Annotated in this window: 107 protein-coding genes, 4 tRNA genes, 1 pseudogene and 1 riboswitch (2 of these 113 cut by a window edge); of the genes and pseudogenes, 79 read left to right on the forward strand and 33 right to left on the reverse strand. The window is 41.4% G+C overall.

What is annotated here, in order from left to right; all coding sequences use genetic code 11:
* The 7 genes in view from traJ to FUA25_RS00290 are tightly spaced (at most 15 nt apart) and all read left to right on the forward strand, a layout consistent with a single transcriptional unit that may run on beyond the window.
* On the forward strand, positions 1-56 hold the end of the coding sequence (gene traJ / locus FUA25_RS00260; RefSeq protein ID WP_147754899.1) for a conjugative transposon protein TraJ. The gene continues 937 nt to the left of window position 1, outside the view; only the last 56 of its 993 coding nucleotides appear in the window; the start codon falls outside the window, past its left edge; the stop codon is at positions 54-56.
* Between the two features lie 12 nt (positions 57-68).
* Positions 69-692, forward strand: a complete 624-nt coding sequence (gene traK, locus FUA25_RS00265) for a conjugative transposon protein TraK (protein ID WP_147754900.1) — start codon at positions 69-71, stop codon at positions 690-692.
* Between the two features lie 10 nt (positions 693-702).
* Positions 703-978, forward strand: a complete 276-nt coding sequence (locus tag FUA25_RS00270) for a hypothetical protein (protein ID WP_147754901.1) — start codon at positions 703-705, stop codon at positions 976-978.
* Entirely contained in the window at positions 975-2,264 is a 1,290-nt protein-coding gene (traM, locus tag FUA25_RS00275) for a conjugative transposon protein TraM (RefSeq protein ID WP_147754902.1), read from the forward strand. Before FUA25_RS00270 ends, traM begins: the two co-directional genes overlap by 4 nt.
* Positions 2,265-2,279: 15 nt before the next feature.
* Positions 2,280-3,182: a conjugative transposon protein TraN gene (gene traN, locus FUA25_RS00280; protein WP_147754903.1), complete on the forward strand. Its 903-nt coding sequence runs from the start codon at positions 2,280-2,282 to the stop codon at positions 3,180-3,182.
* A gap of 1 nt (position 3,183) precedes the next feature.
* Positions 3,184-3,741 carry a conjugal transfer protein TraO gene (locus FUA25_RS00285; RefSeq protein WP_147754904.1) on the forward strand — a complete coding sequence of 186 codons (558 nt, stop codon included), beginning with the start codon at positions 3,184-3,186 and terminating at the stop codon, positions 3,739-3,741.
* Between the two features lie 11 nt (positions 3,742-3,752).
* Complete coding sequence (locus tag FUA25_RS00290) at positions 3,753-4,190, forward strand: DUF3872 domain-containing protein (RefSeq protein ID WP_147754905.1); 438 nt, start codon at positions 3,753-3,755, stop codon at positions 4,188-4,190.
* A 253-nt stretch (positions 4,191-4,443) separates the two neighbouring features.
* Here FUA25_RS00290 and FUA25_RS00295 read toward each other — a convergent pair whose 3' ends face one another.
* The 3 genes from FUA25_RS00295 to FUA25_RS13190 all read right to left on the reverse strand — a co-directional run bounded on the left by FUA25_RS00295 (position 4,444) and on the right by FUA25_RS13190 (position 6,279).
* The gene (locus FUA25_RS00295; RefSeq protein WP_147754906.1) at positions 4,444-4,890 is read right to left on the reverse strand and encodes a JAB domain-containing protein; all 447 of its coding nucleotides are present in this window, start codon (positions 4,888-4,890) and stop codon (positions 4,444-4,446) included.
* Between the two features lie 145 nt (positions 4,891-5,035).
* On the reverse strand, positions 5,036-6,109 hold the full coding sequence (locus FUA25_RS00300; protein ID WP_147754907.1) for a DUF932 domain-containing protein: 1,074 nt from the start codon (positions 6,107-6,109) through the stop codon (positions 5,036-5,038).
* Positions 6,094-6,279, reverse strand: a complete 186-nt coding sequence (locus tag FUA25_RS13190) for a hypothetical protein (protein ID WP_185146624.1) — start codon at positions 6,277-6,279, stop codon at positions 6,094-6,096. Before FUA25_RS13190 ends, FUA25_RS00300 begins: the two co-directional genes overlap by 16 nt.
* 672 nt (positions 6,280-6,951) lie before the next feature.
* Here FUA25_RS13190 and FUA25_RS00305 point away from each other — a divergent pair.
* A complete protein-coding gene (locus FUA25_RS00305) occupies positions 6,952-7,167 on the forward strand; it encodes a hypothetical protein (protein ID WP_147754908.1) in 216 nt (71 codons plus the stop codon).
* 97 nt (positions 7,168-7,264) lie between these two features.
* Positions 7,265-8,827 (forward strand): recombinase family protein, encoded by a 1,563-nt coding sequence (locus tag FUA25_RS00310; protein ID WP_147754909.1) that lies wholly within the window; start codon positions 7,265-7,267, stop codon positions 8,825-8,827.
* Here FUA25_RS00310 and FUA25_RS00315 read toward each other — a convergent pair.
* Positions 8,793-8,866 (reverse strand) — tRNA-Arg (locus tag FUA25_RS00315). The genes FUA25_RS00310 and FUA25_RS00315 overlap by 35 nt on opposite strands.
* A 45-nt stretch (positions 8,867-8,911) precedes the next feature.
* Here FUA25_RS00315 and FUA25_RS00320 point away from each other — a divergent pair.
* The 3 genes from FUA25_RS00320 to FUA25_RS00330 are packed head-to-tail and all read left to right on the forward strand — an operon-like array spanning position 8,912 to position 12,698.
* Complete coding sequence (locus FUA25_RS00320; RefSeq protein ID WP_147754910.1) at positions 8,912-9,958, forward strand: ABC transporter substrate-binding protein; 1,047 nt, start codon at positions 8,912-8,914, stop codon at positions 9,956-9,958.
* A 38-nt stretch (positions 9,959-9,996) separates the two neighbouring features.
* On the forward strand, positions 9,997-10,641 hold the full coding sequence (gene mtgA, locus FUA25_RS00325; RefSeq protein WP_147754911.1) for a monofunctional biosynthetic peptidoglycan transglycosylase: 645 nt from the start codon (positions 9,997-9,999) through the stop codon (positions 10,639-10,641).
* Positions 10,642-10,661: 20 nt separating this feature from the next.
* A complete protein-coding gene (locus FUA25_RS00330) occupies positions 10,662-12,698 on the forward strand; it encodes a recombinase (protein WP_147754912.1) in 2,037 nt (678 codons plus the stop codon).
* Here FUA25_RS00330 and FUA25_RS00335 read toward each other — a convergent pair.
* Genes FUA25_RS00335 through FUA25_RS00345 form a run of 3 tightly spaced genes read right to left on the reverse strand, consistent with a single transcriptional unit; the run spans position 12,676 to position 14,822 of the window.
* A complete protein-coding gene (locus tag FUA25_RS00335) occupies positions 12,676-12,966 on the reverse strand; it encodes a hypothetical protein (protein WP_147754913.1) in 291 nt (96 codons plus the stop codon). The two genes, FUA25_RS00330 and FUA25_RS00335, sit on opposite strands and share 23 nt — an antisense overlap.
* Before the next feature lie 2 nt (positions 12,967-12,968).
* Entirely contained in the window at positions 12,969-14,063 is a 1,095-nt protein-coding gene (gene recF, locus FUA25_RS00340) for a DNA replication/repair protein RecF (RefSeq protein ID WP_147754914.1), read from the reverse strand.
* A gap of 3 nt (positions 14,064-14,066) precedes the next feature.
* Positions 14,067-14,822 (reverse strand): hypothetical protein, encoded by a 756-nt coding sequence (locus tag FUA25_RS00345; RefSeq protein ID WP_147754915.1) that lies wholly within the window; start codon positions 14,820-14,822, stop codon positions 14,067-14,069.
* 61 nt (positions 14,823-14,883) lie between these two features.
* Here FUA25_RS00345 and FUA25_RS00350 point away from each other — a divergent pair, with 61 nt between their 5' ends.
* The 9 genes from FUA25_RS00350 to FUA25_RS00390 all read left to right on the forward strand — a co-directional run bounded on the left by FUA25_RS00350 (position 14,884) and on the right by FUA25_RS00390 (position 25,221).
* Positions 14,884-20,805, forward strand: a complete 5,922-nt coding sequence (locus FUA25_RS00350) for an alpha-2-macroglobulin family protein (protein WP_147754916.1) — start codon at positions 14,884-14,886, stop codon at positions 20,803-20,805.
* Positions 20,806-20,942: 137 nt separating this feature from the next.
* Positions 20,943-21,398, forward strand: a complete 456-nt coding sequence (locus FUA25_RS00355; RefSeq protein ID WP_147754917.1) for a DUF1569 domain-containing protein — start codon at positions 20,943-20,945, stop codon at positions 21,396-21,398.
* A 90-nt stretch (positions 21,399-21,488) separates the two neighbouring features.
* On the forward strand, positions 21,489-21,893 hold the full coding sequence (locus FUA25_RS00360) for a hypothetical protein (RefSeq protein ID WP_147754918.1): 405 nt from the start codon (positions 21,489-21,491) through the stop codon (positions 21,891-21,893).
* A 5-nt stretch (positions 21,894-21,898) separates the two neighbouring features.
* A complete protein-coding gene (locus tag FUA25_RS00365; RefSeq protein ID WP_147754919.1) occupies positions 21,899-22,270 on the forward strand; it encodes a VOC family protein in 372 nt (123 codons plus the stop codon).
* 2 nt (positions 22,271-22,272) lie between these two features.
* Positions 22,273-22,731, forward strand: coding sequence for a GNAT family N-acetyltransferase (locus FUA25_RS00370; protein WP_147754920.1), 459 nt, complete (start codon positions 22,273-22,275; stop codon positions 22,729-22,731).
* A gap of 24 nt (positions 22,732-22,755) precedes the next feature.
* On the forward strand, positions 22,756-23,298 hold the full coding sequence (locus tag FUA25_RS00375) for an SRPBCC family protein (protein WP_147754921.1): 543 nt from the start codon (positions 22,756-22,758) through the stop codon (positions 23,296-23,298).
* Between the two features lie 45 nt (positions 23,299-23,343).
* Positions 23,344-23,793, forward strand: a complete 450-nt coding sequence (locus FUA25_RS00380; RefSeq protein WP_147754922.1) for a VOC family protein — start codon at positions 23,344-23,346, stop codon at positions 23,791-23,793.
* Between the two features lie 234 nt (positions 23,794-24,027).
* Positions 24,028-24,444, forward strand: a complete 417-nt coding sequence (locus FUA25_RS00385) for a DUF1801 domain-containing protein (RefSeq protein WP_147754923.1) — start codon at positions 24,028-24,030, stop codon at positions 24,442-24,444.
* A 21-nt stretch (positions 24,445-24,465) separates the two neighbouring features.
* Entirely contained in the window at positions 24,466-25,221 is a 756-nt protein-coding gene (locus FUA25_RS00390) for an SDR family NAD(P)-dependent oxidoreductase (RefSeq protein WP_147754924.1), read from the forward strand.
* A gap of 47 nt (positions 25,222-25,268) precedes the next feature.
* Here the strand turns inward: FUA25_RS00390 and pcaF are convergent, their stop codons facing one another.
* The 3 genes from pcaF to FUA25_RS00405 form a co-directional block, all read right to left on the reverse strand.
* Positions 25,269-26,483 (reverse strand): 3-oxoadipyl-CoA thiolase, encoded by a 1,215-nt coding sequence (gene pcaF / locus FUA25_RS00395; RefSeq protein WP_147754925.1) that lies wholly within the window; start codon positions 26,481-26,483, stop codon positions 25,269-25,271.
* Positions 26,484-26,553: 70 nt separating this feature from the next.
* Positions 26,554-27,558, reverse strand: coding sequence for an alpha/beta fold hydrolase (locus tag FUA25_RS00400; RefSeq protein WP_147754926.1), 1,005 nt, complete (start codon positions 27,556-27,558; stop codon positions 26,554-26,556).
* A 79-nt stretch (positions 27,559-27,637) separates the two neighbouring features.
* Complete coding sequence (locus FUA25_RS00405) at positions 27,638-28,735, reverse strand: MBL fold metallo-hydrolase (protein WP_228411609.1); 1,098 nt, start codon at positions 28,733-28,735, stop codon at positions 27,638-27,640.
* 181 nt (positions 28,736-28,916) lie between these two features.
* On the opposite strand from FUA25_RS00405, the gene FUA25_RS00410 reads away from it, so the two are divergent.
* The 5 genes from FUA25_RS00410 (at position 28,917) to FUA25_RS00430 (ending at position 32,592) form a co-directional block, all read left to right on the forward strand.
* Positions 28,917-29,348 carry an SRPBCC family protein gene (locus FUA25_RS00410; RefSeq protein ID WP_147754928.1) on the forward strand — a complete coding sequence of 144 codons (432 nt, stop codon included), beginning with the start codon at positions 28,917-28,919 and terminating at the stop codon, positions 29,346-29,348.
* A 148-nt stretch (positions 29,349-29,496) separates the two neighbouring features.
* Positions 29,497-30,519: a glutaminyl-peptide cyclotransferase gene (locus FUA25_RS00415; RefSeq protein ID WP_147754929.1), complete on the forward strand. Its 1,023-nt coding sequence runs from the start codon at positions 29,497-29,499 to the stop codon at positions 30,517-30,519.
* 60 nt (positions 30,520-30,579) lie between these two features.
* Complete coding sequence (locus tag FUA25_RS00420) at positions 30,580-31,350, forward strand: hypothetical protein (protein ID WP_147754930.1); 771 nt, start codon at positions 30,580-30,582, stop codon at positions 31,348-31,350.
* Between the two features lie 97 nt (positions 31,351-31,447).
* A complete protein-coding gene (locus FUA25_RS00425; RefSeq protein WP_147754931.1) occupies positions 31,448-32,062 on the forward strand; it encodes a deoxynucleoside kinase in 615 nt (204 codons plus the stop codon).
* Between the two features lie 182 nt (positions 32,063-32,244).
* Entirely contained in the window at positions 32,245-32,592 is a 348-nt protein-coding gene (locus tag FUA25_RS00430; RefSeq protein ID WP_147754932.1) for an arsenate reductase family protein, read from the forward strand.
* Positions 32,593-32,601: 9 nt separating this feature from the next.
* Here the strand turns inward: FUA25_RS00430 and FUA25_RS00435 are convergent, their stop codons facing one another.
* From FUA25_RS00435 to FUA25_RS00445, 3 genes are all read right to left on the reverse strand, one after another.
* A complete protein-coding gene (locus tag FUA25_RS00435; protein WP_185146625.1) occupies positions 32,602-33,495 on the reverse strand; it encodes a TIGR01777 family oxidoreductase in 894 nt (297 codons plus the stop codon).
* A gap of 17 nt (positions 33,496-33,512) precedes the next feature.
* Complete coding sequence (locus FUA25_RS00440; protein WP_185146626.1) at positions 33,513-33,821, reverse strand: DUF493 domain-containing protein; 309 nt, start codon at positions 33,819-33,821, stop codon at positions 33,513-33,515.
* Positions 33,822-33,886: 65 nt separating this feature from the next.
* On the reverse strand, positions 33,887-34,576 hold the full coding sequence (locus FUA25_RS00445) for a DUF4197 family protein (RefSeq protein WP_228411610.1): 690 nt from the start codon (positions 34,574-34,576) through the stop codon (positions 33,887-33,889).
* A 187-nt stretch (positions 34,577-34,763) separates the two neighbouring features.
* On the opposite strand from FUA25_RS00445, the gene FUA25_RS00450 reads away from it, so the two are divergent.
* The 3 genes from FUA25_RS00450 to FUA25_RS00460 all read left to right on the forward strand — a co-directional run bounded on the left by FUA25_RS00450 (position 34,764) and on the right by FUA25_RS00460 (position 41,679).
* Positions 34,764-36,278 carry an FMN-binding glutamate synthase family protein gene (locus FUA25_RS00450; protein WP_147754934.1) on the forward strand — a complete coding sequence of 505 codons (1,515 nt, stop codon included), beginning with the start codon at positions 34,764-34,766 and terminating at the stop codon, positions 36,276-36,278.
* Positions 36,279-36,436: 158 nt separating this feature from the next.
* On the forward strand, positions 36,437-37,864 hold the full coding sequence (gene purB / locus FUA25_RS00455; protein WP_147754935.1) for an adenylosuccinate lyase: 1,428 nt from the start codon (positions 36,437-36,439) through the stop codon (positions 37,862-37,864).
* Positions 37,865-37,986: 122 nt separating this feature from the next.
* Positions 37,987-41,679 carry a phosphoribosylformylglycinamidine synthase gene (locus FUA25_RS00460; protein ID WP_147754936.1) on the forward strand — a complete coding sequence of 1,231 codons (3,693 nt, stop codon included), beginning with the start codon at positions 37,987-37,989 and terminating at the stop codon, positions 41,677-41,679.
* A gap of 28 nt (positions 41,680-41,707) precedes the next feature.
* On the opposite strand, the gene FUA25_RS00465 is transcribed toward FUA25_RS00460, so the two are convergent.
* Positions 41,708-42,079, reverse strand: coding sequence for a diacylglycerol kinase family protein (locus FUA25_RS00465; RefSeq protein WP_147754937.1), 372 nt, complete (start codon positions 42,077-42,079; stop codon positions 41,708-41,710).
* A 163-nt stretch (positions 42,080-42,242) separates the two neighbouring features.
* On the opposite strand from FUA25_RS00465, the gene dnaN reads away from it, so the two are divergent.
* The 4 genes from dnaN (at position 42,243) to FUA25_RS00485 (ending at position 47,163) form a co-directional block, all read left to right on the forward strand.
* Positions 42,243-43,373 (forward strand): DNA polymerase III subunit beta, encoded by a 1,131-nt coding sequence (dnaN, locus tag FUA25_RS00470; RefSeq protein ID WP_147754938.1) that lies wholly within the window; start codon positions 42,243-42,245, stop codon positions 43,371-43,373.
* A gap of 83 nt (positions 43,374-43,456) precedes the next feature.
* Positions 43,457-44,107 carry a tetratricopeptide repeat protein gene (locus tag FUA25_RS00475; protein ID WP_147754939.1) on the forward strand — a complete coding sequence of 217 codons (651 nt, stop codon included), beginning with the start codon at positions 43,457-43,459 and terminating at the stop codon, positions 44,105-44,107.
* A 112-nt stretch (positions 44,108-44,219) separates the two neighbouring features.
* Positions 44,220-46,622 carry a phenylalanine--tRNA ligase subunit beta gene (pheT, locus tag FUA25_RS00480; RefSeq protein WP_147754940.1) on the forward strand — a complete coding sequence of 801 codons (2,403 nt, stop codon included), beginning with the start codon at positions 44,220-44,222 and terminating at the stop codon, positions 46,620-46,622.
* A gap of 112 nt (positions 46,623-46,734) precedes the next feature.
* On the forward strand, positions 46,735-47,163 hold the full coding sequence (locus FUA25_RS00485; RefSeq protein WP_147754941.1) for an META domain-containing protein: 429 nt from the start codon (positions 46,735-46,737) through the stop codon (positions 47,161-47,163).
* Between the two features lie 60 nt (positions 47,164-47,223).
* Here FUA25_RS00485 and FUA25_RS00490 read toward each other — a convergent pair whose 3' ends face one another.
* Genes FUA25_RS00490 through FUA25_RS00515 form a run of 6 tightly spaced genes read right to left on the reverse strand, consistent with a single transcriptional unit; the run spans position 47,224 to position 51,967 of the window.
* The gene (locus FUA25_RS00490; RefSeq protein ID WP_147754942.1) at positions 47,224-47,463 is read right to left on the reverse strand and encodes a hypothetical protein; all 240 of its coding nucleotides are present in this window, start codon (positions 47,461-47,463) and stop codon (positions 47,224-47,226) included.
* A gap of 38 nt (positions 47,464-47,501) precedes the next feature.
* Positions 47,502-48,824: a hypothetical protein gene (locus FUA25_RS00495; protein ID WP_147754943.1), complete on the reverse strand. Its 1,323-nt coding sequence runs from the start codon at positions 48,822-48,824 to the stop codon at positions 47,502-47,504.
* Positions 48,825-48,826: 2 nt separating this feature from the next.
* Positions 48,827-49,717, reverse strand: a complete 891-nt coding sequence (locus tag FUA25_RS00500; protein ID WP_147754944.1) for a 3-hydroxyacyl-CoA dehydrogenase family protein — start codon at positions 49,715-49,717, stop codon at positions 48,827-48,829.
* A gap of 27 nt (positions 49,718-49,744) precedes the next feature.
* Positions 49,745-50,623 carry a class A beta-lactamase, subclass A2 gene (gene bla, locus FUA25_RS00505; RefSeq protein ID WP_147754945.1) on the reverse strand — a complete coding sequence of 293 codons (879 nt, stop codon included), beginning with the start codon at positions 50,621-50,623 and terminating at the stop codon, positions 49,745-49,747.
* Positions 50,620-51,000, reverse strand: a complete 381-nt coding sequence (locus FUA25_RS00510) for a hypothetical protein (protein ID WP_147754946.1) — start codon at positions 50,998-51,000, stop codon at positions 50,620-50,622. Before FUA25_RS00510 ends, bla begins: the two co-directional genes overlap by 4 nt.
* A gap of 4 nt (positions 51,001-51,004) precedes the next feature.
* Positions 51,005-51,967 carry a Gfo/Idh/MocA family protein gene (locus tag FUA25_RS00515; protein WP_147754947.1) on the reverse strand — a complete coding sequence of 321 codons (963 nt, stop codon included), beginning with the start codon at positions 51,965-51,967 and terminating at the stop codon, positions 51,005-51,007.
* Between the two features lie 123 nt (positions 51,968-52,090).
* Between FUA25_RS00515 and FUA25_RS00520 the strand changes: the two genes are divergently transcribed.
* Genes FUA25_RS00520 through FUA25_RS00530 form a run of 3 tightly spaced genes read left to right on the forward strand, consistent with a single transcriptional unit; the run spans position 52,091 to position 53,587 of the window.
* Positions 52,091-52,741 carry a protein-L-isoaspartate(D-aspartate) O-methyltransferase gene (locus tag FUA25_RS00520; RefSeq protein WP_147754948.1) on the forward strand — a complete coding sequence of 217 codons (651 nt, stop codon included), beginning with the start codon at positions 52,091-52,093 and terminating at the stop codon, positions 52,739-52,741.
* A gap of 34 nt (positions 52,742-52,775) precedes the next feature.
* Entirely contained in the window at positions 52,776-53,198 is a 423-nt protein-coding gene (locus FUA25_RS00525) for a PH domain-containing protein (protein WP_228411611.1), read from the forward strand.
* 29 nt (positions 53,199-53,227) lie between these two features.
* Complete coding sequence (locus FUA25_RS00530) at positions 53,228-53,587, forward strand: DUF1801 domain-containing protein (RefSeq protein WP_317130243.1); 360 nt, start codon at positions 53,228-53,230, stop codon at positions 53,585-53,587.
* A gap of 33 nt (positions 53,588-53,620) precedes the next feature.
* Here the strand turns inward: FUA25_RS00530 and FUA25_RS00535 are convergent.
* Positions 53,621-54,007 (reverse strand): annotated as a pseudogene (locus FUA25_RS00535) (acyl-CoA thioesterase).
* Positions 54,008-54,078: 71 nt separating this feature from the next.
* Positions 54,079-54,147: riboswitch (cobalamin riboswitch) on the reverse strand.
* Positions 54,148-54,321: 174 nt separating this feature from the next.
* Between FUA25_RS00535 and FUA25_RS00540 the strand changes: the two are divergent.
* From FUA25_RS00540 to FUA25_RS00550, 3 genes are all read left to right on the forward strand, one after another.
* The gene (locus FUA25_RS00540) at positions 54,322-54,582 is read left to right on the forward strand and encodes a hypothetical protein (protein ID WP_147754950.1); all 261 of its coding nucleotides are present in this window, start codon (positions 54,322-54,324) and stop codon (positions 54,580-54,582) included.
* Between the two features lie 78 nt (positions 54,583-54,660).
* Positions 54,661-56,637: a urocanate hydratase gene (locus tag FUA25_RS00545; RefSeq protein ID WP_147754951.1), complete on the forward strand. Its 1,977-nt coding sequence runs from the start codon at positions 54,661-54,663 to the stop codon at positions 56,635-56,637.
* Between the two features lie 302 nt (positions 56,638-56,939).
* On the forward strand, positions 56,940-59,324 hold the full coding sequence (locus tag FUA25_RS00550) for a TonB-dependent receptor (protein ID WP_147754952.1): 2,385 nt from the start codon (positions 56,940-56,942) through the stop codon (positions 59,322-59,324).
* Positions 59,325-59,363: 39 nt separating this feature from the next.
* Here FUA25_RS00550 and FUA25_RS00555 read toward each other — a convergent pair whose 3' ends face one another.
* Together FUA25_RS00555 and FUA25_RS00560 are read right to left on the reverse strand one after the other, a co-directional pair.
* Positions 59,364-60,923: a S41 family peptidase gene (locus tag FUA25_RS00555; RefSeq protein WP_147754953.1), complete on the reverse strand. Its 1,560-nt coding sequence runs from the start codon at positions 60,921-60,923 to the stop codon at positions 59,364-59,366.
* Between the two features lie 25 nt (positions 60,924-60,948).
* Entirely contained in the window at positions 60,949-63,336 is a 2,388-nt protein-coding gene (locus FUA25_RS00560; protein WP_147754954.1) for a hypothetical protein, read from the reverse strand.
* A 243-nt stretch (positions 63,337-63,579) separates the two neighbouring features.
* On the opposite strand from FUA25_RS00560, the gene FUA25_RS00565 reads away from it, so the two are divergent.
* A complete protein-coding gene (locus FUA25_RS00565) occupies positions 63,580-64,089 on the forward strand; it encodes an RNA polymerase sigma factor (RefSeq protein ID WP_147754955.1) in 510 nt (169 codons plus the stop codon).
* Positions 64,076-64,669 (forward strand): hypothetical protein, encoded by a 594-nt coding sequence (locus FUA25_RS00570; RefSeq protein WP_147754956.1) that lies wholly within the window; start codon positions 64,076-64,078, stop codon positions 64,667-64,669. The genes FUA25_RS00565 and FUA25_RS00570 overlap by 14 nt, the downstream gene beginning before the upstream one ends.
* An 89-nt stretch (positions 64,670-64,758) precedes the next feature.
* Here the strand turns inward: FUA25_RS00570 and FUA25_RS00575 are convergent, their stop codons facing one another.
* Positions 64,759-66,978: an NADP-dependent isocitrate dehydrogenase gene (locus FUA25_RS00575; RefSeq protein ID WP_147754957.1), complete on the reverse strand. Its 2,220-nt coding sequence runs from the start codon at positions 66,976-66,978 to the stop codon at positions 64,759-64,761.
* Between the two features lie 155 nt (positions 66,979-67,133).
* On the opposite strand from FUA25_RS00575, the gene tpx reads away from it, so the two are divergent.
* From tpx to gcvP, 17 genes are all read left to right on the forward strand, one after another.
* Complete coding sequence (tpx, locus tag FUA25_RS00580) at positions 67,134-67,631, forward strand: thiol peroxidase (RefSeq protein WP_147754958.1); 498 nt, start codon at positions 67,134-67,136, stop codon at positions 67,629-67,631.
* A gap of 59 nt (positions 67,632-67,690) precedes the next feature.
* Entirely contained in the window at positions 67,691-68,902 is a 1,212-nt protein-coding gene (locus FUA25_RS00585) for a DUF763 domain-containing protein (RefSeq protein ID WP_147754959.1), read from the forward strand.
* 9 nt (positions 68,903-68,911) lie between these two features.
* A complete protein-coding gene (locus tag FUA25_RS00590; protein ID WP_147754960.1) occupies positions 68,912-69,487 on the forward strand; it encodes a Crp/Fnr family transcriptional regulator in 576 nt (191 codons plus the stop codon).
* 73 nt (positions 69,488-69,560) lie between these two features.
* Positions 69,561-70,085 carry a DinB family protein gene (locus FUA25_RS00595; protein WP_147754961.1) on the forward strand — a complete coding sequence of 175 codons (525 nt, stop codon included), beginning with the start codon at positions 69,561-69,563 and terminating at the stop codon, positions 70,083-70,085.
* Positions 70,086-70,128: 43 nt separating this feature from the next.
* Positions 70,129-70,491 carry a nuclear transport factor 2 family protein gene (locus FUA25_RS00600; protein ID WP_147754962.1) on the forward strand — a complete coding sequence of 121 codons (363 nt, stop codon included), beginning with the start codon at positions 70,129-70,131 and terminating at the stop codon, positions 70,489-70,491.
* Between the two features lie 9 nt (positions 70,492-70,500).
* Entirely contained in the window at positions 70,501-70,932 is a 432-nt protein-coding gene (locus FUA25_RS00605) for a VOC family protein (RefSeq protein ID WP_147754963.1), read from the forward strand.
* Positions 70,933-70,994: 62 nt separating this feature from the next.
* On the forward strand, positions 70,995-71,408 hold the full coding sequence (locus tag FUA25_RS00610; protein WP_147754964.1) for an SRPBCC family protein: 414 nt from the start codon (positions 70,995-70,997) through the stop codon (positions 71,406-71,408).
* Positions 71,392-71,967, forward strand: coding sequence for a hypothetical protein (locus FUA25_RS00615; protein WP_147754965.1), 576 nt, complete (start codon positions 71,392-71,394; stop codon positions 71,965-71,967). Before FUA25_RS00610 ends, FUA25_RS00615 begins: the two co-directional genes overlap by 17 nt.
* Before the next feature lie 56 nt (positions 71,968-72,023).
* Complete coding sequence (locus FUA25_RS00620) at positions 72,024-72,368, forward strand: iron chaperone (protein WP_147754966.1); 345 nt, start codon at positions 72,024-72,026, stop codon at positions 72,366-72,368.
* A gap of 17 nt (positions 72,369-72,385) precedes the next feature.
* Positions 72,386-73,249, forward strand: a complete 864-nt coding sequence (locus FUA25_RS00625; protein WP_147754967.1) for a VOC family protein — start codon at positions 72,386-72,388, stop codon at positions 73,247-73,249.
* Positions 73,250-73,258: 9 nt separating this feature from the next.
* Entirely contained in the window at positions 73,259-74,092 is an 834-nt protein-coding gene (locus tag FUA25_RS00630) for an SDR family oxidoreductase (protein ID WP_147754968.1), read from the forward strand.
* Positions 74,093-74,142: 50 nt separating this feature from the next.
* Complete coding sequence (locus tag FUA25_RS00635; RefSeq protein ID WP_147754969.1) at positions 74,143-74,592, forward strand: SRPBCC family protein; 450 nt, start codon at positions 74,143-74,145, stop codon at positions 74,590-74,592.
* A 211-nt stretch (positions 74,593-74,803) separates the two neighbouring features.
* Positions 74,804-75,358: an RNA polymerase sigma factor gene (locus tag FUA25_RS00640; protein ID WP_147754970.1), complete on the forward strand. Its 555-nt coding sequence runs from the start codon at positions 74,804-74,806 to the stop codon at positions 75,356-75,358.
* 7 nt (positions 75,359-75,365) lie between these two features.
* Complete coding sequence (locus FUA25_RS00645) at positions 75,366-75,713, forward strand: hypothetical protein (RefSeq protein ID WP_147754971.1); 348 nt, start codon at positions 75,366-75,368, stop codon at positions 75,711-75,713.
* Positions 75,714-75,813: 100 nt separating this feature from the next.
* A complete protein-coding gene (locus FUA25_RS00650) occupies positions 75,814-76,083 on the forward strand; it encodes a hypothetical protein (RefSeq protein ID WP_147754972.1) in 270 nt (89 codons plus the stop codon).
* A gap of 102 nt (positions 76,084-76,185) precedes the next feature.
* On the forward strand, positions 76,186-76,830 hold the full coding sequence (locus FUA25_RS00655) for a J domain-containing protein (protein WP_147754973.1): 645 nt from the start codon (positions 76,186-76,188) through the stop codon (positions 76,828-76,830).
* 318 nt (positions 76,831-77,148) lie between these two features.
* Positions 77,149-80,007, forward strand: coding sequence for an aminomethyl-transferring glycine dehydrogenase (gene gcvP, locus FUA25_RS00660; protein WP_147754974.1), 2,859 nt, complete (start codon positions 77,149-77,151; stop codon positions 80,005-80,007).
* 64 nt (positions 80,008-80,071) lie between these two features.
* Here the strand turns inward: gcvP and FUA25_RS00665 are convergent, their stop codons facing one another.
* Complete coding sequence (locus FUA25_RS00665; RefSeq protein WP_147754975.1) at positions 80,072-80,806, reverse strand: DNA-formamidopyrimidine glycosylase family protein; 735 nt, start codon at positions 80,804-80,806, stop codon at positions 80,072-80,074.
* A 75-nt stretch (positions 80,807-80,881) separates the two neighbouring features.
* On the opposite strand from FUA25_RS00665, the gene dgt reads away from it, so the two are divergent.
* Together dgt and FUA25_RS00675 are read left to right on the forward strand one after the other, a co-directional pair.
* A complete protein-coding gene (dgt, locus tag FUA25_RS00670) occupies positions 80,882-82,237 on the forward strand; it encodes a dGTP triphosphohydrolase (RefSeq protein ID WP_147754976.1) in 1,356 nt (451 codons plus the stop codon).
* Between the two features lie 80 nt (positions 82,238-82,317).
* Positions 82,318-83,250 (forward strand): SPFH domain-containing protein, encoded by a 933-nt coding sequence (locus FUA25_RS00675; protein ID WP_147754977.1) that lies wholly within the window; start codon positions 82,318-82,320, stop codon positions 83,248-83,250.
* Positions 83,251-83,603: 353 nt separating this feature from the next.
* Here the strand turns inward: FUA25_RS00675 and FUA25_RS00680 are convergent, their stop codons facing one another.
* A complete protein-coding gene (locus FUA25_RS00680; RefSeq protein ID WP_147754978.1) occupies positions 83,604-83,930 on the reverse strand; it encodes a DUF962 domain-containing protein in 327 nt (108 codons plus the stop codon).
* A 5-nt stretch (positions 83,931-83,935) separates the two neighbouring features.
* Complete coding sequence (locus FUA25_RS00685; RefSeq protein ID WP_147754979.1) at positions 83,936-85,609, reverse strand: APC family permease; 1,674 nt, start codon at positions 85,607-85,609, stop codon at positions 83,936-83,938.
* A 160-nt stretch (positions 85,610-85,769) separates the two neighbouring features.
* Between FUA25_RS00685 and FUA25_RS00690 the strand changes: the two genes are divergently transcribed.
* From FUA25_RS00690 to FUA25_RS00755, 14 genes are all read left to right on the forward strand, one after another.
* The gene (locus FUA25_RS00690; RefSeq protein ID WP_147754980.1) at positions 85,770-88,733 is read left to right on the forward strand and encodes a tetratricopeptide repeat protein; all 2,964 of its coding nucleotides are present in this window, start codon (positions 85,770-85,772) and stop codon (positions 88,731-88,733) included.
* A gap of 46 nt (positions 88,734-88,779) precedes the next feature.
* Complete coding sequence (locus tag FUA25_RS00695) at positions 88,780-90,552, forward strand: TonB-dependent receptor (RefSeq protein ID WP_147754981.1); 1,773 nt, start codon at positions 88,780-88,782, stop codon at positions 90,550-90,552.
* A gap of 15 nt (positions 90,553-90,567) precedes the next feature.
* A tRNA-Arg gene (locus tag FUA25_RS00700) sits at positions 90,568-90,641 on the forward strand.
* 158 nt (positions 90,642-90,799) lie between these two features.
* Entirely contained in the window at positions 90,800-91,036 is a 237-nt protein-coding gene (locus FUA25_RS00705; protein ID WP_147754982.1) for a YdcH family protein, read from the forward strand.
* 87 nt (positions 91,037-91,123) lie between these two features.
* Positions 91,124-91,711, forward strand: coding sequence for a C40 family peptidase (locus FUA25_RS00710; protein ID WP_228411612.1), 588 nt, complete (start codon positions 91,124-91,126; stop codon positions 91,709-91,711).
* 162 nt (positions 91,712-91,873) lie between these two features.
* Positions 91,874-93,679, forward strand: coding sequence for a translational GTPase TypA (typA, locus tag FUA25_RS00715; protein ID WP_147754983.1), 1,806 nt, complete (start codon positions 91,874-91,876; stop codon positions 93,677-93,679).
* 104 nt (positions 93,680-93,783) lie between these two features.
* Positions 93,784-94,881, forward strand: coding sequence for a M23 family metallopeptidase (locus FUA25_RS00720; RefSeq protein ID WP_185146627.1), 1,098 nt, complete (start codon positions 93,784-93,786; stop codon positions 94,879-94,881).
* A 112-nt stretch (positions 94,882-94,993) separates the two neighbouring features.
* A complete protein-coding gene (locus tag FUA25_RS00725) occupies positions 94,994-96,580 on the forward strand; it encodes a glycoside hydrolase family 10 protein (RefSeq protein ID WP_228411613.1) in 1,587 nt (528 codons plus the stop codon).
* A gap of 116 nt (positions 96,581-96,696) precedes the next feature.
* Positions 96,697-97,248, forward strand: a complete 552-nt coding sequence (locus FUA25_RS00730; RefSeq protein ID WP_147754986.1) for a ferritin — start codon at positions 96,697-96,699, stop codon at positions 97,246-97,248.
* Between the two features lie 132 nt (positions 97,249-97,380).
* Entirely contained in the window at positions 97,381-98,472 is a 1,092-nt protein-coding gene (gene ychF / locus FUA25_RS00735; RefSeq protein WP_147754987.1) for a redox-regulated ATPase YchF, read from the forward strand.
* Between the two features lie 106 nt (positions 98,473-98,578).
* Entirely contained in the window at positions 98,579-99,667 is a 1,089-nt protein-coding gene (locus tag FUA25_RS00740) for an AI-2E family transporter (protein WP_147754988.1), read from the forward strand.
* A 200-nt stretch (positions 99,668-99,867) separates the two neighbouring features.
* Positions 99,868-101,748, forward strand: a complete 1,881-nt coding sequence (locus FUA25_RS00745) for a DNA topoisomerase IV subunit B (RefSeq protein WP_147754989.1) — start codon at positions 99,868-99,870, stop codon at positions 101,746-101,748.
* 71 nt (positions 101,749-101,819) lie between these two features.
* Positions 101,820-104,423, forward strand: a complete 2,604-nt coding sequence (locus FUA25_RS00750) for a DNA gyrase/topoisomerase IV subunit A (protein WP_147754990.1) — start codon at positions 101,820-101,822, stop codon at positions 104,421-104,423.
* Positions 104,424-104,518: 95 nt separating this feature from the next.
* Complete coding sequence (locus FUA25_RS00755; protein ID WP_147754991.1) at positions 104,519-105,175, forward strand: rhomboid family intramembrane serine protease; 657 nt, start codon at positions 104,519-104,521, stop codon at positions 105,173-105,175.
* A 31-nt stretch (positions 105,176-105,206) separates the two neighbouring features.
* On the opposite strand, the gene prmC is transcribed toward FUA25_RS00755, so the two are convergent.
* Genes prmC through FUA25_RS00770 form a run of 3 tightly spaced genes read right to left on the reverse strand, consistent with a single transcriptional unit; the run spans position 105,207 to position 107,466 of the window.
* Positions 105,207-106,076 (reverse strand): peptide chain release factor N(5)-glutamine methyltransferase, encoded by an 870-nt coding sequence (gene prmC, locus FUA25_RS00760; protein WP_147754992.1) that lies wholly within the window; start codon positions 106,074-106,076, stop codon positions 105,207-105,209.
* The gene (gene yaaA / locus FUA25_RS00765; RefSeq protein WP_147754993.1) at positions 106,076-106,834 is read right to left on the reverse strand and encodes a peroxide stress protein YaaA; all 759 of its coding nucleotides are present in this window, start codon (positions 106,832-106,834) and stop codon (positions 106,076-106,078) included. Before yaaA ends, prmC begins: the two co-directional genes overlap by 1 nt.
* Positions 106,835-106,854: 20 nt before the next feature.
* Entirely contained in the window at positions 106,855-107,466 is a 612-nt protein-coding gene (locus FUA25_RS00770; protein WP_147754994.1) for an L-threonylcarbamoyladenylate synthase, read from the reverse strand.
* Between the two features lie 88 nt (positions 107,467-107,554).
* On the opposite strand from FUA25_RS00770, the gene FUA25_RS00775 reads away from it, so the two are divergent.
* The 5 genes from FUA25_RS00775 (at position 107,555) to hemL (ending at position 111,364) form a co-directional block, all read left to right on the forward strand.
* Positions 107,555-107,627, forward strand: a tRNA-Met gene (locus tag FUA25_RS00775).
* Positions 107,628-107,767: 140 nt separating this feature from the next.
* Positions 107,768-107,840: transfer RNA gene (locus tag FUA25_RS00780), tRNA-Met, on the forward strand.
* A 194-nt stretch (positions 107,841-108,034) separates the two neighbouring features.
* Positions 108,035-108,949, forward strand: a complete 915-nt coding sequence (locus FUA25_RS00785; protein ID WP_147754995.1) for a 1-aminocyclopropane-1-carboxylate deaminase/D-cysteine desulfhydrase — start codon at positions 108,035-108,037, stop codon at positions 108,947-108,949.
* A 13-nt stretch (positions 108,950-108,962) separates the two neighbouring features.
* A complete protein-coding gene (locus tag FUA25_RS00790; RefSeq protein WP_147754996.1) occupies positions 108,963-110,012 on the forward strand; it encodes a glucosaminidase domain-containing protein in 1,050 nt (349 codons plus the stop codon).
* Between the two features lie 62 nt (positions 110,013-110,074).
* Positions 110,075-111,364 (forward strand): glutamate-1-semialdehyde 2,1-aminomutase, encoded by a 1,290-nt coding sequence (hemL, locus tag FUA25_RS00795; RefSeq protein WP_147754997.1) that lies wholly within the window; start codon positions 110,075-110,077, stop codon positions 111,362-111,364.
* 50 nt (positions 111,365-111,414) lie between these two features.
* On the opposite strand, the gene FUA25_RS00800 is transcribed toward hemL, so the two are convergent.
* The 3 genes from FUA25_RS00800 to FUA25_RS00810 form a co-directional block, all read right to left on the reverse strand.
* Positions 111,415-111,804, reverse strand: coding sequence for a hypothetical protein (locus FUA25_RS00800; RefSeq protein ID WP_147754998.1), 390 nt, complete (start codon positions 111,802-111,804; stop codon positions 111,415-111,417).
* 237 nt (positions 111,805-112,041) lie between these two features.
* Positions 112,042-113,220 (reverse strand): hypothetical protein, encoded by a 1,179-nt coding sequence (locus FUA25_RS00805; RefSeq protein WP_147754999.1) that lies wholly within the window; start codon positions 113,218-113,220, stop codon positions 112,042-112,044.
* Between the two features lie 32 nt (positions 113,221-113,252).
* Positions 113,253-115,343, reverse strand: the 3' portion of a protein-coding gene (locus FUA25_RS00810) for a TonB-dependent receptor domain-containing protein (protein WP_147755000.1). The gene runs 468 nt beyond the window's last position; the window shows 2,091 of its 2,559 coding nt (coding positions 469-2,559); its start codon lies beyond the right edge, outside the window; it ends in the stop codon at positions 113,253-113,255.

Raw genomic sequence — 115,343 nt, forward strand, 5'->3', positions numbered from 1 at the left:
CAGGCGCAGCAGCCGGTTCGGCAACAGGCAATATCTCAGGAAGATTATTAAAATAAAATTACAATCCTATGGAATTTAAAACTTTAAGAAATATTGAGAACAGCTTTAAGCAGATCCGTCTGTTCACCTTTGTTTTTGCAGTGCTGTGCTTTGCAGTGGTGGGAGTTGTGGTGTACAAGTCCTACGAATTTGCCGAAGAACAGCGCCAGAAAATCTATGTACTGGATAATGGCAAATCGCTGATGGTAGCGCTGTCACAAGACATAGCAATCAACCGGCCGGTCGAGGCCAGGGAGCACGTTAGGCGTTTTCATGAATTGCTCTTTACGGTGGCACCGGATAAGAATGCGATCGAAAGCAATGTGAAAAGAGCATTTAATCTTGCCGATCAGTCAGCTTTTGATTATTACAAAGATCTGCAGGAGAAAGGATATTACAACAGGATCATTTCAGGTAACATCCAACAGAGGATCGAGGTCGACAGTGTCGTCGCCGACTTCAATACTTACCCTTACCCGGTCAGAACCTATGGAAGGCAGTTTATTATCAGGTCAAGCAACCTTACGGTGAGAAGCTTGATCACCACCTGTACACTCGTCAATTCTGTACGGTCAGACAGCAATCCTCAGGGATTTACCATTGAAAAATTCAACGTCACTGAAAACAAAGACGTCGAAACGGTTGAACGTTAAAATAAAAACAATGAAAAAGATAAGAGATAAAATCGAAGATCAGGTGATACATCTGGAAAGAAGATGGAACGCTTTGCCGTCAGGAAGACAGCGGTTATTCACCAAGCTCTTTTTTGCTGGTTACGCTGTTCTTACGGTACTGGTGGTCATCAGCATATGGATCTCCACTGCAGATAAGCAAAACACCATGTTCATCGGACACATCAGTGCCATTTCAGATCAACCTGCAGCGAAAGAAACGGCAAAGGCCACTGTCAAATCAACCGTCAAAAAAACGAATCCATGAGAGATACAGATAAAATCAAGGTCACTGAAGGTGAATCGCCGGCACCACAAAACAGTTCAGAAGGTTTACACAGATTCCACTGGGAAAAGCTGAAGAAACCAGTCATTTACTGTTTGATGGCAATTGTATGTGCAGGTTGTCTCTATCTCATATTTAAGCCAATGGATCATCAGATCATTGAAGAGTCAGGGTTCAATGCAGGAATTCCACAGGCAAAAGAGAACAAGCTGCAGTCAGACAAGCAGAAAGCCTATGAGGAGCAACTGCTGGAACAAAAGACTGAAGAACAAAAGAATGCCATCACCTCACTGGCCGATTACTGGAACGGCCCTGAAAGTTCCGGTCCAACGCCATTGGAAGGTAAGCAGGGTATACAATCTCCATCTGATCAGAATGCAGTGAACAGCTATCGGCAAGCGCAGCAAACCCTGAGCTCTTTTTATGGACGGGATGAGCAGGAGGTGAATAACCTCAGGAAAGAGATTACAAGACTGAAGAATGAAGCGGTACAGAACAAAGATGTTCCGCCCGGCCTTGGAGTGAATGATCAGCTTGAACTGATGGAAAAGTCCTATCAAATGGCTGCCAAATATCTTCCAACGACTAATAAGCAGGAGGAATCTGCATCAAAAGACCGGGAATTAAAACAGTCAGCTGAAAGCAAAGCTGTGCTTACCCCTGCAAGACCTGCGCGTCAGAGTATTGTAACAACTTTATACAGGGAGCCATCCGACAGCGTCTTTCTGGCTGGCCTATACGGTAAACGTTTTTTTAGCAGCCAGAATAATGGCAGGGAAATGACCGGTCAGCCCAAAAATGCGGTCAGAGGTATTGTACAGGAATCAAAGACCATGACCAATGATGGGACATTATCCGTCAGATTAGTGGAAAGTATGGTGGTGGGTACCGTTGAAATTCCGGCCGGAACCACACTAAAAGCATCAGGTAAATTTCAGGGGGGGAGACTTCAGTTGAAGATTTCATCCATTGAATATCGCGGCAGTATCTATCCTGTAGAGATCAATATTCATGATAATGACGGTCAGCCTGGCCTATATGTTCCGTATTCACCGGAGCAAAACGCCTTAACAGATATTGTGGGCAATATGAGTCAAAGTTCAGGAACCAATATCATGATGAACCAGTCAGCAGGTCAGCAAATCGCTTCGGATCTGAGCAGGGGTGTTGTGCAGGGTTTGTCAGGCTATTTCCAAAAGAGGGTCAGACAACCGAAAGTTAATGTTAAGGCTGGTCACCAGCTGTTTCTTTTACCAAAAAGCAATTAATAAAAAATTAAAATAATGAACAAAATAAAAAGTTCCTCAATTTTTATAATCCTGTTTCTGCTGGTCGCGACCAGGTCATTTTCGCAGGATTCTGCATCGGTCAACCTTCCGCTTGAAGAGGCAAGGGTAGATCCATATAAAATGCAGGTCACGTACAGTAAGACCACCCATCTGATGTTTCCTTCGCCCATCAGATACGTTGACCTTGGAAGCGATCTTTTGGTCGCCAATAAGGCGGAACCTATCGGAAATGTTCTGCGGATCAAGTCGGCAGTAAGAGATTTCGAAGAGGAAACTAATTTTTCTGTAATTACAGAGGATGGTAAATTTTACAATTTCGATGTTTTTTACAGTCCTTATCCGGAAGTACTGAATTACGATCTGCTGAAGCTGCAGAGAGCAGGCGAGCGGCAGTTTTCTCCTGATGTTTTGTTTGAGGATCTAAAGGGAAGTTCGTCTTCCCTGACGGCACTCATTATGGAAAACCTGTATGAAAAAAGCAAAAAAACAATCAGACATATTTCTTCAAGGAGCTTAGGGATTCTTTTTTCAGTTCGGGCGCTTCATGTGAATGACAGTAAATTCTATTTTACTTTACAGATCGACAACAGCAGCAACATAGCGTTTGATGTAGATCTGGTGAATTTCAGGATTGTGGACAAAAAAAATCTTAAAAGAACAGTCGTTCAGGATAAGCTCTTAAAACCGGTTCGAATCTATAATCCGGTGATGACCGCAAACCATCATTCCAATATGCGGGCGGTCTACTTACTCGATCAGTTTACCCTGTTGAAAGATCAGGCTTTAGAAATTGAAATTCTTGAGAAGAATGGAGGCAGGCACCAAAAAGTTCAGCTTGAAAATGCAGACCTTATCAATGCCAGAATGATCAGCAATTTAACCATAAAATCTAAATAAGATGAACAGGATATTTTCATTAATGATTTTATTTACAATAAGCATGAAACTGCAGGCTCAGCAGATGATCCCGAAACAGAAGGGTCTTGAACTGGCCTATTCAGTATTTCCACAATCTCCGGAAAAACAAAATTATGCGGTCAGCGCAGGACTCATTTCTTACGCAAAAAAAGGAAATTACTTTTTCTGCCTGGCAGAGTACAGCAGAAAGTATTACGAATATACGAATGTTGATATTCCAATTGATATCTATCTGTTTAATGGAGGTTACAGCGTATATCTTTGGGGAGATGCTATGAGGAATGTCAATTTTAATATAGGTTTAGGCGGAGTTGTCGGTTATGAGGAGGTGAACGCGGGTGTGAAAACCCTCAGTGATAGTGCTGTGATTAATTCAGCCCGGCAATTTATCTATGGTGGATCTGGAAAGCTTTCGATAGAAAGTTACCTGTCAGAACATCTGGTGTTTTTAGTGAACGGACAGCTGCGATTCCTACATAACAGCCAGCCTGGGGGATTTTATTCATTATTCGGCTGTGGAGTAAGGTTTAATTTTTAAAAACGATGGTCATGAAAAATCCAATCAACACAAAATTCCTGATAGCATTCAAGTATAGTCTGGCAATTTTAATCAGTCTTGTATTTAATTCCTGTCAGGACAACTATCTGGAAATTCAGCAGAATTTTCCCTTTGAAGTATCGGTGATGCCTGTGCCTGCTAAAATACAAGAGGATGAGACCGTAGAAATCCGCATATCACTTTTGACGGCTTCAAACTTTAGCGGCACAACCTACAGCATTCGGTATTTCCAGTACGAGGGAAACGGTAAACTTCAACATTATAACGATTCACCTTATCTCCCTAATGATGAATATCCGCTCCCTGATAAAGTTTTCAGGCTTTACTATACTTCGGCGTCTTCTGAATCCCATCAATTTACCATTTGGATCAAAGATAATTTGGGCAATGAAAGAAAGGTGGAATTTGAATTTGAAAATGCGCCTTAGGAATACCCGTTTGTTTTCTGACGGGACAAAGACGTGTAATGACAGAGCAATTTTCAGAATATCTGTTTAATTTAATATTAAATATGCAGTAACTCACAACTTTTATGATGCAGAAGGCTGAAGCCAGGATGATCATAGGAGTTGTATCATTTTAATCTGCGAAAGGACGTTTCCGACCGTCGGGAGGAATTGTCTTTTCGCCCGAAATTTTAAAAATGAGGACTGCATATTCTGCTGTCCTCATTTCTGTTTTTTAATTCAATAGGCCTTCATCCGCAAAGGAAAGATAAGCGGATGATGTAATGATGCAATGATCTAATAAAGAGATATCCAAAAGTTTGGAGGCGGCTTTGACCTTTGCTGTTAATTTCAGATCTTCATCAGAGGGTTTCAGATTGCCTGAAGGATGATTGTGTGCAATGATCACGGCGGATGCATTGCACAATAATGCAGCCTGCAGAATAATTCTTACATCAACCAGTGCAGAACTGATTCCGCATTCGGAAATTTTTCTAATACCTAAAACCTTATGAGCCTGATTTAGATACAAGGCATAGAAAGATTCGCGGTAGTCTATCTCTGAAGAATCAAAATGCTCGAAAAAAATGTTGAACGCGTCGATTGACTTTGATATTACCAGTTCAGAATTTCCTCTTCTGGTGTAGCTTAATTTTATTTCATTGACGATATTAAATTTCATAATGGTTGCTCTATATACGGCAGAGACTTGAATTTCCCGTATTTAAATTAAAATTGATAATGTTGCGGATTTAGTAATAATTAATCTAGGTGTTATAGGACTGTAATCTTCAAGTAAGGCAGCCGCACTAATGCGGTTGCCTTTATTAATTCAGACTGAAAGCGTCAAGACCTGTTTTTTCAAATGAGGTGCAAAGTTCAAAGGCTTTTTGAGACTTAAGTTGAGCAGTCCCGCCTAGAACAATGGACTGTAATTTGGCTTCATTGTTTTTATAGCTTCTGACATTTTGAAAATAACCGGATACGGCATTGTAGGCTCCAAATAAAGTTCCTTTCGTCGTTTCCATTTGTTGGTTTTCGCTGATCATTGCATATGCAAATGCATCTTCAACGGTATTTTTAAACACTGTGGAAAGATCATCTGTATTTCCCTTCTGTAGCTGTTTCAGTGTTTCTTTATTTGGGCAAAGTGATAACTGAATCAGTTTTTTCACTTCGATATCAGTCACATTGATCTTTGCCCAGTGGTTAAACCTGGCTTCCAATTCTATACTCAGATTATTAGCCAGTCCCATGACTTTATGAGCGTTTTCCAAACGTTGTTTAGCACCTGCCGTATGTCTGATTCTAACAACATTACTCATGTTTTTCAATGATGCATTTAGCGTGTTCTGACAGACGATTCTCACAGGTGTAAATGCTGCTGTAATGCTTCCGCTGCCATCGTGGGAGGTGGTCAGAAAAATGTATTTTTCGGTGATGTCATCACCATTACCTACACGGATGTAATCAGGCAGTTTTGCCGTAATAAAGATTCGTTCCCCATTTCCTAAAGCGCCTGCGGTCTCGTATAAGATGCCATTTCCACTGCCTACAATAGAATCAAAAAATGAAAAGGCTTCACGGTTTTGAATAATTTGATAGTCCTTTCCTACGACACCTAAGACGATATTATTATCAGTTCGGATATTGGCGAAATAATCAGGTACTTCCAATTCTGAGTCTGTAATAATTAAACCGTCTTTGTTTTCAATGATTCCGGAACCTTTGGTAAATAATGCGGATTTTTCCACTTCGTAATCAAGTCCTGCAAATTTTATTGCTTCTTCGCTTGTCGGGTATTCCTGTACGACCTGTCCCAAGTTGTGCCATGCTTTTTCCTTTACACTAAAAAATGAATATTTTCCTGTTCTGTTGTTGAAATTTAAATTGTGTGCCATGATGCTAATATTTTAATTGTTAATTTTTTTAGAATAGGATGTCTATCCGATTCGTTCGCCTTGTTTGTTGCGATAATTGCCCTTCGTAGTAATTGGGAAATGGACTGTTTTTTTTCATTTGGCAAGTTGCGTACTTCCGCATCCCCTGTCAGTCTTCCGATAATTTTCATAACCGTTGATTTTTAAAGATTGTACATTATAATTATTTCACCATCTCTTCTCCGACCCATCCCTTTAAAGCCTTTCAGGCTTCGCTGAATATTTTTCAAAAGAAAAACCGGAAAAAAGAAAGCAGATAATCAAGGCGGACAATGCGGAAAGCCAAAGGAAACGGAATAATTGGAGGGTACCTTCAGGGAGGAAACCGTTTATGCCGTAGTCTTTTGCTGGGAATGATGGGGCTGGACGTCTACCTTAGCTGCCTTTTTACCGGTTTATTATGAGAAATATTAGTTCTATATTGAGTTGTAATAGCTCTACAGAGAGAAAATAGTCCCAAAGCGCTATTTTTTAAAAGCCACTTTTGGTTATTGGAAAATTGAAGACGTATAGCTGTGGTTGGTTCAAGGAAGGTTTCTGAATTAGGAGTAAGAAAAGCAAGTAAGGGCTCAAAACTTTGGTCTAAAATGAAATCAACTTGATCAATGGTTCAGCAGAAGGTGTTGACTCAATAAGCACATAAACTGATATTGAATTTCACAAATTTTTACTTGTATTCTGAATTCTTCTTGATATTGATTGTTTACAATGCCAATTAATGTCCTTTAAAGACATTTTCAAACTTTTATTAACCCACCTTTTAACTTACAATTGCTGAGATTAAGATTCTCAAAGAGATTATTATGAAGAATGATAAAGTAAAAAAACAACCCAAATCACCGGTAGATATCAATCGATATATTCCGTCCATCGAATTAAAGAAGATTCCGCCCGAAAAGGCTTTTGCTATATTGAAAAAGACTGGTTACGATATTAATGAAGAGGAGTCCGAAGAGATTATGCAAATTTTATACATCATAGTCCAACTTACACTCAAAGAATTTTTCACACCAAGTTGATTATTCATATTTTAGCATCATATTAGAATGATGAATTTCTTCCACGACAATTTTCTTATGCTGTCGGTTTTAATTTTTTAACGAAATCATCAATACTATGATTATAGCAGATTTATACATTCGGGTCTCCACTGATGAGCAGGCGGAGAAAGGTTATTCCCAAAGAGATCAGAACGAAAGATTACGAAGATATTGCGCAAACAATAATATATCTGTAAACAGGGTAATCTTTGAAGACCATTCAGCGAAAAGTTTTGAACGTCCGGAGTGGAAAAAATATCTCATTGAAATAAAAAAAAGGAGTCATAAAAGCAGTTTAGTTCTGTTTACTAAATGGGACCGGTTCAGTCGCAATACAGGCGATGCCTATCAGATGATCAGTCTGCTGCAAAAAAATCATATTCTTCCGCAAGCCATCGAACAGCCTTTGGATATGTCTGTACCTGAAAATAAGTTAATGCTGGCCATTTATCTGTCCACGCCTGAAGTCGAAAATGACAGAAGGGCGTTAAATACCTTTCATGGTATGAGAAGAGCAAAAAAAGAGGGACGTCTAATGGGAATTGCTCCATATGGTTATATTAACAGAAGCCAGGAAGATGGACAGAAGTATATTGCTTTAAAAGAGCCGGAAGCTTCAAATATAATTTTTGCTTTTAATGAAGTTGCCAAAGGCCATATTCCGGCCGATCATGTAAGGCTTCAAATGAATAAAAGGGAAGGTCTGACGATGTCAAGAAGTGCTTTTGCCAGAGCCATGAGGAACCCTGTCTATTGTGGAAAAATATATATTGAGGACTATAAACAGGAAGAAGCATACTACATGGAAGGCAAACATGAAGCGTTGATCACTACAAAACTTTTTTACCAAGTACAGCAGGTAATGGATAAAAAGAAGAGAACCGAAGGACCTGGCGGCAGAGTTTTGGGTAATGAGCGTTTTCCGCTTCGAGGTCTTCTTACATGTCCTAAATGCGGTAAAAATCTAACAGCAAGCGGCGCCAAAGGAAAATCAAAAACCTATTATTATTACCATTGCCACTACAAATGTGGGTTTAGGTTTGACTCTGATAAATTAAACGAACTTTTTGAATTGGAAATTTCTAAGCTGAATTACAACCCAATAATTAAAGATCTACTGCACAGCATACTTTTAGATAACTACAAGCTTTTCACTTACGACATTGAGGAGAGACGAAAGTCTATTTCAAAAGAGATCAGTTTGCTTAATGAAAAAGTTGCCAATGCAAGAGACAAATATCTTGAAGATAAATTGGATGAGGAAGATTATAAAGAGGTCAAAAAAGCGACAAGATCACAGATCGAAAAACTTGAATTAGATCTGCAACATATCGTATCTGAGAGTAAAGAACTTGATATCAAAACAAAAATTGAAAATGCACTAGATTCGATGGAAAATCTTTCAAACCTTTACAAAATGGGCGATCTACACACAAAAAGGACAATAGGGTGTTTGATATTTCCTAAAAAAGTCGAATTTGATGGAAAAAGTTTTCAAACACTTAAAATGAACATTGTTGCCCAATGTATCTACCAGTATAACAACGGTTTAGAAAATAAAAAAAACCGACATAAGAGAGTAAAATCTTCAAATGTCGGTCTTGTGACCTCGACAGGATTCAAACCTGTAACCTTCTGAGCCGTAATCAGATGCGCTATTCAGTTGCGCCACGAGGCCGTTTTTCGGTTTGCAAATATAGGACTTTTTTGTTTTCTTTGAAAGATGAAACCGAAAATTTTAGCAATCATTGCCGTTTTGATGCTCATTTGCTGTGAAAAAAAGACAAAGGTCAATTCCCGGGACTGGCAGATGATTTCTGAAAATGTTCAGATGAAGGACTCCGAAAATTTTTTGGAACTCAAGTCAGGAAAGTTTACGTATAAAATCAAACATTCCGAACTGCCTTTTAAAAGGGTCATGATGCTGAATGCAAGCCTGATCGGGTATGTTTCCGAGCTGCATGAGGAACAGAAGATTATTGGAGTTTCAAGTCCGGAATATATTTTCTCATCAAAAATCCATGACCTGATCAATACCGGAAAAATTCAGAACATCGGGAATGAACAGAAATACGACGTGGAAAAGATCATCGCACTGAAGCCCGATGCGGTCTTTACGAATTATATTGCGAGCTTTGAGAACACCTATGATTTGATCAGGAAAAACGGCATCCGGATTATTTTTCTGGATGAGTATCTGGAGCAGGATCCTCTCGAAAAATCAAAGTACCTGTTGGTATTTGGAAAACTGCTTGGGGCTGCTGATTTGGCTGCTGAAAAATACGCGGAAATCGAAAAAAATTACAAATCCTTAAAGAAGCTGGCGCTTACTTCCAAAGAAAAGCCTGTGGTTCTGGCCAATGAAATGTATGGAAATCAGTGGTTCTTGCCGGGTGGCAGAACAAATCTGGCGCACTTTATCGCCGATGCTAATGGAAGTTACATCAATTCAGATAACACGGATTCCAAAGCGGTGCCGATGAGTTTCGAGGAAGTTTTTTCGAAGTCCCGGGATGCTGAATATTGGGTGAATGTCGGTAACCATCAAAGTAAAAAAGAACTGCTGCAGATCAACCCGAATTATGCCAACATGAACGTCTACAACCATGGTGGAATTTATGGGGTCAGTGCAAAGGAAAAAGGCAGCAGTAACGATTTTTTCGAAAGTGGAGTGGTGCGCGCCGACCTAGTTCTGAAGGATTACATCAAAATTTTTCATCCCGAACTTCTGAAAAGGGACCAATTAACCTATATGAGCGCGCTTAAATAATTAATATTTCTATTTTTGCAGAAGTATTATCGCGTATTATGTGGAAAAAAATCAAAAAAACAGTCTCCGTCCTGATCCTGGCAAACATTCTTTTTATCATATGGGGAATTTTCTTCAATCCGCCCATCACGATTACCCAGATCGGCGGACTGCTCGAATACGGTAAACTGAAAAGGGATTATGTGTCCTACGATGAAATGGGAAGTCAGGTAAAAAAAGCCGTGATCGCTGCCGAAGACCAGAAATTCTTTCAGCACAACGGATTCGATTATCAGGCGATCCAGAAGGCTTATAAAAACAACGAAAAAGGAAAAAAACTGAAAGGCGGAAGCACCATTTCCCAGCAGACTGCCAAAAACGTGTTTCTCTGGCAGGGCAGAAGCTGGATCAGAAAAGGGCTGGAAGCTGTTTATACCTTTATTATTGAACTGGTCTGGAGCAAAGACATCATTCTGGAACGGTACCTGAATTCCATTGAAATGGGAAGAGGGGTTTTTGGAGTTGAAGCCGCATCGGAATATTATTTCGGAAAACATTCTAAGGATTTGACCAAAAGTGAGGCCGCCTGGATTGCAGCAATCCTCCCAAATCCGAGCAAATATGATCCGAACAATCCTTCAAAATATCTGAGAAGCCGCCACAACTGGATTCTCCGCCAGATGAATAACGTAAGCCTTAAATAAACTATCTTTGCCCTCAATTTATGGCAGTTTTCAGTAGAAATAAAGAGGATTTTAAATTTGTTCTGAAAAAGTATTTCAGTTTTCAGAACGAAACCAAATCTTTGGACCCGCTCAGTGAAATTTTTCAATCTGTAAAGAGTGAAGAGTTTAGTGCAGTACTGGATTATTTCCGTGAAAATGAAGAAATTACACAAAATTTTGCGTACTACCTCCGCAATATATTTGAAGGCAGATCCATCAATCTTTCCCTGACCGAAGCCAATATCCTTTCCGAAAACGGCTTTTTCCCTGAGCTTCGTAAAAGACTCCTGAACAAATTCCTTCCGCCGGTGGAAAACGAGAATACCGTTTGGCATCTGGTGGATTATATCCTCGTAAGAATTACAGGTGATCTTAAATACCTGAAGAGCATTCCGGAGGAAGAACTCGATGAACTGTTCGCTTTGCTGGGAATCAGCCGTATGATCGCCGGTCGACATATCAGAAATGAACTGTTTTTTTCCATGAACATTTTGGCGTGGCGCGTCATTGGGAATGCACTGGATGTGGAAGTGGTGAACATGGCACCGGAATATAAAAATTTCGATAACCCGTTCTTAGCACTTCAGGACGAAATGGATATCCTTACCAAAGGACACAAGAAGAATCCTGATTTTCTCCTCGATACCAAAAATGTACATTTCAAACAGATTAAAATTTATCTGGATCAGTGCCAGGAATTCGTAAATGTTGCGTTTAAGAACTCTTCTAAATATGGTATTTCCGGGAAAATCAACCAGTCCCTGCTCAAAATAAGACAGCAGCTCAACCGAATTTCGGATATTGTCAGCCTCTTGGTGGTGGATTCTGATGACGAAATTCCGGCGAAATCAAAACAGCTGGTTTTCAATATTCTGGAGTATAAATCGCACAAAAACAATATTTCTGAACTCGTGAACGACAGTACACGACTGATGTCGCACCTGATCACGAACCACACAGCGGAAACAGGAACGCATTACATCACTTCGTCGTTCAAGGATTACAACAGCATGTTCTGGAAGGCTAGTGGCGGCGGAGTAATTGTTGGAGCGCTCGTGGTTTTGAAACTTTTTTACGGAAGCATTCCCGGCAGCGATTTTTCGCACGCGGTTCTGTATTCCTTTAACTACGCGATGGGTTTCATCATGATTTATCTGATGAACTTCACGCTCGCGACAAAACAGCCGGCAATGACAGCCGCTACAATGGCAAAAGTGCTTTCTGAAGGCCAGAATACGCGTAAAAATTACGTTGATTTTGCCCATCTGGTTTCGAAACTGTTCAGATCCCAGTTCATTGCGTTTATCGGAAATGTCGCCTGGTCTTTTCCGGTGGCCTTGGCCATTATTTATGGGCTGGATGTGCTTTTCCAGCAGAATTTTGCCGCCGAAAAAGCCACAAAACTTCTAAATGACCATGATCCGTTCCACTCCAAAGCCATATTTCATGCCTGTATTGCTGGTTTTTTCCTTTTTATTTCGGGGATCATATCCGGGAATGTCGGGAATAATTCGGTTTTTTACCAGATTCCGAAACGGATTGCCAAAAATCCTTTTATCAATCAGCTGTTAGGACCAAAAATTGCAAAATCGGCGTCAAATTACTATTCGAAAAACTGGGCGGGAATTGTATCGAATTTCTGGTTCGGAATTTTTCTGGGCGCTACGGGACCCATCGGAATTTTTTTAGGACTCGATCTGGATATCCGCCACATTACTTTTGCGGCGGGCAATGTTGCACTAGGATTTTACGGAAAAGATTTTGCTGTGGATGCCTATTCTTTCTGGGTTCCCGTTATCACCGTTTTCATTATTGGTTTCTTTAATTTCGCGGTGAGCTTCGGTCTTTCAATGGTGTTGGCGTTCCGCTCCAGAAAAGTGAATCTGGGGGAAGTGAGAGAAATTTATATAGAAATTTTCAGGTATTTTATGAAAAATCCGCTTCGGTTTTTTGTTCCGATACAGTCTAAGGAACTTGACATCAGTGCTAAGGAAATGGTGGAAAATACGGTGGCTACAAAATCTGAAGATCGGTAAAATGCTCTGCGCCGAATTTCTCCTGGAATTTGGTCAGAAAAAAGGTCTTCCTCATTCTGAAATCGTTTTTAAGCAAGGGAGATTTTATCCGGATTTCTAAAATCTTCTTGTTCAGGTTCACTGATTCGATCTCACTGAAAAGCGCATCATTCAGATATTCATTCAGGAAATCTTTTACTTCAAAAGCCAGCAGTTTGTCCTCAAAGCCGTAGATTCTGGCGAAGGATTTCACGAGTTCGGAACTTTGGTATTCTCGTTTCTTTTTCATGGCTAAATCTCAAAAATTCTCGACTCCTCATTAATTTTCCTCACCACACTTTCCGTTCTTTCCTTGTTTGTGTCGGTAATAAAGATCTGTCCGAAATGTTCACGGTTCACGAGCTCAATCAGTTGGGAAACCCTCGTGTCATCGAGTTTATCAAAAATATCATCGAGTAAAAGAACGGGCGTTTTGCCGGTGAGTTCCTTGATTCTGTTCATCTGGGAAAGTTTAAGTGCAATCAGAAATGATTTCTGCTGACCCTGGCTGCCGGTTCTTTTCAGGGAACTGCCGTTCATTTCAAAAATCAGGTCGTCTTTATGAATGCCTTTTGAAGTATAAGTAAGCATGCGGTCTTTTTCCAGATTTTCTTCCAGAAGCTGTCCGAAGGAATTTTCTTTTAAATCGGAATGATAAATGACCGATACCTCTTCATTTCCGTTCGAAATGATCTCATAATAGTTTTGAATCAGTGGCAGAATGGCATCCAGAAATTCCAGTCTTTTCCTGAAAATAGCCGTCCCGAATTTGATAAGCGGTTCATTGTAAATTTCAAGATTCCCGGCATCAAAATACCGGTTTTTTGCAAAACTCTTCAGCAGGGCGTTCCTTTGCTGAACGGTTTTTTGGTACTGGATCAGGTTGAAAAGATATTCGGAATCTGTCTGGGAAATCATGGCGTCCAGAAACCTCCGTCGGCTTTCCCCGGAATCGGAAATCAGATTGGAATCGTATGGCGAAATGATCACGCTTGGCAGAAATCCGATATGGTCAGCAATTCTTTCGTAAGGTTTGTCGTTTTTTTTAATGATCTTTTTGGCATCTTTCGGCATCTGAACCTTGATGATGTTTTCCTTTTCCCCGTCAAAGATCTGACCTTCAACCGTGAAAAAATCTTCCGACACACCATCTGCAGAAGCACGAATGTTATTCAGGTCGGTATTTCCCAGAAAGCTTTTTGCGACGGAAAGGTAGTGAAGGCCATCCAGGACATTGGTTTTCCCGGCGCCGTTGTTCCCTACGAAACAGTTTATCTGCGGTGAAAATTCAAAGGATTTTTCCCGGTGATTCTTGAAATTCAGCAGCGAAAGTTTTTGGATAACCATCTGTCAAAAATACTTCAATAAAAGGAGAAATAAAAACGGAAGCCCCGAACACATTTCTACCCAGAAAGAGAAATAAGAATCGCGGTTGGAATTCTCTGAAAAAAAGATGAGGATGAATGTAATGACTGATGTACAGAAAAACGCGGCGGCAAATTCAGGTTTAAGAAAGAATATGGATAAAACGCAGGCTGAAAAAACCATCAGATACGCCAGGTATTTGGTGTTTTGAACGCCGATTAATTTCGGAAAGGTTACGATATCATCGTCATTCATGTCGCGTATATCGAAAGGAAGGACCAATGCTGTGACAAAAAGCAGACTGATAAGGAAAATCTCCGGATGGAAAGCGGGTAAAATAAGCCAGGAATTGATCAAAGCCCAGGTCAGTCCAACATAAAAAATCTTCAAAAGGGGGACTTTACGGATGTAATTTTCCAAAAAGACTGAATTATAAAGCAATCCCAGTGTTACAATCACAAGCCATTTCAGAAGCCGGATTTCGTTATGGTTGAGGTAAATGATTACAGCAGAACAGAAGCCGCAAACCACATTAAAAATCAGTATTTTTTTGAAAAACCGATGTCTTTGGTATTTCGTGTACAGATAGCCGCTGAAAAAAGTGATGAAAATTAAAACCACTGTCGGAAGTCGGAACAGGTGTTGTTCCAGCATGAAGAATACGGCAAAAAGGGTCCCCATTAACGAGACAAACAGCTGGCTGCTGATCACATATTTTTTTAGTAAATTTAGGCTCTGCATTCGTGCAAATTTAACCAATAAATCGTTTTGCCATCCTATCAATGAACCATCATCAACTTTTATGAAAAATTTTAAAGGAATTTTTGCCGTTTTTCTACTCTTTGCAGTGTTTTCTCAGCTTTTTGGACAGAAATATTACGACGACCAGTGGAAAAAAGTCGCGGATAATTATCAGAAAGGGTTGTATAAATCCAATCTGCCGATTATTCTGGAAATTCAGGAACGTGCCATGAAGGAAGACAACGCAAATCAGCTGATCCGTTCTCTGAAAGCCGAATTCAGCATTGTGAACCAAACGCGCGATGATGGCGACAATAATGCTTCGAGCCTTTTTTTTAAAAAACTGTCGACAGTAGGAAGCAATTTGAAGGGTGAACAGAAACTTCTTTACGACGTGCTGCTCGGCAAATTCTTCATTGATTATTATGATCAGAACGCATGGGAAATCAACCGGCGAACGAACATCAACAATCAGGATTTTGCGCAGATTGAAACCTGGAGCAAACTCGATTTTAAAAATTATCTGACTAAACATTTTGCGGATCTAGAAGCTAAAAAAGGAGATTTGCAGAAGATTCAGCTATCAAAATACAAGGATGTGTTTGAAGAAACCGAAGATTTGGGATATATCCCGACTTTATTCGACTGGAATGCAGTAAACCATATAGAATTCCTCAAAAATAACGGATTGTTTACGCCAAACGAACTCAAAACAAACGACCCGGAAATCGTAAATATTTATGATGAACTGATTACTAAAAACAGCGGAAATTCAAAACTGTATTTCCAGCACCAGAAGCTGAGTTATACCTGTACTTTTTCGAACTGTAAAGACCGTTTTGCCCAGCTTCAGAACCTTGTGAATTCAAACACCGAGGGCGATTACAAAGTATTCATCATGGCTGAAATGATGGATTTACTTTCGGCTGAACAGAAATTTACCGAAGCACTTTCCCTGGCTGAAACCGCTACAAAACAATATCCAAAATCGAAGTTTTTAGATCATATTAAAAACAGAGAAAACCAGATTGTAAGCCCCGCTTTGGTGATTAAATTCGAAAGTCACACCCAGGCGAATCTGCCGGTTCATCTGGTTGCGGAGGCGAAAAATGTGCGGCAGTTTTCTCTGAATATTTATGAAGTGAAAGACGATGTTCAGAATTTCCTGAAATACGTTTCCAATTCCTACGATAAGAACACTTTTTTGGCAGTGAAGAAAACACTGGTACGGAAAGAAGCATTTGAAATTCAGGATTTAAAGGATTATAAAATCCACAAGACTTCGCTGGAAGTAAAACCGCTTCCATCCGGAATTTATATGGTGGAATATGTGGTAGAAAATGCCGTTCAGCAGCATTTCTATTTTATTGCAACCCAGTCGCGGCTGATTTACAGTAAAAAAGACGAACGAAAATCCATTGAAAACCAACTGAAGCTCGTGAACCGTGAGAACGGAAAATCCATTTCCAATGAAGGGTTAAAGATCTTTGAATATTCACGCGGAACTACCGTGAATAATTTTCCGTTAACTACTGACGCTTCTGCAAACTTTAAATTTCCTGCTTCTACGGATAAAGAATACTACCGCTATTACCTCGTTCAGCAGCCAAAAACGAATGATTTTAACCTGATTCAGGTGTATGGAAACAATTACTACGAGCAACCAAGAAATGATTTCGCTAAACAATCTCAAATTTTTCTTGATAGGGCGATCTATAGACCTGGTCAGATGGTTTATTTTAAGGTAATCTCAACACAATTAGATTCAGGAAACGAAAAATTGTTGATAAAAGATGAACAAGAAATCATCCTGTATGATACAAACGGTCAAGAGATTTCTTCCCAAACTTTTACAACGAATGAGTTTGGAAGTTTCAGTGGAAATTTTATTTTGCCGCAGGGGAAATTAAATGGAAATTTTTCTGTACGAATCGAAGAAGCGGGTATAGATAGCTATAAATCCTTCCAGGTCGAAGAATACAAACGTCCAAAATTCGAAGTGACTTTCGAACCGGTAAAAGGCGAATACAAATACGGGCAAATACTTGAAATCAAAGGAAAGGCCATGATGTTTTCAGGAGTTCCGCTCAGCAATGCGACCGTCAATTATGAAATCAAAAAACGCAATATCCGCTGGATGTACTTTTCCTGGTATCCGCGCGGAAACGACAATGAAAACTCGATTCTTGGCGATGTGAAAACCAATGGTAAAGGTGAATTTACCATAAAAGTGGAACTTAAACAGGATGAAACAATCGATGGCGTTCAGGTCGATAATTATGAAATCAATGCTTCGGTAACCGATATCAACGGGGAAACCCAGTCGGAAACCACGAATGTGAAGGTCGCTTCGGTTTCACATTACATCAAAGCGGATAAGGTGAAAGATACTTTCACCGATGAAAACATCAAAATCAAAGTCGAAACCAAAAACTACAACGACCAGAACCTGAAGAAATCCTACCTAGTAAAACTTTCGAAACTCGTTCCTGAAGAAAGGATTTTCCGAAGCAATTTTGAGCAGGAAATTCAGGACCTTCCAAAGCTCTCTAAACAGGAATTCGTTGCCAAATTCCCACACGATTATTTCGATAAAAAAGAAAAAGAAAACAAAGTGCAATCTGTCATTCTGAATGGAGCGGAGCGCAATGAAGAATCTCTTGATCTGGGAAAACTCACCGCCGGAAAATACAAATTGGAACTCTACAATATCGAAGGAAAAGACACGATTAAAACGGAAGAAACATTCGAAGTTTTCGACAAAAGATTTCTTGTGGATACGCAGAAGCCTTTCCTGAAAGTCATTCAGCCTAAAATGGAATATAAAAGATCGGAGAGAGCAAAAATCTATGTTTATTCCGCCATTCCGAACGCGTTGGTCAATATTTATGTCCAGAACGGCAACGGCGAAACAACGACCGAGCAGAAAAGCATTAAAAACGGCGTTCTGGAATATGAACTTGCCTTGCCGAAAGATGAAAGCATCGACCAGATCAATGTCCAGTTTCAGATTGTGGCCTTCAACGATGTGAAAACAGAAAATGTAAATGTGAGAATTATATCCGATAAAAAACCTTTAAGAATTGAAACGGTAACCTTCCGAGACAAACTGCAGCCGAACTCGAAAGAAAAATGGACGGTTAAGATTTTAGGAGAGGACAAAGAAAAAGTAAACGCCGAAGTTCTGGCCAATATGTACGACATGTCTTTGGATCAGTTTGCGGTGAACACGTATACTTGGCAGCAGCTGTATCAGAAGTTTTTCATGATGAATTCTTATGGCATCAGTGAAGATCTGGAGCAGGAATATTACAACAAACGCGTTGCATATCTGAATGAGAAAGACATCAAAATTCCTGACTTTAATTGGAAAGATGGTCGTTTTTTTCAGAATTTAGTGGAGAGGTATCGGATTGTAGATCCAAATGCGCCAGACAATGATGGAGATGGAGTTGCAGATTATGAGGATGCCTGTCCAACCGTTCCTGGTTTGTACCAGTATAATGGTTGTCCAAAGCCTAGAATGGTGACTGCTTCAGAAGTTGAAATGTCGGTAAGGAAATCGTCATCTGCAAAAATGGAAATGACAGACAGTTTACAAAGTGCAAATATTGAAGAGGTAGTAGTATTAGGTTATGATAAGAAAAAAGAAGATTTAGAAAAAATCCCTGTCCGCCAAAACCTAAACGAAACCGCGTTTTTCTATCCAAATTTATTGACGGACAAAGACGGAAACGTAACCTTTGAATTTACTTCACCTGAAGCTTTAACCCAGTGGAAACTCATGTTCCTGGCGCATACGAAAGATGCAAGAGCGGCAACATTGGAAAAAGAAGTCGTAACGCAGAAAGAATTTTCCGTTACACCAAATTATCCGAGATTTCTGCGCGAAGGTGATGAATTGAACCTGCAGTCGAAACTCAGCAACTTAACGGCTCAGCAACTTAACGGTTCTGCGATGCTCCAAATTCTTGATGCCTTTACGAATGAAGATATTTCAGCAAAATTCAGTGTAAGTGAAATGCAGAAATCATTCACGCTTGCAGAAAACGGAAATTCCGTCGTGAACTGGAAACTGAAAGTACCGAATGATGTCTCCTCGATCATTATTAAAGTCGTTGCAAAAGCCGGCAGTTTTTCTGATGGTGAGCAAAAAGCCATCGCGGTATTGCCGAACAGAATGCTCGTAACCGATGCGGTTCCGATTTTCGTGAAAGAAGGTCAGACAAAAACTTTCGTTCTGGAAAATTTAGCGAAAAACACGTCCGCAACTGCGACAAATGTTGCCAATACTCTGGAACTCACAACGAATCCAATCTGGGAAATCATGTTTGCATTGCCAAGCCTGAAAAACGATCAGAACAATTCTGCTGATGTAGTCTTCAATAAATGGTTTGCGGATGTTCTGGCGTCCGAAATCTTTAAGGCGAACCCGAAACTGAAAACAGTTTTCGAAGAATATCAAAGCAAAGGTTTACTGACTTCCAACCTTGAAAAAAATCAGGAGCTGAAACAGCTTTTACTCGAAGAAACGCCTTGGGTTTTGGACAGCAAAAATGAAACAGAACAGATGGAAAAGCTGGCAAGACTGTTTGATGCGAATACCATGCGGAATTCACTTCAATCCGATTGGAGCGAACTGCAGAAACTGCAGAATCCTGACGGTGGATTCTCGTGGTATCAAGGGTATCCGAGTTCGTATTATTCTTCACTGTATATCCTCAAAAATCTTGGAAAAATCAATGAGTGGCTGAAAGGAAATACCGTGGATTATCAGTCTTCTGAACAGAAAGAAATGGTTTCAAAATTGGTGAATTATGTGGATAATGAAGTTCATAAATACTGGGAAGTGAAGACGGAAAAGGTGTGGAATAATTACGTTTTGGATTATCTGGATACGCGCTACTATTGGGAAAATCAGTATCCGCTGAAAGGAAAAGGTTCACAGCTGAAGACTTTGGTTATCCAGAAAGCGCCGAAAGCAGAGATCAAAGATTTTACTTTCTTTGGCTTGCACCGCGCCGCATTGCTTTTCGATACTTACAAACTCACGACCCTTTCCAAAAAACTGCTGACATATCTGAAAGAAACCTCCACCGATACTGAAACTCAGGGTGTTTACTGGAAACAGAACCTGAACGACTGGGGATGGTATTCTTCAAAAACAGTCAATCACGCAGGCGCGTTGGAAGCATTCAATAAACTCACGCCGAATGACACAAATTTTATTGAAGAAATGAAAATCTGGCTCATCACACAGAAAGAAGTCAATTCCTGGGGAAGTTCGCGCGGAACGGCGGAAGTGATCTTTACAATCCTGAATTCCGGAAAATCATGGACCACCGCAGACAGCGATAAAGCAACAATTGTCTGGGGCGGAAAAGAACTTGTAAACCAGGACACAAAAGCAACAGGGTATGTGAAGACTTCCGTTAAAAATGATGAGATCGACCGGAATTTAGGAACCGTCACGGTTACGAAACCTGGTCCTGGCATTGTGCAGGGCGGACTCTTCTGGCAATACTATGAAGATCTGGACAAAATAAAATCCTCCGAATCTTACATTTCGATCACAAAAGAACTTTATAAAAAAGTAAAAACCGTGAATGGCGAGGAACTGCTGAAAATATCTTCATCAACTCCGCTCAAAGTCGGCGACAAAGTCACGGTCCGGATGATCTTGAACACCGACAGGAATATGGAATTTATCCATTTGAAAGATATGCGCGCAGCAGGATTCGAGCCACTGAATGTGATCTCCGGTTACGAATGGAAGAATGGTTTGGGCTATTATCAGTCCACCAAAGATGCTTCCACGAATTTTTACATTCAGTACATCCCGAAAGGCAAATATGTTTTTGAATATGATTACGTGTGCAACGCGTCCGGAACGTTCAGCAACGGAATTACCACTTTGCAGAACTATTACGCGCCGCAGATGAACGCGCATACGATAGGAACAAGGGTTACAATTGGGGAATAAAACGTCTCCATTTCATCATAAAAAAAACCGTTTTCAATATTTTTGAAAACGGTTTTTTTGTTTAAAAATTCCATGTTAAATCTCTTGAAGAAGGATTGAAAAAATATTATATTTGTTACACATTAAAAATTTTAACCATGCAGAACGTTTTCGACGCTAAAGAGGCTCAGAATTACATCGATAGAATCAACAAACTGACACCGGAAACCCAGAGAAAATGGGGAAAAATGACCGTTGATCAGGTTTTGGCGCACATGAATGTAGCGTATGAGACCATCTACGAACCGGAAAAACATCCGAAGCCTGGTTTCATCGCAGGATTTTTGCTGAAGAACTTTGTGAAAAGTAAAACAGTGAACGAAATTCCATACAAACCCAGTTTGCCAACGGGCCCAATGTTCATCATTAAAGGAAACCGGAATTTTGAAGAAGAAAAGAAACGACTGATCGGTTTTATCCAAAAAACCCAACAGTTGGGAAGGGAATCATTCGACGGAAAAATGTCGCATTCATTCGGAAAACTTACCGCACAGGAATGGAACAATATGCTGGCAAAACACCTGAATCACCACTTGGAACAGTTTGGAGTTTAAACTTTATTAAAAAGCAATTTTTTTTACAGCACTTTAGCTTTTCGTATATAACCGCTCATTAAACTCAAAACAACTTTAAAATCTATAATTATGGTAAGAAAAATACTCGCAGTTTTGGCCGGGCTTGTTGCCACCGCGTTGGTGGTGGGTCTTGTAGAGCAATTGGGACATTATGTGTATCCGTTACCCTCAGGAGCAGATCCGAATGATCCGGAAACCTTTAAAAAATATGCCGAATCGGCACCGTTTATGGCCATATTTTTTGTCATCCTCGCTTACGCAGCAGGTGCATTTACCGGCGGATTTGTTTCCACCAAGATCGCCAATGACGGAAAGAAAATTTATGCCTTGATCATTGGAGCGGTATTTCTACTGATTTCCGTTTATATGATGGTAATTATTCCTTCCCCGATTTGGTTCTGGATTCTCGGAATCGCATCCTGGGGACTGGTTTTAGTGGGATACAGACTGGCATTGAAAAATAATTATAACTGATATTTATGAATTTAGGAGCATTTTCAGTAAGCCTGAATGTAAAGGACATTCATGCCTCAAAAGAATTTTATGAAAATTTAGGATTCGAAACCATGGGCGGAAATATTGAACAGAACTGGCTGATCCTGAGGAACGGAAGTACCGTGATCGGTTTGTTTCAGGGAATGTTTAAAGACAATATCCTTACCTTCAACCCGGGTTGGGGCCAGGATGCAAAAAATCTGGATGAGTTCGAGGATGTCCGCGAAATTCAGAAAATACTCAAGGAAAATGGTTTGAAACTCGACAAAGAAGCCGATGATGCTACCACCGGGCCGGAACATATTCTGTTGAAAGATCCGGACGGAAATGTAATCATGCTGGATCAGCACCGTTGAAAATGAAACCAGAAATCATCGATTTTGATCCGAAGTACCGCGAAGATTTCAAAAATCTGAATGTGGAATGGCTTCAGAAATATTTTGTGGTGGAACCTTTTGATGAACATCAGCTTTCAAATCCCGAATCTGAAATCCTGGAAAAAGGCGGAAAAATTTATTTTGCAAAAGTAGGCAACAGAATTGTCGGCACCGCTTCTTTACTGAAGGAACATGATGTTTATGAACTTGCAAAGATGGCCGTTACTGATGAATTTAAGGGTATGGGAATCGGCAATCTTCTGATGGAGCATTGCATCGCAGAAGGCAGAAAACTAGGCGGCGCGAAGTTGATCTTACTCTCGAACCGCAGCTTAAAACCTGCCCTGAAAATGTATGAAAAATTCGGCTTCCGGGAAATTCCGGTTGATGAGGAAACGCCTTACGAACGGTGCAATATTAAAATGGAACTTCATATTTAGCATATAATTTTAAATATTTAAATCATGAAAATTTTAAAAACTGTCCTGATCGTTTTAGCAGCCATTATTGCTATCTGGCTGATTGTTGCAGCATTTATTTCCGGGGACTGCAAGTACGAAAAATCAATTTCGATCAATGCGCCTGCTGAAAAAGTGTGGGGAAATGTAAATTCCCTCAAAGCAATGGACCAATGGAGTCCTTGGAATGAAAAAGACCCGAATCTCAGAAAAACTTTTACCGGAATTGACGGTACGGTTGGAGCGAAAGAATGTTGGGAAAGTAATGTTAAAGACTTAGGGAACGGGTGTCAGACTCTTTCCACAATTGACCATCAGAATAAAAGAATCGATGCAGATCTTAAATTCCTCACTCCTTACGAAAGCGAGGCAAAAGGCTACATCACAGTGGTTCCTGAAGCATCGGGAAGCAAAGTCACCTGGGGTTTTACAAGTGAAATTCCGTATCCTTTCACCATCATGAAATTATTCATGAATCTGGATGATGCAGTGGGTAAAGACTATACTTTGGGCCTTCAGAAGCTTAAAAAAATATCAGAAAAGCCGTAAATAGGCATGAATTAAATAACAAAAAATCTATTAAAAAACTAAATTATGGCACAGGTAAATGCGTACTTAACATTTAACGGCAACTGCGAAGAAGCTTTCACTTTCTACAAATCGGTTTTCGGCGGAGAATTCCCGTATATCGGACGTTTTGGTGATATGCCATCCTCAGAAGACGGAAAACAGCTTTCAGAAAGCGAGAAAAACAAAATTATGCACGTGTCCCTTCCGATTTCCCAGGAAACCGTTCTGATGGGCAGCGACACCGGCGGCGAATGGGCCTCTCACTTTGTTGCAGGAAATAATATTTCCCTTTCACTCAATACCGATTCCCGCGAAGAAGCAGAAAGGCTTTTCAATGAACTTTCTGAAGGCGGAAAAGTGACCATGCCGCTTGCAGATACATTTTGGGGTGCATATTTTGGGATGTGGACGGATAAATTTGGCATCAACTGGATGGTGAATTATGATGATCCGTCTCAGATGAAACATGAATAATTTCAGAAGCAGGGCGGTTTGTCCTGCTCCGACTTGCGGTCCTGCTTTCCGTTACAATCTTTTTCTGGGTTTGGGCCCGCCGCAGGCGGGCTCAAACCCAGAAAAAAGGATTTCCACTACAATCAGGGCTAAAAAATTGTCTTGGAATCTTAGAAATTCCATTTTTATAATGGTAGAAACAAAAACTGTGGGATATTTCCCGCAGTTTTTTTAACTTTATTTCAAAATAAAATCATGGCAGAAAACAAGACAAAACCCACCGAAATTCAGGTTGAAGAGTTCATCCGTCAGTCTGATCCCAAAAAAATTGAAGATTCCCTGAAACTGGTCGGGATGATGGAAAGGCTTTCAGGCGAAAAAGCCACGATGTGGGGTCCCTCGATCATCGGGTTCGGATCCTATCATTATAAGTACGACAGCGGACACGAAGGCGATATGTGCGCCATTGGTTTTTCTCCCAGAAAAGCTGAATTTTCACTGTATGTCATCAACTCCGATTCCGAAAAGCAGACAGAATTGACCAAAAATTTAGGAAAAATAAAGATGGGAAAAGCCTGTATTTACTTCAAGAAACTCGATGATCTGAATCTGGATGTCCTTGAAAATCTCATCACCGAATCACTGAAATCAACAAAGGAAAAATGGGGATAAATCTTCAAAAAAACAATTAAAATGAACAAATTAGCATTGGTAACAGGAGCCAGCCGCGGGTTGGGAAAAGATATGGCGCTGAATCTTGCGAAAAAAGGACTCGATATTATTTTTACCTACAACTCCAAAGCAGATGAAGCGGAAGAAGTGGCGCAGGAAATAGTAAAACTCGGACAGAAATCAGCCTTCCTCCAGTTGAGTGTTGATCATCAGGACGGTTTTGAAGAGTTTTTTGGCAATCTTCAGAAAGTCTTAAACGAAAAATTTGAAGGCCGTAAAATCGATTTTCTCATCAACAATGCTGGAATTGGCCTGCCGACTGTTTTGGGGGAAACCGAAGAAAAAACTTTTGACACCCTGATGAACATTCATCTGAAAAGTCCGTATTTTCTTACCCAGAAAATGTTGACTTACATGAACGACGGTGGCGGAATCGTGAATATCGGAACCGGATTAACGAGATTTTCGATGGTTGGCTACTCCGTGTATGCCGGTCTGAAGGCTGCCATTACTACCATTACAAAATATTGGGCGCTGGAACTGGGAAAACGCCAGATCCGCGTGAACACCGTAGCCCCGGGAGCTATTGAAACAGATTTTGGCGGCGGTGCCGTCCGCGATAATGAGCAGATTAACAGGCATATTTCTGAAAGCACGGCGCTTGGCAGAGTAGGGCTTCCCGAAGATATCGGTTCTGTAGTCGCATTTCTCTGCACCGACGATTCCAAATGGATCAACGGACAACGGATTGAGGTTTCCGGCGGCGTGAATTTATAAAACAAAAACTGCTGAAATTCTCAGCAGTTTTTTATTTAAATGATTTTTTAAATATTCGGGTTTTCCAGAATTACCGCATAACCCTGTCCGACTCCGATACACATCGTTGCGAGTGCGTACTTTTTACCGGTTTTTTTCAATTCCAAAGCTGCAGAATAGGTGATTCGTGTTCCGCTCATTCCAAGCGGATGGCCCAATGCAATCGCGCCGCCGTTCACATTCACCCTTTCATCGTCACTCGCAATACCGAGTTCCTTTAAACATGCAATGCTCTGAGCGGCAAATGCTTCATTCAGTTCAATGATTCCGATATCTTCCAGAGTAAGATTGGCTCTTTTTAAAGCAAGTTTCGTGGCTTCAACCGGGCCAATTCCCATGATTCCGGGTTCCACGCCCACAACGGCTGAACTTACGATCTTTGCCAAAGGTTTCAGTCCATAATTTTGCACCGCTTCATCGGATGCGATAATAACGGCAGCAGCACCGTCGTTCAGCCCGGAAGCATTTCCGGCGGTCACGGTTCCGTTTTCCTTTAAAAATGCGGGTTTCAGCTTGCCTAAAATTTCCAAACTGGAATTCGGCTTAATAAATTCATCTTTACTGATAACCACTGCATCTCCCTTTCTTTGTGGAATAACAATTTCTGAAATTTCTTCTGCCAACCGCCCGGATTCCTGCGCTTTTTTCGCTTTCATCTGGGAATTCAGGGCAAACGCATCCTGTTCTTCACGGGTGATTTTATAGATTTCTGCTAAATTTTCTGCGGTTTTTCCCATGGCTTCCACGCCGTACATTTTTTCCATTTTCGGATTGATGAAACGCCATCCGAAACTGGAATCAAACATTTTCTGGTCGGTTGCAAATCCGTTTTCAGCCTTTGAAATTACAAAAGGTGCTCTCGACATTCCTTCCACGCCGCCTGCGATAAAAAGGTCGCCTTCTCCGGCTTTGATGGCTCTCATCGCCTGTGCAATAGTACTCATTCCCGAAGCACAGAGCCGGTTTACCGTTTCTCCCGGAACACTCGTTGGAAGTCCGGCCAGAAGCAGTGCCATTCTTGCTACATTCCGGTTGTCTTCTCCGGCCTGGTTGGCACATCCGATAATCACATCATCAATTTTATCTAAAGGCAGGTCGGGATTTTTTTTAATCAGACTTTCTATTACCGAAGCCATTAAATCATCCGTTCTCACAGCAGCTAGGCTGCCTTTGAAATTTCCAATAGCAGAGCGTGTTCCGTCAATAATATAGGCGTTTTTCATTCTTTGTTTTTAATGGGTGTAAATTTAAGAAAATAAAAAAGACTTCCGAAAAGGAAGTCTTATATGAGGATTATTCATTTATAAAAGCCAGTAAAGGTTTAATGAATCGGTCGAAGACTTCAATATGCGGCGAATGCCCTACATTTTCCAGTTCCACCAGTTTTGAGTTTTTAATTTTTTTGTGGGTCTCTTTTCCGAGATTTTGGTAAAGTCCCATGAGCGGTTGCATTTCTTTCGGGGCATTTGCCTTTCCGATAGCGGTTCGGTCCCGCGTTCCGATGATCAGCAGAGTCGGGGTTGCTATTTTTTCGAAATCCTCAACAACAGGCTGTGTGTAAATCATATCTGAAGTCAGTGCAGCGTTCCAGGCGGTAATCGGGAAATCTTCAGAAACTGTCCAGCCAGCAAGAAGGTTCAGCCATTTGTCGTATTCCGGTTTCCATTTTCCGTCGTAATAAAATTTCAGCTGATACGCTTTGTAGGAATCGTAGGTGTTTTTAAGTTCCGAAGCATACTGTTTATCAATATTCTGATAAGGTGAGAATTTACGGTAATCTTCGAGTCCGATTGGATTGGCGAGAACCAGCTTTTCTACATTTTCAGGATACATCACTGCCATTTTGGTGGCCAGCATTCCGCCCATGGAATGGCCGAGAATCATAAACCGGTCGATTTTCAGACCATCCAGAATTGATTTTGTGTTTTCGGCCAGCTGCTGAAAACTGAACTGATACTGTTTGGGTTTTGAAGATTTTCCGAAACCGATCTGATCCGGAATAATCACCCTAAAACCTTCCTTCTGAAGGACTTTAGCCAACTGTTCGAAATAATACCCGTTAAAATTTTTCCCATGAAGAAGAACGATGGTTTTGCCGTTCGGTTTTTGCGGTTTCACATCCATATAAGCCATTTTCAGATCCTGACCCTGGCTTTTCAGGTTTTGAAACTGCACCGGAAAAGGATATTTTACTGTAGTCAGTTCAGCATCCAGCGGCTGAAGTTTGGAAAGATCCTGAGCGCTGAAAAAAACAGCGCATAAAATAAAAAGTATGCTGACGAATTTGCTTAATCTCATTTTTTCGATTTTCTCAAAAATACAAAAACTATTTTTGTGGAAGGAAGCTTTGCTGAATTGATGACCCTGGATCCACACCTCAATTATACGTTCTCCACCATTTTTCATATTGCTTTGCATCGTCTTCCCAATTTGTTTTTTCACCGATTTTGGGGGTGATGAGGCGCTGTTTTTCCTTTTCATTCAACTGAGAAATTTTTTCCAAAGGTTCGTTCCAAGGATGTAAGGCCAATGCAAATTTGGAATTGTGCACGGCAATCACTCTTTTGGCTTTAAGGTTTTTCGTAGCTGTAAAAAATTCTTCCGGGAGCATGTGGATGTATTTCCAGTCTTTGTTATACTGACCGTTTTCCAGAATTACCAGATCAAAACCGCCGTGACGGTTGCCTATTTTTTCGCAATGATCATCAAAACCCGAATCTCCACCGATGTAAATCTTCCTTTGCGGCGTTTCGAAAACAAAACTAGCCCAAATCGCCTGATCGCGTTTGAATCCACGTCCGGAAAAATGCCTTGCCGTTTCGCAATAGACCTTGAAACCATTTCCCAAATCAGAATTTTCGCCCCAATCGAGTTCGATGATTTTTTTCGGGTCGTAATTCCAGTATTCCAGATGTTCGGCTGTTCCCAAGCCAGTGATGACCTGTTTTACTTTCGGTTTCAGTCTTTTTACGGTTTCATAATCCAGATGGTCCCAGTGATCATGGGTAATAATCAGATAATCCAGTTCGGGAAAATCATCCGCTGTGTAGAGGTCGGTTCCGGGAAATGCTTTGGTGATGAAGGACAGCGGAGAAGCATGACCGCTGAAAACCGGGTCTACCAGAATTTTTTTTCCGTCGATCTGCATGAAATAGCTAGAATGGCCCATCCAGATATATGCATTTTCTTTCGCATCAAGCTGTTTCAATTCGGTTTTAATGAAGTTGAAGCGCTCCTGTGGTCTTTGTTTTTGCTTTTTTCCGAACAGGAAACGGAACATCACTTCAGGCATGCTGGTATCTTCGGCGAGTTGTGGCGTGGGATTTATATTGTTGAACTTCCCGTCTTTATAATGCGGTGATTTCAGGATTCGCTCCAGACGTTTTCCGGACGGCGCCTTTCCGAATTGAGGCTGCTGCATAAAAAGAAAGGTGAACGCGACGAGAACCGCTGTAATGAGAATTAATGTGATCATTGTTATTTTTAAAATTTTCATCCTGGATTTGAATGGGTTGATGATAGGTCTGACGTTCGTGCGTTGAATTTCCTTTAAAACAGGCAAATTAAAACATATTTGGAAAAGATAAAAAATAAAGGGAATAATTGGAAGAAAAGTGAAAATAATCTTAACTTTATTCCACTTAAAAATCCTGATTATGCACGAGAATGTTGTCATCAAACAAAAGATTAAAGCACCGTTAGAAAAAGTATGGACAGCTTTAACCGACAGAGACCAAATGAAATTATGGTATTTTGACATTCCGGATTTTGAACTGGCCCTCCATAACCAGTTTAATTTTTATGAACCCGGCGGCGCAAACAAATACCACCACCACGGCGAAATTCTGGAAGTGATCCCGCAGCGCAAGTTCAAGCACACCTGGTCTTATCCTGAATTTTCAAAAGAAAAAAGCATCGTGAAATGGGAACTGGAACCGGAAGGAACGGACACGCTCCTTACACTGACCCATAAAGGCCTCGAGAATTTCAGCCATCTCGGGAAAGATTTTCAGAAGGAAAGTTTTACAAACGGCTGGAATGCCATTATCGGTGAAAGTTTAAAGGATTTTATTGAAAAATCAAAGTAAATTAGCTGGCCGGCTAAAATTCATAATTCCAAATCGGCGAAAGTTCAGTTTTTATTGGAGTGCGTTTTTGATAAATACAAGACTGCGGATAAATTTTGTATTATGAGATAATATTGCGCCTTAATTTGTAGTTTTGTAAAAAAAACGGATGAAAAAATCTTTTCTGATCGGGCTTTTGGCTCTGACTTTTTTAGCTTCCTGCAACAAAGATAAAGAGATCCTCAACTCTTTAAATGAATACAACACTTCCATGGAAAGCAAAGGTTACCATTTTGGTGATGCACTAGTCCTTCCGAAAGAAGTAACTGAAAATGCGGAATCCGTTTCCATCAGTTTTGGAGATAAAGAAACTTCGGAACTTGTTGTAGATCCAAAATTTTTCACACTCGGCGACAATCCCGTGACCTTCAACATCAAAAAAAAGAGCGGAGAAATCTTGACTCAGGACGCTACAATCAATGTTTTTGCAAAAAATCCAGAAGCAAACCTCACTTATGAGATGGTGCAGGAATATCCACACAATCCGAAAAACTTTGTGCAGGGTTTTCAGCTGGAAGGCAATACCGTTTATGAATCCGACGGGCAGAACGGCTCTTCTCAGATTTTAAAATATACACTCGGAAGTACAGTTCCAATCGCTTCCACCCTTCAGCCGCAGGATGTTTTTTCAGAAGGAAGCACGATTGTGGGCGATAAAATTTATCAGCTCACCTGGCAAAACAAAAAAGGCTTTGTATATGATAAAAGTTCTTTGAAATTACTTAATGAATTTGCATATCCCAATATTATCGGTGAAGGATGGGGCCTAACATATGACGGTAAAAATCTTATTCTTTCAGACGGAACAAAAAATATTTACTTTCTGGACGTAAACGATCCGTCCAAAATGGTGCGGTATATTTCGGTAGCCGGAAATTCTACAGCGTACGACCAACTCAATGAACTTGAATACCACCGAGGATTTATTTATGCAAATGTATGGCAGAAGCCCATTATTCTTAAAATAGATCCTGCAAACGGGGAAGTGGTAGGGAAATTTGACTTTTCTGAAATTGCGAAACAGCACACGACCGGGAATGATGATGTTCTGAACGGAATTGCCTTCAAAGGTGACAATATGTTGGTTACAGGTAAAAACTGGCCGAAGATTTATGAAGTTACCATTAAATAAATTCAGACTCAATATAATGACGTTTTAACAGCGTCATTTTTTTTTATATTTGACTGAAGAATGAAACTCCTCAACATTATATTTGTCCTGCTGTTCTGCACGCTTCCGGCGCAGAAGAATATCTCTTTTGATTCTCTGCAGATTAAAGAGGCAAAGGACATTTTTGCCGACGATTACGGAAATATCTACCTCTATAAAAGCAAGGATTTTAGTTTCACCAAATATGATTCGGTTGGAAACCAGAAAGGAAAACTGATGCTTACGTTGCCTTTCAGGATACAGTCGGTGCAGAACCCTTTGAATATTCCAGCTTTTTCTGAAAACGCGCAGGAGCTGAAATTTTATGACCAGAACCTGAATGAAATCCAGACCGTGAACTTCCGGCAGAAATTTGGCTTCATCAAACTCGTGTATGCCGAGGATCTGCAGCAGCTCTCGCTCCTCGATGAAAGCACAAAACGCCTGATTCAGTATAATTTCAGGGATAACAGAACTGTAAATTCTTTTCCATTTGATATTGATTTTGAAAAACTCACAGATTTTCTTGTTTTTGAAAACAGGGTTTATGTGCTCACCAAAGAATATTTCACGGTTTACGCCCTCAATTCAGAAAAGATCTTTGAAACTGCCTTTACAGGGGGCCGAAGACTGCGCCGGGAAAATGAACATATTCTGATGACTTCCGAAAGAGGTGTTTTTAGGTTTACTGGCAATAATCTTCAGCCGCAGTTCAGAGTTCCGGATTCGCAGATTGTGGATAAAAACTCGGCTTCTTATTTTGTTATCAAAGACAACAAACTTTATCTTTACCCCATCGAAAAGAACCCTTAAGAATCTAATTCCAGCGATTTTCAGAACTTTTGCACACCTGAAATCTTTGATGGAGCTTTTCATTCAATTTAACCGAAAAATTTAAACAAAAACTCAGATGCACATTGCGGTAACAGGAAATATCGGCGCTGGAAAGACCACGCTAACCACCATGCTGGCAAAACATTACGGTTGGGATGCCCAATTTGAGGACGTGGATCACAACCCTTATCTGGAGGATTTTTATGCCGACATGAGCAAATGGAGTTTTGCGCTTCAGATTTATTTTCTGGGAAGCCGGTTCCGACAGGTCAAGGAAATCCGTGAAAGCGGGAAAAACATCATTCAGGACAGAACCATTTATGAAGATGCACATATTTTCGCGGAAAATCTGAACGAAATGAATTTGTTAACTGACCGCGATTTCAATAACTATGCATCGGTCTTTAATCTCATGAAAAGTTTCGTTTCGGCACCGGATTTGCTGATCTACCTGAAATCCGATGTACCGAATCTGGTAAAGAAGATTTACAAACGCGGAAGGGAATATGAAGCTACCATCAGCATTGATTATCTCTCTAAACTTAACCATAAATACGAAAAATGGATCTCGGAATATGCAGAAGGTAAACTGCTGATTATTGAAGTGGATGATCTGGATTTCGTAGACCGGCCTGAAGATTTCGGGCATATTTTAGAGCGTATCGAAACGGCAATGCACGGTTTATTTTAAAATCTTTAATCATGAATAATATGTTGGCAATAGGCTCACCTCAACTTCTGATCTTGCTCGTTTTGTACCTGGTTCCGCTGGTGTTTTTGATTTATTGGCTTATCAAAATGCTTAAAAATTCGAATGAAAATTTGAAAATTACACGGGAAATACTAGACCGTTTAAAAAACAAAACCTAGACAATGATTAAAGTTCTCCATAATAATTCGTGTTCAAAATCAAGGGCCATTCTGGAACATCTTGATGAAAATAATATTCATTTTGAAATTATCGACATCATTGAGAATCCGCTTTCAGAAATTGAGTTGAAAACACTTCTTAAAAAACTGAATCTTAAGGTGGATGGAATTATCCGGACAGGAGATGATCTCTATAAAGAAAAATTTGCCGGAAAGGAATTGTCTGAAGATGAGTGGATCAAAGTTTTGGTTGAAAATCCTTCACTCATTCAGCGTCCGATCCTTATTAAAGGCTCCGTAGCAATGGTCGGAAGGCCGGTTGAAAATGTGAAATTTTTTATTGATAATTAGACTTTGGTCTCACACCAAATTTTCGACTGCTTTTCTCAATTCAGAATATGTATAATCAAATCCCAGTGATTTGATTTTTTTGTTGGTCGCACGCGTTCCTTCCAGAATAATTGAACTCATTTCCCCAAAAGCCAGTTTCATGACGAAAGCCGGAACGTTGAGGGGCAGAAAAGGTTTACCGGAAACTTCAGCTAAAGTTTTCATAAACATTTCGTTATTTGGAACTTCATCGGCCACTGCATTGAATTTTCCTTCCATCCGTTCATTTTCTACCGCAAAAACATACATGTTTACAAGATCATCGAGATGAATCCAGTTCATCCACTGTTTTCCGGAACTTACCGGTGCACCCAGATTGAAATCCACCGTTTTTTTAAGTTTCGGAAAAGCGCCATCCTCTTTCGCCAAAACCATCGCAGTCCGTAAACACACGATTCTTTCAGCAAGCGGTGAAAATTCGTCGGCTGCATTTTCCCATTTTTCACAAAGGTCAGCAAGAAAATCGTCATGAACAACTCCTGAATTTTCATCTAATATTTGATCAGAAGTGAAGGTCCCATAAAAGTTGATTCCCGAAGCAGAAATAAATGATTTTAAGCTCACCGCATGCTTTTTGCAGTAAGATCGAAGTAAATCAGCGGTACCGATGCGGCTCGAAAAAAGTTCTTTTTTGTAATCTTCCGTCCACCGCCCGCTGATATTCGCGCCGGCCAAATGAATGATGGAATCAAGATTTTCAAAAGCTTTGTCATCAATAAATTCTTTCTCCGGATTCCAGTAAAACTCGTCAGTTTGATCGGTTTTTTTTCTTGTTAAGACGCGAACATTGTGCTGGTTTTCACGCAGTTTTTTTACCAGGGCTTTACCTATTAATCCGGTTCCGCCGGTAATTAAGATATTCATTAATCGAGTTTTAAACATTAAAGCATCATCACTCCCTGAATGGCTCCTACTTCCTTATAAATTCTGATTACCTGATCGGCATCCAGAACAAAGGCGTTCATGCTCAGCGAAGTATATTTTCCGTTTTTGCTTTCTTTAGTGGTTAAGGTGAATTTAATATCATCAAAAACTCTGTAAATTTCAGTATGTTTTGATTCTTCGTTTGTAATGATGAATTTAAAAAGATAATCTTCAGGAAAATCATGCGTGTCTTCGAGTTTTTCCTTTAACGACGCATAAAATTCATCAGGATTCAAATCTTTTTGATCATCTATAATATTAATCATTGTAGAAATTTTTAAAAATTGAAAAATTCCGGGTTTATGCCGGAAATTAGATTTGTTGATTTATTTTAAAGAGCCTGTCCTTTGAGCGCATCTAAAATTTTCGTGCTGTTTTGCTGCTCGTGGTTTTGGATGATGTTAAAGAGCCCGTTCACCATTTGTTCAGAAGCAAACCGACTGATGTTACCGGTAACTGAACTTGAAGAATTCTGTCCGCCCAAAAGCGTTCCCAGCATACTTGAACCGGACAAAGCGCTGTTCAGGGTTTTTACAATACCAAATTCGTTAAGTTTTGCCTCAACTTTCGGGGCAATAGCCGACATAAGCTGCTGTGAAGTTCGTTCTCTCAAAAGCTGGGTTGCTGCACCGCTTCCGCCCTGAACGATCCTTCCGACATCTGCCGCGCTCAGATTGTTCACTGCATTGATGAGGATTGGGCGGGAAGTTTCAACCGTAAAGGCTGCTGCCTGTGCGATATATTCTTTTTCTTTCTGTACCAGGCTCGATAAACCGATTTTTTCCAGTGTGGAATTCAGGCTTTTCAGTTGTTGTGGCATTGCTGCCTCAATCAGCTGATTGGCCAGGAAACTATTTTTATCACTGAAGATATTTAAACCTTTTGTAATTCCACCAAGAAGAATCTGCTTCAGGATGGTCATTCCAATGTTTGAAGTAGCTACTGCCATACACGATTGGGTAGTGGTAGCAAGGGTTGCTACAGACATTGCGGCAACTATTATTGTATTTTTTGTCATCATTTTATCTTGTAAAGTTAACGGTTTGTTTTCTCAAATATCAAGCCAAAGCGAAATAACTGCATTTTATGTGATTTCTGAATTTTAAGGGATGCATTTCTATATTTATAAGAATACTTCTGAGTAACGACGGTTTTTTTTGCCGGTTTATTATCCCTAAATTTGGAGGTCAATCTTAAATATTTTTATAATGAGAGACAAATTCATCAGGTGGGGAGCGATCATTCTTATTTCCGTTTGGGCTATTTCTTTGCTCTTAAAAACCTATTACTGGATTCCTGTTTTACTGACCGGCATTTATGCACTGGGAATTTATAACTGCTTTCAGACCAAACATGCTATTCTCAGGAATTTCCCTGTTTTAGGATATTTACGTTATTTTTTTGAAAGTATTTCCCCTGAAATGCAACAGTATTTTATTGAAAGAGAGACAGACGGAAAACCATTTCCGCGAAATCAGCGATCGGCAGTATACCGGAGAGCCAAAAATCTGAGCGATACCGTTCCGTTCGGAACCCAATTGGAATTGAACCAACGAAAATACGAAGGCATCAAACATTCCATCTACGCGAAGTCGCCAGAAGAGGATTTGCCTCGCGTTTGGGTGGGTGGAGAACAGTGCACGCAGAAATACCACGCTTCTTTATTTAATATTTCAGCAATGAGCTTTGGTTCCTTGAGCGACCGCGCTCAAATGTCCCTGAACAGAGGCGCTAAAAAAGGCCGTTTTTACCACAATACCGGCGAGGGAGGTATTTCTTCCTATCATCTTGAAGGGGGCGATTTATGCTGGCAGATCGGGACTGGCTATTTTGGCTGCAGAGACGAGCATGGAAAATTCTCTCCGGAAATTTTCAAGAAAAATGCCACCCTTCCAATTGTTAAAATGATTGAAATTAAACTTTCACAGGGCGCAAAACCCGGTCACGGCGGCGTTTTGCCGGGACCGAAAAATACCCCGGAAATCGCAGCGATCCGTCACGTACAGCCGGGATTGACCATTATTTCCCCGCCTTCGCATTCTTCTTTTTCAGATGCTGCTGGACTGCTGCATTTTGTTCAGGAATTGCGTGAACTGTCCGGTGGAAAACCGGTTGGGTTTAAACTCTGCATTGGTGATACAAAGGAATTTGAAGACATCTGCGTGCAGATGAATTTACTGAAAATTTATCCCGATTTTATTACCGTTGACGGTGCTGAAGGCGGAACCGGAGCCGCGCCGCCGGAATTTTCAGATGGAGTGGGTATGCCGCTGGAACCCGCTTTGATTTTCGTAAACAGAACTTTGAAAAATTTTAATCTCCGGGAAAAACTTCGGGTGATTGCAAGTGGTAAAGTACTGACTTCCCTGGATATTCTCCGTGCCGTAGCAATGGGCGCAGATATGTGCAACAATGCGCGCGGCTTTATGTTTGCGCTCGGCTGTATTCAGGCGCTGAGATGCGACACCAATAACTGTCCGACCGGAGTCGCTACGCAGGACAAAATGCTGATAAAAGGCCTTGATGTTACCGATAAAAGTGAACGCGTTTACCATTTTCATAAAAATACGCTTCGCACATGTAATGAACTCATTGCTGCTGCCGGCAGAAGTTCTTATGAAGAAGTGGATGCAAGTATGTTCATGAGAGGCGATGAGTTTGAACATCTTTCTGATGTTTATTTCCCGGATATTTTGGGAAGCGTAAGACACAAGGCTCTCTAAATAATTACCAATTTACGATATAAATAGTGGTAACGATCTTTTAGTTGGAGGTTGGATGAAGGTAAATGCTGTTTTTTTAGTTTTATTTTGTAATCCGGTCCCTTCAACTCTTAAAAAATTCTTATTTTTGTAACAGTAAAAGTAAAAAGAAAGACAGAATGAATTCCTACAAAAATCCTCTTGAAGAACGTTATTCAAGTGAGGAAATGCTCTATAATTTTTCTCCTAACAACAAATTCAGAAACTGGCGCAAATTGTGGATTGCGCTCGCAGAAATCGAAAAGGATCTGGGTCTTGATATTTCTGACGAACAAATTGCCCAGTTAAAAGCAAATGCCGATAACATCGATTATGAAAAGGCAGCTGGATACGAGAAGAAATTCCGCCACGATGTTATGGCGCATGTTCATACCTATGGCGACGATGCGCCTTTGGCCAAAGGAATCATTCATTTGGGTGCCACTTCAGCTTTTGTAGGCGATAATACCGATTTAATCCAAATCCGTGACGGACTGTTGATTTTAAGAAAACATTTGGTGAATGTCATCAAAGATCTTTCGGATTTTGCAATCCGCTACAAAGATTTACCGACACTTGGTTTTACCCACTATCAGCCGGCTCAGCTCACGACCGTGGGCAAACGCGCAACATTGTGGCTGCAGTCTTTAATCCTTGACTTTGAAGAACTTGAATTTTTTATCGAAACATTACGATTCAGAGGCGTAAAAGGCACTACGGGTACCGCTGCAAGTTTTCTTGAGCTTTTTAACGGCGATTATTCCAAAGTGAAACACCTGGATCAGGAACTTTCAAAACGTTTTGGTTTTGATAAGGTTTTTGGGGTTTCAGGACAGACATATGACCGGAAAATCGATGCGAAGGTGATGGCACTCCTCTCCAATATCGCGCAGTCGGCTCATAAATTTACTAATGATTTAAGACTTTTACAGAATTTAAAGGAAATTGAAGAACCCTTCGAGAAAAACCAGATCGGTTCCTCGGCAATGGCCTATAAAAGAAATCCAATGCGTTCCGAGAGAATCGGCGCACTTGCAAAATTTGTGATGTCGCTTTCTTCAAGTTCAGCAATGGTCGCTGCCACGCAATGGTTTGAAAGAACTCTGGATGATTCGGCGAACAAACGGTTGACGATCCCGCAGTCTTTTCTGGCAGTTGATGCCATCCTGCTGATCTGGAACAACATCATGAACGGAATTGTGGTGTACGAAAACCGCATCCAGAAACACATCATGGAGGAACTTCCCTTTATGGCGACCGAATACATCATCATGGAAGAAGTGAAAGCTGGCGGCGACCGTCAGGAGATTCACGAAATCATCCGCGTTCATTCCATGGAAGCTTCCAGAAAAGTGAAGGAAGATGGCAAGGAAAATGATCTCTTGGAAAGGATTTTAAATGATTCTTCCCTTAAAATGGACAAATCAAAACTGATGGAAGTTCTGGACCCGAAAAATTTCATTGGGTTTGCACCCATTCAGACTGAAGAATTCATCCATAACGAAGTACAGCCGATTTTAGACAAATACGCTGACTTAATCGGCCTGAAAGCTGACCTTAAAGTATAAATTTAAATGCAGTCTTTTTGACTGCATTTATTACTTTGTTTAAAGCGGATCTTCAAAATTTTTTCTTTATCAATTAAATAGGCTTGCGCCTGAATTTTATAATCTTAAAAGCCTGACATAGAATGTCTAACCAAAGAATTTTCGTAGAAAAAAAAGGAATTTTCGATGTTGAAAGTCCTAAAATATTTAATGAAATCAGGAATATTGTTCCGGAAATTAAGGATGTAAAAGTGTATAACATCTACGATATTTTCGGACTTGATGAAGAAGCGCTTGAGTTGGTGACTTTCAATACTTTTGTTGATCCGGTAACCGATATTCTTCATCATTCTAATCCGGCCAAAAGCATTCATTTCGCTACCGAATTTCTGCCTGGTCAGTACGACCAGCGTGCAGATTCTGCCGAACAGTGCATCGCACTGCTCACCGAAAACGAAAATTCAAAAGTCCGCAGCGGAAAACTGATTGAACTTTTTGGTGTCAGCGATGATGATCTGGGAAAAATTAAAAATCACCTGATCAATAAAGTGGAAAGTCAGGAAAAAGACCTTTCCATACTGGAAATTCCGACTGAAGGAACTCCGGATCCGGTCATTGTTCATGAAGGATTCAACAGTTTCTCTAAGGAAGAGCTTCAGGATTTTTACGAAAACCACGGTTTTGCATTCGGATTGGATGATCTGGAATTTATTCAGAATTATTTTAAATCTGAAAACAGAAACCCAACAGAAACCGAACTCAAAGTTCTGGATACTTATTGGAGTGACCACTGCCGTCATACGACTTTTGAAACGGAATTAACGGATATTCAGTTTAACGGTGCCTTCAAATCGACTCTTGAAACGATTTTCAACGATTACCTCGAAAAAAGAAAATTCCTCGGGCGCGAAGCGAAACCCATTTCATTGATGGATCTCGCGACGGTTTGCGCACGTTATTTTCACAAGACCGGAAAACTCGACAATCTTGTGGTTTCAGATGAAATCAATGCCTGTACCATTGAAATTGAAGCAGAATTCGACGGCAAAAAAGAACTTTGGTATCTGCTTTTTAAAAACGAAACCCACAACCACCCGACGGAAATTGAACCTTTTGGCGGTGCATCAACGTGTTTGGGCGGCGCAATCCGCGATCCTTTGTCCGGAAGAGCTTTCGTGTATCAGGCAATGCGGCTTTCGGGTGCTGCTGATGTTCTGGAACCCATTTCAGAAACGCTTCCGGGAAAACTTCCGCAAAGAACCATTTCCAAACAGGCCGCAAACGGTTATTCTTCGTACGGAAACCAGATTGGTCTCGCGACAACTTTGGTGAATGAAATTTACCACGATGGTTACAAAGCCAAGAGAATGGAAGTCGGTTTTGTCGTGGGCGCTGTTAAAAAAGACGCTGTAAAACGGGAACAGCCGCAAAAAGGGGACCTCGTGATACTTCTGGGCGGAGCGACTGGACGCGACGGAGTGGGCGGAGCGACCGGAAGTTCAAAAGAACAGGACGAAACCTCTATTCATACGCTTTCTACGGAAGTCCAGAAAGGAAATGCGGTGGAAGAACGCAAGATTCAAAGACTCTTCCGGAATCCGGAAGTCACTACTTTAATTAAAAAATCAAATGATTTCGGAGCAGGAGGTGTTTCTGTAGCAATTGGTGAAATCGCCGATTCACTGGAAATCAATCTTGATATACTCCCTTTAAAATATGAAGGGTTGAACGGTACCGAACTCGCCATCTCAGAATCTCAGGAAAGAATGGCTGTTGTAATTGATGCGAAACACAAGGATAAATTCATCAGATACTGCGAAAAGGAAAACATTAAAGCGGTAGAAGTGGCAAAAGTGACCGATTCCGGCAGAATGCAGATGTTCTGGAAGGGAAACAAAATTGTTGATTTAAGCCGCGAATTTCTGGATACAAACGGCTGCGCCAAGACCCAACACGTTGAAATTTCTCATCTTCAAGATTTACAAAAAGAAAAGTTAGAGTTTAATAAAGAAAATTTTTTAAAAGCGCTCTCTCATAAAAACAGTGCTTCACAGAAGGGTCTTGCCGAAATGTTTGATGCCTCCGTTGGCGGAACTTCTGTCGCGATGCCTTTCGGTGGAAAGTTTCAGCTCACGGAAATGGAAGGAAGTGCTCAAACGCTTCCGATATTAAACGCTTCGGATATTGAAACCGTTTCGTTGGCGAGTTGGGGTTTTGATGCCGGAATTTCCGCGCAGAACTCCATGATTGGCGCCGCAAATGCTGTTGTGGAAAGTGTGGCTAAAATCGTTGCAATGGGCGGCGATTACAAAAACATCCGCCTGAGTTTTCAGGAATATTTTGAAAAACTTGGAAACCATCCTGAAAAGTGGGGGAAACCGCTGGCTTCGCTTCTCGGAGCTTATGATGCACAAATGAATTTTGAACTGGCCGCTATTGGCGGAAAGGATTCCATGAGCGGAAGTTTTCAGGACATCCATGTGCCCCCGACTTTAATTTCTTTTGCCTGTGCGAACGGCGAAAAGAAAAATATCATTTCTCCAGAATTTAAAAAAGCAGGCAACCAATTGTATATTTTTAACCATATTCCTCAGGAAAACGGCTTGCCGGATTACGAAAAACTGAAGGCTGTATTCAACTTAATTTTTGAGAATATACAGTCCAAAAAGATTGTTTCAGTAAAGACGGTGAAGGATGGTGGAATTGCAGTTGCGTTGGCAAAGATGAGTTTCGGAAATCATCTGGGTGCTGAAATTTCCGCTGATGAAAATCTGCTTTTAACCAAAAATATCGGAAGTCTGATTATAGAAAGTTCATCGGTTCTGGAAAATAGTCTACTTCAACAAATTGGCGAAGTCAATGATTTTTCATATCTCAAAATCAATAATTTAGGTATAAATATCGAAAAACTGCTTGAGGCTAATTTTTCTACTTTTGAAAATCTTTTTCCAACTAAAGAAAAGGAGAAAAGAGTCATTGAACTGGACTCCAGTTTCAATTCAGCCAAAGCAAAAACTATCCAGATTCTCAAACACGGTCTTGCCAAACCTAAAGTTTTCGCACCCGTTTTTCCGGGTACGAACTGCGAATATGAAACCCAGAATGCTTTCAGAAAAGAAGGTGCTGAAGTCTCAAGTTTACCGCTGATCAATCTGAATCATGACCTCCTGAATGAAAGTCTCGATGCCTGGATTTCGGAAATTAATAATTCCCAGATTTTGGTTTTCTCCGGCGGATTTTCGGCGGGAGACGAACCGGACGGTTCTGCAAAATTCATTGTGAATGTCCTCAAAAATGAGAAGATGAAAAACGCCGTTCACCAACTTTTGGAACGAGACGGAATGATTCTCGGCATCTGCAACGGCTTTCAGGCGCTCGTAAAATCGGGTCTTTTGCCTTTCGGTGGAATTCGTGATCTGGACGAAAATTCACCGACTTTGGCGCACAACGCGATCGGAAGACACATTTCCCAAATGGTGAATGTGAAAGTGTCCAATGATGATTCACCATGGCTGATGGGCATGAAAGATCAGGTTTATACGATTCCGATTTCTCACGGCGAAGGAAGATTTATGGCGTCGGAAAGTGTGATCAAAGAACTGTACGAAAACGGACAGATTGCTACGCAGTATATTGATTTTGACGGAAACATTGCGCACGGAATGCCATTCAATCCAAATAATTCACTATTTGGGATTGAAGGAATCACGAGTAAATCCGGGAAGATTTTCGGAAGGATGGGGCACCCTGAACGTTATGCTGAAGGATTGCTGAAAAACATTCCCACCGCCAACTATCACAATATTTTCAAAAATGGCGTAGAATATTTCAAATAAATTGAGCGGACGCGTTTAGCGCGCTCATTCAATTGAGGTGGAATAGAATTTTAAAGTATTTGGCATAAACCAAAATCCCGACGATCACCGATAGGAAAGCCATAAGCATCACGGCGCCGGCTGAAATATCCTTGATGAAACCGATTCTGCTGTCAAATTCCGGCTGGATGACATCGCAGATTTTTTCCAGAGCGGTATTGAATATTTCGGCACTCAAAACGGCAAAACAAACTGTTAAAATAAGTGCGGTGTCTACAGAATTCAGTTTCAGCAAAACGATGAGAAAAAGATTGATGAGGAGCGCAAAAAGTTCGATCTGAAAATTTCTTTCGGATTTCATCATCTGGAAAATGCCGTTCAGGGCATTCGAAAAACTTTTATACAGTGGCGGTTTTCGCAAAATTTTGTGTTATTTGCAACAAAGATACTTATTTCCTAAAATTGTTAATAAGTAATGCGATATTGCTTTTCAATTTTGCTCCAAATTGTTATATTTGTCCAGGAATTTTTTAATATGAACGCTTGCGTTCCATTTCGGTCATTAAAAAAATAAAAAATAACAAATGAAATTTATTGTTGCAAGTGGAGAATTACAGAAGGCACTGAATACGGTTAGCGGTGTAATTTCCAGTTCTCAATCAAGACCTATTCTTGAAAATTACCTTTTTGAACTTGAAGAAAATAATCTAAAAATAACTGCTTCCGACGGGGAAACTACTTTGGTGACCACTTTGGAAGTGAAATCTGATGATTCCGGTAAATTTGCGGTTCCCGCAAAGATCTTTCAGGATTTTGTAAAAACATACGGAGAGCAGCCTTTGACTTTATCGGTAAAAGATTCAGCCGACGGAAACGGAAGCCTGCTTGAGATTTTGGATGAAAAAGACAATTTTGCAGTTGCGCTTGACAATGCTGAAGATTATCCGGAACTTCCTGAATTTGATGCATCTCAAAGTGTGAAAATTGCAGCGGGGGTTTTGTCTGAAGCTTTAACAAACACGCTTTTTGCAACGAGCAACGATTCATTGAGACCTGTAATGACAGGCGTTCTTTTTCAGTTTAAAGAAGACGAAACCAATTTTGTTTCTACAGATTCTCACCGTTTGGTAGTCTATAAAAGAACCGATCTCATCAATGCTGAACCCATTGAGTTCATCATGCCTAAAAAACCGCTCACGATTTTCAAAAACCTCCTGGCCAATTCAAATGAAGAGGTGACGATTGAGTTCAATGAAAATATGGCGAAATTTACCTTCGGAAACAACATCTGGATCTGTAGGCTCATCGACGGGAAATACCCGAATTATACGGCCGTAATTCCTAAGGAAAACCCGAATGTTTTAACCATCAACAGAAACCTGTTGCTGAGTTCCATCAGGAGAGCTTCCATCATGTCCAATAAATCCACAAATCAGGTCAGATTCAAGCTTTCCGGCAACATCCTTCACCTACATGCTGAAGATACGGAATATGCGAACAAAGCAGACATGCAGATCCCGTGTGATTATAACGGCGAGGACATCAATATCGGATTCAGTTCTAAATTTCTGACAGAAATGCTTTCTGTACTGAGTTCAGACGACATTACCATGAAAATGTCACAACCTAACAGACCCGGAATCATAGAACCGGTTGACGGTTTGGAAGCGGAGGAAAACATTTTGATGCTTTCAATGCCCGTAATTGGAATGTAAAAATTAATAAGAATAAACAGAAAAGTGAGATTGCAATTAAATCTCACTTTTTTCGTTTATGGAATATCGTTTAAAAATAATTGATGAAAAATATAATGTTATTGCTGCTGATGTTTGCCTTCGGTAGTGCCTTCGGCCAAGGCGATTTTCTTAAAGACGGGAATGCGCTTCTGGGCCAGAAAAAGTATCCGGAAGCTGAAGCCGTGTTCCGCAAAGGGATAAAGAGCAGTCCAACAGATTTGAAGCTTAAAAATCAGCTGGCGTTTGCGCTGATGAGTCAGAACAAATATGCAGATGCTGAAAAACTGATAACAGAAGTACTCAAAAAAGAACCGGCTAACAAAGCGGCGCTTTGGTTTGGCGGGCTTAATAACCTGAATAACAAAAGCGGGAATGCGAGAAAGGCAGTTCAGTATTTCGAGAAAGTAAAGCCGTTGATGGAAGCGTCAAAAACGTCGCTGGTGGATCTGAATATCGGAAAATCGTATAAAAAACTCCTGTTTTCTGAAGGTTTAACAAACGCCGAAATTGATAAGATGCAGGCGGCCTTTAGCGCTTTTGTAGAAATGCAGCCCGATGCTGAGGACAACAAGGATGTAAAAGAATTTCTTAAATTTGTAAAAGGCAGCCGTCCAAATCCCAAAATACGGAAAATGGATAAGTGGCAGATCGCTGCTGAAGACCAGGGAGCACAGAAACAGATTGATCAGTTTCTGAAAGAAAATAAGAAATAATTCACTTAGAAAATAAAGAGATTTGGAGGTTTTCAAATCTCTTTTTTTGACCTGAACTTTAAAATCACGATATTTGCACACTTAAAATAAGGCAATTTTCAAAATTATATTCATGAAAATCTCAAATAACTGGCTGAAGGAATTTATTCAAACCGATTTAAAGACCGATAAAGTTTCTGAATACCTCACCGATATCGGACTGGAAGTAGAAGGCGTTGAAAAATATGAAACGGTAAAAGGAAGCCTGGAAGGAATCATAGTCGGGAAAGTAATCACCTGCGAACAGCATCCAAACGCTGATAAACTGAAGAAAACCACTGTCGATATCGGTACAGGAAAGATGCTGAATATCGTTTGCGGCGCTCCGAATGTTGCCGAAGGGCAGACGGTCCCGGTTGCGGTTATCGGGACTAAAATTTACGCCAAAGACGGAACCTTTTTTGAGATAAAGGAAGCCAAGATCCGTGGCGAAGTTTCTCAGGGAATGATCTGTGCTGAAGATGAACTCGGTTTGAGCGATGATCATGGAGGAATTATGATTCTGGACGGCGATCAGTATGAAGTTGGTAAAGATTTCGCTGGTTATTTCGAACTCGCAGGAGACGAAGTGCTTGAAATCGGTTTAACTCCCAACAGAACAGATGCGATGTCGCATTACGGCGTGGCGAGAGATTTAAACGCTTACCTGGTGTCCAATCAAATGAAATCAGCATTTGAAAAAGTAGTTTCAAAACCTTTGAATATGGAGGGCTCCACAGATTTTCAGCTGGAGGTGGAAGATTCAGAACTGTGTCCGAGATATATCGGTGCAGTCATTGAAAATGTAAAAGTTTCGGATTCACCAGACTGGCTTAAAAACCGCCTCAAAGCGATCGGATTAAGCCCAATTAACAATATTGTAGACATTACCAACTATATCCTCCACGGACTCGGACAGCCGCTCCATGCTTTCGATGCGGAAAAGATCTCCGGCAAAAAGGTAAAGGTGGGCGTAAATGCATCCCGAACGAAATTTACAACGCTTGACGGCGTGGATAGAATCCTGAACGGTTCAGAGATCATGATTAAAGACGGCAGCGACAAACCGCTTTGTATCGCGGGTGTCTTTGGCGGTGCTGATTCGGGAGTTTCCGAAAAAACCACTAAAGTTTTCCTTGAAAGCGCTTATTTCAGTCCGGTTGCGGTAAGAAAAGCGGCAAAATTCCACGGGTTAAGTACCGATGCTTCTTTCCGTTTCGAAAGAGGAGTGGACCCCAATAATACCAGAACCTGCATTACACATGCAATTGCGCTCATAGAAGAGATTTGCGGCGGGAAATTGGCAGGTCCGCTTTTGGAACATTATCCCAAAAAAATCGAGAATAATTATGTGATTTTAAGATTTTCCAAAGTGGAGCAGATTCTGGGAACAAAAATCCATAAAGAAAAAATAAAGGAAATCCTGAAATCGCTTGATATTATAGTGCTGAACGAAATCCAGAACGGTCTGGAAATATCAGTTCCGGCTTACAGAGCGGATGTGACAAGAGAAATTGACGTGATTGAAGAAATCCTCCGCATTTACGGGTACAATAAGATCGATGCTCCCCAAAAAATCTCCTTTACTCCGATGAAAACGGTTTCAGACGATCAGGACGCGCTTGAGAATTCGTGGGCACGCACCCTCCAAAGCAACGGTTTCAACGAAGTGATGAACAATTCATTGACTACCGTAAAAGACGAAACCGACGCCGTGAAACTGTTAAATCCATTAAGCGGAGATCTGGCTTTCATGAGAAAATCTTTGCTTGAAGGACTTCTGGCAAATGCCGATTACAACATTAAAAGAAAAAATCAGGATATCAAGTTTTTCGAACTCGGGAAAATCTATCACAAAAAAGAACAATATGAGGAAAGGAAGCAGCTTGCGATTTTGGTTTCAGGAAGAAACGTCGGTGAAAACTGGCTTCAGCCAAAATCAGGGACGGATTTTTACCATCTGAAAGCGTATGTAAATATTCTTCTTGAAAAACTTAACCTGAAAACGGAAGAAAAATCACTGGATGATTCCCGTTTTTCAGACGCTCTGGAAATCGTCTCCGGCGGAAAAACCATTGCCCGTCTTGGAAAAGTTTCACCGGAACTGCTGAAAGCTGCAGATATTGATCAGGACTGTTTTTACGCAGAAATTGAACTCGAAACCTGCCAGAAACTCCGGTCAGATGAGAATCTGAAGTTTGTGGATATCCCGAAATTCAATAAAATCAGAAGAGATCTCGCTTTACTCATTGATAAAAATGTGACGTACGCGGAACTGTACCACTCGGCAAAGAAAAACCCTTCAAAATATCTGAAAAACGTAAGTCTTTTTGATGTTTACGAGGGGAAAAACCTTCCGGAAGGCAAGAAATCATACGCGATGAGTTTCGAATTGCTGAACGAAGAAAAAACGCTGGAAGAAAAGGAAATCGCCGCGGTGATGGATTCTCTGATCAAAAATTTCCGTAAAGAATTTTCAGCAGAACTGCGGTCATAAAAACTATCAAAACCAATGCATTCGATAAGATTGTAATTGGTTTTTAGGCAATAAAACCGCGAAAATCAGGTTAATATAGTTTGTTTATCCATGATTCAATAAAAATTTAAATATGAAAGATAAAAACAGGAGTTTGGTAAAAAATATTTTCATGGCAGTTTTTGCGGCCGGAGCCATGATGTCATGTTCAACAATGGGCAGCACTGCATCTAAAGTTGGGGCAGCACAGATGAATATTCAGAACACCCAATGGACTTTGGCCGATAACGTAAAAGGCAAAAAACCCACTATGGTCATCGAAACGGGAAAACTGAACGGGAACGGCGGCTGCAACAATTATTTCGGCGAAGTTGTAACAGATGCTGCCACCGGAACTTTTACTGCCAATAATCTGGGTTCCACAAAAATGGCGTGTGACAATATGGAAACAGAAAGGAGTTTCATGAATATGCTGAGTGAAGCCAACAATTATGTGGTAAAAGGAAATATGCTGGAGCTGTATAAAGGAAAGCTTTTATTGCTGAAATTCAATAAATTGTAGAAAAAATTTAAGAAAAAGAAATAAAAAAAGGAACTCTGATTGGGTTCCTTTGATTTTTATTTATTCTTCGTCTTCTTCGTCATACTTCGCGAGTTCTTCGTCGCACCATTTAAAGGCTGCTTCCACCACTTTTGTAGCTTCATCGGCCATGGTTTCTTCATCGTCACCTTCTAAATCATCCAGCCATTCTACCTCTTCTTCTTCTACATTAAGGATAAATCTTGGATATTCGGTGTGAACAACAAATAGGTCTTCCGGAAAATCTGAATTGTCGGCTAATAAAAACTTTGGTAATTTCATTTTTTTTAATGTTTAAACTTGCTCAAAGATAAAAAATTTTATTGAAACCGGTTCGTGTCGATTTTTATTTTTCGTAAAACTTTATATGCGGTGAGCGTATTTTTACGGAGCGTGTCTCTTGCCTTAAAAGTTATGGAAACATTCGGATTTACGGTACTGATCAGTTCAGCAACCTGAGTGTTGTTGATTTCCTTATCACTTTCCAAATAAAATTTTATAGGGCCGGTTTCTAATTTTTCATTTATTAGAAATTTTGCAATTTCGCGTCGATTTTCAAGATAATTTCCTTTCGAAAGCCATGTGAAAACAAATCCCGTCATTAGACTTAGAACTGTGATACCGTAGGTGAATTTCCCGAAAATTAAATATAATTTCCTGAAATATACGAGCCAGATCGAAACCGAAAAGGGTGCTAAAATACGGTAGTCAATGGCATCTACGGAATAAAAATACTGAATGAAGTACGAACAGGCAAATCCCACAACACCGATCAACACAAGAAATCTTTCGGTTTCCGACAGCCGGTTTTTAATGAACAGATAACACATAAGCAAAATGTTTAAAAAACCGATGCCATAAATTCCGTAATTGATGATCCTTCCGCCCGGATCTGCAATATGGATGAAAGGATTAAAAGTTGTGGCCAGGCCGAGAAACATTTCCGGTAAGAGTTTAGAAGTAGGATACAGTCCGATTTCCAGAAATACATCGAGGTAATTTTCGTTAAAATAATCAATAAACAGAAATTTGTATAGTACCACGAAAATCATCCCGGTTATCCCGGAATACATGAATGTTTTTCCGTAATGTTTTTTTAAATGAAGAAAACCGAACAGAAAACATCCACCCATAAAAAACAGGGCGCTGTAGCGGATATTGTAGAGAAAAATCAGCATCAGACTTAAAGACAGCAATGCTTTAAAACCTTTGATTTCATCAATAATCACCTGTCTGCCGACATATAGAAATGCAAAAACTGCAGGCAGAATCAACGCTTCGCTCAGCGTATATGAAAAAATGGAAACAAAACTGAAAAGTCCGCCGACCATCACCATTTCTTTAAAATAGAATTTCTTTTTCCAGGCAAAATAAATGAGGAATAAATAAGCAAGAATTCCCACGACTTTGCTTGCCCAGAATTCATCAAGACTGAAAAGGGTGAAGAATTTTATGCTTAACGGGTATCCTAACGGGGTCGTGGTATTGTCGATCACCGGAAAAACGTTGGATGTCCGCATATACCGTATGGAATCGGGACTTGTTCGACCTTTTTCATTCAATAAAAAACGAAGAATGATCATCACCAAAGTGGTGATGACCAAAATAATCTGAATTCTGCTTTCAAAAAGTCTCCTGCGCATCTTTATTTCACAAACATCGGCGACACTTTTTCCGCTTTTTTGCTTTCGGAATAATCATAGAATCCTTCGCCGGATTTGATGCCTTTTTTATTGGCAGTAACCATATTTACAAGAAGCGGACACGGTGCATATTTAGGATTTTTAAATCCGTCGTACATTACATTCAGAATCGCCAGACACACATCAAGTCCGATGAAATCTGCCAGTTGCAGCGGTCCCATCGGATGCGCCATCCCGAGTTTCATTACGGTATCAATTTCTTCCACCCCTGCAACACCGTTGTAAAGCGTTTCAATGGCTTCATTGATCATCGGCATCAGGATTCTGTTCGCAACGAAACCTGGGTAGTCATTCACTTCGACCGGAACTTTGCCTAAATTCTCAGACATTTTATAAATTCGGTCGAAAGTTTCTTTAGAGGTGGAGTATCCTTTGATGATTTCCACGAGTTTCATGACCGGAACCGGGTTCATGAAATGCATTCCGATTACTTTGTCCGGACGTTTTGTTACTGAAGCGATTTTTGTGATGGAAATGGAAGACGTATTGGTTGCCAGAATACAATTTTCCGGTGCAATTTCGTCCATTTGAGCGAAAATCTTCAGCTTAAGGTCGAGATTTTCGGTTGCGGCTTCTACGATGAGATCAGCATTTCCGGCGGCATCTTCTAAACGCGTAAAAGTCGTGATATTGCTTAAAGTTTCTGCTTTCTGCTCTTCGGTAAGGTTTCCTTTGGCGATGATACGGTCCAGGTTTGAAGCGATGGTTTTCATGGCCTTCTGCAGACTTTCTTCCTGTACATCAACAAGATTTACTTTAAAACCGGTCTGTGCAAAAGTGTGTGCGATTCCGTTTCCCATGGTTCCGGCCCCTATAACAACAATGTTCTTCATATTTTCTTTTTATTTAAAATGTTCGATTTACTTTTGATTCAGATACTCCCAGACTTTTCTGGAAATATCCGAAATAATTTTACAGTTTTCCGTTTCACTTTCCATAGAATCTGAAACAAAAACCGTAAGTGCATATTTTTTACTGTTGGGCAGAGTGATAATGGCCGCATCGTTTTCAGCGCCGGTCAGTCCGTCTTTATTTTTTCCTGAGGATCCCGTTTTGTGGGCAACCGGAGTGTTTTTCGGAAGCTGTCCAGCAATTTTGTTTGTACCTGTGGTGGTTCCGAGCATTGTTTTGATCAGAAAAGCAGTGGACTTTTCGGAGACGATTTTCCCTTCGGAGAACTTTTTCAACAGTTCATTCATGGAATTGGTGGTCGTGAAATTCCTGTACTGAACTTTCCAGTCTTTATGCATCTCTTCTTCATTGGCTGTAATGGAAAAATTTTTAATTCCTTTACTGTTCATAAAGTTCTGGACTGTTTCAGTTCCGCCGATCAGCCGGAGCAGAAGATCACAGCCGTTGTTGTCGCTTTCTGCAACGGTGTAACGGATAATTTCGCTTAACGGGAGTTCTGTATTTCCGTCAGGATATTTATTGCGGATTGGGCTCCAGGTGTTTTCCAGCAGATCAGATTTTTTAATGAAAATTTTCTGTTCCAGTTTTAATTTTCCCTCATCAACATAATCGAGTACGGCAAGTGCAATATGAAATTTGAAAACACTCTGCATCGGAAGTTTTTGATCTCCGTTGAGGTCAACTGACTGATTGTTCCCGAAATCAAGAACGGAAACCGCGACAGTTGCTTTTTTTCCTTCTACTATTTTTTGTATTTCTTTGTTTAAATTTTGGCAATTTGAGAGGAAAGAAACAAGAAAAAAGATAAAGAGTGAACTTTTTTTCATTTTATAATTTGATATTTTCCTTTAAATTTTTTTCCTCTTAACTCCGCTTCATAAAAAATAAAATCATTTTCTTTTTTTAAGATATTTATTTTCATTCTCGCTCCACTGCTGAATGGAAAGTCAGGAACATCATTTTCAATAATTTCTAAAAAAAATGACTGGTCATCAATCCAGATGACTTTGGAAACCACTAGATAGCGATTTTCAATTGTTTCATAATGTATTCCGTCTTTAATTTTAATGGTATTGAAATTAGTCCCATCATAAAAATTCTTAATATGTGAGGATTTTAAAACTTCTTTATAATTCTGAGCTTTTATTGTCGAATAACTCAAAACAAGAAAAAAAAGAAGAAAATATTTAAATGTAGACTTCATAGTTTTAGTTGATCATCCTTACAATTTCCAGCGCTACTTTCAGGGCTTCGGTGCCGTCTTCAAGGCTGACTTCCACGGTTTTATTTTCGGTAATGGCATCCGCAAAGCTTTCAAGCTCGTCCAGAATCGCGTTGTTGGCCTGGATGTTCGGATATTCAAAAATAATCTGATTTTTTTCGCCTTCTGCATTTTCAATGATCATATCGAAATCGTTGGGCTGTTCCGGTGCGGGTTTCATCCGGATGACTTCTGCTTTTTTTTCTAAAAAATCCACTGAAATGTACGCGTCTTTCTGGAAAAACCTCGATTTGCGCATGGCTTTCATTGAAATTCTGGAAGTGGTGAGGTTCGCAACACAGCCATTCTCAAACTCAATTCTGGCATTGCAGATGTCCGGACTCTTGCTTACAACCGAAACGCCGGATGCATGAATATTTTTTACTTTCGATTTTACAATCGAGAGGAGAATATCAAGATCATGTATCATGAGGTCCAGAACTACCGAAACGTCTGTTCCGCGCGGATTGAATTCCGCAAGACGGTGAATTTCAATGAACATCGGATTTTTTATGAAATCTTTGGAGCCGATAAATGCCGGATTGTATCTCTCAACATGCCCCACCTGCGCTTTAATGCTAAACTCGCGGCATTTATAAAGAATTTCTTCGGCCTGTTTCAAAGTCTGAGTCACCGGCTTTTCAATAAAAAAATGCTTCTTGTTTTCGATGGCCTTCATCGCGTAATCATAATGATAAAGCGTAGGCGTCACAATATCCAGCATGTCGATTTCGGCAAGCAGCTGATCAAAATCATCGAAATACCGGTAGCCGAATTCTGCTTCCAGTTTTTTTCCGTTTTCCTGATCTGCGTCGTAAAAGCCTATCAGATCATATTTCTCCGACTGATTCAGTAATTTTAAATGGATTTTTCCCAAATGTCCGGCGCCTACTAAACCTGCTTTTAGCATAGAAAATTAATTTTGGTAAAGATATAAATTAGACCCGAGTTTCAGACACAAGATTCCGGACTTTGGCTCATAAATTCGTGATGGAGGTTCCGAAATCTAAAATCAAATCCCTATTTTTGTGACATGCAGGATTCGTTTTTACACAAAGGAAAGAGAAAAATTTTGGTGAATTATCTTCGGGAAAAGATCGGTATTTCCGACGAAAACGTGTTGCGGGCGATGAACGAAGTTCCCCGACATCTCTTTCTGGAAAGTATTTTTGAAGACTATGCGTATGAAGACCGAGCGTTTCCGATTCTGGCTAAACAAACGATTTCCCATCCTTCCACAGTCGCGGAACAGACAGAGCTGCTCGAAGTTTCTGAAAAAGAAAAAGTACTCGAAATCGGTACCGGAAGCGGGTATCAAACCGCGGTTCTCGTAGCAATGAATGCTCTGGTTTATACGGTTGAAAGGCAGAAAGACCTCCACGATTTTTCGCATAAAAAGCTGAAGGAACTTCATCTGCGTCCGAAATTCCAGAGTTTTGGAGACGGCTTTGCAGGGCTTCCGACTTTTGCACCATTCGATAAAATCCTCGTGACATGCGGTGCTGAAGTGTTACCCACCGAACTGCTCCATCAACTGAAAGTTGGCGGAAAAATGGTCATTCCTTTAGGCAAAACGGATGAGCAGATTTTAACGGTATTCACTAAAAAATCAGATAAAGAGTTCGAAAAAGAAGAATTCGGGGCTTATAAATTCGTCCCGATGCTGAACAATACAAACCATTGAAATGGGAGAGAAAACTGTTTTCCGAAATAAAAAAATGGATTCCGTGTTTAAAGGGCTTTACGCCGGAGTCTTTATGTTTCTGGCCTGCATTGCCGTAATCTCCTTTCTGCAGGATGAAGATCCGAAGGTTCTTTGGGCGATGGGAACTGTTATTGGGTTTCTGATGTTTGTACTCATTTCAGGTGTATTGAAGGTGAAAATAGTCATTGAAGCAAGTTTTTTAAGAATTTATTACTTCTTCAAGGTTTATGAAACGGATATCCTCCAAATTACAAAAATAAGGAAGGGCGAAACCATGTGGAGCGGCTTTCACAAATACGGAACGGGCACTAAAGGACTCATCATTTTTTCGAAGTTTAAAAATGATCTTTACATCACCCCTGAAAATGAAGATTTTTTTTATCACAAAATCCTTGAAATCAATCCCGATGTCGTGATTGAAAAAATTGAAAAATAAAAAGTATCTAATCATTTAAAAACTCCGGAATGACTACTGAAATTAATAGCTACAACGCTGCACTGGCAGAAAATGACTTAGAAATCGCTAAACTCCTGGTAAATTTAATTTCCGAAAACCTTCCTGAAGCCGAAAGCAAGATCTGGCATTCCCATCCCTTCTGGTTTCTGGACGGTAATCCCATTGTGGGCTACAGCAGACAGAAAAAAGGAATGCGCCTCATGTTCTGGAGCGGTAAATCTTTTGACGAAGAAAGACTCAATATTCCAGGCGAAAAATTTAAAGATGCTTCTGTTTTCTATAACAGTACCAAAGAGATTTTAACCACTGACTTGGTCCGCTGGCTCGAAAATCCCGTGCCATTCAGTGGGACTACAAAAATATCGTAAAGCGGAAAGGGGAACTGATCCGGTTGAAATAGTTCATGCGAAAATTTTCAGTGGCCTTTTCTCTTCATCGAGTGCTACGAGGGTAAATTCTCCTGACGCTGCTTTATCACGGTAATCACTTTACATATCTTCAATAAAGATCTCTACATCAACTTTTACGCTGGTGTTTCCTACCTGTTTTATTTTTCCGATGAGCTCAACCAGGGTTCCGGACGGTATGGGCTTTTTAAAGTCGATGCGGTCACTGCTTACAGTAACAAAGGGTTTACGGGCAAAGCGGGTTGCCGTCATAAACGCAACTTCGTCCATCATTTCCATTACTGTTCCCCCAAACATGGTGTTGTGATGATTGGTGATGTTGGGAAATACGACTTTAAATACGCGGGTAACCGACCGATCAATTTTCTGATCTACATTCATTTTTCTTAATTTACAGATGATAAAATGAATAGAAAACATGTTGTTTTCTACTTCTTACGCGAAAGTTTTAGGGATCTGACTTACCAAAATGGATGGCTTACAGTTGCGCGACAGCTCATGATTTTCACATGATTCACCTTATTTCGAAGTGCAAATATATTGAATTTTCAGAAGTAATCACTGTAAGCATCGCTCTTCTCGGGTGAGCGGTACTACGTGTAACGGAATTTCTTTAAACTTAAAACGCTTCACACATAAAAACCGGAATAATATTTGGACTCCTGCAGTTATCTAATCCAAAAAACCATCATATCATGGACAACAATAATTTCGAAAAGTCAGAAGACTTGAACAGTGTAGAACGAAATATCGATAACAATCCTGACCATAATACGGAAACAGATGCAGAAGAGCAGGGTACTACAAGAATAAAAGACGTCCGGAATCCCGTCATCACGCAGGAGAATTTTGTTAAAGATGCTGAAAATGCGGTCCCACCTTTGGCCTGGGAAAACCAGAAAAAAGCCTACAAAGATGCTTGGGAAAACAACCGGAACCAGAATCTGGAAGACTGATCCTTCCACTTGTTAAAATTATGGAATCCACTTTTTAGTGGATTTTTTTATTTGTATTTTTGAAGAAATCAAATTTTCATGACTTTTCAGGAACAGATCCAACAGGGAATTCCCTCCGAATTCCCCCAACCCAAAACATACGAACCGCACATCAATCATGCTCCGAAACGCAAGGAAATCCTTTCGGATGACGAAAAAAAATTGGCGCTAAAGAACGCTTTGCGTTATTTTGAACCGAAATTTCATGCTGAACTTTTGCCTGAATTCCGCGAAGAACTTGAAAAATACGGCAGGATTTATATGTACCGTTTCCGACCCGATTATGAAATAAAAGCGCGGTCAATATCAGAATACCCGGGAAAATCGGAACAGGCAAAGGCCATTATGCTCATGATTCAGAACAATCTGGATTATGCTGTGGCACAGCATCCACATGAACTGATTACGTATGGCGGGAACGGTGCGGTCTTCCAGAACTGGGCGCAGTATCTTCTGACGATGAAATATCTTTCGGAAATGACCGATGAACAGACGTTGACGATGTATTCCGGACACCCGATGGGTCTTTTTCCTTCGCATAAAGAAGCGCCGCGCGTTGTTGTGACGAACGGAATGATGATCCCGAATTATTCAAAACCCGACGACTGGGAAAAATTCAATGCGCTAGGCGTTTCGCAGTACGGTCAAATGACCGCCGGAAGTTATATGTACATTGGTCCGCAGGGAATTGTGCACGGAACCACGATTACGGTGTTAAATGCATTCAGAAAAATAAAAAAATCCACGCAGGGCGGACTTTTCGTGACCTCTGGCTTAGGCGGAATGAGCGGCGCACAGCCGAAAGCCGGAAATATCGCCGGTTGTATAACAGTCTGTGCAGAGGTGAATCCTAAAATAACCAGAATCCGTCATGAGCAGAAATGGATTGATGAGATCCATGAAAACATCGATGAACTGGTTAAAAGAGTAAAAAAGGCGAAGGAAAACAAGGAAACCGTTTCTCTGGCCTATCTCGGAAATGTTGTAGAAGTTTGGGAGAAATTTGATTCCGAAAACCTGAAAATTGATATCGGTTCCGATCAGACCTCGCTTCACAATCCATGGGCGGGAGGATATTACCCAGCGGGAATTTCCTTTGAGGAATCAAACATCATGATGGCCGAAAATCCTGAGCTCTTTAAAGAAAAAGTGCAGGAAAGTTTAAGAAGACATGCCGCAGCCATTAATCAGCATACCGCAAAAGGCACTTACTTTTTCGATTACGGAAATGCATTTCTGCTGGAAGCCAGCCGCGCCGGCGCAGATGTAATGGCGGAAAACGGCATCGATTTCCGTTATCCGAGCTATGTTCAGGATATTATGGGGCCGATGTGTTTTGATTACGGGTTCGGACCCTTCCGTTGGGTTTGTGCAAGCGGAAAACCGGAAGATTTACAGAAAACCGATACCATTGCGGCCACAATTTTAGAGGAACTGATGAAAAATTCCCCTGAAGAAATCCAGCAGCAGATGGCCGACAATATCAAATGGATCAAAGGCGCGCAGGAAAACAAACTTGTGGTCGGTTCACAGGCCAGAATCCTTTATGCCGATGCAGAAGGTCGCATGAAAATCGCCGAAGCCTTTAACAAAGCCATTAAAAATGGGGAAATCGGACCCGTTGTATTGGGACGCGACCACCATGATGTTTCCGGGACGGATTCCCCTTACCGCGAAACTTCCAACATCTATGACGGTTCGAAGTTTACAGCAGACATGGCGATACAGAACGTTATTGGGGACAGTTTCCGCGGTGCGACGTGGGTTTCGATTCACAACGGCGGTGGTGTCGGTTGGGGCGAAGTCATCAACGGCGGCTTCGGAATGCTGCTGGACGGAAGCGAAGAGGCAGACCGGAGACTGAAATCGATGCTGTTCTGGGATGTAAACAACGGCATTTCCCGCCGGAGCTGGGCCCGAAATGAAGGCGCCATTTTCGCCATCAAACGTGCTATGGAAAAGGAACCGACCCTGAAAGTGACTTTGCCGAATCTTGTGGATGAGAATCTATTGTAATAAAGTGTTAATTATCAATTCTCTAAGTTTTCATTGAATTTTTTTTTAATATTAAATTTTATCATCAAAACTCCTAATTCAGTCAATTTATGTCGGTTTTTGTGGCAATTTTAAATATGTAAAATTGCATCAATAATATTAATAACAAATTTCTATACCTTTAGTTGTAAAATGGTAGGTAAATTGTCTAATTTTGTGATATCAATTAAAAATCATTTTTTGCCATCATAGTTTTAAGGTTAAATGTTGAAAGACGTCCCTCATTGAGGGGCGTCTGTTTATAAATTGTAAATTTTCCGGATATGAAATTTAAAGTCCTCTTCTTTCTGTTCACTGCACTGATGTTTCAGGCGCAGGTAGGAAGCATCAATATCAATGTCTTTGATGACTTTTCTAAAAAACCGCTTGATGCCACTGTCACTTTGGTGGGAGTAACGCCAGACCGGTACACGGGCACCGGAAATGTGCTGATTCCGGAAATTCCTTCCGGAACCTATTCGTTTGAAATTTCTGCGGAAGGTTTTGCGCCCGCATTTCTCAATGACATCAATGTGGTGCCGAACCAGAATCTTACTTTTTCAGTAGGATTAAGCAAAGCAACCACGGAAATTCAGGAAGTTACCATTACAAAGAAAACGTATAAAACTACTGCAGAAAGTCCGCTGTCACTCAGGAATATCACGAGCGAAGAAATACAGAAAAATGCAGGCTCCAACCGCGATGTTTCCAAAGCAATTTTGAGTTTTCCGGGCGTCGGAAGTACGGCCACATTCAGGAATGACCTTTTTATAAGAGGCGGAAGTTCATCAGAAAATAAATTTTATATTGACGGAATCGAGGTTCCGGTCATCAACCATTTTCAGACTCAGGGTGCGAGTGGCGGTCCCCGGGGAATTATTACAGTGGATTTTATAAGGGATGTTGACTTTTACAGCGGTGCTTTTCCGGCAAAACGGAACGGCGTGCTTTCTTCTCTTTTTGAATTCAACCTGAAAGAGGCCAGAAAAGACAAGCTCGGTTACAAAGCCGTACTCGGACTCGATGATATGCAGTTGATGATGGATGGTCCGCTTTCCAAAGACCAGTCGTGGTCGGGACTTTTCAGCGTCAGGAAATCCAATCTTCAGTTGCTGTTTAAAGCAATCGGATTGCCCTTCCTCCCAAGTTACTACGATGCAACCTTTAAAGTTTCCAAAAAATTTAAAAGCGGAGACGAGCTTTATTTTCTTGGAATAGGCGCGAAAGACAGCTTCAGGTTTAATGAGGAAGCGGAATCTACCTTGACAAATTTGACTTTAATTGACCGGCTTCCGGTTTCGCCGCAGTGGAATTATACCATAGGCGCCGGTTACAGGCATCTGGCGGAAAACGGCAACTGGCTCTTGACCGTCAGCCGGAATATGCTCGACAATCAGGCGCTGAAATACTACCGCAATATCGACACACCAGACAATTTGCTGTATGATTATAAATCTCAGGAAAGCGAAAATAAAATCAGGATCGACCGCAATTTCAGCCTCTCGGATTATCAGTTCAGTGTAGGAACGAATGCTAATTTTGCCAAATATTACAACAATTCGGTAAGCCGGAATGTGACGCAAAATGCAGTGAATTTTGATCAATTTTTATCTGAATTGAATGTGCTGCAATACGGTCTGTATGTGCAGAGTTCGAAAAAATTTCTCAGCAACCGACTTCAGCTTTCAGCCGGCTTCCGTTTGGATGCAAGTGATTATTCAGAAAACACGGCCAATCCGCTGGAGCAGTTTTCACCGCGTTTTTCTTTAAGTTATAAACTTACGGATCGGTTTGCTCTAAATTTCAACAGCGGAATTTTTTATCAGCTGCCGGTGTACACCGCGCTGGGTTTTATGGAGAACGGAAACTTTACCAATAAAAATTCGCTGAAGTACATCCAAAATTCCCATCTGGTTGGGGGAGTAGAATACAGCGGCAAAAACAATCTGCGGCTTACGGTGGAAGGATATTATAAAAAATACAAAAACTATCCGTTTTCTCTGCGCAACCAGATTTCACTGGCCAATGTGGGCGGCGATTTTGGAGTCGTGGGCAATGAACCTTTGGATTCCCGCGGTTTTGGTGAAACATATGGGATAGAAGTTCTGGCGCAAAAGCGCACAGTCAATGATTTTTACGGAATTGCGGCCTATACTTTCGGTTATTCGAAATTTTCAGACGCGATCGGAGAGTTGCTTCCTTCAAGCTGGGATTCCAGACATATCCTGACGCTCACTACGGGAAAATATTTTAAAAGGAACTGGAATATAGGAGCGCGTTTCAGGATGCAGACAGGTCTTCCGGAAACACCTTATGATCTTCAGCGCAGCGCCTTGGTCAACATCTGGAACGTTTCGAACGGACCGGTGCAGAATTTTAATCTGTTGAATACCGCCCGTGGAAATCTTTCACATCAGCTGGACATCCGTGCAGAGAAAAAATGGATTTTCAGCAAATGGCAGTTTACCGCATATATTGATTTGGTCAACGCTTATGGTTCTAAAAGCCCGAGCGGTTTACCGGTCGTGAATCTTCAGCGTGATGCCCAGAAGAACGGCATTATTGCCAATCCGGGTGCGCCACAAAATGAGCAGTACTACGTTTTGGAAACCGGTGAAGCAGACCGTTCAACACCGCTGCCGTATTTTGGATTGATATTTGAATTTTAAATTTTCCCCTGATTAAATTTTTCATTATAACTTCTTGGATTACTGCATCACAGGCTTTTGATGCAAAGCTTTATTTTTAATATCCTCCATAATCCACTCCAGCTGCACATCTTTTTTCTCGAGAATCTGTTGGGTGGTCGGGAGAATTTCCTGATCCGGAAGCACACCTTTTTTGGTATCGGTAAATTCAATATGGGGCTGGATCAGCATGAGTCCGATCGGCAGATATAGTCTGGAGTTCGGTAGTTTTTTGGTGGAATATCTTCCGGCTACCGTGCCGTCGTTGGCGCCGCCGGTTTCTTCGCCCACCAGAAATGCTCTTTTGTCGCCCTTCAGTTTTGCCGGCAGGATCGAAGCCGCCGAAAAACTGCTCCCGTTGATGAGGACATAAATTTTTCCTTTGAAATTGTTGTCTTTGGGCTTTTTCAGAGCAAAAACTCCGTTGTTTCTCAGATAAAAACGGTCACCCACTTTTTTGGTAGAAACGGCCGTTCCGATCAGGTAAAAAGGATACCCAAGCACCGCGATCGGAGTCGAAACTGCGGGGAATTCCGAAAAATAGTTGGCCTGAAACATGGACGAACGTTTGGTGATCTCAATATCATTGATGAACGTGAATTTTTCATTTACGAGATACGAATACAGGTTGTTGATTTCGGACAGCGAACCGCCCAGATTGTCGCGCATATCGATGATGAGGTACTTGGCCGGTGAATTTTTCAAAGTGGCAAAACTTTCTTTGTAAAATTTCTTTGAAAAGGTTCCTGAAAAAGTCTTGATCTTCATATAGGCCACCGTGCTGTCTTTGGTGGGGAACTGCAGGTCGCGGTTGAAGCTTTTCGTGATGATGTTGTAATCTTTTGTCTTGCCGTTTTCGCTTTTGGTGAGTTTCTTATTCTGTTCCTCTTCTTTTTTACGGTCTTCTTTTGTGGTTTTTTCCCGTTTGAGCCAGAATGTTCCAATCTGCCCGTGGTATCTGGATTCTATTTGCACGCTGTCGAGAATGCCGTTTTCGGCAGTAAAAAATCCGGGCCATATCCGGGCCATCGAGTATTTCTGAAAAGTGGTGTTGTACCCGTCGCTGTTCACGAAGGGTCTGTATTTGGCGAGCAGTTCACTCACCGGAACTTCATTGATCTTCAGGAGTTCCGTCCCCACTTCCATATTTGGGATCCGGTCGGCATTGTCTTTCACAAAAAGCCGGTCCTGGTCCACCACGTAATTGTAACGGCCGAAAAGTCCCTTCTGCTTCATGATTTCCTTGATTTCTTTTTTGGTCAGGCGCTTGTCCGGAGCAACCAAACGCAAATGTCCCTGCCGCACCGAGGCGATTACAGGTGCTAATTTTTCGTAAAATTCATTGGGTTTTAAGGGTTGAGTGATGGTTGTTTTCAGGCTGTCGAATTTAAAGCTCAGCTGTTCTTCGGAAATGTACCAGTACAGTTCAGGATGCAGTTTCTCCAGGTTTGTATAGGCAAAATCCACGTCTTTTTTCAGTTTTTCAGGCGCGATAGGAACTTCCAGCCTTTTGTTGAAGTTTTTAACAGATAAGCAGGAAGTTAACAGCGTAAATGTAATAAATAGAAATATTGGTTTCAATTGAAAATCTTATAAGTATCCAACATTAATTTTTAACAGTTTCCTCATTAAATAATAAATTATTTTCTTCATCAAAACCAATGATCAGAATTTTGAATGCATCAGCGAAGTCATTGTTAAGAAATTCAATTTTGGAGTTTGCCTTTTCAAGAAAAGCAGGATTCCAGTACAGAACTTCTCGGCTGTCTTCGGAAAGTTTTTCCTGAATTTCCCTTGATAGATTAATTAACTCAAAATTGTCGTTCTTATCATAACCTTTCAGCATAATTTCATTGTCTTTTACGGGTGCTTTTCCGTTTGCTCCGGTCATATTTCCTCTTTTACTGTATATCAGAACCGCATTACCTACCCAGCCATGTCCCTTTATTACTTTTACCATGGCGATGCTGCTGATCTCAACGCTTTCAAGCATACTTGGTTCAGTAGGAATTTCGTCATAAAAAAGCTTAGCTTTAGCATCTCTCATATAAGGAACAAGGTTTCCGAGACCATCCCTCTGCATCTGTAAGCCGGCAACTCTTCCTTGTAGCCAGTTTAATATACTGCCCGTTCCTATGTTCTGATTCTCGTTTACAAAATCAAAAATAATTGAATTTGCAGTGTTGAACATTCCGCTGGTCAGGTCTTTTTCGAGTTTTTTGGTGGCATTCTGCTTTTGTGCAATCAGATTTATTTTTTCTATCAGAATGGCATTGTCTTTAATGGATTTTTGGCTTTTTAGGTTATTAAATGCCCTCTCCAAGCGCATACTCTGTTTAGAATCTGATGTTTTTGGTCCCACATAATAAGAATGATAAGGCAGGATACCTCGGTAGGGAGTGGGATTAACAAGTGGCTTGAATTTCAGGGTAAGATTCTGAGGAAGTGGATCATTATTTTTGTCCGGCATTAAAAAGTAGGTCACAGACATGGGTTCCTCGATCAAAACATTGTTGATATAGATATTACCTTTGCTGTCTGTTTGTGTCTGAGCAGAGGCCATTTGGCCGGATGCATTTTTAAAAAGCAATGCAACATCTCTGTTTGGTAATGCACGACTGTTTTGTGCCAGTTTACCTTCAAAGGAAAGATATTCGCCCGATGATGCTTTAGGAGGAGAAACGGATCCGGACATCAGAGAGTTCCAGCTAAATCTTTTCCAATTTTCCGAAATGAGAAGTGCATCCAGAGCTTCCGGATTTCCCTGTTTTGAAAAATATTGAGACGGAGTGTCTATTTTTGTTGGGAAATCCCCGGTAATCCATAAATAGCTGAGTAGATTATTTCCTTCAACTTCGTCAGCGTAGGAAACAGACGCGTCTTTTACCAATACTGTTACGGGATTGGAAGAGGTGTTAATGTTAAAACTGTTTAACGACCGCTTGTTTTTATCAGGCATCATGTTTTCAACGTGCGGCCGCTTTACATATTCAGCACCGGTTTTAAGAAAAAAGAGACGTTGTGATACCGGAATGTCTTTGTCATCAAAAACCGTCAGATATAAAATACTGTTTTTATTTCCCGCCACTTTATATGGGATAGTTCCGGACAATGATCCTACTGGTTTCTTAATATTTCCCCGGTAAACCATTTTGTTGTTGATGGTTCCTATCACTTTATAATTCATCAGTCCCGCGGACAGATTTGCAGAAGATAAGGTGTACTTGATCCCTTCTGTTGTGTTTTTTAATTGGAGCGCTACTCCCGAATGTGTAGCAGCAGGTAAATCTATTTCCTGATTCTTGCCTTTATCATCTTCAATAATGAGTCTGTAATTTTTATTTTCCTTTGCGGTAAGTTGAAAAAGCGCAACATTCGGATCAAGATTTTTAAAACTGACTACTTTATCATTCGGTTTTCCGGTTTCAATAACGTAACCACTCCATACCTTTGGAGGAGTACCTGCTGCGTTTAACCGGACAGCAAATTTAGTCGCTGAATTTTCGATAAAACTGTTGCCTTCCGGGTAAACAGATGCTGTCCACGAATTGTCTTCTTTTTTTTGCAGCTTTTCAGTGGAAAGGGCATTATAAACCGGCAAAAGTTTTATAAAGTCAAATTCCTGACTGAAAGAAGACATTAAGGGGGTGTAAGCTCTCAGATAATAGATGTTTTCCGGTAAATTTTCTTCCAGTTTCAGAATTCCACTGCCTTCAGCATTGGTTAAAAGAATCGTTTTTGAGTCGAGAAGTTTTTTGTCGCGGTCGTAAAGTTCTACAAAGAGTGTAGTTGAAAGACGGGATTTATGATAGCCACTAAATACAAAAGATTTAAATGATATAATGTCTCCGGCGATATATTCTTCCTTATCGGTCAAAAGATAAACTTTTTCCCCGGTATAACTGTTTTCCAGTGTTTCAATCGCCCGATCTAATTTTTCCTGACCATTAAGAGACAGGCTTGCAAAAATGATAAAGAATATAATTTTTTTCATGGTAATGTTTTCGGTTTTAAAGATAAAAAAATATTCCGAAAACACCTGTTAATCAAAATTTATCTGGAAATATCCAAATCATATTCAGAAGAAGTTATATGCTGTAATATTACCCTTTTTCAAAAATTATTGACAACTCCACAAAAATTCAATAATTACCTACAGTAACAATGGAAAATATTTTAATCCGTTTTACTGTAACAAATATTTTAAATTGCAACTTACTCCTCAGATCACCGCGATATGTCAGCATTGGAAAAAAAATTTTTAGAAAAAATGGAAAAACACAAAGGTGTTATTTTCAAGATTTCCAAGATCTATATGGATAATGATGACGACCGGAAAGACCTTTTTCAGGAGATCACATTTCAGGTTTGGAAAGCGTATCCCACTTTTGAAGGGAGGAGCGAATTTTCTACCTGGCTTTACCGTATCGCGCTGAATACGGCAATTCTATTCCTGAAATCTGAAAAGAAACGCAGCTTCATTCAGAATGATGAGGTGGACAAATTTAAATTGAACCACGAAGAGTACAATGATTCTGAAGAGCGCAGACTGAAGGAAATGTACGACGCCATCAACCGTTTAAATGCAATCGACAAGGCCCTTATTTTCTACTATCTGGAGAACTATTCCGGCAAAGAGATCGCCGCACAGATGGGTATTACAGAGGTGAATGCCCGTGTAAAACTGAACCGCGCAAAGCAAAAATTAAAAGAATTTATAAATACAAAATCTCATGGAATTCGATAACCTAAAAGAAATGTGGGACAAAGAGAAGATTTCTGAAACCCCCGAAATAAGCATGATACAGCAAAAAGAAATTCATCTGCCACTGGAGCGGCTCAGAAAAAAAATGAGAAACGAATTCTGGAGTACCGTGGTGTTTTTTGTGTTCATCATCCTCTTCTTTATATTTAAAGACTTTCACTTCTTTAAATTTAAAGTCTACTGCATTACCCTGGTGGCTTCAATGATGATGGTAACCGGCTTCTACTTCTTCAAATTCTTTCAGCTCTACCGCAATATGGGCGACATCAACCTGAGCACAAAAGAAAGCCTTCGCGACCTGATGTTTCAGTTCAAACTCAACGAGCAGTACTACGTCTCCTTTTATATTGCCTTTGTGCCTTTTGTGGTATGCGAGATGCTGCTGATCTTTGATTATGTGCCGAGCCTGAAGATGATAGAGGGCCTTAACTTTATCCTTATTTTTGTAGGCAGCTGCCTGCTGATGTTAACGGTTCTGTATCTCTTCGGCAAATGGTGGTTCAGTTATTTTTATGGTAAAAACATGAGGAAGATTCAGAAAATCTTCAACGATTTGAAATAAAAAAACTTCCCGGAAATTTCCGGGAAGTTTTTTTATTGGAATGGGCTCTAGCTGTTATTTATTTGCAGTGAAATAGGCGTTAGCCCAATTTAAATGGAATCAATAATTCCGTTCAGCATTGCCGAAGGCCTCATGGCTGCATCGGTTTTTGCAGAATCCGGCTGATAATAACCGCCGATATCCTGTGGTTTTCCCTGTGCACCGATGAGTTCCGCATTGATCTTTGCTTCGTTTTCCTGCATCGCCTGAGCAACGGGCTTAAAGGTATTCGCCATTTCGGCGTTTTTCGTCTGGTTGGCCAAAGCTTCCGCCCAGTACATGGCCAGATAGAAATGTGAACCTCTGTTATCGATAGATCCTACCTTTCTTGAAGGCGACTTATCTTCTGCTAAAAATTTTTCGTTTGCCACATCCAAAGCATCTGCCAGGATCTGTGCTTTTCCGTTATTCTGGGTTTGGGCCAAATGTTCAAGACTGGCCTGTAAGGCCATGAATTCTCCTAAAGAATCCCATCTTAAATAACCTTCTTCGATAAACTGCTCAATGTGTTTCGGTGCAGAACCGCCGGCTCCGGTTTCAAATAAACCGCCCCCGTTCATCAACGGAACGATCGACAGCATTTTGGCTGAAGTTCCGAGTTCAAGGATAGGGAATAGATCGGTCAGATAATCCCGCAAAACATTTCCGGAAACCGAAATGGTATCCAGGCCTTTTCTGATCCTTTCCAAAGTCAGCCGCATCGCCTCCTCAATATTCAGAATTTTAATGTCGAGTCCGTTGGTATCGTAATCTTTTAGATATTTTTCAACTTTTTTAATCATTTCGCGGTCATGCGCACGCTGGTCATCCAACCAGAAAATTGCAGGAGTGTCTGAAAGCCGCGCTCTGTTCACGGCCAGTTTCACCCAGTCCTGAATTGCAGCGTCTTTTACCTGACACATTCTGAAAATATCGTCTTTCTGTACGTCCTGTTCCATGAGTACATTTCCTTCGGCGTCGGTCACTTTCACTTTTCCGTCAGTGTTCAGCTGGAAGGTTTTGTCGTGGGAACCGTATTCTTCGGCTTTCTGTGCCATCAAACCTACATTCGGTACAGAACCCATTGTTCTTGGATCCAGCGCGCCGTTCTTCTGCATGTCTTCAATGGCAGACTGGTAAAAGCCTGCATAATTCCGGTCCGGAATCATGGCGATGGTGTCTTCTTCCTGTCCTGCTTTGTTCCACATTTTTCCGCCGCCTCTGATGAGTGCCGCCATAGAGGCATCCACAATAATATCTGAAGGCACATGGAAGTTCGTAATGCCTTTATCTGAATTCACCATGGCTACAGCAGGGCCGTTTGCCAATGCCTGTTCAATGTCTGCTTTAACATCTGCTTCTTTCGGGTTTCCGGAAATTTTATCAAAAAGATCCTGAAGTCCGTTGTTGGGATTCACATCCAGTTCTTTGAAAAGGTCTGCGTATTTTTCAAAAACATCGTTGAAGAACACCTGAACCATTGCCCCGAAAATAATCGGGTCGGAAATTTTCATCATGGTTGCTTTCAGATGCCCGGAAAGAAGCACGTTGGCCGCTTTTGCCTCTGCGATGGCATCGGCTACAAAACCTTTGAGCGCGGAAAGGCTCATCACCGCAGTATCGATGATTTCTTCAGCTTTCATTGGAGAAAATCCTTTCAGCTCCTTCACTGAACCGTCGTTTCCAAAAAATTCTATTTTAAACTGTCCGTCGCGGTTTACGGTTACTGATTTTTCAGTTCCGTAGAAATCGCCGCTTTTCATGTGAACCACTTTTGTTTTCGAATCAGAGCTCCAGACTCCCATTTTATGCGGGTTCGCCTTTGCGTAGTTTTTTACGGCTTTCGGCGCACGTCGGTCAGAATTCCCTTCCCGGAGAACAGGATTTACCGCACTTCCCAGTACTTTGCTGTATTTGGCCTTAATCGCTTCCTCTTCCGCAGTTTTGGGTTCTGCCGGATAATTCGGAACGGCGAAACCGTGCTGCTGCAGTTCTGCAATCGCTTCATCCAGTTGCGGTGCCGACGCGGAAATATTGGGGAGTTTAATGATATTTGCCTCAGGAGTGGTGGCCATTTTTCCAAGTTCTGCCAACGCATCTTCCACTTTTTGGTCCTCCTTCAGAAATTCCGGAAAATTCGCCAGGATCCGTCCCGATAGCGAGATGTCTTTTGGCAGAATTTCAATATCTGCAGTCTTGGTAAACGCTTTTACAATCGGTAAAAAAGAATGGGTGGCCAGCATCGGTGCTTCATCGGTCAACGTATAGACAATTTGGGATTTCTCTGACATTATGTTTTTGTGTATTAAATTTTAGAATTACAAATTTAGGGAATTTCCAAGGAGTATGAAATAGAGGGCACTCCAACTTTAAGATTAATTTAACCTTTGCTTCCCGGTTTTTCAGGCAGAAATTTCCTATTTTTGATCAATTAAAAAATAAAATTATGGCAGATATTACATTAAAGGGAAACCCCATTCATTCGGTAGGTTCCCTTCCTGAAGTAGGTTCTAATATTAAGGATTTTACCTTGGTTAACGATAAACTTGAAACGAAAAAGCTTTCAGATTACAGCGGAAAAAGAAAGATCTTCAACATCTTCCCGAGTATTGATACCGGAATCTGTGCGGCTTCAGCCAGAAAATTCAATGAAGAAGCCGGAAATCTGGAGAACACGGTGGTCATCAACGTGTCAAAGGACCTTCCGTTTGCACTTGGACGATTCTGCGCCGCTGAAGGTTTGGACCATGTTGAATCCTTATCGGATTTCCGCGGAACCTTTGGAGACGATTACGGGGTGACTTTAACCGATTCCCCGATGGAAGGTTTGCTGAGCCGTGCGGTTATCGTAACCGACGAAAACGGAAAAGTGATCTACACCGAACAGATTCCCGAAATCGTTCAGGAACCCGACTACGAAAAAGCGCTGAATGCTTTAAAATAGATTTTTAATGATTGAATAAAAACGCAAAGCAATTTGCGTTTTTTTGTAAAATCCCTTAAATGAAACGCTCCGGCTCTGCTGATTTGCCCCTTCATTACGGCCATGTTCCGCCCTGGCTGTACGAACGCATGTCTAAACTCGGGCTTGCGGTTTTTGAAGTGCTGCTGAGCGATTATGGGAAAGATGAGGTCATCCGCAGAATGAGTGACCCGTTCTGGTTTCAGTGTTTCGGCGCGGTAATGGGAATGGACTGGCATTCTTCCGGAATCACCACCTCAGTTTTGGGCGCTTTGAAAAAAGTGGTCAACCCGAATGCAAAATCTCTCGGAATTTATATTGCCGGCGGAAAAGGAAAATTTTCACGAGAAACACCCGCGGAACTCTTAAAAATCTGCGAAAATACGGGGCTGAACGGTCATGAACTCGTGAGAGCCAGCAAACTTTCGGCGAAAGTGGACAATACTGCGGTTCAGGATGGGTATCAACTTTATACACACAATTTCATCCTCAGCAACGAAGGGAAATGGGCCGTGATTCAGCAGGGAATGAATGTGAAAGATAAAACCGCGCGACGTTATCACTGGCATTCCGAAAATCTGAAATCTTTTGTGGAAGAACCGCACAGCGGAATTTCCGGCGTGAATCAGGGAAGAATCCTGAACCTTACTTCCCATTTTGCTGAAGAAAACCGCAACGGCATTCTGGAAATTTCCCATACAAATTCAGAAAAAATTCTTCAGGATTTTGCCCGTCTGATCTTACCGGCGCATCATGATGTACAGGCTTCCGACGTGGATTTGAAAAGACTCGGAACGCTGCTTCACATGACAAGAGAAGTACCACCGGAAAATTTTGAAGAACTGCTGCTTTTAAAAGGAGTCGGACCCAGAACTTTACAAAGTCTCGCGCTGGTCAGCGAAGTGATCCACGGTGCACCCTCGCGTTTTCAGGATCCTGCAAGGTTTTCCTTTGCCCACGGCGGAAAAGACGGACATCCGTTTCCGGTTCCGCTCAGGATTTACGATGAAACCATCGGCATTCTTCAGAAAGGCATTGAAAAATCGAAACTTGGAAATTCAGATAAATTAAAATCTGTTGAAAAGCTTCATGCCGTCATCGCCAAAGCCGAAGAGAATTTTACTCCCGACTTCAATATCGATGAGGTAATGGAAGAAGAGCGCCGTAATTCCTGGCGTTACGGCGGAAAAACGGTGTTCGGTGATGCCGTGAAACCTAAACCTCATAACGGAATCCAGCTTTCACTTTTCTAAAATGATACGATGTCGGACTCATTAAAGCATATTTACGCCCATTTTTTGTTGACCGAAGAACACGTCAGCGAAATCATGGCTGCCCATGAGAGAATTGAGGTCTGCAAAGGCCATTTTCTGCTGGAAGAGGGAAAAACAGCGAATGAATATTTTATCCTCGAAAGTGGCTTGGTGCGCGCTTTTGTAGATGATTATAACGGCAACGAAATTACCACCGAATTTTTTACGGTGAATGACATTGTGATTCAGCCGGCTTCACTTTTTCAGCGGAGCCCTTCGCAGGAAAACATCCAGTCCGTAACGGATGCAGTGCTCTGGAAAATTGATTTTGATGTTTTTCAGGAACTTTTTTACAAATTTGAAGGTTTTCCGGAGTGGGGAAGGCTTTGGTTTTCCTATCAGCTTTTTTCCGTGAAACAGCGCTCCATCGAAATGATTACCCAATCTGCTTCTCAAAGGTATTTGAACCTGCTGAAAGAAAAACCCCAGATCATTCAGCAGGCACCGCTGAAATATATTGCTTCTTACCTCGGCATTACCGATACTTCTTTAAGTCGAATCCGAAAAGAAATTTTGGAGAAATAATTTTCTTGTCTTATGGCAAGCTGCGTTTTGGGTTTTGAGTTTAACTTTGGTTGAAACTTAAAAACCTCAAAACATGGACACTCCAAAATCACCCAAACTCGACATTATTATTCAGGCTTACCGGATGCATTCCCAAAGTTTCAAAAATGCGCTGAGCGGAATTTCTGAAGAAAACGCACTGAAAAGAATCGACGGAAATACCAACCATGTCCTGTGGATGGCCGGAAACATTGTAAACTGCCGTTACTGGATCGCAGATTTACTCGGAATCCAGGATAAGGATCCCAACGCCGAATTTTTCAACGAAGGAAAAGCACTGGACGAAAACCTGAATTATCCCAGTCTGGAAGAACTGAAGAAAAACTTTGCCGAAATTTCACCAAAAGTATACAAAAGTCTGCTTGAGGTCACCGATGAAGACCTCGAAAAACCGTTTTCGATGGGCATGAACATTCCGTTTGTAAAGGATAATGTGCTGAATATGGTGGGGATGTGCATTGGCCGAGAAGATTATCTTTTGGGGCAGATCGGATTGATGCGGAAACTTTTGGGACTTAAGGCAATGAGCTACGATCTGGACGAAAGTTTATCCTACTGATTCATATTTTTAAAATTTAAACAGTAACATAAAAATAAATACGATGGACAACAAACAAATCACAAAAAAGTTTTTCGAAAATCTTTTTGTAGACAACGACAAAGCCTACGCTGTTCTGGCAGAAGACGTGGTAGTGAACTGGCCGGGTTTCGGCATGGACGCTATTGTGGGTAAAGAGAATTTACGGAAGTTTCTGGACGATAGCGGACCCGAAAAAGTGCTTGACCTTAAGATGAACAACATCCTTTCTGAAGGAGACACCGTAATAGCCGACGGCAGCATCATTACCGAACGGGCAGGAAAGCGTGAAACTTCTCATTTCGCCGATGTTTATAAAGTGAAAGACGGTAAAATTGTTTCCCTGAACAGCTATATGGTTTTCGACAAGTCAAATGATGAAAAATAAACCACAATCATGGCAAAACTAAATTCATACCTCAATTTTGACGGGACCGCAGAAGAGGCCTTCCGTTTTTACAGAACAGTTTTCGGTGGCGAATTCGTGGGAGAAATCTACAGAATGGGCAGCGCACCTGGAACCGAAAACCTGTCGGATGACGAAAAAAACAGGGTCATGCATGTTGCGCTTCCTGTTGGCGGAGATTTACTGATGGGCGCAGATATTGTTCCGAGCTTCGGACAAAGTTTAACGCCGGGGAACAGCAATTATATTTCCGTTTTTCCGGATTCGCGGGAAGATGCAGAACGCATATTCAAAGGTTTGTCTGAAGGCGGAAAGGTTGAACTGCCTTTGGGTGATCAGTTTTGGGGCGACTATTTCGGCAGTTTTCAGGACCGATACGGAATCCACTGGATGGTGAATTACAATGAACAGTATACGAAGTGATTTTTAGAAAATTGACCTGTTAAATCCGTTCTTTTTTATTAAATTTAAAAAAATAAATGAAAATGGACCCGATAAAAATTGAAATCACCATTCTGGAACCTGTTCAGAAAGTCTGGGATTATATGAATGATCCCAAACACATCAAGAAATGGAATTTTGCCCATGAAACCTGGCACTGTCCGAAAGCTGAAAACGATCTGCGTGTCGGTGGCAGACTCATGACCCGAATGGAAGCAAAAGACGGAAGTTCCGGCTTCGACTTTGTAGGGATTTATGACGAAATCATTCCGTTGGAAAAAATTAGATACCATTTGGAAGACGGCCGGAAAGTGGAAATTATTTTTAATCAAATTGATGCATCTACGACTGAAGTGGTAGAGATTTTCGATCCTGAAACCCAGAATATGCGCGAAATGCAACGGGAAGGCTGGTATGCCATCCTGAATAACTTTCATAAATATGTTGAGAATAATTAAAGCATTACCGGTAGTTTTGAGCATTCTGTTTTTAGTAAACTGTTCACAGAAAGAGAATACGACACATAGAGCGGAGCAGAAATCTGAAAAAGAATCACTCGCGAGAGGCAACGTTCAGAAAAATATAACAAATTATCAGAAGTACACCGGCGCATGGTTTGAAATCGAATATCCGGAAAGATTTATCGTAGAACCTTCGCTAAAATCTTCAACAAATGTTGAAGGTTTCGACAGCGCGTTATTTACCTCCCCTGACGGGAAAGTCCGGTTTTATATTTTTTCGCCGCAGTGGGCCGGTAAACCGGAAGATATTTCGTTGAAGTCATCGGATGAAATCCTAACCGATTCCTCTTCGGCAGTGAATAATGGACTCACGATTAAGAGATGGACCATTGCAGCAAAAGATGGCAGTTACTTCAGATCATATGAATCCACCTCCGAAACTCCTGGGAATATAGGAAAAGTTGTGGGAATCAGTTATGCTGAGAATAAATATTTGGAAATTTACAAAAAAGAGTATCTGCATTTTAAAAATTCTCTTCAGCAATTTGCTGATTAATTGAGTCTTTATGATCTTTTAAATGAGTTATTTAATGATTTTTAAAAACAGGTTAAATGAATGACGTAGATCATTATATTTCTAAGTTTCCGGTGCATGTACAGGAAATCCTTTCGAAAATCAGAAACATGATCCTGCAGAAAGTTCCCGAAGCGGAAGAAAAGATAAGCTACGGAATGCCCGGTTATTATCTGAACGGAAAACCGCTTGTTTATTTCGCTGCTTTTAAAAATCATATCGGCTTTTATGCCACTCCAAACGGTCACGAAAAATTCACAAAGGAACTTGCGGTCTACAAACAGGGAAAAGGATCGGTTCAGTTCCCACTGGATGAGGAAATTCCTTACCAACTGATTGTAGACATCGTAAAATTCCGTAGCGATAAAATTCAGAATCAATAATTTGATAATATTAAAATATGAATAACAATATTTTCCCCTGTCTGTGGTTTGACGGTAACGGTCAGGAAGCCGCCCGTTTCTATACGGAAACTTTTGGAGGCCGTATCACTGCAGATACACCCGTAGTGCTGAATCTGGAACTGTTCTGGCAGAAGATCATGATCCTGAACGCAGGCCCGCAGTTTGAAAAAAATGCCTCTGTTTCTTTTATGGTGCTTTGCGAAACCGCCGAAGAAGTGGAGCAGTACTGGAAACCGCTGTCGGAAGGAGGGATCGTTTTGATGGATCTGGGTGAATATCCGTGGAGCAAAAAATACGGCTGGGTCCGCGACCGTTATGGGGTTACATGGCAGGTTTATTTGGGAGAAAAACAAGGCGACCAGAAAATTGTTCCTACGTTGATGTTCATTCACGGTAACAACGGAAGAGCACAGGAAGCAATGGAACTTTACATCCGCATTTTCCCGAATTCGAAGATCGGAAATGTACTGAAATATGGCGATGGCGTTGGAAACGAAACCCATGAAATTCCGGAAAATGTTCAGCACGCCCATTTTGAACTCAATGGATATACTTTTTTCTGTATGGATAATTCCTACGATCATAAGTTTGACTTTAATGAGGGTATTTCAATGGTAGTGATGACTGATGATCAGGTTGAAACTGACCATCTCTGGAATTCTTTGACCGCCGATGGGGGAAGGGAGTCGATGTGCGGATGGCTGAAAGATAAATTCGGTGTCAGCTGGCAGATCGTGCCGAAAAAACTCATCGAACTGATGAATGATCCCGACAGTGAAAAAGGCCGGAAAGTAATGGGCGCAATGATGACGATGCAGAAAATCATTATTGAAGATCTGGAGAAGGCCTATAATTCATGATAATATTAAATGAAAACAGCAAATAAATCTTCATCGAAGTCTCCGGTGCCAAAAGAGGGCTTATTCCCGGAAATTATCAGAAAAAATTATACCGGCAGCGGTAAACTGAACAACAAAAAAGCTTTGATAACCGGCGGCGACAGCGGTATCGGTCAGGCCGTAGCCGTTCATTTCGCCCGCGAAGGCGCCGATGTGGCGATTATTTATCTGGAAAGTGACAAAGATGCAAAGGAAACAAAGAAACTCGTGGAGAATGAAGGGCGTAAATGCCTCCTGCTGAAAGGAGACCTCACCAAAAAAAATTTCCGTGATAGATGCATCCTTAAAATGAATAAAGAGTGGAAAAACCTTGATATTTTAGTCAATAATGCCGGGATTCACTATCCGCAGGACAGCCTGTCCAAAATTTCCGATGAACAGATCCGCAAAACGTTCGACACCAATATTATTTCCATGCTGAGTTTTACGCGCGACCTTCTGGAGCTGATGCAGAAAGGCAGCAGGATCATCTGCACCACGTCCGTAACTTCGTACCGAGGCAGCGATCACCTGATCGACTATTCTGCAACGAAAGGGGCGATCACCACTTTCATCCGTTCCCTAGCGGTGAATCTGGCTGAAAAGAATATTTTGGTGAACGGAGTTGCACCCGGCCCCATCTGGACGCCGCTCGTGAAGGAAACTTTCGACGATTTAAAAACTTTCGGAAAAGATACCGCACTCAAAAGAGCCGGACAGCCTTCTGAAGTTGCCCCAGCATACGTTTTTCTCGCTTCTGAAGATTCCAGTTTTATTACCGGCGAGATTATTCATGTGAACGGCGGCGATTTTGTTGGCGGTTAAACCCCTTACTATTCTCAATAATTTAATAAAAATACATTAAACCTAAAAATATGGAAACTTTACACTACGAAACCGTCATCAATGCGCCTGTGCAGAAAGTATGGGATGTTCTTTGGAATCCTGAAACGTACACGCAATGGACGCAGTTTTTTATGCCCGGATCGCGCTTTGAAACCGACTGGAAAATCGGCGGAAAAACCTATTTTCTCGACGCTTCAGGAAACGGAATGGTCTCTACGATAAAGAGTCTTGAAGAACCCACCGAAATTATTTTCAGCCATCTGGGAATGTATAAGGATGGCGTGGAAGATACCAAAAGTAAAGAAGTAATGGAATGGAGTGGTGCAGAAGAAAAATATTTTTTACGTACCATCGATGAAAATACCACTGAACTCCGTGCGATTGTACATATCGATAAAAATCATGAAGAACTGATGAATACCGGTTTCAACAAAGGATTCGAGGTCCTTAAAAATCTCGCGGAAAATTCAGCACGGTAGATTTTTCTGAAATTATTTGTTTATTTCTGAATTTATCTGTTGAAAAAAATCCCGCACGCACTTATAGCCCGGGTTGCAGCGGAAAGCCGGCCAGAAAAACCGCAGAAAGCGAAAACCGGTTGCTCCTGAAACTTCATCAGTCTAACATTATTTTTTAAAGTAAAATCAGTTTCCGGCCGTCATATCCAATATGGAGCTGGAGTTAACTTATATGTCACAAACCGAAAAAGACAGTTTGATTGCCCAAACCGTAAAGAATTACGGCGGAAAACTGCTGTCCTTCATCCGTCCGAAAGTAAAAAATACCGAGGATGCAGAGGATATTTTACAGGAAGTTTGGTATCAGTTCAGCAATTTGACTAATATTGCCGAGATTGTGAATGTGAGTGGCTGGCTCTATACCGTTTCGCGGAACAAAATCACCGACAGTTACCGGAAGAAAAAAACCGAAAATCTGGAAGATCATGCTTACGAGGATGAAGATGGAAGTTTTACGATTAAAGACATCCTTTTGCTGGATGATTCTGAAAATCCGGAACTTTTAGCCTTCCGCGAAGAAGTATGGAAGGAACTGTTTGCGTCTTTGGATGAGCTCCCGGAAAAACAGCGTCTGGCTTTTGTGCAAAGCGAAATCGAGGGCAAGAAATTACAGGAAATTGCTAATGAACAGAATGAGAACATCAAAACCATCATCAGCAGGAAAAATTATGCGGTTAAGCATTTGCGGAAAAAAATGACCGTCCTTTACCGGGATTTAAACGAATAAAGATCAAATGAATAATAAATTTAGAGGAAAAATTGCACTTTTTATATTGCTGGCAATATTCATATTTGCGGTGGTTTCAGCTTTGGTAATGTGGCTCTGGAACAGTATTCTCCCGGAAGTTCTGGGAGTGAAAATGATTAATTTCTGGCAAGCCGCCGGAATTCTGGTGCTCAGTAAAATTCTGTTCGGAGGTTTCAGCGGGAAGAAAGGCTTTGGCGGAGAAAAATTCCGAAGGCTTAAGGAAGAAAGAATGAACGGCATGACCGACGAGGAAAAACTAAAATTCAAGGAAATGTGGAAACAGCGGTGCGAACGCGGCAGCTTTTTCAGAAAGAATAACGGAGACGGGCTTTAGCCCGTTTTTTTTATGCACTTTTTGTAAATTATTAAAGGAAAATAAGAAGCTTTCCGTCTATGTTAAAAAGGAACATTCTTAAAACACAAATTTAAAAAAAATGAAAAATTCAGGTTTAAAAGGTGCATTCGGTGCACTTGCAGTAGTAGGAGTCGCTTTCGCAGTCAAAAAAATGGCGGAAAGAAGAAAATTCATGAAAGGGATTTTTGAGGAATACGGCATCAAGGAAAAAACACCTTTCGGTTTTGCCGATAAAATACGGGAAATGGATGATGCAAAGTACAGCGAACTCAAAGATAAAATCAAAGAAAAATTCGCTTCACATTGCTGCACCGGTTCGAGCCGTAAAAAAGAAGCTGCAGAAGCTTAAACATTCAGTTAAACTCAATTATTTTTGTAACGGAAAGATTTTTCTTTCCGTTTTTTCGTTCACCGGTTTTAAATATCTTATTTTTGGTTTTCGCAATTCAAGATGAAGAACTACTATTATTTTCTCGGCGTTAAAGAAGGAGCTTCGGAAGAGGACATTAAAAAAGCCTACAGGAAATTATCGTTAAAATATCACCCCGATAAAAACCAAAACGACGAGTTTTTTGTAGACCGTTTCCGGGAAATTCAGGAAGCCTATGAAAACCTGATTGATCCTGAGCGGAGAAGAATGTATGACCAGAATTTCGGAACGCAGGAAAGAAGTTACCGAACCACTTCTCCGCCCGTGATTAAAAGTTTTTCCGCCAACAAAGTTCGCGCAAAAAAAGGAGAAGAAATCATCATTACCTGGAAAACGCAGAATGCTGATGTAGTGAAGATCCTTCCTTTCGGACTGGAGAAATACTACGGCGAAAGAATTTTTAAAGTAACCGGTTTTAAAGACGGAAAATTCCAGATCCTGCTTCACGCCACCAATTCGCTCACGCACAGAACTGCCGTTCAGGGCATCACGATAACCGAGGTTTTTGAAAACGATAAGGAAAAGTACCGGGACGAAGTGGAGGATTTGCTGAAGCCGAAACGAACTGCCGAAAATGATGCAAAGTTGCCCAAAACACTTAAAATAGTGGTGATGATATTACTCGCTATTGCTCTTATTGTATTCCTGATATTTATTTCAGAATAAATCCGGCTCATGCAATCGGGATCAGGCCATCTTCAGCCTTCCCGGACATTTTTTACACCTTTTTCCTTTTTTGAATTTCTTGCAGCAGCTCTTCTTGCCGCAGAATATTTCGGTATTTCCGGATACAGGTATTAAAGGTGAAATTTTAAAAGGAATTATCGGCGAATTCATGCGGCAAATATAGTTCAATTTAGAACAGTTCCAAATAGGATCATCAAAAAAATGCATTTGTTTGAACTGAGATTTATCAATTGTGCTGTTGCCTAAAAAATTGTATTTTTACGAACCTTAAATTCGAAATAAATCCAGTAAAAAGATATGAATACAACACAGTTTGTTAACCGCCACATTTCCCTGAACGAAGCCGATAAACAGGCAATGCTGAAGAGAATAGGCGTTTCGGGAATTGATGAATTAATTGCTCAGACCATTCCTGCGTCCATCCGTTTAGAAAAAGATTTAGACATAGCGCCTGCTCTTTCAGAGTATGAAATGCTTGCCCATTCAAAGGAGTTGGGGTCTAAAAATTCAATGTTCGACAATTACATCGGTTTCGGTTATCACAACACGATTTTACCGAGTGCCATTCAGAGAAATATTCTCGAAAATCCTTCCTGGTACACCGCTTATACTCCTTATCAGGCAGAAATTGCACAGGGAAGACTGGAGGCATTGCTGAATTTCCAGACCGTTGTATCAGATCTTACCGGTTTCCCTCTGGCAAACGCGTCACTTCTTGATGAATCTACTGCGGCTTCAGAAGCGATGCACATGTTTTTTGAAAGCAGAACCAAAGACCAGAAAAAATCCGGAGCACAGAAGTTTTTCGTTTCCGATCTGGTATTACCTCAAACCGTTTCGGTCCTGAAAACAAAAGCAGAAGGTTTGGGCATCGACATTATTGTCGGGAATCATAAAAATCATCAGTTCAACGACACATATTTCGGAATTTTGCTCCAGTACCCGGGTAAAAACGGAATTGTTCTGGACTATACTGAAAATATTCAATATTATAAAGAACACAACCTTCAGGTTGCGGTTGCATGTGATCCGATGGCTTTGGTCAAACTGAAGTCCCCCGCAGAAATGGGCGCTGACTGCGCAGTCGGAACCACGCAGCGTTTCGGAATTCCGATGGGTTACGGTGGTCCTCATGCAGCATTTTTCTGCTGTAAAGAAGATTACAAAAGGGTTATTCCGGGAAGAATTATCGGCGTTTCACAGGATGCTTACGGAAAACGTGCTTTGAGAATGGCACTCCAGACCCGCGAGCAGCACATCAAAAGAGAAAAAGCAACTTCAAATATCTGTACTGCGCAGGTTTTGCTGGCCGTTATGGCCGGAATGTACGCGGTTTATCACGGTCCGAAAGGGTTGAATTTCATTGCAGACCAGATTCATTTTAAGATGAATACCCTGCAGAACGGTTTGAAAAGCCTTGGATTTGATATGGTAGAAGAGCCGGTTTTCGATACCATAAAGATAAGAATCCATGAAAATGATAAGACAGGTTTGATTCTGCTTATGCGTGATCATAAAATCAATCTGAATTATTTCACAGAAGGAGTCGTGAGCATTTCAGTAAACGAAACTTCAACCGCTGAAAAACTGCAGAAACTCCTGGATGCTTTTGCACAGTTTTTAGACAAACAGAGTTTTAAACTTGATTTTAAAGAAGAAATTACGATTCCGGAAGAGCTTTTGAGAACTGATAAAATCCTTCAGGACGAAGTATTCAACAGATACCACACGGAGACTGAACTGATGAGGTACATCAAACATCTGGAAAGAAAGGATCTGTCATTGACGCATTCCATGATTTCTCTCGGATCGTGTACAATGAAACTGAATGCCGCAACACAAATGCTGCCGCTTTCCTGGGCTGAATGGGGAACCATTCATCCTTTTGTGCCGGTGGAACATGCTGCAGGTTACCAACTGATGATCAAACAGCTGGAAAAAGATCTGGCAGAAATCACAGGTTTTGCTGGAACTTCCTTACAGCCGAATTCAGGTGCACAGGGAGAATATGCCGGTTTAATGGTGATCCGTGAGTACCACAAATCCCGTGGCGACATTCATCGGAATATCGTTCTGATTCCTCAGTCAGCACACGGAACCAACCCTGCTTCCGCAGTAATTGCCGGAATGAAAGTGGTGGTGGTGAAAAACCTGGAAAGCGGAGAGATCGATTTCGATGATCTGAAAGCAAAAGCAGAAGAACACAGTGAAAATCTTTCTGCGGCCATGATCACTTATCCCTCTACGTATGGTTTTTTTGATGCTAATATCAAGGAAATTACAAAACTCATCCACGAACACGGCGGACAGGTTTATATGGACGGCGCGAATATGAATGCGCAGGTAGGTTATACTTCGCCCGGAAATATCGGTGCAGATGTTTGTCACCTGAATCTTCACAAAACATTTGCAATTCCTCATGGCGGTGGTGGACCCGGAGTGGGCCCGATCTGTGTGGCTGAACATCTGGTAAAGTTCTTACCGTCAAACCCGAACATTAAAGTCGGTGAAAAAGAAGCCATCGAAGCTATTTCTGCTGCTCCTTACGGTTCAGGTTTGATTCTGAACATTTCTTACGCTTATATTAAACTGCTTGGAATGGAAGGTTTGAAAAAATCTACCGAACATGCGATCCTGAACGCGAATTATCTGAAAGAGGTTCTGGCGGAACATTTTCCGATTCTGTATGCGAATACGGAAGGAAGAGTTGCCCACGAATGTATCGTAGATTTCCGTCAGTTCAAATCCCTTGGAATTGAAGTGGCAGATATTGCAAAACGTTTGATGGATTACGGTTTCCATGCGCCAACAGTAAGTTTCCCGGTTGCAGGAACGCTGATGATTGAGCCTACCGAATCGGAAAGCAAAAGAGAGATCGACCGTTTTGCTGAAGCCCTGATTTCCATTAAAAAAGAAATTGAGGAAATTGCAGAAGGAAAAGCCGATGCCGCCAATAATGTATTGAAAAATGCGCCACACACCGAGCAGATCGTGATCTCAGATTCATGGGACAAACCTTACAGTCGCGAGAAGGCAGCCTATCCATTGGAGTGGGTGAGGGATCACAAATTCTTCGCTACGGTTTCAAGAGTTGATGAAGCGTTTGGCGACCGGAATCTGGTCTGCACCTGCGAACCGATTGAATCCTATATGTAACTTATAAAAGATACTTTTTTAAAAATCTTAAACTGAAAATCCCGAACCTTGGTTCGGGATTTTTTTAATACAGTTTCTGGTCTTTTTCACAGTAAAAACTCCTTCGGTTTGTGATCCCGAGATGTTTTTTAGTCAGTGTGCCGCCGCATTTCGGGCAGATTCTTTTGGTGTGCACCAGCCAGTGTTTCTTCAGGACATATTCTTTTTTCCATTTCAGAAAATCGAAACTGTAATCGCGCGCTTCCTTGATTAATGCAGAGAGTTTTGCAGGCGGCAGGTTTCCCACTTTGCTTTCCGGATGCACCCCAATCCTGAAAAGCACCTCATTCTTAATGATATTGCCCACTCCCGAAAAGATGTTCTGGTCCAGCAAAACGTCGCAAACCAAAGCATCCGGAATGGCTTTGAGTTTTTTTCTGGCCTTAAGCGGTTTCCAGTCATCGCTCAGGACATCAGCATTCCAGTCGATTTCCTTTAGAACTTCGCGGTCCAGCAGTTTAACCGAACACGTATAGAAATAAAGGTCACCGCTTTTAAATTGCAGATGCAGCCTCAGCCGCTGGTCGGGTTTTGTCTGCTCATCAACTGAGTAGGAACCGAACATCAGAAGGTGAATACGGATTGTGAATTCACCACAAACCAGATAAGTCTGTTTTCCGTAGGTTTTGATTTCTTCGAGCGTAAGTCCGGGAATTTTTTCCATATCGATCTTGGCATTTCCGTTTGCCGAGATGATCTTTTCTCCGGCAAATTTCACTATGCTTTCTTTCATAATCAGTATGGAGGGTCCTTCAGGCATCTTTTTATGTTTTTATTTTACGCTTCAAAACTTAAACCATTTATAAAAACACAATAAAAAACGTATTTTTGAAGGATGGATTTAAACAGAATGTTCACGAATCAGCGCACGGGACAGAATGCTCCAACGGCAGCTTCCAGAACTGATTTCCAACGAGATTTCGACCGTATTATCTTTTCGGCCGCTTTCCGCAGGCTTCAGAACAAAACCCAGGTGTTTCCGCTTCCCGGAAGTGTGTTTGTACATAACCGCCTCACGCATTCACTGGAGGTTTCTTCAGTCGGGCGAAGTTTGGGAAACGCAGCCGGCGAGTTTATCTTTAAGAATTTTGAGAATGATCTGGATGAAAATGCCCGCAACTTTTATCTCCATAACCTGCACAATGTGATTGCAGCAGCCTGTCTTTGTCATGATGTCGGTAACCCTGCCTTCGGACATTCGGGAGAAGATGCCATTGCCAGTTATTTCGAAAAGAATGAAAACAGCCTGAAATCAAAATTCTCGGAAAAAGAATGGGCTGATCTTGTTAATTTTGAAGGAAATGCCAATGCCATCCGTGTACTTACGCATCAGCAGAACGGAAAAGATGAAGGCGGAACGCAGCTTACACACAGTACGCTCGTAAGCATTGCAAAATATCCGTGCGAAGCCATTGCAAAGAAAAAACGAACGGTTCACCGGAAGAAATTTGGGTTTTTCCAGAATGAAAAGGATACTTTTCTGGAGATTGCGAGATCGGTTGACCTGATCCGCGAAAGCGAAGAACCCACCGTTTTCAAACGTCACCCGTTTGTCTGGCTGGTGGAAGCGGCAGATGACATCTGCTACAACATTATTGATATGGAAGATGCGCACCGGCTCGGCATTGTTTCGAGTTCGGACTGCGAAAACCTTTTCTTCGAACTCATCAAATCTGAAAACCAAAACACGAAAAGGGTTGAGGACAAGCTGGCAATGCTTACCAATGCCAACGAAAGGATTTCTTATCTGAGGGCGAAAGTCATCAACGCACTCATCAATAAATCTCTCGAAATTTATCAGGATCATTTTCCCGAAATCCTTACCGGAAGTCTTGATAAAGCGCTGCTCGATATCTACAGATCCGGGAACAGGTCACTTCAGGAAATTGAAAGTTTCTCCATAGAAAAGATTTACGGTCATAAAGCGGTCATTGAGATTGAGAACGCCGGCTACAATGTGATGTATGAACTGCTGGATCATTTTATACCCCCAATCCTTACTGAACAGGAAAAAAGAAAGTCGTATGATAAAATGGCGCTGAAACTTTTGCCCAAACAGTTCCTGTACGAAGAGGGCAGTGATTACCAGAAGGTTCTAGGGGTCATCGATTTTGTGTCGGGTATGACCGATAATTTTGCCACCGACCTTTACCGTAAAATAAAAGGAATTGACATCGGAATGACCATGTAATACCGGCATTTTTTTCTTATCTTTATAACAAATCAGCAAAAAACACGACTGATTGTTTATTAACATTTAAATTCTAAACCATGATTTTTCTAGGAATTATTATTTTTTTCGGACTCATTGTCCTCTTTGCATCGTTCTTTACGGTGACTCAGGAAAGTGCAGCCATTGTAGAACGTTTCGGGAAATTCCTTTCCGTGCGCCAGTCGGGGCTTCATTTGAAGATTCCGTTTGTAGATCAGGTAGCCAGGCGGCTTAACCTCAGGATCCAGCAGCTTGACGTGATCATCGATACCAAGACTTTGGATAATGTATTCATCAAGATGAAAGTATCGGTGCAGTATCAGGTAATCAGAACCCAGGTAGCCGATGCTTATTACCGCCTCGAAAATCCGGAAGGACAGATCACCTCTTATGTATTTGATGTGGTGCGTGCCGAAGTACCGAAACTGAAACTGGATGACGTTTTCGTGAAAAAAGATGACGTGGCCATCGCTGTGAAAGGAGAATTGCAGGAAGCCATGCAGAGTTACGGTTACGATATTATCAAAGCCTTGGTAACGGATATTGATCCGGATGAGCAGGTGAAGCATGCCATGAACAGGATTAATGCTGCTGAACGGGAAAAAACCGCTGCAGAATACGAATCTGAAGCCCAGAAAATACGCATCGTTGCCGTTGCAAAAGCCGAAGCTGAATCCAAAAAACTTCAGGGGATGGGGATTGCCGACCAGCGAAGAGAAATTGCCAAAGGCCTGGAAGAATCGGTAAAAATGCTGAACGATGCCGGAATCAATGCGCAGGAAGCATCTGCATTAATTGTAGTTACGCAGCATTACGACACGCTGCATTCCATTGGAGCCAATAACAGAAGCAACCTGGTCCTGCTGCCGAATTCGCCAAGTGCCGCCAGTTCTATGCTGAACGATCTTGTGATTTCGATGGCTGCCACCCAGAAAATGGATGAAATTAATCAGGCGAAATTGCCGCCGCCGCCAACTTCACACCAACATTAATAAATCCCCTGCTGAAAAGGGCATTACAGAAAATTATAGAAGCAGGTTTGCATTCAGGTAAAAGCAAGCTTGGTTTTTATAAAAAGCAAGCTTGCTTTTCTACAATGAACGAAAGGCGTTGCCTGAAAGGTCTGCACGCTTAATCCCAAAGATCTGGACGGATTGCCTAAAGGTCCCGATGATTTACCCAAAAGCCCGCCTTCTTTTCGAAAAAGACGGCGGACGTTTTCAAAGAAGATGGCGGGCTTTTGAACAGAGGATCAGTATCCCTTTAAAATCTAATGGGATGGTGACCTGAAAAGCAGCAGTGGGGTATAATGATCATCATCATCAACCAAAAAAAATCCCGGAAATCATTCCGGGTTTTTTGATGCTTTGAATTTCTGTTTCCCCGTCAGGAGCTCAAAGAAGAGCCGGAAATCTGAAGCCAGATTCCATACAGGATGTCTGAAGGTCTTCGGACTGTTTTTTTCAAACAGGACATGCGAAAGCATCCCGAATCCGTATCCAAAAATCGGGAGGTACCAGAGAAACCTTTCTTTCCCTGAGGTGATAACGTAAAAAATAACGAACAGAAACAATAGGGTCCCGATAAAATGCGCGATTCTTGTCCCCAGCTTTTGGTGTTCTGCCAGATAGGCGGGGTAATATTCGGCGTAGGTGGTAATTCTTTCAGACATTGTATTTATTGTTTATCCCTTAATTTACTGTTTTTATATCCGTAGGAAAAATAGATGATCAAACCGATCCCGAACCAAAGTGCAAACCAGAACCAGTTGTTATGGCCCATACCGGTCAGGAGATAGAGGCAGGAGCTTAAACCGATCAGCGGGATGAGCGAAAGGTTTTTTACAAAGGCCAGTACACAAAGTCCCAGATTGATGAGGATGAACAGAAAGATGGAAATCCTGAACTCGCTTTCCTTCGGATCCCTCCAGTTCATGAGGTTTTCGAAGAATGCAGGCTGCCAGAAGTAGAAAAACACCAGTCCGCCGATGAAGATCACCGGGAAGATGAGTTTTGCATTGATATAGGGAAGGTGAAACCTGCCTTTGAGCTTTTCTTTTGATGGTAGCAACAGCACACCGCCACAGACCAGTACAAATGCGAAGATCGTCCCGATGCTTGTAAAATCCAGAATAAAGGATTTATCGGTGAAGAGAATCGGAATTCCCACCACAAGCCCGGTAATAATAGTGGCAAACGAAGGGGTTTTGTGTTTTGGATGAATCTCCATGAATTTTTTCGGCATCAGTCCGTCGCGGCTCATGGCGTACCAGATCCGGGGCTGCCCCATCTGGAATACCAGGAGAACAGTGGTGATGGCAATTACGGCCGCCAGGGAAACCACAAATTCCATCCATGGAATGTTGGCATTTCCGGCTTCAAAAATAAAGGAGAGCGGATCACCCACTCCGTCGAATTTGCGGTAATCGACCATTCCCGTTAGAACCAAGGTGAGGATAATATAAATGACGGTACAGAGTACAAGTGAGATGATCATTCCGCGTGGTAGGTTTTTTTGCGGTTCTTTCGTTTCTTCAGACAGAACACTCAGTGCATCAAATCCGATATACGCGAAGAAGACTCCGGAAACGGCACTCATCACGCCCGTAAAACCATTCGGCATAAAGGATTTTATCCCGGTTTCGGTGCTTGCAGGAAACCAGTTGTCGGTGTTAATGTAGGCGATTCCTACTGCAATAACGAGCAGGATAATGAAGAGTTTCAGGATAACGAAAATATTATTGAAGTTCTTGGATTCTTTCAAACCTACATAACATAGCCACGTAATCAGTCCGTTAATGACCAGCGCAGGAATATCAACGATGAGCTTTAGATTCCCAACCAAAGGGGCATTTTTCCACGCATTGATGAGTTCCTGATTCTCAGATCCACCAAAAAAAGCTTTCTTCGCTTCAGAATAACTGCAGCTCAAAAACTCGGGAATATGAACACCGATTCTGCCCATGAAACTGGTGAAATAATCAGACCAGGAGAAGGCTACATAAATATTCCCGAAAGAATATTCCATAATCAGCGCCCAGCCAATCACCCAGGCAATGAGTTCCCCGAAGCTGGCATACGCATAGGTATATGCGGAACCCGCAGTGGGAATGCGACTAGCAAATTCAGCATAACAGAGGGCGGTGAAACCGCAGGCAAAACCACAGATGATGTAAAGGATGATGACTCCGGGACCGCCGCGGAAAACGGCTTCGCCCAAACTGGTGAAACTTCCTGCGCCAATGATGGCGGCAATACCGAAAAAGACAATATCCCAAACGCCTAAAACCCTTAAAAGACCCGATGGTTGGTCACTTGCACTGTAGTGTTTTCTTCTGAAAAGTTGATTCATAATTTGCTAATGTGAAACAAATGTAATGATTTCAGTAAAAAAATGTTAAACAATGCTAAATTTTATCCGAAATTTAGTTTTAAGACGGTTAAAAATACCTTTAAACAATAAGTTTTTCCTATTTTCGTTCCAGTAAAAGACTAATTTCTTAACCAAAAGAATGGATTCAAAAAAAATCATCATTGCCGCCGCCGTGTTCTACTGCGGATTATCCGAAGCTCAGCAATCCCAATACTTCAGCGACCGCGAAAACTACCGTTTCAGCCTCGCCGAAAACCTGTATCAGAACAAAATCTACAACGCCTCCCAGTTCGAATATGCGCGACAGTATTTTTATACCGAGTCGCTTTCCGAATCAAGAAAAGAGGCTTCCCAGTTTTTCGATAATGTCATTGGGGTCATCCTCCGAAAGAATCATGCGGAACAGGGTCTGGAAGCCTTTATGAAAGAATATCCGAACTCGGCATACTTTGCCCAGGCCAATCTTCCGCTTGCCGATTATTATCTGGCACAGAAAGATTTTCCGAAAGCACTGGAAACGCTGAAAAATGTGAATCAGTATCAGCTGTCGAAGGAAGAGAATACGCAGTATATCATGAAACTGGGGTACGCGAAATTCATGACCGGCGATTCAAAAGGTTCGATTGAAGCGCTTGAAGAAGCGTATACCAATGCGGATGAAACTTCCAAAAGCGACATCGCTTATATGTTGGGTCATTTGTATTACGCGGGAGGACAGAACGAAAAAGCGTTTACTTTTTTCGACCAGATCAAAGAAAACGAAAAATATGCACGGCTGGTTAAACCGTATTATGTGCAGATGCATTTCAATGACAAAGACTACGACCTGGCGATTTCTGAAGGAACTGCGCTCTTAAATGAACAGATTTCCGAAGAGTATAAAGCCGAAGTTCACAAGATCATCGGCGAAAGCGCCTTTATGAAAGGGGATTATGAGGCTGCGTATCCGCATCTGAAAATTTATCTGGACAGCAAACCTGCACCTTCTGAAAAAGATCTGTATGAGATGGGTTTTGTCTCTGCACAGCTTAAAAAATATGATGAAGCGGTTTCTTACTACAACCAGCTTATCAACAGCAACTCGGCTCTTTCCCAGAATGCTTATTACCAGTTGGGAAATGCCTATCTGGAAGTCGGTAAAAAGCAGGAAGCACTTTCAGCCTTCCGTTCTGCAAAACAGATGAATTACGATATGAACGTTCAGAAGATGGCCCATGTTCAGTACGCAAAACTGAGTTACGACATCGGAAATCCATTTGAATCGGCGCCAACGGTGATTCAGGATTTTATAACGACTTATCCGGGAAGCAATGAAGACCGCGAAATGAAGTCACTTCTGGTGAAATCATACCTCTATTCCGGAGATTACAAGGGAACGCTCAACGCCATCGATAAAATGACGGATTCAAATCCTGAAACCGATAAGATCGATCAGGAAGTTTCTTATTTGCTCGGAACTGAAGAATTCAACAAAGGGAATTTCGATGAAGCGGAAAAATATTTTGTCCGCAGTCTTGAATTCAACCTCAATAAAGAATTTAACGCCAAAGCAACGTATTGGTTGGCGCAAACCTATTATCAGAAGGGGAATTATCCTTCTGCCATCTCCCGTTACGAAAGGCTTTTTAATGAAAATTTTCCTGAAAAACAGCAGCTGCCTTACGATCTGGGATATGCGTATTTCAAATCCAAAAAATTCGACAAAGCAAGACAGTATTTCACGGAATATCTGAAAAACCCGAAACAGGATTTTAAAAATGATGCTGAACTAAGGCTTGCTGATACCTATTATGCCGACAATCAACTGAATGAAGCGATCGCCATTTACGAAAAAGCGGAGAATGCAGATGATTACACCTTATTTCAGAAAGCGATGGCGCTTGGCTTTAAAGGGGATACCGAAGCGAAAATCACCGAACTTCAGAAACTGCTCAGTCAGTATAAAAACTCGGAGTATACCGATGATGCCCAATATGAAATCGCGACCGCGTATGCCGCAAACGACGATTTCATCGGTTCCAATGATTATTTTTCAAAAGTCATAAGCACCAGTTCCGACAAAGATATGGTGGCGAATGCGCAGATTTACCGCGCCCAGAATTATATCGATCAGAACCAAAACGAAAAAGCGCTTTCTGAATTCAGACTGCTCGGAAATCAGTACCGCAATACTGCTTTTGCAGGGAAAATTGTACAGGCGTCAAGGCCGGCATTTATGAAAAACAGCGATGTAGCAGGATATCAAAGTTTTGCGGAAAGTTTGGGTGTAAAAATCGAGGCTTCAGAAATCGATGAGATCAACCTGAGCACCGCTAAAAACTATTATGCGAATAAAGATTACAAAAATGCGGTTCCGCTTTTTGAAAAATATCTCACCCAAAATCCAACCGGAGAAGGGTTGTATCAGGCGAAGTATGAGCTTGGCGAAAGTTATTACCAGACGCAGAATTCCACAAAAGCGGTTTTGGTTTTACAGGAAGTGGCCGGTGTGCAGAACGATTATCAGGAAGAAGCGCAAACAAGGCTTGCACAGATTTATCTGAGTCTTAACAATTCAAGCGAAGCCAGAAAATATCTGGAGCCGCTTGCAAATTCGCCCAATCCCGCACTGAAAAGCTTTGCCAATGTGGAGCTGATGAAACTGTATGCGGAGGAAAAGAATTTTGCTCAGGCAGAAATTTTTGCAGATCTCGTGTTGAAAGATGCTAAAAATTCAGCTTCGGTCCTGGAACAGGCCAAAGTGATCAAGGCACGAAGCCTTATGAACAGCGGAAAAGACAATGATGCTAAAACGGCTTATTCGGCGCTCGAAAAATCATCGAATACAGAAGTGGCAGCCGAATCGCTTTACGCAAAAGCGTTTTATCAAAACAAAGCAAAGGCCTTTAAAAACTCCAACGAAACCATCTTTAAACTGGCCAATAACTATGCTTCTGAAGAATATTGGGGTGCAAAAGCCCTTGTTGTGATGGCAAAGAACTACATCGGTCTCAAAGACAGTTATCAGGCGAGTTATACCGCAGACCAGATCATTGCCAACTACCAGGATTTTCCGGAAATCGTTGCGGAAGCCAAAGAAGTAAAAAAACTGATTAAGAAGTAAGAAGTACAAACGAAAATTTTACTTTTTCCTCAAATACAAATAAGACATGAACAAAAGAATTCAAATACTATCCATATTATTTATCGGAATCTCGCAGGTCGCATTTTCGCAGATCAAGGAAGAAAAACTCATCCTCGACCGCAAACGCGAACCTGAAGTGAAAAAAATCGAAAAGAAAAAAACTTCAGTAGAGGCCGAGAAAAATTATCCGCCCGACGCAAAATCCCAGAATCCGGTGAACTACGAGATCACCAATGTTCCGGCATCTTCCGATTTCAAGACTTCCGTTATTCAGGGTGAAGATATTTCCCCGAAATTTGAGGCGGATGAGCAAAAAAATTATTTCAGACTCGGAATGGGAAATTTCGGGAAAGTTCTGGCCGACGGAACCATTTCGACCCTTTTGGAGAATAAAATGGAAGTGGGAGCCGATGTGCATTATCTTTCAACCACAGGCCTTAAAAAAGAGTACACTTGGGATTCAGGACAGATGTCGGCGAATCTTGGCGCCTTTCTCAATTCTTATGGCGAAAAAGGAAAATTCAATCTGAATGCTGATTTTGGGCTGAACGATTACAATTATTATGGGATTTACGCATTAAATCCTGCTTCGGATATTGATCTGCAGCAGAAAACCAACCGCTTCCGGCTGAATGGTTTTTACGATTTTTATTTGAATGAAATCCTGAATGATGTGCGCGTGAAATCTTCATTTTTAAGTGATCATTTCGATGCAAAAGAAAGTCAGGCTGAAATTCTGCTGAACCTTTCGAAGCACGGCGTTGAAATTCCAACGTTCGACGGCGTGACCCTGAATGCCGATCTGGGTGTAAATCTGGAAACATTGCGTTCTGAATTTGCTTTGCTGGATGAAAATTCTTCAGATTTTTTCAATGCGACGCTTTCGCCGAAGGTCACTTTCCACAAAGGCAATTCCTATTTGATGATCGGTTCCGGATTTTCTTTTTTGAATGCAGAAAATTCAAACAATATAATCACTAATGCTACGCGGAGCAATAAAACGTACTGGTTTCCAAAAGCGGAACTGCAGTTTGCCGCCGCCGATGAATTTAAATTTTACGCAGGTGTTGACGGCGGTCTGAAACTGAATTCCTATGCAGAAATGCTCGAGGAGAATCCATATTTGGTTTCCGATCAGGAACTCTGCGCTACAGAGACGAAATATAAAATGTACTTCGGTTTAAGAGGCGATATCGATCGGACCATCAAATATGATTTCAGTGCCGGTTTTGGGAAAATGAATGACATCATGTTCTTCCAGGCGAATGATCTTTTCGACTACAACCAGACCTTAAACCGCTCGGCTTACAACTTTGCGAATGCTTTTTCCGCGGTCTACGATAACGGAACCGTAAGTGAAGTTAAAGGAAGCGTGCAGTATTTTCCTCTTGAAAATTTAATACTGGATGCAGAAGCGAATTTTGCGAAATATACGCTCGACAATTACGAACATATTTACAATATTCCATTGCTCAGAGCCAGTGTTGGTGGAAAATATGCGATGCTGGGGAAAAAACTGAACCTCGGCGCCAAAGTGCTCTTCGCATCTGACCGTACCACCAACTCTTTTGAATTTGAAGAAACCGGTACTGTACCGAATATGTATGTCTCTACAGGGAACACAAATGATAAAGTTGGCGGTTTTGCCGATATAAATCTCTCAGCAGAGTACAAAGTTCACAAAAATTTCAGTATTTTTGCGCTCGGAAATAATTTACTCAATACCAATTATCAGACGTATAAAGGATACAAAGTCCTGGGTGCACAGATCTTAGGAGGAGTAAAGATTTCTTTTTAAAAAATATTTTTACGCGGCTCGGTAGTTCAATTGGATAGAATATCAGATTTCGGCTCTGAGGGTTGGGGGTTCGAGTCCCTTCCGGGTCACAAAAGACCGTCTGAATTTTTTCAGACGGTCTTTTTATTTCAGGGTTTTGGATAAAACTGTTCTAAAAGCAGCATTTGCGAAATGACAATTTTCATGATTAATTTACACTAGATTTTTCCTAACTTTAATCTGTTAAACAAGTTAAAATTTTAAGGTCATGGAAAACCACAACTTAACCCACGAATTCCCTGAACTGGAAGAGAAAATCAATGCTCTGAAACTGAACGATGCTGCATTTAAAAAAATGTATGTGAATTATGAGGAAGTGAACGCGCTAATTCAGCATTACGAAGAAGGGGAACAGAATCACACCACCGACGAGCATTTAACCGATTTACGCAAAAAAAGAGTCCATCTGAAGGATGATCTTTATTCCTATTTAAAGGCAAATTAAATTCCAACGGATCAAATCAATTCCAAAGCGGCTCATGAAGCCGCTTATTTTTGGCATAATGTTTTCAGGTTTGTGAAAAACAATCTTTTGAGATATTTCCTGACTTTAATTTTATTGGTTTTCATTTCATGCAGCCAGAATTCACAGCTCAGAAAAGATCTGAGTAAACTGCTCAGTGAGTCAGAAACGAAAAATTCAGAAAAAGATTCAGCAACTGAACAAAATCAATTTCAAAAAAATCCATTCAACCCAGTGGATGAATTTAAAACGACGGGAAAAAACAGGCAAGACCTCGTAAATTTTGCAGGAAAATACCTCGGAACACCTTATGTGTATGGATCTGTTGATCCTGCTGTGGGTTTCGACTGTTCAGGATTTATCAATTTCGTGTATCAACGTTTTGGTTACAATGTTCCGCGATCCTCTAAAGATTTTCTGAATTACGGCAGCGAAATTCCCCTTCACAAAGTGCAGAAAGGAGACTTGCTCATCTTCAACGGAACCGATTTGAATATTCAAGAAGTTGGACATATCGGAATCGTCTTGAAAGCTGCAGGTAAAAATTCTGAATTCATCCATTCTTCAAGCGGAAAAGCCAACGGCGTCACCGTGTCCTCACTTTCTTCCCCGCATTACACTGCCAGGTTCATAAAAGCCATTTCAGTAATCGACTGAAATGTTTGGTGAGTTTCCGGATCCATACATTTCACAAAGCAAGCATCATTTGCCAGTCAGATTAAACTTTCTGTAATTTTATGCATTAATTTCTGTTAATTCTTTATCACTTCATAAATTATCCACTAAAAAACACTACTTTTGCACCGTCAAAAAATGATTATGCAAAACATTAGAAATATCGCAATTATTGCGCACGTTGACCACGGCAAGACGACTTTGGTGGACAAAATCATTCACGCTACCAGTGTTTTCCGTGAAAATCAGGAAACAGGTGATCTTATCATGGACAATAATGACCTGGAACGTGAGCGGGGAATTACCATTTTATCAAAAAATATTTCGGTAACTTATAAAGACACCAAAATTAATGTAATCGATACTCCAGGTCACGCCGATTTCGGTGGTGAGGTAGAGAGAGTATTGAAAATGGCCGACGGCGTTTTACTTTTGGTGGATGCTTTTGAGGGACCGATGCCGCAAACGCGTTTCGTACTCCAGAAAGCTTTGGAGCTGGGTTTAAGACCTGTAGTTGTCATCAATAAAGTTGATAAGCCGAACTGTCGTCCGGATGAGGTTCATGATCAGGTTTTTGATCTGTTCTTTAACCTTGATGCTACAGAAGAGCAGTTGGATTTCCCAACTTTTTACGGTTCATCAAAACAGGGTTGGTTCAACACTTCACTGGAAGAGACCGACAATATTTTCCCGTTGTTAGACGGTATTTTAGAGCACGTTCCTGCTCCGGAAGCGAAAGAAGGACCGCTCAGAATGCAGATCGTATCCTTGGATTTCTCCTCATTTTTAGGAAGAATCGCAATCGGAAAAATCAACCAGGGTTCGGTAAAAGAATCAGAATGGATTGGTTTGTCTCAGGAAGACGGTAAAATCATCAAAGGAAAAGTAAAAGAATTATACGTTTTTGAAGGTCTTGGAAAAAAGAAAGTTCAGGAAGTAAAAGCAGGAGATATCTGCGCAATCGTTGGTTTTGATAAATTCCAGATCGGCGATTCATTCGTAGATCTTGAAAATCCGGATCCATTGCCAAGAACAGCGATCGACGAGCCTACGCTGAACATGACATTCTCCATCAACAATTCACCTTTCTTCGGAAAAGACGGGAAATTTGTAACATCGAACCACTTGAAAGAGCGTTTGATGAAGGAACTGGAAAAAAACTTAGCTCTAAGAGTTGAACCGACTGACGATGCCAATACCTATTTGGTATTCGGAAGAGGGATTCTTCACCTTTCTGTTTTGATCGAAACAATGAGAAGAGAAGGGTATGAAATGACGATCGGTCAGCCGCAGGTTATTTTAAGAGAAATCGATGGTGTAAAATGCGAACCTTATGAATCCATGGTAGTTGATGTTCCTGAAGAATATGCTTCAAGAGTAATCGACCTTGCGACTCAGAGAAAAGGGGATCTACACATCATGGAAACAAAAGGCGAAATGCAGCATTTGGAATTCGAGATTCCTTCCAGAGGTTTGATCGGACTAAGATCTCAGATGTTGACGGCAACGGCTGGTGAAGCCATTATGGCGCACCGTTTCACCGAATACAAACCATTCAAAGGTTCAATTCCTGGAAGATTGGTAGGCGTTTTGGTCAGCAAGTCTCAGGGACCTGCAACCGAATATTCTATCGCGAAATTGCAGGACAGAGGCAAGTTCTTTGTTGATCCGGGCGAGGAAATCTACGCCGGAATGATCATTGGTGAGCAAAACAAACCGGGAGATCTTGTGGTAAACATTGTGGAAGCAAAACAGCTGAACAATATGCGTGCATCAGGAAAAGACAAGGACGGTGGTATTGCCCCGAAAATACTTTTCTCTCTTGAAGAATGTATGGAATACATCCAGGGCGACGAAGCCATCGAGGTAACGCCGAACTTTATCAGAATGCGTAAAAAAGTCCTTTCAGAAGAAGAAAGAAAACGTACGGAAAGAAACGCAAAATCGTAAAGTACTTCTCAGAGTCCGACTTTGAAAAAGTTTAAATATTAAAGCCTCAATTTATTGAGGCTTTTTTGTTTGTAATGCGGCTGAATTTTTGCATCAGATCCATCATGTTCAAACTGAAATCCTTTTTCCTGATACTTACGACATTAATATTCACTTCAGGCTGCGACGGCCTTAAACGGACGGTGAAAAACGTTTTTGAAGTTTCAGAACGGGCTGCTTACGAACGGCGGTTTTCCGGAGCCGACAGTCTGCTCGTAAACTGGAAAAACGAATTTGCTTCGGCGGAAGCAAACCAGCTTAAAATTCCGGCCGGTTATTCCGCCGTAACGCCATCCGGTATCAAATCCGCAATGGGTTATTCGGTCGATCTGAAAAGGGGAGATCTCCTTCTTGTTGAAGCAACCGCAAATCCGGCGCTTAAAATTTTCATTGATATTTTTGAAGTGAATGCAGATTCAGAATCTGATTCGGGCGGAATTCTTGAAAACGGCATTTTTAAAAAATTCATTGAAAAAACGGGTGTATACAAAATCGTTATTCAGCCCGAAATCAATTACCCTGACTCATTCGCTTTCAAAATCTACACACAGCCTTCCCTTAAATTTCCGGTGGCCGGAAAAGGAAACCGTGACGTACAGAGTTTCTGGGGCGCCATCCGCGATGGAGGAGACCGAAACCACGAAGGCGTCGATATTTTTGCCGCGCGCGGAACACCTGTCGTGGCGGCGACCGACGGTTTCGTTACCCGCACCGGAAACAGTGGTCTTGGCGGAAAACAGGTCTGGTTGCGCGACGGAAATTTGGGTAATTCGCTGTATTATGCACATCTGGACAGTATTATGGTCGAAGCCGGCAAACAGGTAAAAGCCGGCGATACGCTCGGAACTGTTGGCAGCACGGGGAACGCAGCGGGAGGCGCAACGCATCTGCATTTTGGGATTTATTCAACCGGAGGTGCGGTGGATCCTTATCCGTATATTCATCAGCGCAGCATTCCTGAACAAAAAAAGACAAATGTGAATTCTGCAGCTGCCCTGAAAAAAAGTTCTAAACTTCGTTCAGGACCCGGAGCGCAGTTCGACACCGTTGCCACACTTTCTGAAAAAACTGATGTAGATATCATATCCGGAAACGGAGAGTGGTATCATGTTAAAACAGCTGACAGTATTGAAGGATTTGTGATTAAAAGCAGACTGGAATAGTTGTAAGTAATTGATCGGTGTATTTGTTTTTTAGTTCTTATAATAATAGTATTTTTGTCCTATGATGATCCGCCACTTAAAATTTTTCTCCTTTATTATAGCTGTACTGTTCATGAATTCGTGCGCCGGTCAGCCTAAGGTCAAAAGCCAGAAGCCTGCGGCTAAAAGCCAGATAAAACCGCCTTCATCACAACAGTCTGTAAGCGCGCCGGTTTCTGCGTCCGGAAGTGAAATGCTGAAACTGGATCTTCCCGAAATCAAACGCGAATTCCGCGGCGCATGGATCGCGACGGTGGCGAACATCAACTGGCCTTCCCGAAATAATTTAACAACAGATCAGCAAAAGGCTGAAGCCATCAAAATGCTCGATTTGCTGAAAGACAATAATTTCAATGCGGTCATATTTCAGGCAAGGCCTTCTGCAGATGCACTTTACAACAGCCCTTACGAACCGTGGTCTTATTTCCTCACCGGCGACACCGGAAAAGCACCGAGTCCGTATTACGATCCTCTTGAATTCTGGATTACCGAGGCGCACAAGCGGGGAATGGAACTTCACGTCTGGCTCAATCCGTACCGAGCGTATCACACAACGGGGGGAACCATCAACAGCCAGTCGATGGTGAAAAAAATGCCCGACGAAATCGTAAAGCTGCGAAACGGAACTTATTGGTTCGATCCTGCCAATCAGAAAACCCAGGACCATGTTTCGGAAGTGGTGAAGGATCTTGTGAAAAGATATGATATCGACGGCGTGCATTTCGATGATTATTTTTACCCGTACAAGGAATACAACGGAGGCCGGGATTTTCCGGATGACAAATCATGGAATGCGTTCTTAACAGCGGGCGGAACCCTCTCGCGTCCGGACTGGCGCCGCGCAAACGTCAATAAATTCATCAAAAGGATTTATGAAGAGATCAAGGCTGAGAAAAAAGGCGTAAAATTCGGAATTTCGCCTTTCGGAATCTGGAAACCTGGGTTTCCGGCCGATGTTAAAGGCTCCTCGCAGTACGATGAACTTTTTGCTGATGCCAAATTATGGCTGAACGAAGGCTGGGTTGATTATTTCTCGCCGCAGCTGTACTGGAAGGAAGAAGGGCAGCAGCGCTTCAGTTCCCTTTTGAAATGGTGGAATTCTGAAAACAAACAGAAACGCCACCTTTGGCCCGGACTCAACACGGTGGGAGTAAAAGATGTGCCCGACCGGCCTTCAGAAATTCTGAAACAGATTAATATTTCCCGCGAAATCCTGAACGGCAGCGATGGCGAAATCCATTACAGCATTGCAGGACTTACCCAGGATACGCAAATGGCAACTGCGCTCAGAAATGGACCGTACAGGGAAAAAGCATTGATTCCGAAATCATCCTGGCTCACTGCAGAACTTCCTGCTAAACCTTTGCTCACGGTTAATGAATCCGGCGGAACGGCTTTTGCAAATTGGTCGGCAAAAAAACCCGGACAGGTTTTTCTGTGGGTGCTGTTTACAAAATATGGGGACTCCTGGCAGACTGAGATCCTGAATGCGGACATTATTTCCAAAAACATCCTGATGAGCAAATCGGGTGAAAAACTTACGGCAGTAGCGCTGAAAGCAATTGATCGACTCGGGAATGAAAGTGCCGGTGAAGCAATGATGGTTATCGCTGACAAAAACTCCGGAAAAGCATCATTTGTTGGCTGGGCGAGCGAATAAAATACCGCCTAAACCTATTTCTGACTGCTGATTCTGTTAAAATGTCCTAAAGTTCTGCTTCCACAACTGTAAAGGAATTATTCTTGATGTAATGTAAATCACTAAAATTAATAAAAATGAACACAAAACGACTTTCAGATTCCATGGAGCAGGCTTTGAGCAAGCAGATGAACGTAGAGCTTTTTCAGTCCCATACCTACCTTTCTTACGGGATTTGGGCAAATGACCTGGGCTACGGTGGAATAGGGAATTTCCTGATGCGCCACTCGAAAGAGGAGCGCGACCACGCCATCAAATTCATGCAGTACATCATGAACCGCGGCGGAAAACCAACCATTGAGGCAGTTCCGGCACCTTCAGCAGATCCGCAAAACCTTACGGAATGTTTTAACAGCGTTTTCAAACACGAAGTAGACAATACCGAGAAAATTTACAGACTCGTTGAATTGGCATTTGAACAGAAAGACTGGGCTACGTGGAATTTCCTTCAGTGGTTTGTTAAAGAACAGATTGAAGAGGAAACTTTAGCCATGGAATTAATTGACAAACTGAAAATTGCCGGTGGAGACCGAGCAAGCGACGAATCCTTATTCGCCCTCGATAAAGATCTGGAAACGGCACCTGATGATGCAGAACTTGCCAGAGATGCAACATCTGAAAAACCTTAAATTTCAAATCAAGATAAATGATCTGCTGAGTTTTCAGCAGATTTTTTTGTGCCGTAAATTGTCATAAAATCACTACATTTGCGCACCCTTAAAATGCTTAAAGCACATGCCTTAAGCCTAAAGCAACAATATATGAAATGTGGAATCGTAGGATTGCCAAATGTAGGTAAATCAACTCTTTTTAACTGTTTAAGCAACGCCAAAGCGCAGTCGGCGAATTATCCCTTCTGTACCATAGAGCCTAATATCGGAACGGTTTCTGTCCCCGATCACCGTCTTTTTGAATTGGAGAAACTCGTCAATCCGGAAAGGGTACTTCCTGCAGTGGTGGAAATTGTAGACATTGCCGGTCTCGTGAAGGGTGCAAGCAAAGGTGAAGGGCTTGGAAACCAGTTTCTGGCCAATATCCGCGAGTGCGAAGCCATTATTCATGTCCTGAGATGTTTTGAAAACGGGAACATCATTCACGTGGAGGGTTCTGTGGATCCTATCCGGGACAAGGAAATCATTGATATCGAACTTCAGCTGAAAGATATGGAAGCGCTTGGAAAGGCGGTGGACAAAGCCAAAAAATTCATCAAATCCGGAAAGAAGGAGGATGTACTGACGTATGAAACCCTTTTGAAACTCAATGAGTTTGTAGAATCCGGAAAAAATGCCCGCGAATTTCCGACCGATGATTTCACAAAACCGATTATTGATGAAATTCAGCTGCTGACGAAAAAACCCGTGCTGTACGTTTGTAATGTGGATGAAAATTCGATCAAGAACGGCAACGAATGGCTTGCAAAAATCGAAGAAATGGCGAAAAGAGAGGAAGCTGAAGTAGTGGTTCTTGCAGCACAGATTGAAGCAGACATCAATGAACTGGAAACTTTCGAGGAGAGACAGATGTTTTTGGAAGAACTCGGACTCGAAGAGCCGGGTGTAAACAGACTCATCAGAAAAGCCTACGATTTATTGCATTTACAAACCTATTTTACAGCAGGAGTGAAGGAAGTACGCGCCTGGACCATCGGTCAGGGCTGGACGGCACCTCAGGCTGCAGGAGTGATTCATACCGATTTCGAGAAAGGATTCATCCGTGCAGAAGTGATCGGGTATGAAGATTTTGTACATTTTGGTTCTGAAGCAAAAGTAAAGGAAGCCGGAAAAATGAGAGTAGAAGGGAAAGAATACATCGTAAAAGACGGTGATGTCATGCATTTCCGATTTAACGTGTAAACGGAATATCAATTTTCTCAAAAAATTACCAAGCAGACTTTTCAGTCTGCTTTTTTGTGCCTACGTCTCGTGAGGTTTTCATAAATTTATACTAAAATTCAGAGACATGCAGAAACTGTTTCAGAAAATAAATGTTCAGAAAGCCATTCTTTTTATTGCGCTACTGATCATCATCATCATTTTAATTGAGCTGAATTATTTTATGTCCGGATTAATGGGAGCCGTCACTTTGTACGTCCTGACCCGGAAATTTTATCTGAAATTAACCGAAGTCCAGAAACGGAATAAAGACCTTTCGATTGCGCTGATTATTTTTTTAATCGTCATCACTTTTGCCGTTCCTCTTTGGATTGCAATTGAAATCCTGATTCCCAAAATCAATGAAATCATCAGCGACCGCGAAACCGTGCTTCAAAAATTCAATTCCATTCGCATTCTTATCGAAAACAACGAGTTTTTAAAGGGCTTTGATATTTCTGTTTCCAACGCACAGGTGTTACAGCTCGTGAACAAAATCATTTCCTATATTCCCTCAACAGTTCAGTGGGTAGGGCAGACCTTCGCGAACATTTTTGTCGCGCTTTTCATTCTTTATTTCATGCTCAGCAATGCCAGAACGATGGAAGCACGATTCAGGGAACTGCTTCCGGTCTCCAGACAAAGTAAAAAATTTTTCATCACCGAAAACGCTGCGCTCATCAAATCAAATGCATACGGGATTCCCATATTAGGACTCAGTCAGGGGATTATTGCCATCATCGGATATTCAGTTTTTGGAGTTCATAACGCCATTTTCTGGGGTTTGCTTACAGGTGCCGCATCTATTGTACCGGTATTGGGAACCATGTTTATTTATATTCCGGTGTGTATTTATCAAATTGCAAGCGGCGACGTGAACGGTGGTTTGATTCTCACCCTGTACTGCGTGGTCTTGGTAGGAGGAATCGATAATATTCTGAGATTCACAATCCTCAAAAAAATGGCCGACATTCATCCGCTGATCACCGTGTTCGGAGTGGTTTTAGGGCTCAAAATTTTTGGGGTGATGGGATTGGTTTTTGGTCCTGTAATGCTCTCAATGCCCGGAATTCTCTTTAAAATCTACAAAATTGAGAAACTTTTGGCTAAAAAAGAAAAAGCAGAAACGCACTTGAAAAGTGAACTGCGGGAACTTCCTGAAGAACCAGCGGTATAATCCTGGGTAAGACTACAAAAAACATCGGTGGGAAGGGGATTTAGCCGTTTGTTCTTGGTTGGTATTAGGAAATGCTTTACCTTAAACAATGGATTCAGAAGTGAAAAATCGCCCGAATTATTTTTCCACAAAATTTTAAATATAAACTTAGTTTCGCTATTTTTGTGAGTTACTGAATTTAAAAGCATCCGCAGACACATATGAGCGAAAACATCACGTCAAACTATTCTGAAGACAATATCAGGACCCTCGATTGGCAGGAGCATATCAGGATCCGTCCCGGAATGTACATCGGAAAACTCGGCGACGGTTCTTCTGCAGATGACGGGATTTACATTTTGCTCAAGGAAATCATCGATAATTCCATCGATGAATTCGTGATGAAATCCGGAAAAAGAATCGAAATAAAAATCGACGACGGAAAAGCCACAATCCGCGATTTTGGGCGGGGAATTCCTTTGGGAAAGGTCGTAGATGCCGTTTCCAAGATGAATACCGGCGGAAAATACGATTCAAAAGCGTTTAAAAAATCGGTAGGGCTGAATGGGGTAGGATCAAAGGCGGTAAATGCGCTTTCCGAATATTTCCGGGTGAAATCCATTCGCGAGGGGAAAGTTAAAGTCGCTGAATTCTCCAAAGGGATCATTACCCAGGATTTTCAGGAAGCAGAAACCTCCGACCGCAACGGGACGGAGATTACCTTTATTCCCGATGGGACTATTTTTACCCATTTCAAGTTCAGGAAAGAGTATATCGAAAAGATGCTCAAAAACTACTGTTACCTGAATCCGGGTCTCAAAATCATCTTCAACGGCGAAACTTTTTTCTCCGAAAACGGCTTGAAAGACCTGCTCCAGGAAGAAATTGAAGGCGAAATCCTTTACCCGATCGTTCACTTAAAGGATGAAGACATCGAAGTGGCGATCACCCACTCCGACAAATCCCAGTCGGAAACCTATTTTTCTTTCGTCAACGGACAGAATACGACTCAGGGTGGAACACACCTGAACGCATTTCGGGAAGCTTATGTAAAAACCATCCGCGAATATTTCAATAAAAATTTTGAAGCAGCAGATATTAGAAAATCCATTATCGCAGCAGTCGCGATAAAAGTAATTGAACCGGTTTTCGAATCGCAGACAAAGACGAAACTCGGTTCCAACGAAATGGAACCCGGAAAAGAAACCGTAAGGACTTTCATTACCAATTTTCTTAAAAATAAACTCGACAATTTCCTGCATCAGAATCAGGAAATTGCGGAAGCCATCCACCGGAAAATCATAATTTCGGAACGTGAGCGGAAAGAGCTTTCCGGAATCCAGAAACTGGCGCGCGAACGGGCAAAAAAAGTATCGCTGCACAATAAAAAACTCCGTGACTGCCGTCATCACTATAACGATCAGAAAGCCCTTCGCAAGGCGGAAACCATGATCTTCATCACCGAAGGAGATTCGGCCTCAGGATCCATTACCAAATCGCGCGATGTGGAAACGCAGGCGGTTTTTTCTCTGAAAGGAAAACCGCTGAACTGTTACGGACTCACGAAAAGGGTCGTGTACGAAAACGAGGAGTTCAACCTTCTTCAGGCAGCCCTGAATATTGAAGATTCTCTTGAAGACCTCCGGTACAATCATGTGATTATTGCTACAGATGCTGATGTCGACGGAATGCACATCCGCCTGCTCATGATTACCTTTTTCCTTCAGTTTTTCCCGGATCTGATCCGGAACGGACATCTCTATATCCTTCAGACGCCGCTTTTCCGCGTGAGAAACAGGAAAGAAACCCGTTACTGCTATTCGGAACCGGAAAGGGTGAAAGCCCTGAATGAACTCGGAAAAAACCCTGAAATCACAAGGTTTAAAGGACTTGGAGAGATTTCACCTGATGAATTCAAGCATTTCATCGGGAAAGACATTCGTTTGGAACCGGTAGTTTTGGGGAAAGACCAGACCATTGAACAGATTCTGGAATTTTATATGGGCAAGAATACACCAGACCGCCAAACCTTTATTCTCGAAAATCTGGTGGTGGAAGATCCTGACATCAATAAAAAAGAAATCCTGACCGAAGCAGAATAAAAATTAAAATTAAAGACCTTAAGTTTTTTACCAAAAAACTTGAAAACATAAAAAACGGAGAGCAAGAGTTGATGGAAGAACAAGAAAATCACCACGAAGAATCCCTGAAAAAGGTTTCCGGTCTTTACCGGGACTGGTTTCTGGATTATGCATCTTATGTCATTCTCGACAGGGCTATTCCTTCCATTTTCGACGGATTCAAGCCGGTTCAGCGCCGGATCATGCATTCGATGCGGGAACTGGAAGACGGCCGTTACAACAAAGTGGCCAATCTTGTCGGAAATACGATGAAATATCACCCGCACGGTGACGCTTCCATTACCGATGCTATGGTGCAGATCGGACAGAAGGAACTGCTCATCGATACGCAGGGAAACTGGGGGAATATTTACACCGGCGATTCTGCCGCCGCCGCAAGGTATATTGAAGCCAGACTGACGCCTTTTGCACTCGAAGTGGTCTTCAACCCAAAGACAACAGACTGGGCAAAATCCTATGACGGCAGAAACAATGAACCGATTGATCTTCCGGTAAAGTTTCCGCTTCTTTTGGCTTCCGGTGTGGAAGGAATTGGGGTCGGACTTTCGACGAAAATTATGCCCCATAATTTTAATGAGCTCATCAATGCTTCAATAGCCCATTTAAAAGGCAAAAAATTTGAGCTTTTCCCTGATTTTTTAACCGGAGGAATGCTGGATGTCTCCAATTACAACGATGGCGAACGGGGCGGGAGAATCCGGACCAGAGCAAGAATCATTCAGAAAGACAAACACACGCTCTGCATCACCGAACTTCCGTTTGGCAGGAATACCGGCGACCTGATTGATTCGGTCATTAAAGCCAATGAAAAAGGGAAAATCAAGATCAAAAAAATTGAAGACAACACCTCCGATCAGGTGGAAATCAATATTTTTTTAAACAGCGATGTGTCTTCGGATAAAACCATCGATGCGTTGTACGCTTTCACCGACTGTGAGATCCCGATATCGCCGAATGCCTGTGTAATTGTCGGCGATAAGCCGATGTTCCTTACCGTTTCGGAGATTTTAAGACAGAATACCGAACATACGGTATCCCTGCTAAAAAAGGAACTCGAAATCGAGCTGCACGAACTCCAGGAGAACTGGCATTTTGCTTCGCTTGAAAGAATTTTTATTGAAAACCGGATTTACCACGACATCGAGGAAGTGAAAACCTGGGAGGAAGTTATTTCCACCATCGATAAAGGGTTGAAACCGCATACCAAAAATCTGCTCAGAGCGGTTACCGAAGAGGATATTTTAAGACTGACGGAAATCAGGATCAAAAGGATTTCGCGTTTCGACCTCGATAAATTCAAGGAAAACCTTCTTGCACTTGAAGGTAAAATAGAGCAGGTGAAACACCATTTGGCGAACTTAATTACCTACGCCATTGATTATTATCTGAATATCCAGAAAAAATACGGCAAAGGAAAAGAAAGAAAGACCGAACTGCGGATTTTTGATACCATTGATGCGACCAAAGTGGCCGTCGCAAACGAAAAATTCTACGCCAACTTCGAAGAAGGTTTCATCGGAACGTCCCTGAAAAAAGACCAGTATCTTTTCGACTGTTCCGATATCGACGATATCATCACCTTCCAGAAAGACGGCACGATGAAAGTCGTAAAAGTGGAGGCCAAAACCTTTATCGGTAAAAATATCGAGCATGTCGCCATCTGGAAAAAGAACGACCGACGCACGGTGTACAACATGATTTACCGCGAAGGAAGAGAAGGTCCGTATTATATGAAACGTTTTTCCGTAACAGGCGTAACCCGGAATACCGATTATAAGCTGGCTTCGGATAAAAAAGGTTCAGAAATGCTGTATTTTTCCGCCAATCCGAACGGCGAAGCCGAACTGGTGACCGTTTTGCTGAAACCAAACGCGAGGGTCCGAAAAAACAAGATTGAAATCGATTTCTCGGAACTGGCCATCAAAGGCCGAGATTCCAAAGGAAATCTGGTGACGAAATACACGATTAAAAAAGTGGATCTGAAGGAAGAAGGCCATTCCACTTTGGCACCGAGGAAAATCTGGTTTGATGATACGGTTCGCCGACTGAATGCGGACGCAAGAGGAACGCTGCTCGGAACTTTTAAAGGCGACGACCGGATCTTGACCATCAATTCCCAGGGTGAAGCAAAATTGCTTTCCTTCGACCTGATGAACCGTTTCGAAGATGATTATCTGGTTCTCGAGAAATGGAAGCCGGAACAGCCAATTACATGCATTTATTTTGACGGTGAAAAAGGCATTTATTTTATCAAAAGATTCCTGCTTGAAAATACACCGAATGTGCAGAATTTCATGCCGTCGGAACATCCTGCATCCTTTATCGAAAATGTAATTGTGGCCGATCATTCCACTGCTGAGCTGGTTTTTGCCAAAGAAAAAGGCAAGGAAAAAGATCCCGAAACCATCAGTATCGACGAATTTATCGCGATCAAAGGGATCAAGGCGATCGGAAACCAGCTGACGAAAAGTAAAATAAAGACCATCAACATCACGATTCCGGAACCGACAGAAGAGATCAACGAAGGTTTTGATGTGGTGGAAGCTACAGATGGGCACATAAGTTTCATCGACGAGGATGTTCGCGACGGTGAGTTCCCAGATGAAGGAACCATCGGAAGCCTTTTCGATGAATAAACACTCTTCAATAACGCGCCTAGAGCCGCTTCACCCCTATTGTCTTGAATGCATCAAAATTACGCAGAGGCATTTTAAAAATTTAAAAAACAATTATGAGTTTAGTATTGATCATTATAATAGCCGCAACGGCCATCATCAGTTTTATGGCATTCAGCAATCACGGACTTTTTGAAAAGTACAAGTTCAGTGTTGGGGCAATCATTCAGAAAAAGGAATACATCCGTTTGCTTTCTGCCGGTTTTCTGCATGCCGATATGATGCATTTACTTTTCAACATGATGACGCTGTATTTTTTCGGCCCGATCGTGGTTCAGGCATTTGGTGAAATCGGTTTTGTTGTCGTTTATTTTGGCTCCATCCTTTTGGGGAATATTTTTTCCCTTTATCTTTATAAAAATCAGGCTTGGTATTCTGCCATCGGGGCGAGTGGCGGGGTCTCAGGGATTCTGTTTGCCTCCATCGCCATGATTCCGGATCTTGGAATTTACTTTTTCTTTATTCCGATCCCGATTCCAGGATACATTTTCGGATTTTTATACTTTGGATATTCGGTTTATATGATGCTGAATCCGAAAGAGCATGACAATATCGGACATGCCGCGCATTTGGGAGGCGCATTTTTCGGTTTGGTTTTCGCGGTTGCTTTACAGCCGGAAATAGCGATGCAGAATGCACTTTATCTTGGGATCATGGCGATTCCGCTGCTGTATATGAGCTATATGGTTTTTGTGAAAAAAAGAATCGGATAAAAATAGAAACCTTCAGGCTGCTGAAGGTTTTTTATTTTACGGCAAAAATAAAGCGGTCGTTTCCGGAGAGGTCCTGAATGAGTTCAGCGCTCTTGAAAGACCTGAACAGTTCCAGTGTTTCCTTGCCCAGTTTCTGGTTGATTTCCAGAAAAATCATTCCTCCATCCTGGAGATGGTTTTTGCTGTCTTCCGCAATTTTTCTATAGAAGATCAGTGCATCGGAGGTGGGCGAAAACAGCGCCATTTTGGGCTCAAAATCCTTTACTGAGTCTTCTAATTCTTTTTCTTCATCGATGCCGATATAAGGAGGGTTGGAGATGATCACATCATAAATATCATTCAGTGATTCCGTAAGATAATTCTGCAGGATAAAATGAACTTCAGTCTGGTGAAAATCTGCATTTTTCTTCGCGGTTTTAAGGGCTTTTTCCGAGAAATCAATCGCGGTGATCTCCGCTTCCGGAAAATGTTTTTGCAGCGTAATCGGAATAATGCCGCTTCCGGTTCCGATATCGAGTATTTTAAACGGTAGATTTTCAGTTATAGATTCTTGGTTCCTGGCTCTTGACTCTTGACTCTTCTTTATTGCCAGTTCAACCAACTCCTCTGTTTCGGGGCGTGGAATCAGCACATTTTCATCCACAAAAAACTTAAGGCCGTAAAATTCCGTTTCGCCTAAGATCTGTTGGTACGGTTTCCCGGACTGAAGCTCGGTGATGATCTCGTTGAATTGTTCTTGCTGATGAAACTCCAGTTCCTTCTGAAGGCTGTTTCTGCTTTCAAAACGATTCGTTTCCAGAATGTTCTCTACGAAAATAAAGAATAGTTCGAGGCTTTCAGATTCGTTGTAAAGTTCTGAAAGACCCTCTTGAAATTTTTGTTTAAGATCTGTAAGCGTCATTATCGAGTAAAAACCAGTTTTGTTTTAGTGGAAAGACCTTCGTCGATGCGGTACCCTTCGAGATTGAAAGCTTTAACGTCATTCAGGGTCTTGGCCTGTGTTTCGGCACAGTAGCGGACCATCATTCCTCTCGCGTGCTTCGTATACACAACGATTGTCTTCAGTTTTCCTTCCTTCATTTCAAAGAAATCGAAATCAATGACAGGTGCGTTCAGTTTCTGTCGGTCAAAAACCTTAAAATATTCCGAACTGGCAAGGTTCAGGATCATGTCTTTCGCTTTAAGCTCGCTGTTCAGCTGTTCTGTAAGTTTTTCGCGCCAGAATTCGTAGAGGTTTCTGTAATGCTCAAATTCAAATTTTCTGCCCATTTCCAGACGGTAGAGCATGATTTTGTCTGAAGGTTTCAGGAGTCCGTACAGTCCGGAAAGCATGCGGTAATTTTTTTGGAGATAATTGATTGCTTTTTTATCGAGGGTCTTGATATCGAGACCGCGGTAGACTTCGCCTGTAAAGGCAAATGCCGCCGGAGCCGACTCGCCGGTTTTCGGTTTGGGTTTCCAGTTCTGGTTCCTTTCCCAGTTTTCATCGGCCAGTTTTTGGGAAAGTTCCATCAGTCCGGCCAGATATTTCGGGGATTTTTCTTTTAAGTAGGTATGGATGAGCGCAGCATCTTCGATGAATCTCGGGGTCGTCAGCTTTAATAATTCTGTTGAATTGGCCGTGTTCATGAGCTTTGCCGGTGAAGAGATGATTTTCATTCAGTAGAGTTGTTGAAGAATTAAAGTTCGCCTTTTCCCTGACGGATGATTTCAGGTTCGCCGCCGGTCAGATCCAAAATAGTGGACGCTACATTGTCCCCGAATCCTGAATCGATGACATAATCGACCAGATGGCCGTATTTTTCGGCAATAAGTTCCGGATCGGTGGAATATTCTATGACCTCATCATCATCTTTGATGGAAGTGGAGGCAATCGGATGCCCCAGTTTTTCCACAATAAGCTGCGGAATGGGGTGCGCAGGAACGCGGATTCCGACTGTTTTGTGATTTTTATACGCCAGCGGAAGGTTTTTGTTGGCGTCGAGGATAAAGGTATAAGGCCCCGGAATTTTATTTTTTAAAAAACGGAACGTTGACGTCTCTATAGGTCTGGTAAATTCAGAAAGGTGGCTTAAATTATTGCAGATAATGGAAAACTGGGCTTTCTCGAGTTTTATTTTCTTAACCTGGGCCAGTTTTTCCATGGCTTTGAGGTTGTTGATGTCACATCCGAGTGCATACACCGTATCTGAAGGGTAGATGATAAGGCTGCCTGACATTAAAGCTTTTACCACCTCATCAATAAGGTTTTCCTGCGGATTTTCCGGATAGATTTTAAGGATTTTTGCCATACACAAATTTAAGCAAAAAAGTCAGGAATAAATAATCATCCGATTTTTTGGAATTTCTTGAGTTTATCGTATATTTGCAACACAATAGCGCGGGGTAGAGCAGTAGGTAGCTCGTCGGGCTCATAACCCGGAGGTCGCACGTTCGAGTCGTGTCTCCGCTACTAAACGAAGAGAATCACAATAGTGGTTCTCTTTTTTGTGTTTATTAACTGTGAGTCCTTAGGAGGTTTTAAATATTTAAAAATTCTTCTCCAATTCTTTTTAATTTCTGAAGAAATGTTGTATATTTGCAACACAATAGCGCGGGGTAGAGCAGTAGGTAGCTCGTCGGGCTCATAACCCGGAGGTCGCACGTTCGAGTCGTGTCTCCGCTACTAAACGAAGAGAATCACAATAGTGGTTCTCTTTTTTTTTGTGTAAAATATTCTGTGAGTGGATAATAAAGCTATAAATTATCTGTTTTTACGGTTTCTTCCTATTTAATAATTCCATTTGTTTTAAAGTTTTATCTAATGGACATGTAAAATTTCACCATTCTCATTAAAAATATTTTCAGGAAATTTGTACCATGGAAATTCCAGACACTTTAATCCCGATTACCGAAATTCACTTGGATGGGAACATCCGCCTCTATATAAAGAGGGAGGACCTGATCCATCCTGAAATTTCCGGGAATAAATATTGGAAACTCTTTTACAATATCAATCATTATCTTCAACAGCGTCCGAAAAAGCCTCTTATAATTACTTTTGGTGGCGCTTTTTCGAATCATATAGCTTCAGTTTCTGCCCTAGGGAAAGGTTTGGGAATACAGACTTTAGGCATCATTCGTGGAGATGAACTTCAGCAAAAATGGCAGGAAAATCCAACACTGCAGTTTGCTCATGAAAAGGGAATGGATTTCCGCTTCGTCACACGGGAAGAATACCGAGACAAAGAAACGTTAAACTGGACATTGGAAAATGAATTTCCTGACGCCTTAATAATTCCCGAAGGCGGAACCAATACACTCGCTGTGAAAGGCATCCAGCATATGCTGAATAACGAAACAAAAAGTTTTGATTATCTTTGCACTGCAGTAGGAACAGGCGGAACCGTTGCCGGAATTTCGAAGTTTGCAGAAAGAAACCAGCAGGTTTTGGGATTTAAGGTGGTGGATGATGAATCGCTGAGGCAGAAGGTCTTTGAGCTTTCAGGAAGACGCAATTCAGTGCTAATTGAAGCTCATGACGGAAGCTATGGCAAAATAACCGACGAAAATGTGCGTTTTATCAATAGCTTTTCAGAAAAATATAGTGTTCAACTCGATCCGGTTTATACCGGAAAAATGATGAAGCGGATTTTTGAACTGATTGAAACGGAGTATTTTCCGGAAGGAAGCAGTATTTTAGCCTTCCACACCGGTGGATTACAGGGAATTGAAGGCGCCAACCAAATGCTGCAAAAACAGAACAGAGCGTTCATTAACCAAATAAGAAGTTGAAAAACAACCGATAATGAAAAAAATATTTCTTGCTTTTGCATTGATTATTTTATCAAAATTTCAGGCACAGACCTGGTCCACGGAACAGCAGTACATTCAGAAGTTTGCCCCTTACGCGGTGGAGGAAATGGAAAAATATAAGATTCCGGCCTCAATCACTTTAGCACAGGGACTTCTGGAAACCGGCGGCGGACAGAGCCGTCTCGCTCAGGAAGGCAAAAACCACTTCGGCATTAAATGCAAGGAAGACTGGACCGGAAAAACAATGAAACATTCCGATGATGCTCCGAATGAATGTTTCCGGGTGTATGATGATCCGAAGCAGAGCTATGAAGACCATTCAAAATTTCTGGCAGAACGGAAATATTACGTCAATCTCTTTAAACTGGATCCTAAAGACTATAACGGTTGGGCGCACGGACTTAAGAAAGCCGGTTATGCGACAAATCCCCGGTATGCCTATATTCTTTTGGATAAAATCGAAAAATATAAACTGTATGAATTCGACCGCACCGACTCCAAATCGGTTTTGTACGCGGTACTGAAAATGTTCCCGGAACTCAACGGCGACCGGATTTTTATGGCGCAGCTGGATCAGAGTAAAATGAAAGCGGAACCGAAGACTATTAAAGTTCCATACAAACAGACTTCCTACGCAGAGCAGCAGAAAACGGTGGAAAGAATCAAATCCAAAGGCGAAATCCTTAATGCTGTACTCGTGAAAAACCATCCGAACGGAGGTCTGAAGTTCATAATTGTTCCTGAAGACACGAACCTGAAGTTTATTGCCAATAAATTCGGCATTTCCGAAAACAAAATCATGAAATGGAATGAACTGGACGATGATAAGGTTAAAAAGAACGACATCATTTTTCTGGAATCCAAAAACAGCGATGGCAGTGTGGCGACTTATAAAACGGAAGTGGGTGATGATATGCACCTGATCTCCCAGAAATTCGCCGTGAAACTCACCAAACTGTATGCAAAAAACAGGATGAATGAAGGAGAAGTTCCCACTGTGGGGCAGCTGATCTACCTTCAGGACAGAAAACCAAGAAATTAATTTTTTAATAACGAAGCCGGAACGCGCCCTTGGGCGCGTTCCGGCTTAAATATTTTACTGAAATGAAATACGAAAGAAGTTCAGCACTTTTTGATGAAGCGTACCGGTATATTCCGGGTGGAGTAAATTCTCCCGTCCGTGTGTTCAAATCCGTGGGCGGAGTTCCGGTTTTTATGAAATCGGCGAAAGGGGCCTATATGAAGGATGTTGATGACAATACGTACATCGACTACATCAATTCCTGGGGGCCTGCAATCCTAGGCCATACGCATCCTGAAGTTCTGGAAGCCATTAAAAAACAGGCGGAAAACGGTTTTTCCTACGGAACACCCACCGAGTTGGAAACAGAAATTGCTAAATTCATTGTAGAAAATGTTCCGAACATCGATCAGATCAGAATGGTTTCCTCAGGAACGGAAGCGTGCATGAGCGCAATCCGTCTGGCGAGAGGGTATACTCAAAGAGATAAAATCATTAAGTTCGAAGGCTGTTATCACGGTCATTCCGACTCGTTTTTAATAAAGGCCGGAAGCGGGGCCGCGACATTCGGAAATCCCAATTCTCCGGGAGTAACTGCCGGAACGGCGAAAGATACTTTACTGGCGCGTTATAACGATGTGGAGCAGGTGGAAGATCTTTTCAGGCATAATCAGGGCGAAATTGCAGCGATCATCATTGAACCTGTTGCAGGAAATATGGGCTGCGTGCTGCCACAGAATGATTTTCTTCAAAAACTGAGAAAACTCTGTGATGAAAACGGTGCACTCCTTATTTTTGATGAGGTAATGACGGGCTTCCGTCTCGCTTTTGGTGGTGCTCAGGAAGTTTACGGTGTAAAAGCGGATCTGGTGACTTTCGGAAAAGTCATCGGCGGCGGACTTCCTGTCGGAGCTTTTGCCGGAAGGAATGAAATCATGGATCATCTGGCGCCGAAAGGTGCGGTATATCAGGCGGGAACTTTAAGCGGGAATCCGCTTGCGATGCGTGCCGGACTCACCACTTTGCAGCTGATTAAAAACGATGCAAACTTCTATCAGAATATCAATAAAACGGCAGAAACGCTGGATTTTGGAATCGGGAAAATCCTGAATGAGAAAAACATTCAGCATGTCATCAACAGAAAGGGCTCGATGATGAGTGTGTTTTTCCATATCAGTTCTGTTTCCAATTTTGATGAAGCCGCGGAGGCGAACCATTCTTTATTCAACAATTTCTTCCACCAGCTCCTGAAAAACGGAATCTATCTGCCACCGAGCGGTTATGAAACCTGGTTTATATCAGATGCGATTAAACAGACGGAATTAGAAAAAACCCTGGAGGTATTGAGAAAGTTTGAATACTCCAATTTATAAAAAAGCTGGCCCTATCTAGGGCCAGCTTTTTTTTTGAATTTGCTCAATCATCAACGCGATGCTATTGATACTTCAACCGGCATTACATAGGTGAAAGGGCGTTTTTTATTAGCTTTGAACTTATACTGCAGCCCGTTCATTGCGTTTTCAAGATTTTTGCTTACATATTTGCAGTTTCCATCAGCATGAATGTTTTTCAGTCTTCCTGATTGTGAGATTTCGAATTTCACCACACTCTGTGTTACCCCTTCGGTAAGATCGGGATCTGTAAAATCAAAATTTTGGGCGATAAGGTTTTTCAGTTCCAGAAAATCATCGTTTGAAATGAGTTGTACTTCCTGAATAGTATTGCCAGTCTCTTGCGCTTTCACGGTATTGGCTAGACATCCGAAGGCCAAAAATGCTGCGATTCCGAAGAATCTTAATGCTATATTTTTCATAATTTCTGTATTAAATTGTTAGATTGTTTTAATTAACATAACAAAGTAAATAACTTAATATCAAATTAACAAATAATTCATATTAAATTAACATTAAAACCTAAAAATTTAATATTGGGCTATGGAAAATAGATAAAGTGCAGTTTAATAGTATTTTACAATATTAACCATATATTAACAAAAAAACCGCCAGAGTTTCTGACGGTTTAGATTTGATATGAAAAATTAACTTGAAAATTAAATTCCTGCCCAACCGGTTGCCCATGTTGGTGTCGCAGTACCGTTTCCGGCTCCTGTGGCAGAAGCACTTACAGTATAAGTGTTCGTCAGCACCGGGATTGTCGGTCCGCTTAATGGTCCGCTTCCGTCTGGGTCATTACCTTTTGCAGAAGATTCAGTTGTTACATTATCAAACTTCACATTAGTTATTTTCCCACCACCGTTAAAGTAAGTGACTGTTGCATCATTTTCGAAGTTGATTCCCGTTTTCCAGCCGGAAAGAACGATATTGTCCATCATTCCGTAAGTTCCGACTCTTAATTTCATTCCGTCTGTTTCGGTTCCTGTTGTAGCTCCAATGAAAGTAGCATTTTTAATGGTTGGGTTAGAACGTGGCGAAGCGTTATGATCGTTAGAGTTGTTATCTGCTTCAATACCGCGGTTACCATTGATTCTTTTTGCGTAGATGTTGGTGGCTGTTCCGTTCCATCCTTCTGTCCAGTCAAAAGCATCATCTTCGTTGTTTACCGATACAATGTTGGAAACATTTACAGTTCCACCAAAGAATTCGATGCCGTCATCAGATCCATTGATCATCGAAACATAGTCAATCGTGGTTCCTTTTCCTACCGCAAAAAGCGAAAGTCCGTTGAATTCTTTGTCAGCTGTATAAATAGCACCTGCATATTCAATTCTTACATGTTTAAGGATCCCGGAATTATCGTTTGCATCAGTTCCGCCATATTGAGCGTTCCCAACTTCAGCAGTTGCAGTGACTCCTTTGTTCATTGGTGCTTTACCGCAGATTACAAGACCGCCCCATGAGCCGGGAGTTGCAGTAGGGCTTGTAAATACAATTGGACTTGATGCTGTTCCATTCGCGAAAATTTGTCCGCCCTGTTCGATGGTAATGTAAGAAGAAGTACCGCCGGTTGCTTCAAATCTGGTGCCTGCAGGAATTACCAGTTTTCCGCCATTTCTTACTGCTACAGCACCCGTTAATTTATACACCTTAGTTGCATCCAGGGTTACGGTTTCACCGGATTTTACTTCCCCTTTGAAATCATTGGGATTATTAGCAATCCCTATTGGGGTTGGCTGTGGGATTGGATCATCCCCGTTGTTACAAGACTGAATTGTAAAAGCAGAAGAGATAAACAAAGCTGCTGCTAAAACTTTAAATTGGTTCTTTTTCATAATAATTTTTATTGTATTTAGATTGTGTTTTATTAAAATTCATAAGAAACTCCTGCACCCAGGTTGATTCCCTTTTTGTATTCCCTTATCGTTAATTCGCCGTTTGTATTATCCTGTACCCGTTTAAATTCAGGATCTAAAAGGTTTTTACCGCTCAATGAAAATCCTATCCCGTTTGCGAGTTTAAATCTTGCAACCGCATCCAAGGTATTGATGGCTTTGTCTACAAGATTTCCTCGGTTTTCAAATCCAAGTGCATAAATATTATCAGCGATATGGGAATAAGACACCACAAAATCCATCGAATTATTGTTGCCCCATTTCTGTTCCCAACCTAGATTTGCATTGCCAAGAAAATCGGATGCACCTTGCATTTTATCGCTGTTTTTAAGGAAATTTACAGAAACTGTTGTATTTTCATCCTGAACTTTTTGCGTATCCAGATCCTGCTTTGTATTCAGATAAGTGGCATTTACGAACGCGTAGAATTTTGAGTTTCCTGAAGTATAAAGATCTTTTCTGATTTCCATTTCAGCACCAAAAATTTTCCCGGTATCGCCTACATTTACAAAAGACGAACTGTTGGCAGAAGAAGCTACTACGACTCTTGAAATTGGGTTCTGGATGTATTTTCCGAAAGCAGTAACAGAAATCACTTCACCTCTTTTAGGGAACCATTCCCATTTCAGGTCTGCATTATAATTATCAGAAGGGTAGATGTCAATATTTCCATAGCTTAACTCATCAATGTCTTCATATTCGTATGGAGCTGTTTCAAGCAGAAGCGGGGTAGTATAAGTTTTAGAGGCCGAGAATCTTAAGTTATGGGTATCATTAATACTGTATTTTAAGTTCAACGCCGGTAATATTTTGGAATAATTTTTATTGATGCTGCCTCCGTTAGAAAAAATGGCGGTGTTATAGTCAATTTTTTGGTCAAGCTGATCATATCTCACACCCAGCTGTGCGGTAAATTTCTCACTAAACTTATAATCAAAATTCAGATAACCTGCGTTGTTGACCAATTTGGACTGGTAAAACTGCGGGATCAAAGAATTTTCTGGATTGTATTTCACATCTCCTCTGAAGGTTACAATACTGAAATACGCTCCCGTCTGATAATTCCCCGGATTAAAGAATCCGTCATAATTATTTGAGTCGAGAAAGTAGCTTCCCTGTGGCGCAAGGATTCTGAAGTTATATTGGGTCGCCCGGAAATCGCTGTTTTTGAAACGGCCGTTATAGCCTACTGTAAATTTTGCTTTTTCGCTAAGCTGATAGTCGGCATGAACATCACCCACATAATCATCCTCTACCAATTGATCAAAATAGCGGTGATTAGCTCCCGGATTACTGCTTGCGAAAGTGCTTAAATTGTTTAATTTGTCATAAACAGAAACATTTTGCTGACGGTCTGGTCTGCGGCTGTCCAGTCTATTGTATCCAACATTCCAAAATATTTTTAAAGGTTCGGTAAGCTGGTGCTCCCCACGAAGCTGGTTAATGATGAGATCGTTGGTTTTATAGGTCGCTCTTCTCATTTGGGTCACATACTGGTTCTGTTGGGGATCGCTGTCATTGAAATTCCTGTCATAACCGGCATAGTTTCCAAGCTTCTGCTCTGTTGTATGGATGTAGTTGGTGTTGAAGTTTACCGTGTTTTTTGAATTGATTCTATAGTTCAGGTTCAATAGCCCGGTAGAATTGGTTGAATATTCAAATTCCTCGGCATTGTCATAAATTCTTAACGCTTGACTTTGAGCATCATAAGATCCTCCCGCGATTCCTTCTGTATAGTTGTAATCGTTATCGAAAGCAGCATAACCGAAAATATTCAGCTTACCACTGTCGCCAATTTTAATATTCGTTCCGAAATCAATTCCTAACGAAGAGTTGATTGGGTTTAGAACCTCCTTATTGTTCCATGAAGTCGTAAATGCATACCCTTGATTTACAATGGCTGCATTTTTAGGCTTGTTAATCTGTTTAAATCCGAAATAATTAGGACCGTCCTGTAAAAAATAATTGTTTTTATTGGCTGCATTCAGATTTAATGACGAACCGAGGTTTACTTTAAAGTAAGGCTTCCCGGTATACACTTTAGAAACAATATCTACATTCGC

The sequence above is a fragment of the Chryseobacterium sp. genome (assembly GCF_008014695.1).
Lineage (GTDB): Bacteria > Bacteroidota > Bacteroidia > Flavobacteriales > Weeksellaceae > Kaistella.

Bases quoted from the DNA above. Each gene is read 5' to 3' on its own strand.
- FUA25_RS00345 (WP_147754915.1), bottom strand. From the start codon at position 14,822: ATGCAGAGCCTAAATTTACTAAAAAAATATGTGATCAGCAGCCAGCTG.
- gcvP (WP_147754974.1), top strand. From the start codon at position 77,149: ATGAATACAACACAGTTTGTTAACCGCCACATTTCCCTGAACGAAGCC.
- prmC (WP_147754992.1), bottom strand. From the start codon at position 106,076: ATGACGCTTACAGATCTTAAACAAAAATTTCAAGAGGGTCTTTCAGAA.
- FUA25_RS00335 (WP_147754913.1), bottom strand. From the start codon at position 12,966: ATGAAAAAGAAACGAGAATACCAAAGTTCCGAACTCGTGAAATCCTTC.
- FUA25_RS00375 (WP_147754921.1), top strand. From the start codon at position 22,756: ATGAAAATTTTAAAAACTGTCCTGATCGTTTTAGCAGCCATTATTGCT.
- FUA25_RS00355 (WP_147754917.1), top strand. From the start codon at position 20,943: ATGCAGAACGTTTTCGACGCTAAAGAGGCTCAGAATTACATCGATAGA.
- FUA25_RS00485 (WP_147754941.1), top strand. From the start codon at position 46,735: ATGAAAGATAAAAACAGGAGTTTGGTAAAAAATATTTTCATGGCAGTT.
- FUA25_RS00655 (WP_147754973.1), top strand. From the start codon at position 76,186: ATGAAGAACTACTATTATTTTCTCGGCGTTAAAGAAGGAGCTTCGGAA.
- FUA25_RS00400 (WP_147754926.1), bottom strand. From the start codon at position 27,558: ATGAGATTAAGCAAATTCGTCAGCATACTTTTTATTTTATGCGCTGTT.
- FUA25_RS00285 (WP_147754904.1), top strand. From the start codon at position 3,184: ATGAACAGGATATTTTCATTAATGATTTTATTTACAATAAGCATGAAA.
- FUA25_RS00785 (WP_147754995.1), top strand. From the start codon at position 108,035: ATGGAAATTCCAGACACTTTAATCCCGATTACCGAAATTCACTTGGAT.
- purB (WP_147754935.1), top strand. From the start codon at position 36,437: ATGAATTCCTACAAAAATCCTCTTGAAGAACGTTATTCAAGTGAGGAA.
- FUA25_RS00500 (WP_147754944.1), bottom strand. From the start codon at position 49,717: ATGAAGAACATTGTTGTTATAGGGGCCGGAACCATGGGAAACGGAATC.
- FUA25_RS00625 (WP_147754967.1), top strand. From the start codon at position 72,386: ATGAATAACAATATTTTCCCCTGTCTGTGGTTTGACGGTAACGGTCAG.
- FUA25_RS00650 (WP_147754972.1), top strand. From the start codon at position 75,814: ATGAAAAATTCAGGTTTAAAAGGTGCATTCGGTGCACTTGCAGTAGTA.
- FUA25_RS00680 (WP_147754978.1), bottom strand. From the start codon at position 83,930: ATGTCTGAAAGAATTACCACCTACGCCGAATATTACCCCGCCTATCTG.
- FUA25_RS00750 (WP_147754990.1), top strand. From the start codon at position 101,820: ATGGAAGAACAAGAAAATCACCACGAAGAATCCCTGAAAAAGGTTTCC.
- FUA25_RS00530 (WP_317130243.1), top strand. From the start codon at position 53,228: ATGACTACTGAAATTAATAGCTACAACGCTGCACTGGCAGAAAATGAC.
- FUA25_RS00575 (WP_147754957.1), bottom strand. From the start codon at position 66,978: ATGTCAGAGAAATCCCAAATTGTCTATACGTTGACCGATGAAGCACCG.
- FUA25_RS00570 (WP_147754956.1), top strand. From the start codon at position 64,076: ATGGAATTCGATAACCTAAAAGAAATGTGGGACAAAGAGAAGATTTCT.
- FUA25_RS00685 (WP_147754979.1), bottom strand. From the start codon at position 85,609: ATGAATCAACTTTTCAGAAGAAAACACTACAGTGCAAGTGACCAACCA.
- FUA25_RS00690 (WP_147754980.1), top strand. From the start codon at position 85,770: ATGGATTCAAAAAAAATCATCATTGCCGCCGCCGTGTTCTACTGCGGA.
- FUA25_RS00440 (WP_185146626.1), bottom strand. From the start codon at position 33,821: ATGATTAATATTATAGATGATCAAAAAGATTTGAATCCTGATGAATTT.
- FUA25_RS00350 (WP_147754916.1), top strand. From the start codon at position 14,884: ATGAAAAATTTTAAAGGAATTTTTGCCGTTTTTCTACTCTTTGCAGTG.
- FUA25_RS00745 (WP_147754989.1), top strand. From the start codon at position 99,868: ATGAGCGAAAACATCACGTCAAACTATTCTGAAGACAATATCAGGACC.
- FUA25_RS00755 (WP_147754991.1), top strand. From the start codon at position 104,519: ATGAGTTTAGTATTGATCATTATAATAGCCGCAACGGCCATCATCAGT.
- FUA25_RS00770 (WP_147754994.1), bottom strand. From the start codon at position 107,466: ATGGCAAAAATCCTTAAAATCTATCCGGAAAATCCGCAGGAAAACCTT.
- FUA25_RS00645 (WP_147754971.1), top strand. From the start codon at position 75,366: ATGAATAATAAATTTAGAGGAAAAATTGCACTTTTTATATTGCTGGCA.
- FUA25_RS00725 (WP_228411613.1), top strand. From the start codon at position 94,994: ATGAATTCGTGCGCCGGTCAGCCTAAGGTCAAAAGCCAGAAGCCTGCG.
- bla (WP_147754945.1), bottom strand. From the start codon at position 50,623: ATGAAAAAAAGTTCACTCTTTATCTTTTTTCTTGTTTCTTTCCTCTCA.
- FUA25_RS00635 (WP_147754969.1), top strand. From the start codon at position 74,143: ATGGAAACTTTACACTACGAAACCGTCATCAATGCGCCTGTGCAGAAA.
- FUA25_RS00675 (WP_147754977.1), top strand. From the start codon at position 82,318: ATGATTTTTCTAGGAATTATTATTTTTTTCGGACTCATTGTCCTCTTT.
- FUA25_RS00290 (WP_147754905.1), top strand. From the start codon at position 3,753: ATGAAAAATCCAATCAACACAAAATTCCTGATAGCATTCAAGTATAGT.
- FUA25_RS00730 (WP_147754986.1), top strand. From the start codon at position 96,697: ATGAACACAAAACGACTTTCAGATTCCATGGAGCAGGCTTTGAGCAAG.
- FUA25_RS00310 (WP_147754909.1), top strand. From the start codon at position 7,265: ATGATTATAGCAGATTTATACATTCGGGTCTCCACTGATGAGCAGGCG.
- pcaF (WP_147754925.1), bottom strand. From the start codon at position 26,483: ATGAAAAACGCCTATATTATTGACGGAACACGCTCTGCTATTGGAAAT.
- FUA25_RS00445 (WP_228411610.1), bottom strand. From the start codon at position 34,576: ATGATGACAAAAAATACAATAATAGTTGCCGCAATGTCTGTAGCAACC.
- FUA25_RS00300 (WP_147754907.1), bottom strand. From the start codon at position 6,109: ATGGCACACAATTTAAATTTCAACAACAGAACAGGAAAATATTCATTT.
- FUA25_RS00585 (WP_147754959.1), top strand. From the start codon at position 67,691: ATGAAACGCTCCGGCTCTGCTGATTTGCCCCTTCATTACGGCCATGTT.
- FUA25_RS13190 (WP_185146624.1), bottom strand. From the start codon at position 6,279: ATGAAAATTATCGGAAGACTGACAGGGGATGCGGAAGTACGCAACTTG.
- FUA25_RS00435 (WP_185146625.1), bottom strand. From the start codon at position 33,495: ATGAATATCTTAATTACCGGCGGAACCGGATTAATAGGTAAAGCCCTG.
- FUA25_RS00450 (WP_147754934.1), top strand. From the start codon at position 34,764: ATGAGAGACAAATTCATCAGGTGGGGAGCGATCATTCTTATTTCCGTT.
- dnaN (WP_147754938.1), top strand. From the start codon at position 42,243: ATGAAATTTATTGTTGCAAGTGGAGAATTACAGAAGGCACTGAATACG.
- FUA25_RS00630 (WP_147754968.1), top strand. From the start codon at position 73,259: ATGAAAACAGCAAATAAATCTTCATCGAAGTCTCCGGTGCCAAAAGAG.
- FUA25_RS00540 (WP_147754950.1), top strand. From the start codon at position 54,322: ATGGACAACAATAATTTCGAAAAGTCAGAAGACTTGAACAGTGTAGAA.
- FUA25_RS00270 (WP_147754901.1), top strand. From the start codon at position 703: ATGAAAAAGATAAGAGATAAAATCGAAGATCAGGTGATACATCTGGAA.
- FUA25_RS00515 (WP_147754947.1), bottom strand. From the start codon at position 51,967: ATGCTAAAAGCAGGTTTAGTAGGCGCCGGACATTTGGGAAAAATCCAT.
- typA (WP_147754983.1), top strand. From the start codon at position 91,874: ATGCAAAACATTAGAAATATCGCAATTATTGCGCACGTTGACCACGGC.
- FUA25_RS00305 (WP_147754908.1), top strand. From the start codon at position 6,952: ATGAAGAATGATAAAGTAAAAAAACAACCCAAATCACCGGTAGATATC.
- FUA25_RS00615 (WP_147754965.1), top strand. From the start codon at position 71,392: ATGTTGAGAATAATTAAAGCATTACCGGTAGTTTTGAGCATTCTGTTT.
- traN (WP_147754903.1), top strand. From the start codon at position 2,280: ATGAACAAAATAAAAAGTTCCTCAATTTTTATAATCCTGTTTCTGCTG.
- tpx (WP_147754958.1), top strand. From the start codon at position 67,134: ATGGCAGATATTACATTAAAGGGAAACCCCATTCATTCGGTAGGTTCC.
- traK (WP_147754900.1), top strand. From the start codon at position 69: ATGGAATTTAAAACTTTAAGAAATATTGAGAACAGCTTTAAGCAGATC.
- FUA25_RS00420 (WP_147754930.1), top strand. From the start codon at position 30,580: ATGAAACTCCTCAACATTATATTTGTCCTGCTGTTCTGCACGCTTCCG.
- FUA25_RS00800 (WP_147754998.1), bottom strand. From the start codon at position 111,804: ATGAAAAATATAGCATTAAGATTCTTCGGAATCGCAGCATTTTTGGCC.
- FUA25_RS00565 (WP_147754955.1), top strand. From the start codon at position 63,580: ATGTCAGCATTGGAAAAAAAATTTTTAGAAAAAATGGAAAAACACAAA.
- FUA25_RS00295 (WP_147754906.1), bottom strand. From the start codon at position 4,890: ATGAAATTTAATATCGTCAATGAAATAAAATTAAGCTACACCAGAAGA.
- FUA25_RS00550 (WP_147754952.1), top strand. From the start codon at position 56,940: ATGAAATTTAAAGTCCTCTTCTTTCTGTTCACTGCACTGATGTTTCAG.
- FUA25_RS00790 (WP_147754996.1), top strand. From the start codon at position 108,963: ATGAAAAAAATATTTCTTGCTTTTGCATTGATTATTTTATCAAAATTT.
- FUA25_RS00385 (WP_147754923.1), top strand. From the start codon at position 24,028: ATGGCAGAAAACAAGACAAAACCCACCGAAATTCAGGTTGAAGAGTTC.
- FUA25_RS00525 (WP_228411611.1), top strand. From the start codon at position 52,776: ATGGATTCCGTGTTTAAAGGGCTTTACGCCGGAGTCTTTATGTTTCTG.
- FUA25_RS00495 (WP_147754943.1), bottom strand. From the start codon at position 48,824: ATGCGCAGGAGACTTTTTGAAAGCAGAATTCAGATTATTTTGGTCATC.
- FUA25_RS00320 (WP_147754910.1), top strand. From the start codon at position 8,912: ATGAAACCGAAAATTTTAGCAATCATTGCCGTTTTGATGCTCATTTGC.
- FUA25_RS00360 (WP_147754918.1), top strand. From the start codon at position 21,489: ATGGTAAGAAAAATACTCGCAGTTTTGGCCGGGCTTGTTGCCACCGCG.
- FUA25_RS00370 (WP_147754920.1), top strand. From the start codon at position 22,273: ATGAAACCAGAAATCATCGATTTTGATCCGAAGTACCGCGAAGATTTC.
- FUA25_RS00640 (WP_147754970.1), top strand. From the start codon at position 74,804: ATGTCACAAACCGAAAAAGACAGTTTGATTGCCCAAACCGTAAAGAAT.
- dgt (WP_147754976.1), top strand. From the start codon at position 80,882: ATGGATTTAAACAGAATGTTCACGAATCAGCGCACGGGACAGAATGCT.
- recF (WP_147754914.1), bottom strand. From the start codon at position 14,063: ATGGTTATCCAAAAACTTTCGCTGCTGAATTTCAAGAATCACCGGGAA.
- FUA25_RS00460 (WP_147754936.1), top strand. From the start codon at position 37,987: ATGTCTAACCAAAGAATTTTCGTAGAAAAAAAAGGAATTTTCGATGTT.
- FUA25_RS00610 (WP_147754964.1), top strand. From the start codon at position 70,995: ATGGACCCGATAAAAATTGAAATCACCATTCTGGAACCTGTTCAGAAA.
- mtgA (WP_147754911.1), top strand. From the start codon at position 9,997: ATGTGGAAAAAAATCAAAAAAACAGTCTCCGTCCTGATCCTGGCAAAC.
- FUA25_RS00665 (WP_147754975.1), bottom strand. From the start codon at position 80,806: ATGCCTGAAGGACCCTCCATACTGATTATGAAAGAAAGCATAGTGAAA.
- FUA25_RS00590 (WP_147754960.1), top strand. From the start codon at position 68,912: ATGTCGGACTCATTAAAGCATATTTACGCCCATTTTTTGTTGACCGAA.
- yaaA (WP_147754993.1), bottom strand. From the start codon at position 106,834: ATGAAAATCATCTCTTCACCGGCAAAGCTCATGAACACGGCCAATTCA.
- FUA25_RS00330 (WP_147754912.1), top strand. From the start codon at position 10,662: ATGGCAGTTTTCAGTAGAAATAAAGAGGATTTTAAATTTGTTCTGAAA.
- FUA25_RS00415 (WP_147754929.1), top strand. From the start codon at position 29,497: ATGAAAAAATCTTTTCTGATCGGGCTTTTGGCTCTGACTTTTTTAGCT.
- FUA25_RS00705 (WP_147754982.1), top strand. From the start codon at position 90,800: ATGGAAAACCACAACTTAACCCACGAATTCCCTGAACTGGAAGAGAAA.
- FUA25_RS00740 (WP_147754988.1), top strand. From the start codon at position 98,579: ATGCAGAAACTGTTTCAGAAAATAAATGTTCAGAAAGCCATTCTTTTT.
- ychF (WP_147754987.1), top strand. From the start codon at position 97,381: ATGAAATGTGGAATCGTAGGATTGCCAAATGTAGGTAAATCAACTCTT.
- FUA25_RS00545 (WP_147754951.1), top strand. From the start codon at position 54,661: ATGACTTTTCAGGAACAGATCCAACAGGGAATTCCCTCCGAATTCCCC.
- FUA25_RS00490 (WP_147754942.1), bottom strand. From the start codon at position 47,463: ATGAAATTACCAAAGTTTTTATTAGCCGACAATTCAGATTTTCCGGAA.
- FUA25_RS00405 (WP_228411609.1), bottom strand. From the start codon at position 28,735: ATGATCACATTAATTCTCATTACAGCGGTTCTCGTCGCGTTCACCTTT.
- pheT (WP_147754940.1), top strand. From the start codon at position 44,220: ATGAAAATCTCAAATAACTGGCTGAAGGAATTTATTCAAACCGATTTA.
- FUA25_RS00595 (WP_147754961.1), top strand. From the start codon at position 69,561: ATGGACACTCCAAAATCACCCAAACTCGACATTATTATTCAGGCTTAC.
- traM (WP_147754902.1), top strand. From the start codon at position 975: ATGAGAGATACAGATAAAATCAAGGTCACTGAAGGTGAATCGCCGGCA.
- FUA25_RS00720 (WP_185146627.1), top strand. From the start codon at position 93,784: ATGTTCAAACTGAAATCCTTTTTCCTGATACTTACGACATTAATATTC.
- FUA25_RS00560 (WP_147754954.1), bottom strand. From the start codon at position 63,336: ATGAAAAAAATTATATTCTTTATCATTTTTGCAAGCCTGTCTCTTAAT.
- FUA25_RS00425 (WP_147754931.1), top strand. From the start codon at position 31,448: ATGCACATTGCGGTAACAGGAAATATCGGCGCTGGAAAGACCACGCTA.
- FUA25_RS00600 (WP_147754962.1), top strand. From the start codon at position 70,129: ATGGACAACAAACAAATCACAAAAAAGTTTTTCGAAAATCTTTTTGTA.
- FUA25_RS00805 (WP_147754999.1), bottom strand. From the start codon at position 113,220: ATGAAAAAGAACCAATTTAAAGTTTTAGCAGCAGCTTTGTTTATCTCT.
- FUA25_RS00410 (WP_147754928.1), top strand. From the start codon at position 28,917: ATGCACGAGAATGTTGTCATCAAACAAAAGATTAAAGCACCGTTAGAA.
- FUA25_RS00520 (WP_147754948.1), top strand. From the start codon at position 52,091: ATGCAGGATTCGTTTTTACACAAAGGAAAGAGAAAAATTTTGGTGAAT.
- FUA25_RS00695 (WP_147754981.1), top strand. From the start codon at position 88,780: ATGAACAAAAGAATTCAAATACTATCCATATTATTTATCGGAATCTCG.
- FUA25_RS00380 (WP_147754922.1), top strand. From the start codon at position 23,344: ATGGCACAGGTAAATGCGTACTTAACATTTAACGGCAACTGCGAAGAA.
- FUA25_RS00430 (WP_147754932.1), top strand. From the start codon at position 32,245: ATGATTAAAGTTCTCCATAATAATTCGTGTTCAAAATCAAGGGCCATT.
- FUA25_RS00510 (WP_147754946.1), bottom strand. From the start codon at position 51,000: ATGAAGTCTACATTTAAATATTTTCTTCTTTTTTTTCTTGTTTTGAGT.
- FUA25_RS00620 (WP_147754966.1), top strand. From the start codon at position 72,024: ATGAATGACGTAGATCATTATATTTCTAAGTTTCCGGTGCATGTACAG.
- FUA25_RS00605 (WP_147754963.1), top strand. From the start codon at position 70,501: ATGGCAAAACTAAATTCATACCTCAATTTTGACGGGACCGCAGAAGAG.
- FUA25_RS00390 (WP_147754924.1), top strand. From the start codon at position 24,466: ATGAACAAATTAGCATTGGTAACAGGAGCCAGCCGCGGGTTGGGAAAA.
- FUA25_RS00475 (WP_147754939.1), top strand. From the start codon at position 43,457: ATGAAAAATATAATGTTATTGCTGCTGATGTTTGCCTTCGGTAGTGCC.
- FUA25_RS00365 (WP_147754919.1), top strand. From the start codon at position 21,899: ATGAATTTAGGAGCATTTTCAGTAAGCCTGAATGTAAAGGACATTCAT.
- hemL (WP_147754997.1), top strand. From the start codon at position 110,075: ATGAAATACGAAAGAAGTTCAGCACTTTTTGATGAAGCGTACCGGTAT.